We start from the raw sequence: 113184 nt of genomic DNA, 5'->3' as shown, positions 1-113184 counted from the left end.
GGCAGACCTCGAGCGACTACCACGGCGTGGTCGTGACCTACGCGCAGGTCGCCTCGCACCCGTTCCGTCACCGCGTCCGCACCGAGAACCGGCGCACGCTGGTGATCCTCGACGAGATCCACCACGGCGGCGACGCGAAGAGCTGGGGCGACGGCATCCGGGAGGCGTTCGGCGACGCGACCCGACGGCTGGCGCTGACCGGTACCCCGTTCCGCAGCGACGACAGCGCCATCCCGTTCGTGACCTACGAGCCCGACTCGGAAGGGCTGATGCGGTCGAAGGCGGACCACGCCTACGGCTACTCCGATGCGCTCGCCGACGGCGTCGTGCGGCCCGTGGTGTTCCTCGCGTACTCAGGGGAGGCGCGCTGGCGCACCAGCGCCGGCGAGGAGTTCAGCGCGCGGTTGGGCGAACCGCTGAGCGTCGAGCAGACCGCGCGGGCGTGGCGGACCGCGCTCGATCCGGCCGGCGACTGGATCCCGTCGGTGCTCGTCGCGGCGAACACCCGGCTCGAGCAGTTGCGCGCGAGCGGGGTGCCGGACGCGGGCGGGTTGGTGATCGCGACCGACCAGACCACCGCCCGCGCCTACGCGAAGACCCTCACCGGCATCACCGGCACCGAGCCGACCGTCGTCCTGTCCGACGACCCGAGTGCGTCCAAGCGGATCGCCGAGTTCAGCCGCGGCGACGACCGCTGGATGGTCGCCGTGCGCATGGTGTCCGAGGGCGTCGACGTGCCCCGGCTGGCGGTCGGCGTGTACGCGACCAGCGCCTCGACGCCGCTGTACTTCGCGCAGGCGATCGGCCGGTTCGTGCGGTCGCGTCGCAAGGGCGAGACCGCCAGTGTGTTCCTGCCGTCGGTGCCGGTCCTGCTCGACCTGGCCAGCCAGCTCGAGGCGCAGCGCGACCACGTGCTCGGCAAGCCGCACCGGGAGAAGAACGGCTTCGACGACGAACTGCTCGCCGATGCGAACAAGCAGAAGGACGAGCCGGGGGAAGAGGAGAAGGCGTTCACCTCGCTCGGCGCGGACGCCGAGTTGGATCAGGTGATCTACGACGGTTCCTCGTTCGGCACCGCCACCTTCTCCGGCAGCGACGAGGAGGCCGACTATCTCGGCCTGCCCGGGCTGCTCGACGCCGACCAGATGCGGGCGTTGCTGCGCCGTCGGCAGTCCGAACAACTCGACAACCGCACCGCCGACCCGACGCCGCCGGCGCCGACACCCGCCTCGCGCGGGGCGGATCAGGACGAGTCGACGGCCCGTCAGCTCAGCGACCTGCGCCGCGAACTGAACACGCTGGTGGCGATGCACCATCACCGGACAGGGAAGCCGCACGGGGCGATCCACGGCGAACTACGCCGCACCTGCGGTGGCCCGCCGACCGCCCTGGCCACCCTCGATCAGCTCAACAAGCGGATCGCGACACTGCGGTCCTGGTGATGCGGCACCCGGCGGCGGGTGACCGGGTCCGGATACGACGAACGGCGGGCGATCGGTGATCGCCCGCCGTTCGTGGTTCAGATCAGGCCAGGACGTCGGCGTCCTCGACGATGACGGCCTCGAGCTCACGCAGCCGCGCCTCGTGCTCGTTGGCGTGGTGCCGGCAGAAGAGGAGTTCGCCCCCGGACGGAAGCAGGGCCCGTACGCGAGCAGCGGCGCCGCACCGGTCACACCGGTCGGCAGCGGTCAGTTTGGGGGTGGTCAGTGTGCCGTTCATGACTCCTCCGTCCTGGACTCCGAACGCTCGGACTCCGTTGGGGCCGTGCCAGGCCCGTTCTGATCACACCAGTCCGGGATTGACGTGGTGAATCCACTCTGTCAGACGTTTGGCGTCCGCGGGTTGTTCCCCGGACATCACCGGTGTGTCGTCTCTAACAACGCGATCATGGCCGTCTGCCGCGGTCAGCGGTCGATCAACCCGAAATTCTGCTGATGGCGAAATCCGGTCGCCGGGACCCGGTTCGGCGTGGGCGGTCATGCCGGCGCTGGGCATGCTGGTGGGGTGGAACCGCTGCTGCACATGTGCACGACCGACGACTGGCCGACCGCATCCGGCCGCGAGCACTACCGGCCCGATTCGTTCGCCGCGGACGGCTTCGTGCACCTGTCCACCCCCGGCCAGGTGGAGCTGCCCGCGAACCGGCTCTTCCACGGACGCGACGACGTGCTGCTGCTGGTGCTCGACCCGGATCTGCTCGACGCGCCCCTCCGCTGGGAACCGGGGGTGCCGACCGACCCGGCGGCGATGCGTTTCCCGCACCTGTACGGCCCGATCCCGGTCTGCGCGGTGCGGCGGGCGGTGCCGTACCGGCGCGACGCGGGCGGACGTTTCGGGACGCCCCGGCTGTGATCCGCGAGGCGGGCGGTCAGCACCCACCGCGTAACGGTTCGCCCCGGAACCGCTGATCGATCCAGTCGAGTGCCCGCGGCAGGCCGAGCACGGCCGCCGACAGGTGGTCGGGTGTGGGGGTGAGCAGCGTCTCGACGTGGGTGCCGGCCGCGCAGTAGCGGCGGGTGGTGTTGACGATCGAGTCCACCGGGATCAACCCGTCGGTGGGGCTGTGCCATTCGAAGATCGGCGTCTTCGGCACGCCCGGGTAGAGCTCGAGGCTGTTCTCGTCCAGCACCCGGAACGCCGCCGGGTCGTCCATGAAGTTCTTGTTGTCGGTCACCTGGGTGGCGCTGCGGCCGACACCCCAGAACATGATCTCGTTGGTGCAGCCGTTCGCGATCATCTGCTGCAGCCAGCGGCCCTGACCGTTGAGCTGGCCGGAGACGTTGATCCGGTCGGGGTACTCCCGTTCGAGGCCGAGCGCCGCGGCCATCGCCAGGCCGAACGCGACATGCGGATTGGGGCCGAGGACCCGGGCCATCTTGGACAGGTTCATCGGGACCCCGCCCTCGGCGGCGCCGACGATGTTCAGTTCCGGTGCGTAGGCCGGGGCCAGCGCGGCCGCCCACGCGGTCGCCATCCCACCGCCCGAATAGCCGGCCAGCCCGACCGGGCTCTTGGACACCTGCAACTGCGGCAGCGACTGCACAGCGCGGATCCCGTCGAGGGTGATCTGCCCGCCGAGCTTGGCCGCCCCGTACGCCATCCGCGGACCGAGGTGGTCGGGCAGTGCCACCGCCCAGCCGCGGGCGAGCGCGATGTTGAGCCCGGGCGCCTCCCGGATCTGGGTGAACAGGTCGGTCGTATACAGCTCGGTGGAGAGCTTGCACTTGTTTCCGAGCGCGTTGATGATGTGCTGATACGAGACCAGCGGGCCGTTCGGGCGGTGGTTGTTGGGCAGGACGAACGTGGTGTTCGCGGCGATCGGCTTGCCCTCGGAATCCGTCGACCGGAACAGCACCTGCCAGACCGAACTGGTCGGGAAGTAGAAGTTGAACGGCATCGGCCGCGACTTGAGCACGTCACCGGGCTTGTGCGCGGCCAGGTCCGGCGGTGGCAGGTAGAACGAGTCCGGATCGGCAACCGGGTAGACCGGGCCGGCGGCGGACGCCGAACCAATCACGATCGCCGACCCGAGCGTCAGTGCAAGCGTGAGCAGCGACGTCATCGCCGCGCCCAGTCGACCCCGCCGCTGCCCATCGCGCATCTCGAAGCATCCTCCCGGTCGGTTGCCAGACAACGAGAGTCAGTAGAGCAGAAGCGACCTCACGCGGAACCGGCTTTCGGGCAATCGATCGGTAACGCCTCGAGGCGACCTCGCGGCGGCCGAAACCCCCGTGGGCGCCCACCTGTCACAGGTGGGCGCCCACGGGGGAGTCGGCGGTGGTTCGGGCTGCTAGTCCAGGTAGTCGCGCAGCACCTGGGAGCGCGACGGGTGACGCAGCTTGGACATCGTCTTCGACTCGATCTGACGGATCCGCTCGCGGGTGACCCCGTACACCTGACCGATTTCGTCTAAAGTCCTCGGCTGGCCGTCGGTGAGGCCGAAGCGCAGCCGGACGACGCCGGCCTCACGCTCGGAGAGCGTGTCGAGCACCGACTGCAGCTGGTCCTGCAGCAGCGTGAACGACACCGCGTCGACGGCAACGACCGCCTCGGAGTCCTCGATGAAGTCGCCGAGTTGGCTGTCGCCCTCGTCGCCGATGGTCTGGTCCAGGGAGATCGGCTCACGCGCGTACTGCTGGATCTCCAGCACCTTCTCCGGCGTGATGTCCATCTCCTTGGCGAGCTCCTCCGGGGTGGGCTCGCGGCCCAGGTCCTGGAGCAGTTCGCGCTGGATACGGCCGAGCTTGTTGATGACCTCGACCATGTGCACGGGGATGCGGATGGTGCGGGCCTGGTCGGCCATGGCGCGGGTGATTGCCTGACGGATCCACCAGGTGGCGTACGTGGAGAACTTGTAGCCCTTGGTGTAGTCGAACTTCTCGACCGCGCGGATCAGACCGAGGTTGCCCTCCTGGATCAGGTCCAGGAACGCCATGCCGCGGCCTGTGTACCGCTTGGCCAGCGACACGACCAGACGCAGGTTGGCCTCGAGCAGGTGGTTCTTCGCCCGGTTGCCGTCGCGGGAGATCCAGTTGAGGTCGCGCCGCACCGCCACGGTCGGCTTCTCGCCCCGCTCGGCGAACTCGACCATCTTCTGGGTGGCGAACAGGCCGGCCTCGATCCGCTTGGCCAGCTCGACCTCTTCCTCGGCGTTGAGCAGCGCCACCTTGCCGATCTGCTTGAGGTACGCGCGCACCGAGTCCGCGGAGGCGGTCAGCTCGGCATCCTTGCGAGCCTGCCGCAGCGCCTCGGACTCCTCCTCGTCCCAGACGAAGTCGCCGGAGGCCTTGTCCTTCTCGGTGGGCTCGTCGGCGGTGTCGTCGTCCGCTTCGGCTGTGACGTCGACGACCTCCTCGGCGTCGAGCTCGCCGTCGGAGACGTCGATGTCGTCCATGTCGACGTCGGTCTCGACACCGTCGGCGTTCTCGCCCTTGGTGGACTTCTTGGCAGCGGTCTTCTTGGCCGGAGCCTTCTTGGCGGCGGCCTTCGTCGCCTTCTTGGCGGCGGTCTTCTTGGCCGGAGCCTTCTTCGCCGCAGCCTTCTTGGCCGGAGCCTTCTTCGCGGTCGCGCTGGTCGTTGCCGCGGGCGCTGCCGTGGTGTCGGCGGCCGCCTCAGCGGATTCACGGGTATCGGTGGCTACCACGTAGGCCCTTTCGTGACGGTGTCGTGCGGCGTCGCGCCGGGGTGGAAGATCCGGCGGAGAGGTCTGTGGAGGATGTCCGGCGCATCGACCGGAGCATTGACCATTGTAACGACCGTTGGGCAGTGCTCGGTCCGGTCCGGGCGTCGAGCGCGTCCACCGGGCCGTGTACGGAGGGACCGGGTGGACCCCGGACGGTCGCCGCGGTCGACGGTTTCGGGCGAGGCGATCACAGCCCGCCGAGTCCCGCCGCCGCCATGGCCGCGCCGACGATACCGGCGGTGTTACGCAACGTCGCGGGCACCACCGGGGTGCGGTTCTTCAGCAGCGGGATCCACTTCTCGCTCTTGCCGCTGATCCCGCCGCCGGCGATGAAAAGGTCCGGCCACAGCAGATCCTCGAACGTCTCCAGGACGTGCGAGACCTCCTTGGCCCAGTGTTTCCACGAGAGGTCCTTGTCCTCGCGCACCGATGCCGCGGCGCGGTGCTCGGCCTCTTTGCCGTGCACCTCGAGGTGCCCGAACTCGGTGTTGGGCAGCAGGATCCCGTTGTGCAGCACCGCGGAGCCGATGCCGGTGCCGAAGGTCAGCAGGACGACCACCCCCTTGGCGTCACGTCCGGCGCCGTACCGGTCCTCGGCCAGCCCGGCCGCGTCGGCGTCGTTGAGCACCGTCGCGGGCAGTCCGCCGAGAGCGTCGGAGAACAGTGCGGCGGCGTCGGTGCCGATCCACGACTTGTCGATGTTGGCGGCGGTCCGGGCCACCCCGCCGGTGACGACCGAGGGCAGGGTGACCCCGACCGGACCCTGCCAGCCGAACTCGGTGACGATCTGGGCGGCCACCTTCGCCACCGCGTCGGGGGTGGCCGGCTGCGGGGTGTCGACGCGTACCCGCTCGCCGATCAGCGCGCCGGTGGACAGGTCGACCACACCGCCCTTGACCCCGCTGCCGCCCACGTCGATCCCGAAGCTGTGGGCGGGCGGGGGAGCGGCAGCGACCGTGGTCGGGGTGGGGTTTGTCATCGACTCCTGGCTCCCTCGCGTCGGACCGGCGATTCGGTGACCACAGTAGTGATCGACGGGCCCGCGCGGTGGGATCTGGCAAGCGGGTGGGTCCGTGGGTGGAGATGCCCGGGCCCGGTGTGCTCGGATAGGCGGGTGGCAGAACCGACGGGCGCCGTGGCCGGCGTCGAGAACCCGATCGAATTGCGGCGCGTGGCGACCCAGGTGGCGCAGGTGGCCGCCGCCCGCATACGCCGGCGCCGCCCCGAGGTGTTCGGTGCGGGCGGGGGCGCGGTCGAGGGTGCCGTGCAGACCAAGAGCACGCCTACCGATCCGGTCACGGTGCTCGACACCGAGTCCGAGGTGCTGATCCGCGAGCAGCTGGCCGAACTGCGTCCGGGCGACCGGATCCTCGGCGAGGAGGGCGGCGGCACGGCCGGTGACGTCGCCGGGCTGCGCTGGGTGGTCGACCCCATCGACGGCACCGTGAACTTCCTGTACGGCATCCCGGCGTACGCGGTCTCGGTGGCCGTGCAGCTCGACGGCGTGTCGGTGGCCGGGGCGGTGGTGGACGTGGTCCGCGAAATCACCTACTCGGCCGCGTTGGGTCAGGGCGCCAGTGTGGTGGAGCGCGACGGCGCGAGCCGGGCGTTGCGGTGCAACGAGATCGACTCGGCGGCGGTCGCGTTGCTGGCGACCGGCTTCGGCTACGACGAGCGGCGCCGCGCCGCGCAGGGCCGGCTCATCGGTGAGCTGCTCGGGCGGGTCCGCGACATCCGGCGCATCGGTTCGGCGGCGCTGGACCTGTGCATGGTCGCCTCGGGTCAGGTCGACGCGCACTTCGAGCACGGGCTGAGCCCGTGGGACTGGGCGGCGGGGTCGCTGATCGCGGCGGAGGCCGGCGCGGTGGTCCGGCTGCCGGCGCCCGACTCGGTCAGCGCGGACGGTGCGGTCACGATCGCGATGGCCCCCGGAATCGCCGACGAACTCGGCGCGATCTTCACCGAGATCGGCGCCTTCCGGCCGTTGCCCTGACCGGTCAGCAGCGAGTGGAGTGCGCGCCCTGGACCAGTGCCGGATCCGGTGTCGGCGCGGGCGACCCCGGCGGCACCCGCAGGGCCTTGAGCACGGCCTGCGCATCCGGGTTCGGCGACAGGTCGTTGAACAGCGTGCCCAGTGACAGGTCGACGGTGGTGTCGGTGCGCCCGTCCTGGATGAGTTCCGCGCACGGGGCCACCAGCCACACGGCGGCGGCCTCGGCGCGTCCTGCCGCGCCGAAGCGGATCTGGCCCTGGCACTGCAGGTTCTGCTTGGTGTAGATGGGGTCGTTGGCGACCGCGTTGTCGGGTGCCGGGAGGAAGCCGAAGTCGCTCAGCTCGGAGGCCACATGGGTGGCCTGACCGCTCTGTCCGTTGGCGTTGAACACCCGCACGCGCACGTTCGAAAGTGCCGCAGGGGTGACGGGGGACAGCGCCGCGCTGCCGACACGGTCGCCCAGTGGCGGCGCCGGCGGTGTGCCGGGGGCGGGCGTGGCCGGGGCGGGGTCGTTGCAGGCGACGTCGGCGGCGCTCGAGGACTGGTGGGAGAAGACCCCGATCCACACGCCGGCGCCGATGAGCAGCAGCACGAGGCCGAGGATCAGCGCGGGCCGGTTCCGCCTGCGCCGGAAGGGCCGGCCCCGGTCGTCGGTCGAATGGCCGTTGGTGATCAGTGCAACCACGGTGTCGTCAGGCCTCTCGTTCGTGCGTGCCCCCGCCGGGGTGCCCCGCTGCTGACCGGGGCCGTGACCACCTTAGGCGCAGGGGTGCGGAGAAGGTGGCAACTGAGTGGCCTCGAGGGGACGAGCCGCGCCGGTGATGACGTTTTGGTGTCGTTCGACACCTTCACCGGTTTCCTGTTGCGAAATTCGCCGCGCGTTCGGCTATTGTCCTCGCGGCCGTGGTGCGAATCGTCAGTCGTGTCCACGGCCGCGACTGTTACCGGGATCACCGGAGAGGTCGGGCACAAAACGTGGTGCGTGAGCGTTGTGCAGCCGCACATGCTCTATGCACGGTTCGTCTGCGACTGCGGGGACGTGGACGGGCCCGAGAGAAGCGGATCAGAGGAAGAGGTCATGGCAACCGACTACGACGCGCCGAGGCGCAACGAATCCGACGAGGTTTCGGAGGATTCCCTGGAAGAACTGAAGGCGCGCAGGAACGAGGCGCAGTCGGCGGTCGTCGACGTCGACGAGTCGGACACGGCGGAGTCGTTCGAGCTGCCCGGCGCGGACCTGTCCGGCGAGGAGCTCTCGGTCCGGGTGGTGCCCAAGCAGGCAGACGAGTTCACCTGCACCAGCTGCTTCCTGGTGCACCATCGCAGCCGGCTCGCGAGTGATGCGAACGGCGCCCTGGTCTGCCGGGACTGCGCCGGCTGACCGGCCCTGTGGCGTACCGCCCGGCCCGGCCGACAGGTCAGGGCTGGGCGGTTCCCGTCTGCGGGGACTGCGAGCGGGGCGCCAGCGCTGCGGCCAGCTCGGCCGGCTTGCGGGTGCTGACCAGCCAGTACGGCGTCGGATCCTGAGGGTCGTCCAAGATGATCAGCACCATGGTCTTGACCCACGAGCGGTTCTGCACGAAGGCCGCCGGGTCGAGTTGGCGGCCCAGTGCGGCGCTGCGGGCCTCCTCCGGGACCTCGAAGGTCCGGGAGATGACATCCAGCGGAAGATGCGCCCGGCCGATCCGGAACTCGCCCTCGCCGTCGCCGTCGACGACCACCTCCAGCCGCAGGCGGCCCATCCACAGGCAGGCCCACGCGACGAACGGCAGCAGCACGATGCCGGGGATCCACCACGGCACCGACCGCGCGGACATGTGCACCTCGACGGCGAGCAACTCGGCCACGACGACACCCGCGACCCACCACCAGATCGGCACCCACAGGCGCTCGCTGAAGACCGTGCGAGCGGTCGCGTCGGCGGTCGGGGCTGGTTGAGCATGTTCGGACACGGGCTCCAGAGTAGTCTGACCAGTCGTGGCCAATGACACCGTGGCGGACGATTCCGGCCGAACCGAACAGACTTCCGTGGGCAGCCCCGCGGCCCGTGCGGGCGGCGCCTTTGCGCCGATCCCGCTGCGTCGCCTCGATCCCGGGCTGCCGATGCCGGCGCGTGCACACGACGGCGACGCGGGCGTGGACCTGTGCACGGCCGTGGACGTGACAATCGAGCCGGGTGAGCGGGTCCTGGTGGGCACCGGTGTCGCGCTGGCGCTGCCGCTGGGCACCGTCGGGCTGGTGCACCCGAGGTCGGGGCTGGCGGCCCGCTCCGGACTGTCGATCGTCAACACCCCCGGCACCATCGACGCCGGCTATCGCGGCGAAATCAAGGTGTGCCTGATCAACCACGACCCGCGGGAGGCCATCGATCTGCGCCGCGGTGACCGGATCGCGCAGCTGGTGGTCCAGCGGGTCGAGCTCGTCGACTTCGTCGAGGTCGACGACCTCGACGAGACATCGCGCGGCACCCGCGGATACGGCTCCAGCGGCGGCCACGCAGGCCTCGAGCGTGCCGGTGCGCAGACCGCGGAAGTCGGTGCGTGATGGCCTTCGGACGGAAGAAGGGCGGCCGGTCCCGCTCGGCCGAGCACGACGCCGACCTCGCCGACACCCGCCCGGTGTTCGGCGACGAGGGGCCGTACGAGGCCACCGAGCTGAGCGATCTGGACGAGATCGCACCCGGGCTGCTGGACCTGGGATCGGTGCTGCTGCCGATGCCCGAGGGCGGCCAGATCCAGGTGGAGATGGCGCCGGACGGATCGGTGCAGGCACTGCACCTGGTCACCGGTGACGGACGGATCACCGTGGCCGCCTATGCGGCGCCGAAGTCGTCGGGGCAGTGGCGCGAGGTGACCACCGAGCTGGCCGATTCGCTGCGCTCGGAGCAGGCGAGTGTGTCGGTGGAGGACGGACCGTGGGGCCGTGAGCTGCTGGGGGTCACCCCCGGCGGCGATCTGCGTTTCATCGGCGTCGACGGGCCCCGCTGGATGATCCGGTGCGTGGCCGCCGGCCCGACCGGCGCGCTCGCGGAGGACAGCGCGCTCAGCCAGATGGCGCGCGCGGTGCTGAGGCGGACGATCGTCAAGCGTGGATCGGATCCGCTGCCGGTGCGCACCCCGCTGCCGGTCGTGCTGCCCGAGGCGCTCGCCCAGCAGCTGCTGGCGGCGCAGCAGCAACAGCTGCAGCAGTTGCAGCAGCAGGCGACCGAGCAGGGTGCGGCGCAGGCGGTGGCGCAGGCGGGCCAGGCACAGGCGGGGGCCCCGGACCAGCCACAGCAGCCGGGTGCCGGCGCCGCGCCGGACGTGCCGCGGCGTGGGGCGCAGGGCTCGGCGATGCAGCAGCTGGACCGACGCAAGCAGAACTGAGCGGTCGGGACCGGCGGCGTCAGCCCGCCCGCACGGGCAGCCGGTCCAATGCGGTCAGGCAGGCGCGTCCGAGCACGCTCGGGTCCGCGCCGATCTCGTCGAGCCGAACGGTCTCGACAGCCGAGCAGGGCAGGGCCCGGTCCCAGTCCCGCGCGACCTCGATGGGGTGCAGCGGGTCGTCGACGGCGGCTGCGATCGCCACGGGCGTGGTCAGCCCGGTCAGCTGCCCGAGTGTCGGCGAGTGGTGCGCCGCGGCCTGTTCCATGGACTCGGGCAGGTGCGGCCACTGCGCGGTCCACGACCGGGTCAGCTCGTCGGCCAGCCAGGCGGGGGAGGTCGCCCGCATGGCCGCGATGGTCCGGTCGAGTCCGTCGCCGCGCAACCGGTCGGCCGTGTACCGCGCGCCGGCCGCCGCAGGCGCCTCGCTCGGATCGCCCGTCCAGGCCGGCATCGCGGCGAGCACGGCGGCCGCACGGTCAGGGCCGTGCAGCGCCCACTGCACCGCGACCGCGGCGCCGATCGACACCCCGCCCACCACGAGCCGACCGTGCCGGGCGTGGGCGTCGTCGAGTGCGTCCAGGTAGCCCTCGACCAGCCGTCCCGGTGCCGGGTCGACCGCGACGACCTCGACTCCGATGCTGGTCAGTGGGCCGTGGAAGGCCCTCGAGGCGAAGTCGGCGTCGGATCCGGTGCCGGGCAACAGCACCGCCACGGAGGGGAGCGAAAAGTGAGCCACGCCTCGATGATGCCGCCCGCGTGGTCGGGCCCGGCGGACGGGTCTACTCTGGCGGAGACAAGGCGGACCGTCCGCACCAACTGCTCTCGAGGAGCGCACCATGGCACCCGCCGCGGCTCATTACTTTCGTCGGCTCTCTCGCCGCCTCACCCAGGATATCGACGAGTTGGATGCGGAAGAGATCTCGCAGCAGGCGGACGTGCTCGGCGCCAAGCGCGCGTCGGAGTGCTGTCGTGGCGAAGAGGTCACGATGGTCGGCCGGCTCCGCAGCGTCGAGGCGTGTCCCAAGACCGCGAACGCGAGCGTCATCGCGGAACTGTTCGACGGCAGCGAGGCCGTGAAGCTGGTGTGGATCGGCCGTCGCCGCATCCCCGGCATCGAACCCGGCCGGAGCCTGCTGGTGCGTGGCCGGATCGGCGAGCGCGACGGCGGCAAGGTCATCTACAACCCCTACTACGAGCTGCAGAGCGCGAGCTGAGCCGCGGCGCGACGGCGCCCGCGAGATCTGTGGCACCCTTGCCAGTGTGATGGACCGGCCTGAAGAAACCGTTCTCGAGCAGCTCGGCGGCATCCGCGGGCTGATCTACTCGACCCTGCCGATCCTGGTGTTCGTGCCGGTCAATGCCGTCTGGCATCTGACCGTGGCGATCTGGGCCGCGCTCGGTGTCGCGGCCGCGATCCTGGTGTGGCGGTTGGTGACCCGCAGTCGGCTCCAGCCGGCGATCTCCGGTTTCGTCGGCGTGGCGATCTGCGCGTTCATCGCGCATCGCACCGGATCCGCGAAGGGCTACTTCCTGTTCGGGATCTACACCAGCCTGCTCTATGCGGGCGTGTTCCTGATCTCGATCCTGGCCCGCTGGCCGCTGGCCGGGGTGATCTGGGGATATCTGAACGGCACCGGCACCCGCTGGCGGTCGGTGCGCGGTGCGGTCCGCGCCTACGACCTGGCGACGCTCGCATGGGTGGTGGTGTTCGGTGCGCGGTATCTGGTCCAGTCGCGCCTGTACGACACCGACAGCACCGGCTGGCTCGCGGTGACCCGGATCCTGATGGGCTGGCCGTTGGCGGGCATCGCGCTGGTGCTGACCTACGCCGCGATCCGCCGTGCCGATCGCGAACTCGCCGACCATCCGGAGCTGATCGAGACTCCGGTCGACGGTGTTGCGGACGAAGGTATCTCGGGCGATGGGGAGCGCGACGAGACCATCACCGACGACGGCGGTGGCAACCTGCGCAGGGGATGAACTCCGAGGTAAGGCCCGGGGATCTCCTTACTTCGGAGTAATGTGACGGGTGTGACGGATGCCACCCTGACGCCACCGCTGGCGGGTTCCGGTCGACGCTCCACCCGCGCGCGGCCGACCGACGACCAGTTGCTCGACGCCGCCTGCGCGGTGTTCGCCGAGCGGGGCTTCCGGGCGGCGACGATGGAGCAGGTGGCGGCCAAGGCGAACTCGACCAAACCCACCCTGTATGCGCACTTCCGGGCCAAGGACGCGTTGTACGAGGCGTGTCTGGTGCGGGAAGCGTCGACTGCGCAGCGCTGGCTGTTCCGGCGTTACGCGGAGGCGGCGCAGCTTGGGCTCGAGGAGCAGATCCGCGCGGACGTCCGTGCGTTCTTCGACTACGCGGCGGCGCATCCGTACGGCTTCCGGCTGCTGTTCGGCGCCGAACAGGACCCCGGCGCGGACCGGACCCGACAGGACCCCGGCGCGGACCGGACCCGACAGGACCTCTGGGAGTCGGTCACCGCCCAGCTGAGCCGGTTGATCGGCTCCTACGTCGCCGGGCAGGGCCGACCGGCGGCGGAATGGGCGGCCCGGATCATGGCTGAGATGACCAGCGCGGCGGTGGTGTCGGGAACGCGGAGCGCGCTGTCGGCGGACGCCGGCAACCGCGCCGCGGCCGCGGAACTGGTGGCCGCGTTCATCACCGCGGGGCTTGGGCGGGTGGACCCGAGCCGGATGGCGGCAGCCGGGTCGCCGTGACCGGGCGAGGGGTTCAGAGCGGTAGGCCCGCTTCGAGGAACTCGATCGCCTTGATCAGATGGTCGAGTTCGGGCGGGCCGTCGCCGATGGCCCCGAGCGCCGCACCGGTCAGCGCACCCGCGAACACGCGGACCTCGAAGTCACCGGGTTCACGTCCGACGCGCGGTGCGATGGCGTCGGCGAGTATCGCGATGTTGCGGCCGAGTTGGTCGAAGAAGGTCGCCCGCAGTTCCGGTTCGGTGAACAACAGTTGCTGGCGTGCGCGTTCGGTGGCGAGCTGGTCCGGCGTCAGCGTGGCCAGGACCGAGCGGAACGCCAGTCGGCACGCCGTCAACGGAGGCAGGTGCGCCGGCTGCTCCGCGATGGCCGCGAGCATCGGGGCGTCGAGGTCGTCGACGAGGACGACCTGCTCCTTACTGGGGAAGTAGCGGAAGAACGTGCTCGGCGAGACCTCGGCGGCCGCCGCGATCTGGTCGACCGTGGTCTGCGCGTAGCCCTGCTCGGCGAACAGCCGCAACGCCTGTTCACGAAGGATCCTGCGGGTCTTGATCTTCTTGCGTTCGCGAAGGCTCGCCTGCGTGCTCACGTCTCCAGTGTTGCTCATCCGCGGTGGTTCATCGGCGGTAGCTCGGCGTACTCGGGGGTCGCGTCGGGATGCGGCTGCGGCGGTGCGGGCTCGGCGCGCAGCGGCAGCAGCACGCAGGCCCCGACCAAACCGGCAACCGCCGCCGCGACCGAGATCCAGAGTGCGACTGCCATGCCGTCCACGAAGGCCGCGTGCACGTCCGTGACGAGGTCGGGCAGGCCGAGACGGCGGGCGGCCGTGGCGCCGGAGGAGGCGGATGCGCTCACCGCGTCGCGGACCTGCGGGGGGAGCCCGGCCGGGAGGCCGGTCAGATGTGCGCGGTAGGTGGCGGTCAGTGCGGTACCGAGCACCGCGACGCCGATGGTGCCGCCGACCTGCCGCAGCGCCTGGGTCAGAGCGGAACCCGAGGCCGCGTCGTCGGGTGTGAGGGTGGCGGTCGCCGCAGCGATCGCGGTGGGCATGATCACGCCCAATCCGACCCCGGCGACCGTGAGCCAACCGATCAGCAGGCCGGTGCCCGATCCGGGCGAGGTCGTCGTCCCGACCCCGCAGCCCACGGCCAGCAGGGCGAACCCGATCCCGATGACCGCGCCCGGTCCCATCCACACGCTGAGCACGGTGACACCGCGGGCGCCGACGACGAGCCCCCCGATCAGCGGCAGCAGTCCGAGCCCGGTCTCGAATGCATCCGCGCCGAGGACGGACTGCAGGTAGAGCGGCAGGGTGAACAGGACGCCGAACATCGTGAAGTTGGCGAGCGCGGCGAGTCCGGCGCCGACGGTGAATTCGCGGCGCCGCAGCAGTGTGGGGTCCACCAACGGGTGGCGGCAACGCCGTTCCCGGCGGCCGAAGGCGACCAGGGCGGTGAGGCCGGCTGCCAGTGGAACGAGTACCCCGAGGTGGCCCCACGGATGCGCTCCGGCGGCGATCAGCCCATAGGTCACGCCGAGCAGTCCGGCGACCGACAGCAGTGCGCCCGCGATGTCGAACCGGCTGGCGACGGCGCCGGAGGATTCCGGCACGAGACGGGTGACAGCGACGACGGCGCACAGCACCAGTGGAACGTTCACCAGGAACACCGACCCCCACCAGAACGTCTGCAGGAGCCACCCGCCGAGGATCGGGCCGAGCGGCAGGCCCAGGGCGGTGGCGGTGACCCAGATCGTCATCGCCCGTCGCTGCTCATCGCGACCGGGGAACAGCACCGGCACCGCGGCCATCGACAGCGGGAGGATCACCGCGGCGGCCAGGCCGAGTGCCGCGCGGGCGGCGATCAGCTCCGCCGCCGACCGCGCGTAGGCGCACGCCGGCGAGGCGATGCCGAACAGGATCAAAGCGCCGAGCAGGAGGCGTTTGCGGCCGAACCGGTCGCCGAGGCTGCCCGCCGGCAGCAGTGCGGCGGCGAGGACGAGCGTGTACGCGGCCGTGAACCACTGCAGTTGAGAGGTCGACGCGCGCAGGTCGACGGAAAGGGTCGGCAGGGCCACGGTCAGCACGATGGTGTCGATACCCACGGCGAACACGGCGAGGGAGAGTGCGGACAGGGCCCACCAGCGTCGAGTGTTCATGACAACACCACCTGAATGAGAGAAGCAATCAAATGCAAGTCTCTTTCAGGAAATGCGGGTTGTCAACGCCGGCAGGGGATCGGCCGACGTCGTAGGCTCGGGAGCCGTGGCGCATGCACCCCTGCAGACAGTGCATCTCGGTGGTTTCGACGGCATTGCCGCGCACCCGGTGTGCGAGATCGTTCCGGTCGGGGCGCGGATGGTCGGCGCGGTGACGGGCGTCGACATCCTCGGTCGCGACGACACGGCCCTGACGGGACCGCGCGCCGGCGTCCAGGTGATCGACTGGGTGCTGGACGCGGAAATGCGCCACGGGTTCGACATCGCGACGTCGACAACCGAAACCCCGTTGGCGGCGGGCGGTCTCGCGGCGCTCACGGCCGGTCGCGGCGTGCGGGAGACGACGCGCATCACCGCGGGGGAGACCGGCGGTCCGGCGGCGGTCCGGTTGTGGCTGGCGTTGCCGCGCCGCACCCGTGACACAGCGCCGTCCTGGGAGCGACACGATCAGGCACCGACCCTGCAGGGCAGGGGTATCCGGGCGCGGGTGCTCGCGGGCGAGTTGGCGGGCGTGCGGTCCCTGCTGCCGGTGCACACCCCGTTGGCCGTCGCGGATCTCACGCTCGGCTCCGGCGGGCGGGCGGTGCTGCCCCTCGAGGACGACTTCGAGCACGCGGTGGTGCCGATCGCCGGGACCGTGCGGGTCGGCGGCACGGTCGTCGAACCCGGCGCGATGCTCTATCTGGGCTGCGGCCGGGCGCAGCTGGCGCTCGGCGGGAGCGCCGGCGCGCACGCGCTGCTGCTCGGCGGGGAGCCGTTCGGCGAGCGCGTCCACCGCCGGCTCGGCATCCTCGCCGACGCGGCCGGGCAGACCGACGCCGGCAGCGGGCCCGCCGACGTCTGACGCAGGATCAGGAGGGCTCGGCGGGGGCCAGGCCGATCGCCGCGCGCAGTTCGTCCTCGACTTCGACCGCCGCGACGAACAGCAACTCGTCGCCGCCCTCGAGCGGATCGTCCGGCTGGGGGACGATCACCCGGCCCCCGCGCAGGATCGTGACCAGCGCGGCGTCGCGCGGGAGCTCCACCTTGCGCACCGGCTTGCCGGCCAGCGCGGTGTCGGCTGGGAGGGTCACCTCGATCAGGTTGGCCTGGCCCTGGCGCAGCGTCATCAGCTGGACGAGGTCGCCGACTGAGACCGCCTCCTCGACCAGCGACGCGAGCATGCGCGGGGTGGACACCGCCACGTCGACCCCCCACGACTCGTTGAACAGCCACTCGTTGCGCGGATCGTTGACGCGCGCGACGACGCGGCGCACACCGAACTCCGTCTTCGCCAGCAGGCTCAACACCACGTTGGCCTTGTCGTCACCGGTCGCGGCGACCACCACGTCGAAGTCCTGCAGCTGGGCCTCCTCGAGCGAGGCGAGCTCGCACGCGTCGGCGTACACCCACTGCGCCTTCGGGATGGCGTCGACGTCGATGTGGTCGGCGTTGCGCTCGAGCAGCATCACCATGTGCTCGTTGGCGAGCAGCTCGCGGGCGATCGAGCGGCCCACGGCACCGGCGCCGGCGATGGCAACTTTCATGTTCGGTTCCGTTCTCGGGTGCAGACCCGGGCGCATCGGCCCGGAGGGGAGGTCACCGGTCGGGGCGGACGACCGGGGCGCGGAGGCGCGACCGTGGTCACAGGTCCGGCGGGGGATTCTCGCCCAGGGCGACGGCCTCGGCGACCGAGCCCGACACCGCGGCCACATAGACCTGGTCGTCGGCCTGGATGACCGTGCGGCGGTCGGGCAGCACGCCGGAACCGAAGCGGATCAGGAACGCGACCCGGGAGCCGGTGACCTCCTCGAGGTCGGTGACCTTGCGGCCGACCCAGTCCTCGTGCAGAGACAGCATCACCACCGCGACATTGCCCGACGGGTCGCGCCACTTGTCCGGGGGATTGTCGTGGGTGAGCGTGTGCAGCAGGCGGTCGGTGGTCCACGGCACGGTGGCAACGGTCGGGATGCCGAGGCGCTCGTAGACGGCGGCGCGCTTGGCGTCGTAGATGCGCGCGATCACCCGCTGGACGTCGAAGGTCTCCTTCGCCAGCCGGGCCGCGATGATGTTCGAGTTGTCGCCGGAGGAGACGGCGGCGAAGGCCTCGGCCCGCTCGATGCCCGCGCGGATCAGCACCTCGCGGTCGAAGCCCATGCCGACCACCCGCTGTCCGGTGAAGTCGGCGCCGAGGCGGCGGAAGGCGGACTCGTCCCGGTCGACCACGGCGACATCGTGACCGATTCGGGACAGGGAAGCCGCGAGGGACGAACCGACGCGGCCGCATCCCATCACAACAACGTGCACGTGCTGGACCTCCGACTGCCTGTGTGGCGGACTCTCTGTCGGCTCGAACGCTACCGCAGCCGGACCCTTCGCCGGGCTTCCGCGTTGCGTTCTCCCGTCCGCCGCATACGCTTGCGCGGTGTCCAAGCTCTCCATCGCCGCCAAACGGATGCTGGTCGGACGACCGTTTCGCAGTGACCGACTCGGTCACACCCTGCTGCCGAAGCGGATCGCGCTGCCGGTCTTCGCGTCTGACGCGATGTCGTCCGTCGCCTATGCCCCGGAAGAGATCTTCCTTGTGCTCTCGGTCGCCGGGGTGTCCGCGTACTCCTACAGCCTGTGGATCGGTCTGGCCGTCGCGCTGGTGATGGCGGTGGTGGTCGCCAGTTACCGGCAGAACGTGCACGCCTATCCGTCCGGCGGTGGTGACTACGAGGTCGCGACCACCAACCTGGGGCGCAATGCGGGCCTGACCGTCGGCAGCGCGCTGCTGGTCGACTACGTGCTCACCGTCGCGGTGTCGATCTCGTCGGCCGCCTCGAACATCGGGTCCGCGGTCCCGTTCGTGCAGACGCACAAGGTGCTGTTCGCGGTGGTGGCCATCGCCCTGCTGACCGCGGTGAACCTGCGCGGCATCCGCGAGGCGGGCACCGCGTTCGCCATCCCCACCTACGCCTTCGTCGTCGGCATGGCGGTCATGCTGGTGTGGGGGCTGTTCGACGTCTTCGTCCTCGGCAGCGACGTCAAGGCCGAATCCGCCGGGTTCCAGATGACCGCGGAGAACAGTCACCTGTACGGAATCGCGTTCGTCTTCCTGGTGGCGCGTGCGTTCTCGTCCGGATGTGCTGCGCTGACCGGCGTGGAGGCGATCAGCAACGGGGTGCCGGCCTTCCGGAAACCCAAGTCCCGCAACGCCGCGACCACGCTGCTCATGCTCGGCACGATCGCGGTCGCCCTGCTGATCGGCATCCTCGTGCTCGCGCAGAAGATCGGTGTGAAGATCGCCGAGGATCCCGCGCGGCAGCTGATCGGCGCGCCCGAGGGGTACGAGCAGAAGACGATGATCGCGCAACTGGCGGGCGCGGTGTTCGCGAACTTCCCGGCCGGTTTCTACTTCATCACCTCGGTGACCGCGCTGATCCTGGTGCTCGCCGCGAACACCGCGTTCAACGGGTTCCCGGTGCTCGGGTCGGTGCTGGCGCAGGACAGCTTCCTGCCGCGCCAGCTGCACACCCGTGGCGACCGGCTGGCCTTCAGCAACGGCATCCTGTTCCTCGCCGCGGCGGCGATCGGCCTGGTCGTCGCTTTCGGCGCGCAGGTCACCCAGCTGATCCAGCTGTACATCGTGGGCGTGTTCGTCTCGTTCACCCTCAGCCAGATCGGCATGGTCCGGCACTGGACGCGGCTGCTGGCGGCCGAGACCGACCCGGCGGCGCGCCGGCACATGCAGCGGTCGCGGGTGATCAACTCGATCGGCCTGGTGATGACCGGCACCGTGCTGGTCATCGTGCTGATCACCAAGTTCCTCGCCGGCGCGTGGATCGCGATCCTGGCCATGGTGGTGATCTTCGTGCTGATGAAGCTGATCCACCGGCACTACGCCTCGGTCGCCGCCGAACTGGCCTCCGAGGAGGACTGGGACGCGGTCCTGCCCAGCCGGACCCACTCGATCGTGCTGGTCTCGAAGCTGCACAAGCCGACACTGCGGGCGCTGGCGTATGCGCGCGCCACCCGCCCGGACACGCTCGAGGCGATCACCGTCAACGTCGACGACGCGGACACCCGGGCGCTGGTGCAGGCCTGGGAGCGCAGCGACGTCACCGTGCCGCTCAAGGTGATCGAGTCGCCGTACCGGGAGGTGACCCGGCCGGTGCTGGACTACGTCAAACGCGTCCGGCGGGATTCGCCGCGTGACGTCGTGATGGTCTTCATTCCCGAATACGTGGTCGGGCGCTGGTGGGAGCATGTGTTGCACAACCAGAGTGCGCTGCGGCTCAAGAGCCGGCTGCTGTTCCAGCGCGGGGTGATGGTCACCAGCGTCCCGTGGCAGCTCGAGTCGTCGAAGGGCACTCGGCCCGTCGACGTGTCACATGCCCCGGGGGCCACCCGGCGCGGACTGGGAGAGGAAGCCCCACGATCATGACCGAGAACTGGGTGGGTCAGACCCTGGAACTGTCGGTCGGCAACCCGGGCCACGGCGGTTTCTGTGTGGCGCGGCACGAGGGGCGCGTGGTGTTCGTCCGGCACACGCTGCCCGGCGAACGGGTCCGGGCACGGGTGACAGAGGACCGCGGCGGGTCGTTCTGCCGGGCCGACGCGGTCGAGATCATAGAGGCCGCGGCCGGCCGGGTTCGCGCGGTGTGTCCCGTCTCCGGTCCTGGGGGCGCCGGGTGCTGCGATTTCTCGCATGTCGATCGGTCCGGCCAGCTGCAGCTGAAGGCCGCTGTCGTCGCGGAGCAGCTGCGCCGGATCGCGCACCTGGACCGGGACGTCGAGGTCGAGGAACTACCGGGGACAGGGGATGGCACGCGGTGGCGGACCCGGGTGCGCCTGGCCGTCGGCGACGACGGGCGCGCAGGCTTCCACGGCTACCGGGCCACCGAGGTGATCGCCGACCTGCGCTGTCCGCAGATGCCGGCGTCCGCCTACACGGACCTGGCGGACCGCACGTGGCAGCCCGGCGCCGAGGTGCAGGTGGTGCTCGACGACGACGGCAACCGGCACGTCGTCGAGATCGCCCCGCCGCGGCTGTCGCGGACCGGGCGCCGTGACGGCGGACGGCGTGGGGCCGCGGCCCGGCGCGCCGCGTCCGCCGCCCGCCGGGCGGAATCGGTGGTCGAAGGCGACGGGCACCCGGTCCAGCGGGTCGGCGAGAGGCAGTGGCTGGTCGCCGCGACCGGGTTCTGGCAGGCCCACCGCGGCGCCGCGACGCGCTACGCGGACCTCGTCGGCGAGTGGGCCGCGCCGCAGCCCGGGGCCCACGTCTGGGACCTGTACGGCGGTGTCGGGGTGTTCGCCGCCGCGCTGGCCGGCCCGGTGGGGCAGACGGGCCGGATCGTGTCGGTGGAGAGCTCCGGCCAGGCCGTCGCCGATGGCGGCGCGGCGCTGGCGGACCTGCCGCAGGTGGATTTCCGCCACGGACGCGTCGAACGGTTGCTGGCCGAGCACGCGCTGGGCGAACCGGACGTCGTCGTGCTCGATCCGCCGCGGTCGGGTGCCGGCCGCGAGGTCGTCGAGCCGCTCTGCGCGACGGGCCCCGAGCGGATCGTGCACATCGGCTGCGACCCGGCCTCGTTCGCCCGCGACGTCGCGCTGTACGCGCACGGCGGCTACCGGCTCCAGGAACTGCGGGTGTTCGACGCGTTCCCGATGACCCACCACATGGAGTGCGTCGGACTGCTGACCCGCTAGCGGGCGGTCACCGGCGCGGCGGGGTCAGGGCCGGGCGGGCGTGCCGGCCGAGACGAACTGCGCCAGGCCGTCGACCCGCAACTCGACCTGCTCGAGCCCGGCCGCGGTGAACCGTTCGACGATCTCGTCGCGACGGAACATGTACAGGCCGCTCGCACCGGCGATCAGCGTCTGCGGCAACCGGATCCACGCCGCATCCGAGCGGCAGGACGTGAGCACCGCGATCCGGCCGCCGGGCCTCAGCACGCGCACCATCTCGTCGACAACTGTGAGCGGATCGGGGATCAGGTACAGCGCAGCGAAACAGCACACCGCATCGAAGGTGCCGTCGGGGAATGGCAACTCGTGGGCGTCCGCGCGCAGATAGGCGGGATGAGCGATGGTCGTGGCCGGAACGGTGGCAGTGCCGACGGCCCGAGCGAGCATCGGTACCGACAGGTCCACACCGACCGCCAGCCCGGTGTCACCGACGACCTCGGCGAAGTGCCGGGTGAAATTGCCGGGGCCGCAGGCCACGTCGAGCACCCGGTCGCCGCGCGCGATCCGCAGCGCGTCGACCGCCCGGTCACGCTCGCCGCGCGGCGACGGCCCCGATCCGCCGGTCAGCACGTATCCGAGCGCCGGGCGCCACCACCGCTGGTAAATCGCGGCCAGTGCCGGGTGGCGCATGGCGTGCTGAGCCAGGCTCGTGTCGCCGGGGCGCAGCAGATGTGTCATGCACCATGAGTACCACTTACTGTGAGAAACATCATCGGCCGCCCCGTCACAGGTCGAGGCGGCGCGCCGTCAGGGACCCGAGCGTGGTGTCCACCAGTTGGTGCGCATCGGCGACGACGTGCTCGAGTAGCGCGATCCGCAGCGCCGGGTCCTCGGCGGAGAGTTCCTCGAACCGCGCGCGCGGCAGCACCATCAGCCGGACCTTGGTGTCGGCGCGGGTGTCGGTCAGCACGGCGCCCCCGGTCAGCAGCGGCGACTCGCCGAAGGACATCCCGGCCGACAACGTGACCACCCGGCGGACGATCCCGGAGTCCATCGGCATCAGCTGGCTGACCTCGCCGGACGTGATCAGCGCGAGCCACCGGGCCGGCTCCCCGCGGTGGGCGATCACGTCGCCGCGCGCGAACACACGCGGCTCGAGGGCGGCGAGGAAACGGTCGGCCTGCTCTGGACTGAGCCGGGAGAGCATCGGGTGGTCGACGACGTCGACGTCCGGTCGCTGCCGGGAGACCGCGCAGTGCAGATCGAGCACCCGGTCCTCGCACCACTGCACCGCCAGGTCGATGTCGTCGAACGACGGGTGTGTCGGCGCCACGCCCTCCGCGCGCAGCAGCCGCTTCGGGTCGACCACGGCGACCTGGCAGCCGGTCTCGGCGAGCGCGTCGAGCAGGTCGCTGATCAGCCGCCGGCTCACCCGCGCGACGTCGCCGACGCGCTGCACGTCGAGGACCAGCGCGTCGAGGGTCTCGTCGCGGCCCGAGATCTCCCGGACCACCGTCTCGGCCCCGGCGAACAGCAGGTCGCCGTGTAGTTCATAGACCCGGCCGCGCTGTCCGCTCATCCGCAGCGTCGCCTGTTCGGTGTCGGTGCGTCGTTTGCGCGAGGGCGCAGCGTTGACCGGGTAGCTCGACCGGATCGCCGTGTGCGCGCCGCGGACCACGTGCATGAAGTGCAGTTCGAGCAGGCGGGAGAGCTCCCGGCAGGCCTGCACCCCGCGGACGCTGTTGCCGTGCGCGTCCAGCCGCGGCGAGAACACCGCGATGCCCAGTTGCCCGGGCAGCACGGCGAGAACTCCGCCGCCGACGCCGCTCTTGGCGGGCAGCCCGACCTCGGCCACCCAGGCGCCGGCCGCGTCGTACATGCCGCAGGTGGTCATCACGCTGAGCGTGCGTTCGACCAGCGCGGGCGCGAGGACCCGCTCGCGGGTGAGCGGATTGACACCGTTGTTCGCGAGGGTCGCCGCCATCATGCCCAGGTCCCGGCAGGTCAATGCGATCGAGCACTGCCGGAAGTAGAGGTCCAGGGCGGCGTCGGGTTCGCTGCCGAGGATGTCGAACGAGCGCAGCATGTAGCCGATGGCGCGGTTGCGGTAGCCGGTGCGCGCCTCGGAGCGGTACACCTGCTCGTCGAGCCGCAACCGTCGCCCGGCGAACGCGGAATACGCCGACAGCACCCGCTCGAAGCGTTCCTCGACGTTGCGCCCGCCGACCATGGACGCCATGGTGATGGCCCCGGCGTTGATCATCGGATTGCGGGGACGCTCGGTGATCGGGTCGAGACTGATCTCGTTGAACGGCTCGCCCGACGGCTCGACGTCGACCCGCGCGGCCACTGCGTCGGGACCGCGGTCGGCCAGCGCCATCGCGTACGTCAACGGTTTGGAGATGGACTGGATGGTGAACTCGGCCGTGGAATCGCCGATCTCGTAGGTGTGCCCCTGACTGGTTACCACGCAGATGCCGAACCGGTCCGGATCCGCCGAGGCGAGCTCCGGGATGTAGTCCGCGACCGCGCCGCCCGTGTCGTGGCGGCACAGCTCGAAAACCTGGGCGATGACCTCGTCGACGACGCTGCGCACCCCTCGACGATAGGGCGGTCGCCCGGTCGCGGGCGGCATTACGGGAGCGACACGAACCGGTGCGATCCGCGGGGATCGTCCGATGAGCGTTCGGCGACTCCGTAGACTGACGGGCATGCCACCGGCGGATCAGCCGTCGGTCGGCGTCCCGTCGACCGGTGAGAGGAGTGGTCCGGATGAGTGTGCTCGCGCGTGTGCAGGCACCTGCCGATCTTCGTCGGTTGACCCCCACCGAACTGAAGGTGCTTGCACAGGAGATCCGCGAGTTCCTCGTCCAGAAGGTCTCCGCCACCGGCGGTCACCTCGGCCCGAATCTCGGTGTGGTCGAACTGACGCTCGCCGTGCACCGCGTGTTCGATTCCCCGCGGGACGCGATCATCTTCGACACCGGCCACCAGGCCTACGTGCACAAGATCGTCACCGGTCGTCAGGACCGCTTCGACAGCCTGCGCAAACAGGGCGGGCTGTCCGGGTACCCGAGCCGCGCCGAGAGCGAGCACGACTGGGTCGAGTCCTCGCACGCCTCCGCGGCGCTGTCCTACGCGGACGGGCTGGCCAAGTCGTTCGAGCTGACCGGGCAGTCCGACCGGCACGTGGTCGCGGTGGTCGGCGACGGCGCGATGACCGGCGGCATGTGCTGGGAGGCGCTCAACAACATCACCGCCGGCAAGGACCGCTCGCTGGTGATCATCGTCAACGACAACGGCCGGTCCTACTCGCCGACCATCGGCGGCCTGGCCGACCATCTCGCCTCGTTGCGGCTGCGTCCGGGCTACGAGCGGGTGCTCGACCAGGGACGCCGCGCGCTCAAGGGCATGCCGGTCGTGGGTGACGCGACGTACAAGATGCTGCACGGCGTCAAGACCGGGCTCAAGGACGCGGTCAGCCCGCAGGTCATGTTCACCGACCTGGGCCTGAAGTACCTCGGCCCGGTCGACGGCCACGACCAGCACGCGATGGAGTCGGCGCTGCGCCGGGCCAAGGCATTCGGCGGTCCGGTGATCGTGCACGCGGTCACGCACAAGGGCATGGGCTTCGCCCCGGCGGAGAACGACGAGGCCGACCAGATGCACTCGCCCGGGTCGTTCGACCCGCTGACCGGCAAGCCCACCAGCAGCCCGGTGACCAGCTGGACCTCGGTGTTCTCGGCAGAGCTGATCGACCAGGCGGAGCGGCGCGACGACATCGTCGCGATCACCGCGGCGATGGCGGGGCCGACCGGACTGGCGGCCTTCGGCAAGCGGTTCCCGAACCGCATGTTCGATGTCGGCATTGCCGAGCAGCATGCGATGGCGTCCGCCGCGGGGCTCGCGCTCGGCGGCCTGCACCCGGTGGTGGCGATCTACTCGACCTTCCTCAACCGCGCGTTCGACCAGCTGCTGATGGATGTGGCGCTGCTCAAGCAGCCGGTCACCCTCGTGCTCGACCGGGCCGGCGTCACCGGATCGGACGGAGCGAGCCACAACGGCATGTGGGACATGTCGCTGCTCGGCATCGTGCCGGGGATCCGCGTGGCGGCGCCCCGTGACTCCGAGTCCCTGCGCGAGGAGTTGCGTGAGGCCCTCGAGGTGAGCGACGGACCGACCGCGATCCGTTTCCCGAAGGGGGCGGTGCCCGCGCAGGCGAAGGCCCTCGAACGTCTCGGCGACGGGGTCGATGTGCTGGCGCGGCCGCAGTCCGGCCCGGCGGACGTGCTGATCGTCTCGGTCGGCCCGTTCGCCGATCTCGCGCTGCAGGCGGCCGAACACCTTCGGATGCAGGGGATCTCGGCGACCGTGGTGGATCCCCGGTGGGTGCTGCCGGTGCCCGATTCGCTTGTCAAGCTCGGCGCCGAGCACTCGCTGGTGGTCACCGTCGAGGACTGCGGCGTGCACGGGGGCATCGGTTCCTCGGTGTCGGCGGCCCTGCGGGCGGCGGGCGTGGACGTGCCGTGCCGCGATATCGGTGTGCCGCAGGCCTTCCTGGACCACGGCACCCGCGGCGAGGTGCTCGGCGACCTCCGGCTGACGGCCGAGGACGTCGCCCGCGACATCACCGGCTGGGTCGTCGGGCTCGACGGCGGTGCGGCCGTGGTGAACCCGGCCGCGCTGCGCGACGAGGCCGCGTCGGGCTGAAGCGGCAGACCTTCGCTGGGCCGCCGGTCGCCGGCCGGCCTGTCAGCGGGCGGGGGAGGCCTCGCCGAGCCTGTCCATGTCCTCGAGTTGCATGCCCTTGGTCTCGGGGACGCTGGCGCGCACGAAGAAGTACGACAGCCCGGCGAACAGTGCGAAGATTCCGTACACCAGCCACAGTCCCACGTGCTCGCTCAGCGGCGGGAACGCCAGCGTGACAGCGAAGTTGGCGAGCCAGTTCGCGGCGGTGCACACGCCCATGGCGACCGCGCGCATCCGGTTGGGGAACATCTCGCCGAGCATCACCCACATCACCGGTCCCCAGGTGGCGGCGAAGAAGACCACGAACAGGTTCGCACCCACCAGCGCCAACTGGCCCCACGGGCTGGGCAGGCTCACGTCCTTGCCGCTGCCGACCTGTTGCGAGAAGGCGACGGCGGCCAGGACCAGGCCCACGAACATGCCGATCGACCCGGCCAGCAGCAGCTTGCGCCGGCCGATGCGGTCGACGAACAGGATTGCCACGAAGGTCATGGCGACGTTGATGATCGAGGTGATCACCGAGGTGGCGAACGACTGCGACTCGGAGAATCCGACCGACCGCCACAGCGTCGTGGAGTAATAGAAGATCGCGTTGATGCCGACGAACTGCTGCAGGATCGCCATGCCGATGCCCACCCAGACCACCGGGTGCAGACCGAACGCCGTGCCGCGGATGTCGGCGAGCGAGGACCGCGCCTCCTCGCGCAGGGTCAGCCGGATCTCGGCCACCCGGATGCCCGGTTCGAGTTCGCCGCCGAACTCGGCGAGCACGCGGCCCGCCTCGTCGTCGAGGTGTTTGCGCACCAGGTAGCGGGGCGATTCCGGGATCAGCATCGCGAGCACCCCGTAGCAGGCCGCGGGGATCACGCCCACCAGGAACATCCAGCGCCAGGCTTCGTGCCCCCACCACAGGATGTTCGCCGGACCGCCGGCCGCGTTCTGCAGCAACGCATCCGAGAGCAGTGCGGCGAAGATGCCGACCGTGATCGCGAGTTGCTGCATCGAGGCCAGCGCGCCCCGGTAGGCGGCCGGCGCGATCTCCGAGATGTAGGTCGGCGCGATCACCGAGGCGATGCCGATGCCCAGGCCGCCGATCACCCGCCACAGCATCAGATCCCACAGGCTGAACGCGAGCCCCGAGCCGATCGAGGAGGCGATGAACAGCACGGCGCCGAGCACCATCACCCGTTTGCGTCCCCAGCTGTCGGCCAGCCGGCCGGCGAACCCCGCACCGGCGGCGCAGCCGAGCAGCGCGATGGCCACGGTGAACCCGGTGACGAACGAGCCCAGGGCGAAGTGGTCCTGGATCGAGTCGACCGCACCGTTGATCACCGAGCTGTCGAAGCCGAACAGGAAGCCGCCGACCGCGGCGGCGATCGTGACGGCGATGACCCGCGCTGCGTGGGGGTGGGACGGCTGCGTCATGGCGTGCCTTTCGCGCTGCGCGAGATCGAGTGTGCTCACAGTAGCCGCGGGTTGCGGGCTGCGCAGTGCATCCGGTGACGGCCCCGACCGCGACAGTCCATGGCCTGGACAGGCCGGTGGCGGCGGACGCTTGGGCACTTCTCAGGTGGAACTCAGTCACCGGGCAGTGTTCGGTGCTGTACTGGATCTGTGAACAAGGTCACTGGTCAACCCTCCACCTCGGTGCTCGGCCACGTGCTCATCGGTGCGTCGGTCTCGGCGTTCGCGCTCGCCCTCGGCGTGGCGATGTTCCCGGTCGGGCACTCCACCCGCACCGCCGACCTGCGCCTGGCGAGCGACGTCCACATGCTGTCCGCGCCGATGAACCCGCGGGCGGTGGCCTCGCAGGTGATCCCGGGACTGGTCGACATCGACACGGTCCTCGGTGACCAGGGCGCCGCCGCGGCCGGGACAGGGATCGTGCTCAGCCCGAACGGAGAGATCCTGACCAACAACCACGTGGTCGAGGGCGCCACCTCGATCGTCGTCACCGACCTGGGCAACGGACGCCGCTACACCGGCACCGTCGTCGGTTACGACCGCACCCAGGACGTCGCGGTCGTCCAGCTGCAGGGCGCGAGCGGACTGACCACCGCGCCGATCGGCGACTCGAACGGTGTCGTGCGGGGCGAGCAAGTCGTCGCGATCGGCAACGCCGGTGGCGCAGGCACTCCGTCGGTCGCCCCCGGCGCCGTCACCGACCTCGGTCAGGCGATCACCGCGACCGACGACACCGGTGCGTCGTCCGAGCAGCTGACCGGGCTGATCCAGACGAATGCCGATGTGGTGCCAGGTGATTCGGGCGGCCCGCTGGTCGATCCGTCCGCCCGGGTGGTCGGCATGGACACCGCCGCGTCCGCCGGCTACCAGTTGCAGACCCCGTTGGGCGGGTTCGGGGTGAACGTCGGCCCGCACGAGGGCTTCGCGATCCCGATCGACCAGGCGACATCCCTTGCGCGGCAGATCGAGTCGGGCCGGGCCTCGACCACCGTGCACATCGGGCCCACCGCGTTCCTCGGCGTGGAGATCGCCGCGCCGCAGCAGGGGGCCGGCGCCCAGGTGATGGGCACGGTCGCGGGCGCGCCGGCGGCGCGGGCCGGACTGCCGCAGGGCGCGGTGATCACCGCAGTCGACGGCCACCCGATCGGCTCGCCCACCGACCTGACGAACCTCATGGACACCGAGCACCCCGGGCAACCGTTGCAGGTGACGTGGATACTCGGCAACACCACGCAGGTCACCACCGTGGTACCGGCGGCAGGCCCGGTCGGCTGAACCCGATCGGACAGGGACCACCGAACAGGATCCGCTGAACACCGAACGGGCGCGGCACGGAGAATCCGTGCCGCGCCCGTCTGCGTTGCGCGTGAGCGCAGTGACTACCCGACGTTCGCGACGCCCGGCGCCAGGAAGCGCTTGCCGTTGACGGCCTCGGAGGTGCCGGTGCGGTCCAGGTACGGGGTGATGCCGCCGTTCCAGAAGCCGAACCCGCCACCGAGGATCAGGCACAGGTCGATGTCCTCGGCCGCGGCGACCACGCCCTCCTCGAGCATGATCCGGATCTCCTCGGCCATCGCCTTGCGGGTCCGGTCGAGCACCTCCTCCGCGGTCGAGGCCTTGTCGCCCTGCGGCCACAGCTGCGCGACCTCGGGGTCGACGACCTGGCCGTTCTCGCCGTAGGTCCACACGCCGGGCTTGCGCGCCGCGACGAGCGCCTCGAGTCCGGGGGAGGACGTGAAGCGGTCCGGGTACGCGGCCTGCAACGTCTCACCGGTGTGCAGCGCGATGGCCGGACCGACGAGCGCCAGCAGGGTGAACGGGCTCATCGGCATACCGAGCGCGCCGACCGCGTCGTCCGCCACGTCGAACGGGGTGCCCTCGTCGACCGCGAGCATGACTTCGCCGAGGGTGCGGGTGACGAGCCGGTTGAACACGAAGCCCGGCAGGTCCGCGCACAGCACCGCCGACTTCTTCAGCGACTTCGCGGTGGCGAATGCCGTTGCGAGCGTGGCATCGTCGGTCTTCTCGCCCTTGATGATCTCGAGCAGCGGCAGCACCGCGACCGGGTTGAAGAAGTGGAAGCCGACCACGCGCTCGGGGTGCTTGAGATCCGCGGCCATCTCGCTGATCGACAGCGACGAGGTGTTGGTCGCCAGGATCGCCTCGGGCGAGATGTGCGGCTCGAGGTCCGCGAACACCTTCTTCTTGACGTCCATGTTCTCGAAGACGGCTTCGATGATGAAGTCGCACTTGTCGAATTCGGACTTGTCCAGCGAACCGGACACCAGCGCCTTGAGCCGGTTGGCCGCGTCGGCGGACAGGCGACCCTTGCCCGCGAGCTTGTCGATCTCGGCGTGCACGTAGCCGACGCCCTTGTCGATGCGCTCCTGGTCGATGTCGGTGAGCACCACCGGCACCTTGAGCTGACGTACGAACAGCAGCGCCAACTGGCTGGCCATCAGGCCCGCGCCGACGACGCCGACGCCGGTGATCTTGCGGGCGAGGGACTTGTCGGGCGCGCCGGCCGGGCGCTTGGCGCGCTTGTTGACCAGGTCGAACGCGTACAGCCCGGCGCGCAGTTCGTCGGCCATCAGCAGGTCGGCCAGTGCCTCGTCCTCGGCGGCGAAGCCCTTGTCCAGCGAGGCGGCGTCGGCGATGTCGGTGGTGCGGGCCAGCTCGAGCAGCTCGAGGGCGCGGACGGGGCCGGGGGCGAATCCGCGGGTCTTGCCCTCGACGATCGCCTTGGCGCGGCCGAGCGCCGCGTCCCAACCGGCGCCGCGGTCGATCTGCGGGCGGGCGGGGGTGATGTCACCGGCGAGAACCTGTGCGGCCCAGGCCAGGGACTGCTCGATGAAGTCGGCCGAGTCGAGCAGCTCGTCGACGATGCCGAGCTTGACGGCCTGCTTCGGGTTCACGGTGCGGCCGTTGTTGAGCGGGTTCTCGATGACCATCGTCACCGCGGCGTCGGGGCCGGCGATGTTGGCCAGCAGCTGCGTGCCGCCCCAGCCGGGGACCAGGCCGAGCATGGTCTCGGGTAGGCCCAGCGCGGGCGCGTTGGACGCGACGGTGCGGTAGTGGCAGTGCAGGCCGATCTCCATGCCGCCGCCGAGCGCGACGCCGTTGATGAACGCGAACGTCGGCACGGTGGACTCGCGCAGCCGGCGGAACACCTTGTGCCCCAACTGTCCGACCTCGAGCGCGACCTCGCGGCTGGGCACCTGGGCGGCGCCCTTGAGGTCGGCGCCGACGGCGAAGATGAACGGCTTGCCGGTCACCGCGACCGCGGCCGGGTTCGCGGCGAACGCCTCGTCGAGGGCGGCGTCGATGTTCGCCAGCCCGCGGGGGCCGAAGGTGGTCGGCTTGGTGTGGTCGAAGCCGTTGTCGAGCGTGACGAGCGCGACCTTGCCCTCGAAGCCGGGCACGGCGACGAGCCGGGTGTGGGCGACGGTGACGACCTCGTCGGCGAAGGCGTCGGTGATGTTGGACGATGTCATGGCTTACTTGGCTCCAGTCGTCTCGGAGGTGGAGAAGTGGGGGTTCTCCCAGATGACGCTGCCGCCCATGCCCATGCCGATGCACATGGTGGTCAGGCCGTAGCGCACGTCGGGGCGCTGGGCGAACTGGCGGGAAAGCTGGGTCATCAGGCGCACGCCCGTCGACGCCAGCGGGTGACCGCACGCGATCGCGCCGCCCCAGAGGTTCACGCGCGGATCGTCGTCGGCGATGTCGAAGTGCTCGAGGAAGGCGAGCACCTGCACGGCGAACGCCTCGTTGATCTCGAACAGGCCGATGTCGTCGATGCTCAGGCCGGTGCGGGCGAGCAGCTTCTCGGTGGCAGGCACGGGTCCGTAGCCCATCACGGCGGGGTCGACGCCGGCGTAGGCGAAGCCGACCAGTCGCATGCCGATCGGCAGGCCCAGTTCGGCGGCGGTGTCCTCGCCGGCGAGCAGGCAGGCCGTCGCGCCGTCGTTCAGGCCCGCGGCGTTACCTGCGGTGACCCGGCCGGCGGGCCGGAAGGGGGTCTTGAGCGAGGCGAGGTCCTCGATGGTGGTGCCGGGGCGCGGCGGCTCGTCCTCGGTGGCCAGGCCCCAGCCCTGCTCGGCGGAGCGGGTGGCGACGGGCGCCAGCATCTCGCCGATGTAGCCGGCCTTGCGGGCGGCCTCGTACTTGGCCTGGCTCGCGACGGCGTACGCGTCGGAACGCTCCTTGGTGATGCTCGGGAACCGGTCGTACAGGTTCTCGGCGGTGTTGCCCATGACCAGCGCGCTCGGGTCGACCAGCTTGTCGGTCATGAAGCGCGGGTTGGGGTCGACGCCCGAACCCATCGGGTGATGACCCATGTGCTCGACGCCGCCGGCGAGGACGACGTCGTACTGGCCGAAGCCGATGCCGGAGGCGGTGGTGGTCACGGCGGTCATCGCGCCGGCGCACATGCGGTCGATGGCGAAGCCCGGCACGGACTGCGGCAGGCCGGCCAGCACGGCGGCGCTGCGGCCGATGGTCAGGCCCTGGTCGCCGGTCTGTGTGGTCGCCGCGACGGCGACCTCGTCGATCCGCTCGGGCGGCAGCTGCGGGTTCCGGCGCAGCAGTTCGCGGATCGCCTTGACGACCAGATCGTCCGCGCGGGTCTCGGCGTACATGCCCTTCGCGCCCGCCTTGCCGAACGGGGTACGGATGCCGTCGACGAACACGACATTTCGTGGGGTTGCGGTGGATGAGGCCACGCTTGTTCCTCCTGAGTGGAGCTGGCGCCCGACCGGTCGACCGGTCGAGCCTGGGTGCCGCGACGTGCGAGACGTCCGGCCGCCGTTTCAGCGTAACCCCTATTACTCGCCGGTAACTTAATCGGCCCATCCGGCTCTACCAGTGACAATGCCGATCGTGTCAATGGCCGATGGCGTCTACCGCCCACGCCTGCATGGCGCCCGCGGCGCCGACCGGCTCAGGCGGTCATCGCGGAGGCGAGCACGGGCGTGGTCAGCTCGCGTTGCCAGTGCCGGGCCCCGGCACCGGCCAGGAAGGCGTCGACGGACTCCGCCGCCGACGGTTGCGACGTGGCCGGCAGCGGCCAGCCCCAGCACAGCCGGCGGACGGTGTCGGGTGCGAGCAGGTTCTCCACCGGAACGTGCACCTGCTCGCCGAGGGCGGTCAACGCCTCGCGGGCACGGTGCAGGCGCTCGGCGGCCTCCGGGTGTTTGCGCGGCCAGCGGTTCGCGGGAGGCGGTCCGTCGAACGGCTGCGCCAGCGGCGGCAACGCGGAATCGGGCAGCGCGTGGGCCCGCTCGAGCGCGGACAACCAGATCCGCGAGTGCCGTCGCTGGCGGGGGCCGCCGAAGATCGGGCGGGCCCGCAGGTCGGCGATGGTCTTGGGGTCGGTCACGGCCGCGTCGACGACCGCGCGGTCGGGCAGCACCCGGCCCGGAGCGACGTCGCGCCGCTGGGCCAGCTCGTCGCGTGCGAGCCACAGTTCGCGGACCGCGGCCAACGTGCGGCGGGACTTGATCGTGTGGATCCCGGAGGTGCGGCGCCAGCGGTCCGGCTTCGGCCGCGGCGGCGGGGCCAGGCGGACCGCCTCGAACTCCTCGGCCGCCCACGCGGACTTGCCCTGCCCGTCGAGCTCGGCGGCCATCGCGTCGCGCAGTTCGACGAGCACCTCCACGTCGAGTGCGGCGTAGTTCAGCCAGTCCTCCGGGAGCGGGCGCGAGGACCAGTCCGCGGCGCCGTGCCCCTTGAGCAGGGTGTAGCCGAGCGTGCGTTGGACGATCGCGGCCAGCCCGACCCGGTCGAACCCGGCGAGGCGACCGGCCAATTCGGTGTCGAACAGTGCCGACGGGCGCAGGCCGAGTTCCGCCAGGCACGGCAGGTCCTGATCGGCCGAGTGCAGCACCCATTCGAGCGGATTGATCGCGTCGGCCAGCGGGGCCAGTGCCTCCGGTACCGCGATCGGGTCGAGCAGCACGGTGCCGGCACCGGCGCGGCGTAGCTGGACCAGATAGGCGCGTGCGGAGTAACGGAAGCCGGAGGCGCGCTCCGCGTCGACCGCGAGCGGGCCGCTGCCCGCGGCGAGGCGGTCGGCCGCCTCCCGGACGGCGGCCTCGGTGGTCACCACCGGGGGCACTCCCTCGCGCGGGTGCAGCAGCGGAACCGACGTGCTCTCATCGGTCTCGGAGTGGTCGGATTCTGACATGGACCCCGACTTTACGGCGTACAACGTTGTGATGGACACCAGTAATTCTCACATCAGTTGAACGATCGTCCGGTAATGCTTGAAACGTGTTCTCGTTGTCGCTACCTTCCTAGGGTCCTCGCAATCGCGACGAAGGGTTGAGAAATGGTTTCCGCACTCCTCCGTCCGCCGTCGGTACCCAGTCGCCGACTGGTCGAACTCCCTCCGGTCGGGCAGTTGCCCGAGGGCCGGATGGTCGACCTCCCGGGCCGCGGCAGCACCTTCGTCGTCGAAGCGGGGAACCCGGAGGGGGCGCCGCTGATCCTGCTGCACGCGCTGGGGTGCACCGGGCTGCTGACCTGGTATCCGGCGCTCGAGGCGCTCGGCGCCCGGCACCGCCTGGTGATCTTCGACCAGCGGTGGCACGGCCGGGGGATCCGCTCGCCGCGTTTCCGGCTCGAGGACTGCGCCGACGACGTGCCCGCGGTCGCCGATGCGCTCGGTATCGGCCGGTTCACCGCGGTCGGGTATTCGATGGGTTCGCTTGTCGCGCAACTGACCTGGCGGGCGCACCGGGATCGCGTCGAGGGCCTGGTCCTCGGTGCGGCGACGGCGTCGTTCCGCCGCGCCCCGCGCGAACGCGTCGCCCTCGACGCGATCGCGCGGAGCGTCTCGACGGTCCGGCCCAACCCCGGGATGCTGCGCCTGGCGGACGTGCCCTACCGCACCGACAACCAGTGGGCGATCGGGCAGTTCCGGCAGACCTCGCCGGGCGCGATCTCCACCGCGGTCGCGGAGGTCGGCAAGTTCGACTCCAGCGCCTGGGTCGGCGAGGTCGACGTGCCGACCGCGGTGATCGTGCCGAGCCGCGACAAGGTGATCCCGCCGCGTCGCCAGCGCTGGCTCGCCCGCCAGATCCCGGGCGCCGCGACCTACGAGATCGACGGCGGCCACGCGTCCTGCGTGATGAAGGCCGACCAGTTCATTCCTGCGCTGCAGGCGGCGTGCGCCTCGGTGCTGTCCCGGACTGATCAGAACCGGCACGGGCGGCGCTGAGCAGGTCGGCGAGCGAGTCCCGCATCGCCTGGGCCAGCGGCCACAGCGTCGAGGTCAGCTCGCGGCAGCCGATAAGCCCGATGTTGAGCTCGCCGTCGAGCGAGAACACCGTGATGTTCAGGCCGGCGCCGTGGAAGACCGGGCCCAGCGGGTACATGGCCTCGATGCGCGCGCCCATGAAGTAGAGCGGCACCGGCGGTCCGGGCACGTTCGAGATCACCAGGTTGTGGATGACCGGATGGTGCTCCGCCAGACGCAGACTCGCGTAGGCGCGCATCGCCGCGCCGAACAGGGCCGGGCCGGCGAACTGGGCCGCGTCCTGCAGCAGGCCGGCCGGCAGCGCATCCTTGTGCTCCTTGGCCACCAGGTTGTGTGCGCTGATCTCGGCAAGCCGGCGGGCCGGGTCGTCGACGTCGGTGCGCAGCGTGGTGAACATGCCGGTGACCTGGTTGGTGCCCGGGCGCGTCGACTTGCCGTGCACCGACACCGGGACCATGGCGACCAGCGAGGTGTCCGGCAGCTCGTTGCGTTCGTCGAGGTACTTACGCAGGGCGCCGGAGCACACGGCCAGGACCACGTCGTTGAGCTTGCAGCCGAACGCGTTCTTGACCTCCTTGACGTCGTCGAGGGGGACCTGGGTGTAGGCGATCTCGCGGTGTCCGGTGATGGTGCCGTTGAACGAGGTCCGCGGCGCGGTGAACGGCGCCGGCATGGCCCGGCCGTGCCGGGATCGGCTGATCCACTTGGGCAGCACCGCGGCCGTGCCGGGGAGCATCTGCAGCAGCTTGAGCGGGCGCGCAGCGAACGAGAGCATCCCGTCGACCGCGAGGCCCAGGGTGCCGGCGTCGCCGGCGTTCCTGGCGAGATCGGCCTCGTCGGCCGGTGGCGCGGCGGGGGTCAGGGTGCACAACTGGGACATCATGTTCGCGCCGCTGACGCCGTCGACCGTCGCGTGGTGCATCTTCGACATCACCGCGATGTGCCCGTTTCCGAGTCCCTCGATCACCCACATCTCCCACAGCGGGCGGGTGCGGTCGAGTGGTTGGCCGGCGATGTGCGCGCAGAGTTCGGCGACCTCGTCCGGTCCTCCGGGGGCGGGCACCGCGATGCGGTGCAGGTGCTGGTCGATGTCGAAGTGCTTGTCCTCGACCCAGACGGGGTGGTCCAGGTTGAGGAACGAGTCCTGCAGTTTGCGCCGGAATCCGGGCATCGCGCGCACGCGTTGTGCGAGTTCCTTTTTCAGCTTCGCGAAGGTGTAGCCGCCGTCGATGGTCCCACCGTCGACCTCGATGAGTCCGCACACGTGCAGCAGCTGCGCCGGTGTCTCCAGATACAAAAAGCTGGCGTCGAGGCCGCTCAGTCGTTCCATTCCCCAATACTAGAACGTGTTCTTATTTCTGCCCGGGAACCAGGGAACCTCGGCTGTGTCCTGGGCCACGAATCGCGCGGCGGTCCGACTAGGCTCGGGGCGTGACCGACCGTTACCTTCTCCGTCAGACCGCGATGCTCGGGCTGGCCGCCAATGCGATCCGCCCGCTACCGAGCATGCCGCTGTCGCCGGTGTCGTTCTTCAGTGGGTGGCTCACCTCGGAGCTGGCGCCGCAACTGCTCGGCGTGCTGGCCGTCGACAATGCCGTGCACCTGGCGCGCCACGGCCTGCGCCGACGCGGTGACAAGGCCGGACTGACGATCGGTGCGCTCGCCGGTGCCGGCCTCGCGGCGTCGATCGCGGCAGGACGCGGCACCCACCAGGAACTGACCCGTGCGCTCGAGGAGGCGATCGGGCCGGACGCGGCGGCCGGCGACGGACCGCTCGACTCGACGGTCCCGTGGCGCAAGCTCGCGATGCCGTTCCGGATGCGCAACGCGGACGTCGTCCGTGAACGCAACATCGCCTACACCCCCACGGGGCGGCGCGGCCGGCTCGACGTCTACCACCACCGCGACACGGGGGAGCGGCGCCCGATCCTGCTGCAGATCCACGGCGGCGGCTGGGTGATCGGCAACAAGGATCAGCAGGGGATCCCGCTGATGCTGGAGATGGCCTCACGCGGATGGGTGTGCGCGGCCGTCAACTACCCGCTCTCGCCCCGCGCACACTGGCCCGACCACCTGATCGCGATCAAACGCGCGGTCGCGTGGCTGCGTGAGCATGCCGTCGACTACGGCGCGGACCCGGACTTCATCGCGGTCACCGGCGGATCGGCAGGCGGTCACCTGGCGGCCATGCTGGCGCTGACCGCGAACGACCCAGGGCTGCAACCGGGTTTCGCCGACACGGACACTTCCATCCAGGCGTGCGTGCCGCACTACGGCGTCTACGACTTCGCCGGCGAAACCGGCATCAAGGCGGTGCGCCAGCGGGTGGAGTCGCCGCTCAGCGCGATCGTGCTCGGCCGGAACGCACAGTTTCCGCGCGACTACCTGGCGGCTTCGCCGATGGCGCACCTACGGGCCGACGCGCCCCCGTTCTTCGTTCTGCACGGCGAGAACGACTCACTGGTCCCGGTCGCCGAGGCCCGTGAGTTCGTGGCCCGGTTGCGGGAGGTGTCGCGCAATCCGGTCGCGTATGCGGAGTTGCACGGCGCCCAGCACGCCTTCGACGTGTTCCCGTCGTTGCGCAGCGTGCAGGCCGTGCAGGCGGTCGCGCGGTTCCTCGAATGGTCCCGCACGACGGTCGACAACGAAGGAGCGACGGTCGCCGCCGGAGCGGGCCAGGAGGGCATGGGCCTGGCCTAGCGGCGGTTTCCCGCGCGGGTGGGCGCGCCCGGCCGGGCCGTCAGTCCGACGGCCGACCTGCCAGGTGGGTAACCCCGGTCGGGGGCAGCCCGGCGGCGTAGCCGAGGACCTCGCAGAACGCCTCGACGTGGGTGTCGAGCTCGAGGTCCAGTGGCGTCCAGGACGCGCGCACCTCGAGCTGATGGGCCCGCGGGGGGCCGACGATGTCGCCGTAGCGGACCGAGCTGGTGGCGGTGACGGTGCCGCCGAGCGCGGTGACCTCCACCCCCCGCGACTCCAGGGCGTCGACCAGCCAGCTCCAGGCGACCTCGGCGAGCAGCGGGTCGTTGGCCAGGTCCTCGTCGACGTCGGCCTGGATGTACGCGACCAGACGGAAGGTCCCGTCCCAGGCCTCGTCGCCGTTCGGGTCGAACAGCAGGATCAGCCGGCCGAACGCGTCGGTCTCGGACTGCTCGGACACCGAGTGGGCGACCTCGGCGCCGAGCGCGTAGCTGTACGGGGCGAGGCGTTGCGGCGGCCGGATCGGACCGATCTCGATGTCCCTGCGCACGGCGGCCGCATTCATCGCCTCGACGGCGTTGCGAAACTGTGCAGGCGCGGCCCGCGTCCCCGGGGTGGTCACAGTGCGGACGCTAGCCGCGCGGCCGCGGGGGAGCCAGTAGGCGCGCCGGGGACTGTGGGCGCTCACCAGGGCCCGGCGGACGCGCCGCGAGGCGGCGCCGAGCACGTCCGGACGCGTGCGACGATGGACCCATCATGACGAGCACACGGACCGACACCCGCCGCGCCCACCCCTCCGGCCGACGCCACCTGCCGGACGCACCACTGCTGGCCGCGGCCGAGGGCCGCCGCCCCCGACACCGCCCGGTGTGGTTCATGCGCCAGGCCGGCCGGTCGCTGCCGGAGTACCGCGAACTCCGCGCCACCACCGGCATGCTCGAGTCGTGTTTCAACCCGGACCTGGTCTGTGAGATCACCCTCCAGCCGGTACGCCGGCACCGCGTCGATGCCGCGATCCTGTTCTCCGACATCGTCGTTCCGCTCAAGGCTGCGGGTGTCGACCTGGACATCGTGGCCGGTGTCGGTCCGGTGATCGCCCATCCGGTGCGCACCGCCGCGGATGTGCGTGCGCTGCCGAGGCTGGTGCCCGAGCAGGTCACCCCCATCGCCGACGCGGTCCGGCTGCTCGTCGACGAGCTGGACCAGACCCCGCTGATCGGGTTCGCGGGGGCGCCGTTCACGCTCGCCTCCTACCTGGTCGAGGGCGGACCGAGTCGCAACCACGAGCACACCAAGGCGCTCATGCACGGCGAGCCGGAGACGTGGCACGCGCTGCTCGGCGCGCTGGCCGACACCACCATCGCCTTCCTGCAGGCGCAGCTCGCCGCCGGTGTCGATGCCATCCAGCTGTTCGACTCGTGGGCGGGTGCGCTCACCGAGGCCGACTACCGCGAGTTCGTGATGCCGCACTCGGAGCGGGTGTTCGCGGAGGTCGCGAACGCGGGCGTGCCGCGCATCCACTTCGGCGTCGGGACCGGCGAACTGCTCGGCGCGATGGGCGAGGCCGGCGCGGACGTGGTCGGCGTGGACTGGCGGGTGCCGCTCGACGTCGCGGTCGGCCGGGTCGGGCCGGGCAAGGCACTGCAGGGCAACCTCGACCCCGCGACGTTGTTCGCCGGCTGGGACGTGGTGGAGCGGGAGGTCGGCAAGGTGCTCGCCGCGGCCGACCGCGCCCTCGAGGCCGGCGCGATCGGGCACATCTTCAACCTCGGGCACGGCGTGCCCCCCGACACCGACCCGGAAGTGCTCACCCGCGTGGTGGATCTGGTGCACCGCTCGTGACCGGCCGGCCGGGTTCGGTCGCGGTCGTCGGCGGCGGCATCTCCGGGCTGGCCGCGGCGCATCGGCTGCGCGCGCTGCTCGGGTCGCAGGCGCAGATCACCGTGCTCGAGACCGACGACCGGCTCGGCGGCAAGTTGCGCACGGTCGAACTGGCCGGCCACCAGGTCGACGTCGGCGCCGAGGCGTTCATCGCGCGCCGACCCGAGGTGCCCGACCTGCTCACCGAGCTGGGGCTGGTCGACCAGCTGGTCACCCCGGCCGGACGGTCGCCGATGCTGCGCGCGGGCGGCCGCAACCAGCCGATGCCCGCGCGCACGCTGATGGGCATCCCGTCGGACGCGCAGTCGGTCGCCGCGGTGGTTGGGCCGGACACGCTCGCGCGGATCGAGGCAGAACCGGCGACGCCGCTGTCCTGGGATCCGGGCGCGGACATGTCGGTGGGCGAACTGGTCGCGCGGCGTTTCGGACGCGAGGTGGTCGAGCGCTCGGTCGACCCGCTTCTCGGCGGCGTGTACTCGGGTTCGGCCGACACCATCGGCGTGCGCGCCGCGTTGCCGACGCTCGCCGCCGCGCTCGACGCCGGCGCACCGAGCCTGATCGACGCGGTCGCGCGGGCGCTGCCGCCGCAGCGGCCCGGGCCGGTGTTCGGCGCACTGCGGGACGGGTACGGGGCGCTGGTGGCCGCGCTCGCCGCAAGGTCGGGCGCACGAACGCTGTTGGGTACCAAGGCATCCGGGTTGCGAAAGACGGCGACCGGCTGGTGGATAGATCCGGTCGGCGAGGTCGACGCAGTGGTGTTGGCCGTCCCCGCCCCGGCGTTGACCGCACTGCTTGCCGGGCCGTGCCCCGAAGGCGCCCGGGCAGCCGGGGCGGTGCAGGTGGCCTCGTCTGCGGTGATCGCGCTGGCCCTCCCCGCGTCGGCTCCCGTGCCGGAGCACTCGGGTCTGCTCGTCGCGACCGGGGAGTCGTTGACCGCCAAGGCGTTCACGTTCTCCAGCCGCAAGTGGCCGCACCTGGAATTCCCCGACGCGACGATGGTGCGGGTGTCGGTCGGGCGGTTCGGCGACAGCGCGGTCGTCGAGGCCGACGACGACTGGCTGGTCTCGCGCGCCCGTGCGGACCTGGCGACCGCCACCGGAGTCGAGGCTGCACCACTGGCGGCGCACGTGCAGCGTTGGCACGGCGGGCTGCCACAGTACGCGGCCGGCCACCTCGCGGTCGTCGATCGGATCGACGCGGCGGTCGCGTCGTTGTCCGGTCTGGCGGTCGCCGGCGCGACCTTCGGCGGGGTTGGGGTGCCGGCCTGCGTGGCGCGGGCGCACCGCGTCGTGGACGAACTTGTGACGCAGTGGGCGTGGGCACCGGGGCAGCGGGCCTGACCGCGGTTGTGCAGTGGCACTATTGAGCCCATGGCGAAACTCGATTTCCAGGCGCTCAACTCCACCGTCCGCTACCTGATGTTCTCTGCGTTCCGGGTGACGCCGGGCGCGCTCGGCGCCGACCGGTCGATGGCGATCAAGGAGGCGCAGACCTACTTCGACGGACTCGCGGACAAGGGCGTCGAACTGCGCGGGGTCTACGACGTCGCGGGCCTGCGCGCCGATGCCGACTGGATGATGTGGACGCACGCCGACAACATCGAGGCCCTGCAGGCCGCGTACGCCGACCTGCGCCGGACCACCGCGCTCGGCAGGGCCAGCACCCCGGTGTGGAGCAACTCCGCCGTGCACCGTCCGGCCGAGTTCAACAAGAGCCACATCCCGGCGTTCCTCGCCGGCGAGGATCCGGGCGCCTACGTCTGCGTCTACCCGTTCGTGCGTTCCTACGACTGGTACCTGCTGCCCGACGCCGACCGCCGCAAGATGCTGGCGGACCACGGCATGCTGGCGCGCGGCTACCCGGACGTGCGCGCCAACACGGTGCCGGCCTTCGCGCTGGGCGACTACGAGTGGATCCTGGCGTTCGAGGCCCCCGAGTTGCACCGGATCGTCGACCTGATGCGCGACCTGCGCGCCGCCGAGGCCCGCCTGCACGTGCGTGAGGAGATCCCGTTCTTCACCGGCCCGCGGGTGTCGGTCGAGAAGCTCATCGAGGCCCTGCCCTGACCGGACGGCCCTGATCTGCCCTGACGCGGTGCCCCGGGGCCTGGCCGCGCCTGGCGTGCCGGACCGGTACTCAGGCCCCGGGAACCAGCCTCAGGCAGATGCTGTTGATGCAGTACCGCTGATCGGTCGGCGTCGGGTAGCCCTCGCCGGCGAACACGTGGCCGAGGTGGCTGTGGCAGGTACGGCACAGCACCTCGGTGCGTTCCATGCCCAGCGAGCTGTCGGTGCGCAGCACGACCGCGTCCGAATCCGCCGGGTCGTAGAACGACGGCCAGCCGCAGTGCGAATGGAACTTCTCGTTGCTGCGGAACAGTTCCGCGCCGCACGCCCGGCACTCGTAGACGCCCTCGACGGTGGTGTCGGTGTACTCGCCTGTGAACGGCCGCTCGGTCCCGGACTGACGCAGCACCGCATACTCGTCGGGGGTCAGCCGTGCCCGCCACTCGTCCTCGGAGTACGTGACGGCAGGGGTGTTCGTCAGATCGTCACTCATGCACCCACGGTAACGCGGTCCGCCGCCCCGAGTGAGCGGCCGTGCGGCGCGGGCGCGCACCACTGCGGGTCGATGCCCCGGTCCAGTCGGTTCTCGGCGCGCGCGACCAGATAGCGGTTGAGCAGCACCGTGAAGATCACCACGATGAGCAGGCTCCAGCCCAGGGTGGGGCGCAGGTAGGTCGCGGCCTCGCCATATACCCGGAAGCGGCCGGAAAGCCACGAGTCGAAGCTCAGGAAGCCGTAGGCGGCCAGCCAGGCCGGCCAGTTGCGGATCACCGAGTTCTTCAGCACCACGGTCATCATCAGCGGGAACAGCATCATCGAGTAGTACTGCTGGCCCAGCGAGAGCAGCAGGAACGACGCGGCCAGCAGCAGGCCCGATCCGGTGCACAGGAAGAACAGCTGGTCGTGGCGGTAGTAGCGGTACAGCAGCCACAGTGAGGCGAGCACGAGCGCCGCGAACAGGATGCGCAGCGCGAGGATCAGCCACGACGGCAGCCCGTAGTACAGGCCGTTGCCGACGATCGAGCTGTTGAAGTAGTCCCGCGCCTGGAACAGGTTGGGCAGTGTGTGGTGCACGAACTGCATCGGGTCGGCGGACAGCGGCCAGGCGATGGCGGTGAGCACGACCGGGATCCCGATCGCGGCGACGAACGGTCGCCACTGACGGTTGAGCAGCGGCAGCAGCATGATCGGCGCGAGCGTCGGTTTGATCGCGATCGTCAGTCCCATGGGCACGCCTGCCCATGTCTGGTGGCCCTTGAGCAGCAGCCACAGGAAGAGCATCTCGCCCAGCAGGATCACGCCGTTGATGTTGGTGAAGATCAGTGTGTTCGAGACGGTTTCGGTGGAGAACATCGCGAACAGCAGCACCGGCGCGGCCAGCGAGTTCAGGCCGTAGCCGAACATCTTGAGCAGCACGTAGCCGGCGACGATGATCGCGGCAGCGTCGACGATGATCAATCCCCACCGGGACCACTCGTAGTTGATCAGCCCGGCGGGCGCCATCAGCAGGGTGCCGCTCGGGTAGTACAGGTAGTGCGGGTCCACCGAGTTGAAGTTGTCGGTGTAGATCGCCTGGTGGTGCAGGAACTTGCGCGCGGCGTCCCAGACCGGGGCGAAGTCGTTGGTCCGTGCCCCGTTGACCGCCAGCACGGCCATCCGGTGGATGACCGTCATGATGGCGATCGGCCAGAAGACCGCCTTGATCACCTCGGAGGTGGTCCGGGCGTGGCGGGGGACGAACCGTTGGAGAAACACCCGGGAACGGTACCGCGAGGCGGCAGCGGGTGGTCCAGGACACCCCGGCTCGGAAACTCGGGCTCAGGCGGGACAGGCGGTGCCGCCGGCGGGGAGCGCGCCCGAGTCGAGGTAGCGGCCGACCACGGTGCCGGCGCAGTCCGAGTTCCACAGCACCGGGTGGCCCGCGCCCTGCCAGCTCACCGTCGCCGTCTTGGTGCCGACCCGGTTCAGTGCGGTCGCCAGCGACTGGGGTCCGCCCCTGCCGACCACCGGATCGGCGGCGCCGCCGAGCATCAGCACGGGGATGGGCAGGGTGCTCGGCAGTGGCGGGGCCGCGTGCGCGGGCCAGGCGCCGCAGGTCAGCATCCGGCCCATCCCGTAGTCGCCGAAGTCCGGGTAGCGGCTCGACCAGCTCGGTTCCACACCGACGGCGCGCTGCGCACCGGGCGAGGCCGGGGCGTCGCTGCACTGGGCGACGAACTGGCCGTCGGTGAGCGCCACCGCCGACGCGATCGTGTGCAGTGCATCCGGGTCGTCGTGGCCCGCGCGGGCGAGCAGATCGGCCAGCCCGGTCACCCGGTCCGCCCACGCGGTGGTGGGATCGGCCAGCCGCTGCGCGATCGTCGTGAGCAGCGCGCCCACGCTCACGCTCGGCAGCGTGCCCGCCCGGGCGCGGCCGAGCAGGTCGGTCACCGCCGCACGGGGATCGGCGCCGAGCGGGCAGCCGGGGCTCGCGCACTGGGCGACGAACGCGGTGAGCGCGGCCTCCTCACCCTGGATGCGCTGTTCGGCGGCGGTCAGCGCGTCGGCGTTCGACGGCGCCGGCGAGTCGAGGACCAGCCGGGACAGCCCGTTGGGCACCTTCGCGGCGTAGGTCAGGGCCACCGCCGCGCCGTCGCCGGTGGTCAACAGCGCGAGCCGGTCGACGCCCCACCGCCGTCGCAGGGTGTCGAGGTCGGAGGCGGCGTGCAGCGCGTCGAAGCCCTGCTCGGCAGGACTGATCTGGTCGGTGCACGCGACGGTCGCGGCCTTGGAGGTGTCCAGTACAGACAATGCCTGCGTCATCGCGGGCGCGGTGGGGTCGGCCAGTGTGGTCAACGATGCGCGCTGGGCGGAGGTCAGGCAGTCGAGGGTGCCGCTGCCGCCGATGCCGCGCCGATCCAGTGCCACCACCGGGTGGCTGCGCAGGATCGCTGCGTGCGGACCGGTCGCGAGCTGGGCGAGCGCATCGGTCGCGGGCCGGTCGGTGCCCGCGGCGAGCACGACGGGGGCGGCGTCACCGGGGGTGGCGGGGGTGCTGGCGCGCAGCGCGTCGAGCGAGAACGACTGAAGGGAATTTCCGGGATCGAGTTCGACGTCGACGGACGCGCACTGCAGTTTCAGCCCGGCGGGCCCGGCGCCCAGGTGCATCCGGTCGAGCGTGCTGCGCGTGCAGTCCGACCAGCTCAGGTCCGACTTCGGCATCTCGATCGGCGGCGCCGGGTTCTCCGGTGCCGCCGAGGTGGTGGTCGCACCGGCCACTCCCAGCTGGTGCTGGACCACCGCGACGTCGGGCCGGGTGGATGGGCCGGCGCCGCACGCGGTGCAGGCGGCGAGTACGACCGCGATCACGACAATCCTCCGCACGGGCACAGCCTGCCAGTTGCGGCGAGCGCCGCCCAGGGCAGGGCTCGCTGTCGAGGTTCGTGTCGGACGAAGCCAGCGGCGGAACCGGGCGGCGGAGTGTCGGGCGGGGCCGATCAGCAGCGGTGGCGCACCCAGCGGGTGAGCAGTGTGCCGTCGTCGTCGACGATCTGATGGGCCGGGCGCATCGAGAGCCGCCCCGCGACGCTGCTCACGGCGATCCGCGGCGCGTGCCCGCCGATCAGTACGGGCGCGGTGGTCAGGCAGAGCTCGTCGACGGCGTCCGCCGCGATCAGATCGCCGAACAGGCCCGGCCCGCCCTCGCAGAGCAGCCTCGTGAGGCCGAGTTCGGCCAGCGTCGACATGATCCCGCCGGCGGGTACGGAGTCGTTGCCGAGCAGCAGCACGCGGGCCCCGGCATCGGTGAGGGCGGCGATCCTGTCGGCCGGTGCCGCGGCGGTGGTCAGGATCAGCGGCGCGGTGGCGGTGTCGGTGAAAAGCGGGCTCTGCGGGTCCAGGTCTGCGCCCCGGGTGACCACGGCGATCGGCGGCACGGGCGAGCGGCCCGCCGAGACGCGGCGCGCGGTCGCGTCGGCGTCGAGCTTGGCGCCCCGGTACCCCTCGGCCCGGACGGTGCCGGCGCCGACGACCACGACGTCGGCCAGCTCGCGCAGCACCCCGAAGACCAGCCTGTCGCCCGGGGTGGACAGCCCGCCCGACAGGCCGTCCGCCGCGACCGCACCGTCGATGCTCGAGATGAAGTTGATCCGCATCCAGCTGCCGCCGGTCGGGTCCTGCGGATACCGGTACAGCCGGCGCAGTTCGTCGGGGCTCAGCGCCGGCGAAGGTGTGAGGTGGGTCGCAAAATCGACATGGTGCACAAGAGCGATTTCACCATGTGGATACCCTTTGTACATGGCGCAGCATCTCGTCGACCGGAATCCGGTGGTTCCCGCAGACCAACTCGTTTCCCTGCTGGTCCCTCCGGCGATGTTCGACGAGGTCAGCTTCGCGTCCTACATCCCGGATCCGAACGAGCCGAGCCAGGCGCAGGCGGTCGCCAAGGCGGAGGCGTTCGCGAAGGGCCTCGGCAAGAGCCGCGGCGGCAAGCGCGGACTGTTCGGGAAGAAGTCCGCCGCCTCCGGTGCGGGGCTCTACCTCGACGGCGGGTTCGGTGTCGGCAAGACACACCTGCTCGCGTCGATCTTCCACAGCGCGCCGTCGCCCAAGGCGTTCGGCACCTTCGTCGAGCTCACCCACGTGGTCGGTGCGCTGGGCTTCAACAACGCCGTCGAGCAGCTCTCGAACCACAGCGTGCTCTGCATCGACGAGTTCGAGCTCGACGATCCAGGCGACACCATGCTGGTCTCGCGACTGCTGACCGAACTGTCCGCGCGCGGGGTCTCGATCGTGGCCACCTCGAACACGCTGCCCGGCCAGCTCGGCGAGGGGCGCTTCGCCGCGCAGGACTTCCTGCGTGAGATCCGCAAGCTCGGTTCGATCTTCGAGACCATCCGGGTGGACGGCCCCGACTACCGGCACCGTGATCTGCCGCCCGCTCCCGAGCCGGTCGCCGACGACGAGATCGAGGCGTTGGCCGCCGCGACCCCGGGTTGCACGCTCGACGACTTCGACGAGCTGTGCCGGCACCTGGGCAAGCTGCACCCATCCCGGTACAAGAAGTTGGTCGAGGGCGTTTCCGCGGTCTACCTGCGCGGAGTGCACGCGGCGCCGGACCAGGCGGTCGCGCTGCGCCTGGTCGTCTTCGCCGATCGCCTCTACGACGCGAACATCCCGGTGACCGTCTCGGGGGCCAAGCTCGACGAGATCTTCACTCCCGAGATGGTGGCGGGCGGCTACCGCAAGAAGTACCTGCGGGCCACCTCGCGACTGCTCGCGCTCTCGCGCTTCAACGCCATCGCGGCCGGCTGACATCCGCGGCGCGCATGCTCACAGCGTGCGCTGCATGACGAAGTCGTCGTGCAGTTCGTCGCCCATCGGGAACTGCTTCGTGCAGACCACCTCGAACCCGCTGCGCCGATAGAAGCGCTGTGCTCGCTCGTTCTCCCGGTTGACGCCGAGCCACATGCCGCGGGCGCCGCGCGCGCCGGCGGTGTCGGCCGCCGCGGCCATCAGGGCGGTGGCGACACCGGTGCCGTGCCGGGCGGCATCGACGTAGAACTTGCTCAGCTCGACGGTCGGGGTGACGGTGACGGCCGCGCGGATCGCGGGGTCGGCGATCGGCCCGTCGACGAGCATCACGTAACCGGCGATGCGTCCGTCGACCGTGGCGCGCAGGACCATCCGTGCCGGGTCGGCCAGATACTCGCCGAAGCGCTGCGCGGACAGCATCGACGCGATGAACGCGGCGATGTTCGGTTGGGCGGCGCCGGGTGGGCAGGCCAGCGGGAACGTCGCGGCGGCGATGTGCGCCAACTCCTCGGCATCGGCGGCCGACGCGATCCCCACGACGACGTCAGCGCTGCCGTGCGCTCCGGCGGTTTCGCGGCGATTTGCGGCGGGTTTGTTGCTGTTCACAGAGTCGAAGGGCATGGGTTCCAGTAGACCACCATTGCAACCTACGGAACCGTAACCTACGATGGCGTAGCCGGGGTTCGCGACGAGACCGATCGTCAGCAGTCGCGCTGCCCCACGGTATTTCGAGAGCCAGATTCGCAAGGCTGGATTTCGGCCCTGACCAATTCTGAGGAGTCAGCCGGTGGCAATCACCGACATCAAGGAGTTCGCGCACCTCAGCGACGCCGACGTGGCGGAGCTGGGGCAAGAACTCGATGCGATCCGGCGGGACATCGAGGAGTCCCGCGGTGAGCGCGATGCGCGATACATCCGCAACACCATCCGTTTCCAGCGGACGCTCGAGATCGGCGGCCGAATTGTGCTGTTGGGCAGTCGAAAGCGCCCGCTGTGGCTGCTCGGCGCCGGCATGCTCGGCACGGCCAAGATCGTCGAGAACATGGAGATCGGCCACAATGTGATGCACGGTCAGTGGGACTGGATGAACGATCCGGAGATCCACTCGACCGGCTGGGAGTGGGACATCACCGGCCCGTCGGCCCACTGGAAGCAGACCCACAACTACATCCACCACAAGTACACGAACGTCGTCGGGATGGACGACGACGTGGGCTACGGTCTGCTGCGCGTCACGCGTGACCAGCGCTGGAAGCCGTTCAACTACGGCAACGTCGTCTACAACGGCCTGCTCTCCGCGCTGTTCCAGTGGGGCGTTGCGGCCCAGCACCTCGAGATCGGCAAGGTCGTCAAGGGGCGCAAGGACAAGGCGCTGTTCAAGCGGCAGGCCAAGGAGGTCGGCGCCAAGGTCGGACGCCAGGTGGCCAAGGACTACGTCATCTACCCGGCGCTGACCGGTAAGGCATGGAAGTCCACGCTGACCGCGAACATGACGGCGAACCTGATCCGCAATGTGTGGACCAACGCGGTGATCTTCTGCGGGCACTTCCCGGACGGCGCGGAGAAGTTCACCAAGGCCGACTACGACAACGAGTCGCACGACGAGTGGTACCTGCGTCAGATGCTCGGTTCGGCGAACATCTCGGGCGGCAAGGTGATGGACTTCATGACCGGCAACCTGAGCTACCAGATCGAGCACCACCTGTTCCCGGACCTGCCGAGCAACAGGCTGCGCGAGATCTCGGTGCGAGTGAAGGCGCTCTGCGCGCAGTACGACCTGCCCTACACGACCGGTTCGCTGCCCAAGCAGTACCTGCAGACGTGGCGGACGATCGCGAAGCTGTCGCTGCCGGACAAGTACCTGAAGGCGTCGGCCGACGCCGCTCCGGAGACGTCGTCCGAGCGTCGGTTCGCCGAGCGCCGCGAACTGGTCGTCGACGAGGCCTCGGGCCGTCGCCGCGGGCTGCGCAGCGCGCTGCGCAAGGCCGGCTGACCCGAGCGGGAACGCGAGCGCGATTGGGCGGCACCGGCTTTCGGCCGGTGCCGCCCAATCGCGTTCGTGGGGTGATCGCCCACCCCGGAGACGAGGACGCCCCCGTCGTCCACAGGGGGAGGGGGACGGCGGGGGCTGCGGCCGCGCCTCGGGGGGAATGGAGCATCGGCCGCTGCAGACCAGGGTAGCGGAGAAATTCCGCGAGGTCAGCGGTGACGTGCGGGCGGATCAGCCCGAAAACGCCGCGGTGACCGCGGCCATGTCGAAATAGTCCCGCCAGGCGGCGATCTTGCCGTCGCGCACCTCAAAGACCCCCATCACCTGGATCGGGGTGGACCTTCCGGCCCCGCGCAACACGTCGGTGCGCTCGTTCATCACCACTGCGCCGTTCGCGGCCTGCCGGTGGACCTGGAACTCGATCCCCTCGAACGACGCGAGGAAGCCGTCGAGGAACGTGCGGATGGCCGCCTTCCCCTCGAGCGGTTCCATCGGGATGTTGTGGTAGATCGCGTCCTCGGTGAAGTACTCGCTCAAGGTGGCCGCGTCGGCGTCGGTCCAGCGCGCACAGAATTCGGTGACGAGTTGTTCAGGGGTCTGCATGAGGCCTCTCCGTGTTGCAGTGATCGTTTTCCCACCGATCGTCGCGTAAAACTGCTCCGCCGCATAGGGTTGCCGGTGGATCGGTCGGGGCGGCGCCGATTCCCGCGGTCGCCGGTCCGGCAACTCCGCGACTCGACCGCTCGACGCGACAGTCCTCCGCCCGACCGAAAGGCGCACCACCCCATGGCATCACGGCCGACCGCCGAGCAGTTGTTGCAGACGGTGGCGGCCTCGCCCGCCGCGGTGGCCGTGCACGACCGGTCCGCCTGGCTGGACCTGATGGCGCGCAACGCGATCGTCAACGATCCGGTCGGTTCGACGCCGCATCGGGGCCGCGAGGCGATCGGACGGTTCTACGACACGTTCATCGGACCGAACACGATCGTCTTCGACGTCGCGCACGACGTGGTGTGCGGTTCGACGGTGTTCCGCGACGTGACGATCGCGACCACGATGTCGACCGGCGTGACGTTGCACGTGCCGATGCACCTGCGCTACGACATGGTCGAGGAGCACGGCTCGCTCAAGATCGGGCTGCTCGCCGCGTACTGGGAGTTGCCGACGATGCTCGCGCAACTCGCGCGGGCCGGCATGCCGGGTCTGTCGGCGTCGCTCAAGCTCACGCCGCAGTTGCTGTCCAACCAGGGGGTCGGTGGCACGCTCGGGTTCCTGCGGGGCCTGCGCCGGGCCGGGGCCGCGGGTAAGCGGACCGCGGAGGGGCTTTCGGCGGCGCTGGGGCGCGGCGATGCGGACGGGGTCGCCTCGGCGCTCTCCGGCCGCGCGCGACTTGAGCTTCCATCCGGCACCACGGTGCCGGTCGCCGAATTCGTCGCGCGGGGAGGGGAATTCGAATGGAGCAAATTCCTCTCAGCAGGCAACTCGGTGACCGCGTCGGTGCGGGCGGGGGAGCGGTCCGGGGTCGCGTTGCTGGAGTTCACCGCGCGCCGCATCGACCGGGTGGCGCTGTATTTGGCCGAGGACTGACCCGGCCTCGGGTGCCGGTGCCGCAGGGACGATGTGGAGTGGGGCGACATTCCACCCCTGGTAGGGGTACCGCTCGCGCCGAATCGGGCGCACCCTCGAATGAGGGCTACGAGAGCGAGCGGTGTGGCGACCCCAGACATTGCTTCCGTAGAGACGGGCGGCTAACATTGCCGCCCATGAAGCGTCTTCTCGTAGTTCACCGCCGTAGCGGGGTCTGATTCGGACCGGCCCCTCGCTGCGGGTCGTTGAGCTATGGGTCGGTCCTCCCCTCTCGTCAGGAAGACCACCGAAGATGAACGCCATCACTCACTCGTCTGACCAGTCGCCGCAGACCCGTCGTGATCCCTTCTCCGCGCGCTACGGCAAGCCGCTGCCGCGTTCACTGCGCGAGGAGGCGGCGAGCATGGACTGGCAGACCTTCGCCTCCACCTATTCCCGCAGCTCCGGGCCGGTCCGGCTGGGCTCCTGGAGCACCGCAGCCGGCGAGGCGTCGGGGCTTCGCCGGTACAACGCGACCCTCGGGATGGACGGATCCATCCGCACCGTCGCGGCAACGGCACCCGGCGCCATCTCGGCGATGACCGCGATGCTCTCCGATGCCGGTTTCGGCCTGGAGATCCTCCAGTTCCACCAGCAGCAGACCAGTGACGGCACGGCGACCTTCGTCGAGTGTGAGCACGAGGGCCGCCGGCGGTGGGCGATGGGTCTGGCCGGCAGCGGTGAGGAGTCCTCGCTGCGCGCGCTCGTCGCCGGTGCCAACCGACTGCAGGGCTGAGCTCGGCCGCTCCGGCTGGACCCCTTGTGATGCGCCGTCGCGCGGAGTCCAATCAAGGAGGGATTCGAGAGAACCTGGAGGCTCGCGATGGCCAACCCCAAGAAGTGGACGGTCACGATCGAGATCAACGAACTCGACCGCAGGACGCACGCACAGGCCACGCTGGACCGGGCGTCGATGGTGACATCGATCGCCGGCGAGGGCGTGGCGCGGCGCAACCCCGATGATTCGGAAGTGCCGCAGATCGGTGACGAACTGGCGGCAGCGCGGGCACTGTCCGACCTCGCGCACAGGCTGATCATGGCCACCGTAGAGGACATCGAGGCGAGCACACACGTGCCCGCGCATCTGGAGGTGTGAACCTGGCGACGCACATGAACCCCGAGGTACGAACGGGAAATCGACTGGCTCGGCAGAAAGAAGGCAGAGGCACGAGAAAGCAGTGAGGGCACCCGGTTCGGGTGCCCTCACTGCCTTGTCCGGTGCGCGATACTGGGATTGAACCAGTGACCTCTTCCGTGTCAGGGAAGCGCTCTCCCGCTGAGCTAATCGCGCTCGTTCTGCAGAGGTGGAGACGGGAATCGAACCCGTGTGCACGGCTTTGCAGGCCGTTGCCTCACCACTCGGCCACTCCACCGCAAGGGTCTTGTCCAACCCTGTCGAGCGGATGACGGGATTCGAACCCGCGACCCTCACCTTGGCAAGGTGATGCGCTACCAGCTGCGCTACATCCGCATTTGCTCACGAGGCGTTGCCGCTCTGTGACGCGAGGGAAACCATAGCCTACGGCAGGCCCGGAGAACAATTCGTCCTGCTGACCTGCGACGATGGGGGCGGCCTGCAGGTCTGCGGGACGCGCGGGCCGTGCGGGGCGAGGGAGGCGGGTGGTGGACGCGCCGGCGGGCCGCCGCGAGGGGCGCGCGAGACGTCGCAGGGGATCCGAACACGAAAAAGCCGGACACCCGAGGATGTCCGGCTTTCGAAAACTGGTGCGCGATACTGGGATTGAACCAGTGACCTCTTCCGTGTCAGGGAAGCGCTCTCCCGCTGAGCTAATCGCGCTCGTTCTGCAGAGGTGGAGACGGGAATCGAACCCGTGTGCACGGCTTTGCAGGCCGTTGCCTCACCACTCGGCCACTCCACCGCAAGGGCCTTGTCCAACCCTGTCGAGCGGATGACGGGATTCGAACCCGCGACCCTCACCTTGGCAAGGTGATGCGCTACCAGCTGCGCTACATCCGCATTTGCTCACGAGGCGTTGCCGCTCCGTGCTGCGAGAGGAACATTAGCGGAACCGGCGGTGAGCCGCCAAATCGGCTGTTCACGGCGGGAAACCGAGACCAACGCGGCGCCGGACAGACCCGCGTGGGGAGTGTGGGTCGCCGCCACCGTGGAGTGGGGCCGGCTTTCCGCGGTGCGGGTCGTGAGCTGGGGCTTTCGGCCGGGTTTTTGGTCCGGCGTGCGGGCGTGCTACGTTTTTCGTCGTTCGGCCGCGAGCGTCAGATGCGCGGCGGACATGCACGGTCCCGTGGCTCAGTGGAAGAGCGTCCCGTTCACACCGGGGAGGTCGCTGGTTCGATCCCAGCCGGGACCACCGAATTCGCTTCGTGGCGTCGATCGCGCGAGTGGATCCCAGGCCCTTCGGCAGTCGTCGAAGGGCCTTTTTTCGTGCGCTCGGCCGGCCCACGTCACCCGGCCCGACCGGTCACCGCGCGTGCGTCGCGCGTGACAGGCTGTGCCGGTGACGGTCGAACCGCTCTATGCGCACACCGCCGGGCGGGTCCCCGGTCTCGCCGCGTCCTTCACCCCGACCGGCCGTCGCAGCGCCGGATCGGTGCTCACCGATCGGCAGTGGCTGGCTGCGCGGGTCGCCGACACGTCCCGGCGGTGGGCCGGCGCGGAAGGCAGGGTGAGCGGGACGCTGTGGTGGTACTCGGCGAGCTCGACGCTCCTCGGGGCGTCGCTCGGGGTCCGGTTGGCCTGCGGTGTGTGGCTTGACCCCGATCCGGCGCGCACCGCGGTGTACGTGGACGATCACGGCATGCTGCTGGCGGCCCGCCCGGAGCGAACGCTGCCGGGCCGAACGCCGGGGGAGTCCGATCACGACGTGGCGCGTGCCGGCGGCGCGTGGCACGGGGCACTGGCCTCGATCATCGAATCCCTGGCTCGGGTGAGCGGTGCGCGAGAGCCGGCGCTGTGGGCGGTCGCATCGGACTCTCTGGCCAACCGGGGGCTGGAGGCAGGCCGGGCACTCGGCGACCAACGGCGGGGGCGTGATGTGGCGCTCGCGTTGGCGGAGGGCATCGGTGTACCGCTGCCGACCCCGCGGTTCGTCGACGTCGGCGGGGCGGACCGGTCGCGCCTGATCTGCCGCCGCAACTCGTGTTGTCTCATCGATCAGACAGGGCTCGCCGACCGCTGTGCGAGTTGTCCACGGCGCCACCCGGACGAGCGCGCCCGGATACTCGGACGACCACGCTGAGGTCGCCGGGCGGCGCCGCGAGAGGCGGCGGATACGATCAGAACCGACCGGTAGCTGCCAGGTATGTAGCGCCGTGCCCGTAGACGAAGGAGATTTCAGCTGTGTCAGCCGGATCCGATGCCGCCAGTGCCCTCGAGCCCGCCGTTCGCGTGACGGTGCCGGCCGGCACCACAGCGGGCGCTGCGGTGCGCGAGGCAGGCCTGCCAGGAAAGGGCGCCGACGCGATCGTCGTCGTCCGCGACGCGGAAGGCCTCAAGGACCTGTCCTGGACTCCGGAGACCGACACCGAGGTCGAGGCGGTCGCGGCGAACACCGAGGACGGCCGCAGCGTCATCCGGCACTCCTGTGCGCACGTGCTCGCGCAGGCGGTCCAGCAGGAGTTCCCCGAGGCGAAGCTGGGCATCGGCCCGCCGATCGAGAACGGCTTCTACTACGACTTCCAGGTCGCGGAGCCGTTCACGCCCGAGGACCTCGCCCGCCTCGAGAAGCGGATGAAGAAGATCGTCAAGGACGCGCAGCGCTTCTCCCGCCGCGTCGTCGAGGACCTGGACGACGCCCGCGAGGAGCTGAAGGACGAGCCGTTCAAGCTCGAACTCATCAGTGACAAAGGCGACAAGTCGCTTTCTGACGATCCGGAGGTCATGGAGGTCGGCGGCAAGGAGCTGACCATCTACGACAACCTCAACCCGCGCACCGGCGAGGTGATCTGGAAGGACCTGTGCCGCGGCCCGCACATCCCGACCACCAAGTTCATCCCGGCGTTCAAGATCACCCGGAGTTCCGCCGCGTACTGGCGCGGCGACCAGAACAACGCCGACCTGCAGCGCATCTACGGCACCGCGTGGGAGTCGGCGGAGGCGCTCGAGCAGCACCTCGAGCTGCTCGCCGAGGCCGAGCGGCGCGACCACCGCAAGCTGGGAGCGGAGCTCGACCTGTTCTCGTTCCCCGACGAGCTCGGTTCCGGACTGCCGGTGTTCCACCCCCGGGGTGGCATCATCCGCCAGGAGATGGAGAACTACTCGCGGCAGCGGCACGTCGAGGCCGGGTACGACTTCGTCAACACCCCGCACATCACCAAGGGGCACCTGTACGAAGTGTCCGGTCACCTCGACTGGTACCGCGACGGCATGTTCCCGGCGATGCACATCGACGAGGAACTCAACGAGGACGGCACCGTGCGCAAGCCGGGCCAGGACTACTACCTCAAGCCGATGAACTGCCCGATGCACGACCTGATCTTCCGTTCGCGCGGCCGGTCGTACCGCGAGTTGCCGCTGCGGATGTTCGAGTTCGGGTCCGTCTACCGCTACGAGAAGTCCGGCGTCGTGCACGGCCTCACCCGCGTGCGCGGCATGACGCAGGACGACGCGCACATCTTCTGCACCCCCGAGCAGATGCGCGACGAGCTGGCCAGCGTGCTGCGGTTCATCCTGGACGTGCTCAGGGACTACGGCCTCGACGACTACTACCTCGAGTTGTCGACGAAGAACCCCGACAAGTTCGTCGGCAGCGACGAACTGTGGGAGACCGCCACCGAGACGCTGCGCGAGGTCGGCGTGGAGTCGGGGCTGAACCTGGTCCCGGATCCGGGCGGGGCCGCGTTCTACGGCCCGAAGATCTCGGTGCAGGTCAAGGACGCGCTCGGCCGCAACTGGCAGATGTCGACCATTCAGCTGGACTTCAACCTGCCGGAGCTGTTCGAGCTGGAGTACACAGGCACCGACGGCGCCAAGCACCGGCCGGTGATGATCCACCGTGCGCTGTTCGGGTCGATCGAACGGTTCTTCGGCGTGCTCACCGAGCACTATGCGGGCGCGTTCCCGGCCTGGCTGGCACCCGTGCAGGTGGTGGGCATCCCGGTCGCGGAGGCGTTCGAGGAGCATCTGTTCGACGTCGTGCGCCGGCTCAAGGTGCAGGGCATCCGCGCCGAGGTCGACGTCAGCGACGACCGGATGCAGAAGAAGATCCGCACCCACACCACCCAGAAGGTGCCGTTCATGCTGCTGGCCGGCGAACGCGACGTCGAGGCCGGTGCGGTGAGCTTCCGCTTCCGGGACGGCACCCAGATCAACGGCGTGCCGGTGGCGGACGCCGTCGCGCAGATCGCCGCCTGGGTCTCCCGGCGCGAGAACGCCTCGCCGACAGCCGAACTCGTCCAGGTGGGGAACGCCGGGTGAACGGGGACGGACTGAACTCGATCGTCGACACCGGCGCGGGCGACGACGATCGGCTCGACCGGCTGTGGACGCCGCACCGGATGTCGTACATCGCCGAGCACCCGACCAAGACCGGCGTCTCGCCGACCGGGTGCCCGCTGTGCGACATCCCGGCGATGGACGACGAGGACGGGCTGGTCATCGCGCGGGGCGAACAGGTGTACGCGGTGCTGAACCTGTACCCGTACAATCCGGGTCACCTGATGGTGGTGCCCTACCGGCACGTGGCGGGCCTCGAGGACCTCACCCACGCCGAGAGCAGCGAGTTGATGAGCTTCACCCAGCAGGCGCTGCGGGTGATCCGCTCGGTGTCGCGGCCGCACGGGTTCAATGTCGGCCTGAACCTGGGAGAGTCCGCGGGCGGGTCGCTCGCGGCGCACCTGCACCAGCACCTGGTGCCGCGCTGGGGCGGTGACGCCAACTACATCACCGTCGTCGGCGGCACGAAGGTGCTGCCGCAACTGCTGCGCGACACCCGGGGGCTGCTCGCCGAGGCCTGGTCGGCGCAATGCTGAGCGTGTTCGGGCGGGCCTCGGTGTCCAAGGTGACCCTGCCGATGGGGCGCGCGTTGGTGCGCACCGGGCTCACCCCGGACGCGATGACGCTGATCGGCACGGTCGCGAGCATCGCCGCCGCGGTCACGCTGTTCCCCAGCGACCATCTGTTCTGGGGGACGATGGTCATCTGGCTGTTCGTCATGTTCGACATGCTCGACGGCGCGATGGCGCGGGCCCGCGGCGGAGGCACGCGTTTCGGTGCGGTGCTCGACGCGACCTGCGACCGGGTCGCCGACGGCGCGATCTTCGCCGGGCTGGCGTGGTGGGCGATGTACCACGCACACAGCAAGCCGCTGGTCGTCGCCACGCTGATCTGCCTGGTCACCTCGCAGGTGATCTCGTATGCGAAGGCTCGCGCCGAGGCGAGCGGGCTGTCTGCCGACGGCGGCCTGATCGAACGCCCGGACCGGTTGATCATCGTGCTCGTCGGCGCCGGGTTCACCGGTATCGCCGGACACTTCGACATCGGCTGGCTGATGTGGGCTGTGCACGTCGCGATGTGGATCCTCGCGGTCGCGAGCGTCATCACCGTCTTCCAGCGGGTGTGGTCGGTCTACACCTCGGCGGGCGCGCGGGAGCTGATCCCGCTGGCGAACCCGGCCCCCGAGACCCCGAAGGGTGGCGACCGGGCGTGAGTCTCGCAGGACGGCTGGCGGACGCCGGCTACGGTGCGGGCTGGCAGTTGGTGCGCCTGCTGCCCGAGTCTGTGGCGACGCGGCTGTTCGACGTCGGCGCCGATCTGGCCGCGTCCCGCGGCATGGGTACCGATCAGTTGCGCCGCAACTATTCGCGGGTGCTGGGGGTGCCTCCCGAGGCGGTGCCCGAGGAGCTGGTGCGGGAGGGTCTGCGTTCGTACGCGCGGTACTGGCGTGAGGCGTTCCGGCTGCCGTCGATGGACGTCACCGAGGTCAAGCGCAAGATCGATCCGCTGGTCGCCGGCACCGAGTACCTGGATGCGGCGATGGCGGCCGGGCACGGCGCGGTCCTCGCGCTGCCGCACAGCGGCAACTGGGACATGGCCGGGACCTGGCTGGTGCAGACGTGGGGGAAGTTCGCCACGGTCGCCGAGCGGCTCGAGCCGGAGTCGCTGTTCGAGCGCTTCGTCGAGTACCGCGAGTCGCTGGGGTTCGAGGTGTTCCCGCTCAGCGGCGGCGAGACCCCGCCGTTCCCGGCACTCGCCGAACGCCTGCGCGCCGGGGGGATCGTGTGTCTGCTCGGCGAGCGGGACCTGACCGCCAAGGGGGTGCCGGTGCAGTTCTTCGGCGAGCAGACGTCGATGCCGGCCGGGCCGGCCAAGCTGGCCCGCGACACCGGAGCCGCGCTGCTGCCGGTGCACTGCTGGTTCACCGACGGCGGATGGGGGTTCTCCATCGACGCGCCGATCGACATGGCCGCCGGCGTGGAGTCCGCGACCCAGGCGCTGGCGGACCGCTACGCGGCCAACATCGCTGCCCATCCGGCGGACTGGCACATGCTGCAGCCACTGTGGTGGCAGGACCTGTCCGAGTCACGCCGTGCGCGGCTGTCCGGGGCATGAGCCGGACGCGATCGGTTCGAGTGAGGATCGAGTTCCCATGAAGATCGGCATGGTCTGCCCGTATTCGTTCGATGTGCCCGGCGGGGTGCAGGCGCACGTCGCCGAACTGGCGCAGGTGTTCATCGCCCGCGGCCACGAGGTGAGCGTGCTGGCGCCGGCGTCCGACGACGTCGAGCTGCCGGACTTCGTCGTCTCGGCCGGCCGCGCGGTCGCCATCCCCTACAACGGATCGGTCGCGCGCCTGCGGTTCGGCCCGGTGACCTACGCGCGCATACGGCGCTGGATCACCGAGAACACCTTCGACGTGCTGCACATCCACGAGCCCAACGCGCCGAGTCTGTCGATGCTGGCGCTGAAGATCGCGGAGGGGCCGATCGTCGCCACCTTCCACACGTCGACGACGAAGTCGTTGGTGCTCAGCACCTTTCAGGGCGTGCTACGCCCGTATCACGAGAAGATCAGCGGCCGGATCGCGGTGTCGGAGCTGGCCCGGCGCTGGCAGGTCGAGGCTCTCGGGTCCGACGCAGTGGAGATTCCCAACGGCGTCGACGTGCCGGCCTTCGCTCATGCGCCGTTGCTGCCGGACTATCCACGCGCCGGCAAGACCGTGCTGTTCCTCGGTCGCTACGACGAGCCCCGCAAGGGTATGGCCGTGCTGCTCGAGGCGCTGCCGTACCTGGTGCAGCGACACCCGGGCCTGCAGCTGCTGATCGTCGGCCGCGGCGACGAGGCCGCGCTGCGGCGCGAGGCGGGACCGCTCGCCGGTCATCTGCGTTTCCTGGGTCAGGTCACCGACGCGGAGAAGGCCTCGGCGTTGCGCAGTGCCGACGTGTACTGCGCGCCGAACCTGGGCGGGGAGAGCTTCGGGATCGTGCTGGTCGAGGCGATGGCCGCGGGCACGCCGGTCGTCGCGAGCGGTCTCGACGCGTTCCGCCGGGTGCTGTCCGACGGTGCCGCCGGACTGCTCACCCAAGTCGGCGACTCCGCCGCGCTGGGACGCGAGATCGACCGGGTGCTGGCGGAACCGGACCTGCGCGAGAAGCTGGTCGCGCAGGCCACCGCCGCGGTCGCCAAGTACGACTGGCCGGTGGTCGCCGACCAGATCCTGCGGGTGTACGAGACCGTCACCGTCGGCGGTCGCCAGGTGCTGGCGGTCCGCTCATGACCATCTCCGCCCTGACCATCCTGGTCGTCGCACTGGTCGTCGCCGCGGTGGTCGTGCTGGCGCTGTGGGCGTACGGGACCGCGAACCGGCTGGACCGGCTGCACGTGCGCTCGGACCTGGCCTGGCAGGCGCTCGACGCCGCACTCGGCCGGCGGGCCGTGGTGGTCCGGGCCATCGCCGCCGATTCGGAGCCCGGGCTGCGCAGGCGGCTCGTGACCCTGGCCGACCGTGCCGAACGCGCCGACCGCGCGCACCGTGAGTCCGCCGAGAACGACGTGTCGCGGGCGCTGACCGCGGTCGACGGCGACCTGCTGCGTCCTCAGTTGGTCGCCGAACTGGCCGATGCGGAGGCGCGGGTGCTGATCGCGCGGCGCTTCCACAACGACGCCGTGCGGGACACGCTGGCGCTGCGGACGCGCCGGCTCGTCGGCTGGCTGCACCTGGGCGGCACCGCGCCGCTGCCGACCTACTTCGAGATCGCCGAGCGGACGGTGCCCCCGGTCACCACCCCGGGCGCCACGCAGGCCACGTCGCAGACGCCGGTCGCGCCGCACGCCGTCAAGCGGCTCTCGGCCCGGCTGATGCTCATCGACCCCGAGGGGCGGGTGCTGCTGCTGCGCGGCGCCGACCGGGCGACGCCGACGAACCCGTTCTGGTTCACCGTCGGCGGCGGCGTCGAACCGGGCGAGAGCCTGCGGGAGACGGCGGTGCGCGAGCTGGCCGAGGAGACCGGCAAGGTGGTGGCCGCGGAGGAGTTGCGCGGGCCGGTGTGGCGGCGCACCGCCACCTTCACCTGGAACGGCGAACTCCTCGACTCGGAGGAGATGTTCTTCACACTGGCCACCGACGGCTTCGACCCGCACCCGGCCGGGCTGACCGACCTCGAACGTGATGTGCTCAGCGGCCATCGCTGGTGCACCGCAGAGGACATCGCGCAGCTCGACGCCGCGGGGGAAACCGTCTATCCGCGGGAGCTGGGCACGCGGCTCGACGAGGTCCGCGTCGCCGCCACCGGCGACGCCGAGATCGTGCTGCGCCCGGTCAGCTGAGCGCCGCCCGGACCGATTCCGCCCGCGCCCCGGCCGCGTCATAGGATTGAGCCGAGCGAGCCTGCGCGGTGGTCCGCGCGGCGTCGTGCATGTTTTCGTGTCCCTTTTCTCGCAACCTTCCAGGAGTGTCCCGTGAGTACCGACCTGAACAAGCCGAACACCGGGTCCGAGCAGGCGACCGGTACCGCGCGGGTCAAGCGCGGGATGGCCGAGATGCTCAAGGGCGGTGTGATCATGGACGTGGTCAACGCCGAGCAGGCCAAGATCGCCGAGGATGCCGGCGCGGTCGCCGTGATGGCGCTCGAGCGGGTGCCCGCCGACATCCGTGCCCAGGGCGGCGTCTCGCGGATGTCCGATCCGGACATGATCGACGGCATCATCTCCACGGTCTCCATCCCGGTGATGGCCAAGGCGCGTATCGGCCACTTCGTCGAGGCGCAGATCCTGCAGTCGCTCGGCGTCGACTACATCGACGAGTCCGAGGTCCTCACCCCGGCCGACTACGCCAACCACATCGACAAGTGGCAGTTCACCGTCCCGTTCGTGTGCGGGGCGACCAACCTCGGCGAGGCGCTGCGCCGCATCACCGAGGGCGCCGCGATGATCCGTTCGAAGGGTGAGGCCGGCACCGGCGACGTCTCGAACGCGACCACCCACATGCGCCAGATCGGCGGCGAGATCCGCCGCCTGACCTCGCTGAGCCCCGACGAGCTGTACGTCGCCGCGAAGGAGCTGCAGGCCCCGTACGACCTGGTCGTCGAGGTCGCCAAGGCCGGCAAGCTGCCCGTGACGATGTTCACCGCCGGCGGCATCGCCACCCCGGCGGACGCCGCGATGATGATGCAGCTCGGCGCCGAGGGCGTGTTCGTCGGCTCGGGTATCTTCAAGTCCGGCAACCCGGCCCAGCGGGCCGCCGCGATCGTCAAGGCCACCACCTTCTACGACGACCCGGACGTGCTCGCGAAGGTCTCCCGTGGTCTCGGCGAGGCCATGGTGGGCATCAACGTCGACGACATCCCGCAGCCGCACCGCCTCGCCGAACGCGGCTGGTGACTTGATGACGAGCATCGAGGAGATCCTGGAGCTCGAACAACTCGAACGCGATATCTTCCGCGGCGCCGTCGTGGAGACCATGCTCACCCGCACATTCGGTGGGCAGGTCGCCGGTCAGGCACTGGTCTCGGCGGTGCGGACCGTGGAGCCGGAGTTCCGGGTGCACTCGCTGCACGGCTACTTCCTGAGCCCCGGCAACCCGACCATCCCGACCGTGTTCCTGGTGGACCGGGTCAAGGAGGGACGCAGCTTCCACGCGCGGCGGGTCAACGGCGTTCAGAACGGCGAGACGATCTTCTCGATGTCGGCCTCGTTCCACCATGTCGGCGAGGTTGGGGTGGAACACCAGGACACGATGCCGCCTGCCCCGGCGCCGGAGGAACTGCCCGACCCGACGCTCGGTGCCGATGAGAAGGCGATGTGGTTCGGCCGGGAGTGGGCCAAGTGGGACGTGCGGATCGTCCCGGACGACCAGACGCAGCGCATCCGCGGACTGGCCGCCCAGCAGCGGGTGTGGTTCCGCTACCGCGAGCCGCTGCCGGACGACCAGGTGTTCCACATCTGCACGCTGGCGTACATGAGCGACATGACCCTGCTCAGCGCCGCCAAGGTGCCGCACCGCGGGGCGATCACCCAGAACGCGTCGCTGGACCACGCGCTGTGGTTCCTGCGGCCGTTCCGGGCCGACGACTGGCTGCTCTACGACCAGACCTCGCCGTCGGCGGAGTTCGGCCGGGCGCTCACGCAGGGACGCATCTACGACCGGGCGGGCCGGATGGTCGCCGCGGTGGTGCAGGAGGGACTCATGCGGCTGACGGCCGACGAGACCAAGGCCAACCCGCTCTGACCCGACGGCTACCGTCGGAACCATTCATTCACAGCGACAGATCGAGACAGGTTTCGGTGCCCAGCGACCCCACGATCGGCGTGCTCGCCCTGCAGGGCGACGTGCGCGAACATCTCCATGCGCTCGAATCGGCGGGAGCGCACGCGGTGAGCGTGCGCCGGACGACGGAACTCGACCGCGTCGACGGCCTCGTCATCCCGGGCGGTGAGTCGACCACGATGAGCCGACTGCTCGGGGTGTTCGACCTGCTCGACCCGCTGCGCGCCCGACTCAAGGACGGGCTGCCCGTCTACGGCTCGTGCGCGGGGATGATCCTGCTGGCCGGCGAGGTGCTCGACACGCGGCCGGACGCGGTGAACTTCGGCGCCCTCGACATCACGGTGCGGCGAAACGCCTTCGGCCGTCAGGTCGACTCGTTCGAAGAGGACCTCGAATTCGCCGGGGTCGACGGCGGGCCGGTGCGTGCGGTGTTCATCCGGGCCCCGTGGGTGGAGTACGCGGGACCCGACGTGCAGGTGCTCGCCGCCGTGCACCGCGGGGGCGCCGAGCACGCGGTGGCGGTCCGGCAGGGGCCCGTGCTGGCCACCTCGTTCCACCCCGAGGTCACCGGCGACCTGCGGGTGCACCGCCTGTTCGTCGATATGGTGCGCGAGAGCGCATAGAATCGGACGTCGACCGTCGGGCAAGGCCCGGCAGTGCGGCACCGTCGGCGCAGGCCGGCCGGACACGTTCACATCCATCGCAGCGAAAGGGGCTCGCCAGGATGAGCGGCCACTCCAAATGGGCCACCACCAAGCACAAGAAGGCCGTGATCGACGCCAAGCGCGGCAAGATGTTCGCGAAGCTGATCAAGAACATCGAGGTGGCGGCGCGCACCGGTGGCGGTGACCCGGCGGGCAACCCGACGCTGTACGACGCCATCCAGAAGGCGAAGAAGAGCTCGGTCCCCAACGACAACATCGAGCGCGCCCGCAAGCGCGGCGGCGGCGAAGAGGCCGGCGGCGCCGACTGGCAGACGATCATGTACGAGGGCTACGGGCCGAACGGTGTCGCCGTCCTCATCGAGTGCCTGACCGACAACCGCAACCGCGCCGCGGGCGAGGTCCGCACCGCGATGACCCGCAACGGCGGCAACATGGCCGACCCGGGTTCGGTGTCGTACCTGTTCGCGCGCAAGGGGGTGGTCGTGCTGGAGAAGAACGACCAGTCCGAGGACGACGTCCTGATGGCCGTGCTCGAGGCCGGCGCCGAGGAGGTCAACGACCTGGGCGAGAGCTTCGAGGTCGTCAGCGAGCCGACCGACCTGATCGCCGTGCGCACCGCGCTGCAGGAGGCGGGCATCGACTACGACTCGGCCGAGGCCAGCTTCCAGCCGTCGGTCTCGGTGGCGGTCGACGCGGACGGCGCCCGCAAGGTCTTCAAGCTGATCGACGCACTCGAGGACTGCGACGACGTGCAGAACGTGTACTCGAACGTCGACGTGTCCGACGAGGTCATGGCGGAACTCGACGACTGATTCGTCGGGAAGCATCACACGGCAGCCGCGGGAAACCGCGGCTGCCGTCGTGTGCGGGATCAGTCGAGCCGGTCGAATGCGGCCCGCAGCCCGGTCAGCCCGGAGGTGTCGATCAGCAGATCGCGCTCGAGGACGGTGCGGAACTCGTCGAACCCGGTGAGGACCCGGCGCTCGGCGGTGCCGTCGGCGTGATGGACCGTCAACTGCCGGCCCGCGAGCGCGTAGCGCCGGTCCGTGGTGGCCCGCGCGGCCATCAGCATGGTCACGAAGCGGGACTGCGGCCACGTCGACAGGTACCAGTTGGCGGGCTCGTAGTCGATCGGGTGCTGCGGCTGCAGGTCGAACCGGTACGTGGTGCGCCACCGGTCCTCGCCGATCTGCGCCTGCAGCGCCCAGTCGCCGTCGAGTTCGATCAGGCGGAACGGTTCGAGCGGCGTCGACTGCACGGTGTCGAGTTCGAGCCGGAGCGTGCCGGTCAGCGTCATGCCGCCGAAGCCGGTGTCGATGATGCGACGTTCGTCGCCGAGGTCGACGAGCAGCAGCATGTGGGTGCGGCCGGTGATCGCGTGCGGGTCGTCGGTGCCCCACAGCACGCGACCGGCCAGCGCCGTCACGCGGTAGCCGAGGGTGAGCAACGCGGTGCGCAGCAGCAGGCCGTGCTCGAAGCAGTAGCCGCCGCGACCGCCGTCGACGAGCTTGGCCTGCAACGATGCCAGGTCCAGGCGATTGGGCACACCGAGAACGGGGTCGAGGTTCTCGAACGGGATCGTGGCGGTGTGCGCCGCCGCGATCGCATCGAGGGTCGCGCGCGTCGGGGTGCGCTCACCCGTGAAGCCGATGCGGGTGAGGTAGGCGTCGAGGTCGAAATCGGCGGTGGTGGTCACCGGTCCAGGTTAGGCGGAGCTCGGGAGGGGGCGTGTCGACGCTGCGCGGTCCCACGTCCTGTCGGCCGCCTGCGCTAGGCTCTCGAACGACTGTTCGGCATGGTGGAGCAGGTTCGTGTGGGCCGGTTGGCTGGACCGATCGGGCGGACCGAGGAGGGTGATCGCGTGCGGGTGATGGGTGTCGACCCCGGTTTGACCCGCTGCGGCATCAGCCTGGTCGACGGCGGGCTGGGCCGATCGGTGACCGCGCTCGACGTCGACGTGGTGCGCACGCCCCCGGACATGCCGTTGGCCCAGCGGCTGCTGCGGATCTCCGATGCCGCAGAACACTGGATGGACACGCACGGGCCGGATGTGATCGCGATCGAGCGGGTGTTCTCGCAGAACAACGTGCGTACGGCGATGGGCACCGCGCAGGCCGGGGGAGTGATCGCGCTCGCGGCGGCGCGCCGCGGCATCGAGGTGTGCTTCCACACCCCGAGCGAGGTCAAGGCCGCGGTCACCGGCAGCGGCAGCGCGGACAAGGCGCAGGTCACCGGGATGATCACCCGGATCCTCGGGTTGCAGCAGGCGCCGAAGCCCGCCGATGCGGCGGATGCGCTGGCATTGGCCATCTGCCACTGCTGGCGGGCGCCGATGATCGCGCGGATGGCCGAGGCGGAACGGCGGGCGGCCGAGCAGCAACGACAGTTCAAGGCGCGGCTGGCCACGGCCCGCCGCGACGGTGCCGGGCGGACGGCGAATTCCGGGCGGAAGGAGACGCGATGATCGCATCGATACGGGGTGAGGTGCTCGACCTCGCCCTCGACCACGTGGTGATCGAGGCGGCCGGGGTCGGTTATCGCATCAACGCGACTCCGGCGACCATCGGCGGGCTCAGCCGCGGAGCGGAGGCCCGGCTGCTGACCACGATGATCGTCCGTGAGGACTCGATGACGTTGTACGGCTTCGCGGACAGCGAGTCCCGCGCGCTTTTCGCGTTGCTGCAGACGGTGTCCGGGGTGGGCCCGAAGGTGGCGATGGCGGTGTTGGCGGTGCTCGAGCCCGAGGCGTTGACCAGGGCGCTGTCCGAGGGCGACACTGCGATGCTCACCCGGGTGCCGGGGATCGGCAAGCGGAGTGCCGAACGCATGGTCGTCGAACTGCGCGACAAGGTCGCGGTGACCGCCCCGGCAGCCGGCGGCGTGGCGCAGACCAGCGCGTTCGGTCCGGTACGGGATCAGGTCGTCGAGGCCCTCACCGGGCTCGGCTTCCCGCTCAAACAGGCCGAGCAGGCCACCGAGAAGGTGCTGGCCGACCAGCCCGGCGCCTCCACATCGGTGACGTTGCGCGCGGCGCTGAGCCTGCTGGGCAAGACGCGATGACCCCGGGACCGAGACGATGACCGAATCCGATTCGGGCTTCGACGCGGGTGGCTTCGACGAGGCCGAACTGACCGCGAGCCTGGTGCCCGGCGAGGGCGATGCCGAGGCCGGACTGCGACCGAAGTCGCTCGACGATTTCATCGGCCAGCCGCGGGTGCGTGAACAGCTGCAACTGGTGTTGGCGGGCGCCAAACAACGCGGCGCGTCACCCGACCACATCCTGCTGTCGGGGCCGCCGGGCCTGGGCAAGACCAGCCTCGCGATGATCATCGCCGCCGAACTGGGGACCTCGCTGCGGTTGACGTCCGGGCCGGCGCTCGAGCGGGCCGGCGATCTCGCGGCCATGCTGAGCAACCTGGTCGAGGGCGACGTGCTGTTCATCGACGAGATCCATCGCATCGCGCGGCCGGCCGAGGAGATGCTCTACCTGGCCATGGAGGACTTCCGAGTCGACGTGGTGGTGGGCAAGGGCCCGGGCGCCACGTCGATACCACTCGAGGTGGCCCCGTTCACCCTGGTCGGCGCGACCACCCGGTCGGGTGCGCTGACCGGTCCGCTGCGCGATCGATTCGGGTTCACCGCGCACATGGACTTCTACGAGCCCGCCGAACTGCAACGGATCCTGCTGCGATCCGCCCGCATCCTCGGGGTCGAACTCGGCGCCGAGGCAGGCGCGGAGATCGCCGGCCGCTCCCGCGGCACCCCGCGCATCGCGAACCGGTTGCTGCGCCGGGTCCGGGACTATGCGGAGGTGCGGGCCGACGGTGTCGTCAGCCGCGAGGTCGCGCGCGCCGCGCTCGCCGTCTACGACGTCGACGAACTGGGCCTTGACCGGCTCGACCGTGCGGTGCTCGGCGCACTGGTCCGCAGCTTCGGCGGCGGTCCGGTCGGCGTGTCGACGCTGGCGGTTGCCGTCGGTGAGGAGGCCGGCACGGTCGAGGAGGTCTGCGAGCCCTTCCTGGTGCGGGCGGGCATGGTCGCGCGCACCCCGCGGGGTCGCGTCGCGACCGCGGCTGCGTGGGAGCACCTGGGTATGGTCGCCCCGCCCGACGCGGTTCTCGGCGGGATCGAGGTGCGTGCGGCCGAGCCGCCGCCGGGATTGTTCGACCGATCCTGACCGGGCGGGAGGTGCCGAAGTGAGTCGCGGGTCACATCGGGTCTCGGCGTCGGTGCCCGGTAGATGGCACACTGGTGGTCTGTGTGGCCTGTTCGGTCGCACACCCGAAGAAGATGACTGAGGACTGACTTCCTGATGCAATTCCTGTTCCTGATCGTGCTTCTCGTGCTGGTTCTGCCGATGTTTCTCACTGCCCGCCGGCAGAAGAAGGCCATGGCCCAGACCTCCGAGATGCAGGACGCCCTGAAGGTCGGCGACCGCGTGTTGCTCACCAGCGGGCTCCACGGCACCGTGGTCGGCCTCGGCGACACGACCGTCGACGTCGAGATCGCCGACGACGTCGTCACCACCTGGGAGCGGATGGCCGTTCGCAGCGTGGTGACCGAGGACGTCGAGGACGGCGACACCGAGTTCGACGAATTCGACGAGTTCGAGGACGCGGATGTCGACGACGCGGACGGTCGCGACGCCGCGGATGCCGATGCCGAGGGCATCGACCTGGCCAAGCGCTCGTCTTCAGACTGAGCTAGTAAGGTGCGCCTGCGGGCGCTGAGGTCACCGCTGCAGGACCACCCGCACGGCGGAGGGGCTGTAGCGGTGACTGACGTGTCGCGCGCCGTCCCGTTCCAGCCCGACTCCACCGAGGAGACCCACCGATCGTGGCATCATCGTCCGGACCGGTCCGTCCGGTCCGCTACCTGACCGCCTTCGCGGTCATCGTGGCGGTCCTGTACGCGCTGGTCTTCTTCACCGGGGACAAGTCGCCGACCCCGAAGCTCGGGATCGACCTGCAGGGCGGCACGAGCGTCACGCTCACCGCCCGCACCCCCGACGGCAGCAAGCCGAGTTCGGAAAGCCTCAAGCAGGCCCAGCAGATCATCGAGACCCGCGTCAACGGTCTCGGTGTGAGTGGCTCGCAGGTCGTCATCGACGGCGACAACCTGGTGATCACGGTTCCCGGTGACGACGGGGCGCAGGCGCGCAGCCTGGGCCAGACCGCGCGACTGTTCATCCGCCCGGTGCTGAGCAGCCAGGCCGCCCCCGCACCGCAGCCCGGTAAGACCCCGGCCGCGCAGCCTCAGGCCCCGGCGACGGGCGACACCGCGCAGGCGGCGCAGGAGATCGAGAAGGCCAAGGCGGAGCGCCAGAGCACCGATCCCGCGGTGCAGAAGAAGGCGATGGATTCGATGGACTGCAAGTCCGCGGACCCGCTGCAGGGCAACGACGACCCGAAGCTGCCGCTGGTCACCTGCGACACCAAGGACTCGACGGTGTTCCTGCTCGGCCCGTCGATCATCGACGGCCAGGACATCTCGGACGCGTCCGCGCAGTTCGACAGCCAGCAGTCACAGAACCTGGTGCAGCTGACCTTCAAGTCCTCCGCGAGCCAGACCTGGGCGGACTTCACCAGCAAGAACCTCGGCAAGCAGGCCGCGTTCACTCTCGACTCGCGGGTCGTCAGCGCGCCGGTCATCCAGGGCGCCACCCCGGCCGGCAGCCCCACCTCGATCACCGGCCAGTTCACGATGCCGCAGGCGAAGGATCTGGCGAACACGCTCAAGTACGGTTCGCTGCCGCTGTCGTTCGCGTCGTCCGACGCACAGACGGTCTCCGCGACGCTGGGGCTGTCCTCGCTCAAGGCGGGCCTGCTCGCCGGTGCGGTCGGCCTCGTGCTGGTGCTGGTGTACTGCCTGATCTACTACCGGATGCTCGGCGTGATCACCGCACTGTCGCTGGTGTTCTCCGGTCTGCTGGTCTACGGCGTGCTGGTGCTGTTGGGCCGCTACATCAACTACACGCTGGACCTGGCGGGCATCGCGGGTCTGATCATCGGCATCGGTACCACCGCCGACTCGTTCGTCGTCTACTTCGAACGAATAAAGGACGAGATGCGCGAGGGCCGCAGCTTCCGGTCGGCGGTACCGCGCGGCTGGTCCCGGGCCCGGCGCACCATCTTGTCCGGTAACACCGTGACCTTCCTCGCGGCGGCGGTGCTCTACGTGCTCGCCGTCGGCGACGTGAAGGGCTTCGCCTTCACGCTGGGCCTGACGACGATCACCGACCTGGTCGTGGTGTTCCTGGTGACCCATCCGCTGGTGCACGCGGCATCTCAGACGAATTTCTTCGCCAAGCCGGGCGTGAACGGGCTCGGGGCGATCACCCAGGTGGCCCGGGAACGCAAGTCGGCCGAGCGGGCCGCGGCGGCCGTGAAGGAGACCGCACGATGACCGACACCACCGACAACGACACCCAGGGCGGCTCGACGATGACCGAGTCGGACGACGTGAAGCTGCCCAAGCACAGCCTGCTCTCGCGGTTGTACACCGGCACCGGCGCCTTCGAGATCGTCGGCCGGCGCCGCGTCTACTACGCCGTCACCGTGGTGCTGCTGCTGATCTCGGTGCTGAGCATCGGCATCCGGGGCTTCAGCTTCGGCATCGACTTCGAGGGTGGCACCAAGGTCGAGTTCCCGGCCCAGGGCGCGACCACCTCCCAGGTCAGCGACGTCTACCACCAGACCTTCGGCACCGACCCGGTGTCGGTGCAGACCGCGGGTTCCGGTGGCAGCCAGACCATCCAGCTGCGCTCGGAGACGCTCGACGCGGCCCAGACGATCCGGCTGCAGAACGCGCTGTTCAACGAGTTCCACCCGACCGACCGCAACGGTCAGGCCACCCCGAACGCGATCAGCGTGTCGGCGGTGAGCTCGACGTGGGGCGGCGAGATCACCAAGAAGGCGCTGATCGCGCTGGTGGTGTTCCTGGTGATCGCGGCCATCTACATCACGATCCGCTTCGAGCGGGACATGGCGATCTCCAGCCTCATCTCGCTGTTCTTCGACATGGTCATCACCGCGGGCATCTACTCGCTCGTCGGCTTCGAGGTGTCGCCGGCGACCGTGATCGGTTTCCTGACGATCCTCGGCTTCTCGCTGTACGACACCGTCGTCGTGTTCGACAAGGTCGAGGAGAACACTCGCGGCGTGACCCACCTGACCCGGCGCACCTACGCCGAACAGGCCAATCTCGCGGTCAACCAGACGCTGATGCGCTCGATCAACACCACGCTGATCTCGATCCTGCCGGTACTCGGGCTGCTGGTGGTCGCGGTGTGGATGCTCGGCGTGGGGACGCTCAAGGATCTCGCGCTGGTGCAGCTGATCGGCATCGTCGTCGGTGCCTACTCGTCGATCTTCACCGCCACGCCGATGCTGGTCTCACTCAAGGAGCGCGGACGCGAGATCGGTGCGCACACCAAGAAGGTGCTGAGCCGGCGCGCGGCCGCCGCGGCCAAGGCGGCTGGTGAGGGTGCCGCCGGGCAGGTCCAGAGCGGCCAGGTGCCGGGCTCCGGTGCCCGCACCGCGGCGGTGTCGGCGGGGGTCACCCCGGTCACCGTGCGGGCGGCAGGCGGCACCCCGCGGCCGGGCGTCCGGCCCACCGGAAAGCGGAAGAAGCGGTCCTGACCGGGGTGCGCCGGGCGGTGCCGGCGCTGATCGCGCTGGTGGTGCTGCTCGGCGTCGCCACGGCGTGCGGCGACGACGCCGCCGGGCCGGCGCACCCGGCCGACACCATCGGCTACGTCGTCGACGCACCGGTGTCGACGTACAACGCGGGTACCGTCGACGGCGCGGCCTCCGGGGCGCGTCAGGCGCTGGTGCGGGTGCTCCCCGGTTTCAGCTACCCCGCGCCATCGGGCCGTGCGTTGCCGGACACCGACTTCGGCATCGCGGCCGCCGAACCGGGGTCGCCGCGCACGATCGGCTACCGCATCAACCCGGCCGCCGTGTACTCCGACGGCGCCTCGGTCACATGTGACGACCTGGTGCTGGCGTGGGCCGCACACAGTGGACGGTTCCCCGGCTTCGACGCGGCCGACCGCACCGGCTGGTCGGACATCGACTCGGTGGACTGCCGGCCCGGCGCGAAGGACGCGACAGCGCACCTGCGCAGTGACCTCGCGGACTGGCGCAGCCTGTTCGGGGCCACCTCGCTGATGCCCGCGCACGTCGTCGCCCGGGCCACCGGCGTCGACGACATCGTCGGCGCGGTGCAACGCGGCGACCAGCGCGAACTCGGCGCGATCGCCCGGTTCTGGAACACCGGCTGGAAGCTGGCGCCCGGCCGGGTGGACCTGTCGCTGTTGCCGTCCGCCGGGCCGTACCGGATCGCCTCGTACGGCGCCGACGGCAAGCTGGTGCTCGTCGCCAACGAACGCTGGTGGGGGGATCCGCCGCGCACCGAGACGATCGCGGTGTTCGCCCGCGGAGCCACCTTCGACGAGCGCGCGCTGGCCGAAAGAACAGACGCCGGGCAGGTCGACGTCGTGGACATCGGTGCCGGCGCGCTCGGCGACGGCGTCGGCGCGGGGTTCACCAGCACGACCACCCCTGCCATGAACACCGAACAGCTGATCCTGCGCACCGAGGGGGCGCTGGCCTCCGCGGGGGCGCGGCGGGCGCTGGCCTCCTGCGTGCCGCGGCGCGACCTCGCCGACCGCATACTGACACCGCTGTACGGCAAGTCCGGTGCGTCGCTGGACACGCACCTGCAGTTGCCCGGCACCGCACTGTATCCGCGCACTGCGGCCGTCGTCGGGGACCGCTTCGCGGTGCCGGACATCGGGGCCGCGCGGTCCGCGGTGGCGGACGCGGGCGTCGGCGCGCTCACCGTGCGGATCGGCTACCTGGCCCCGGACGCCCGGCGGGCGCGGACGGTGTCGCAGATCGCGGCGGCCTGCCGCCCCGCGGGCATCACGGTCGTGGACGCCGGATCGCGGCTGTTCACCCCGTCGGCGCTGCGGGCCGGCACGGTCGACGCGGTCCTCGGCGGCACCTCGGCCACCTCCGGTGCGGGTGGGGCGGCGCCGGCCACCGTGCGCGGGGCCGGACTGCGCAGCGGCAACGGGGCGAACATCGGCGGCTACGCGAACGACCGGATCGACGCGATCGTCGACCGGCTCGCGACGCTGCCCGACGAGGTCGGCGCCGAACAGTCGGACCTGTCGACCGAGGCCGAGCGGATCCTCTGGCAGGATCTGCCGAGCATCCCGCTGTTCCTGCAGCCGCGGACAATCGCGGTCGCGTCCGGGATCAGCGAGGTCCGCGCCAACCCGACCTGGGCCGGAGCGGGGTGGAACATGGACAGATGGACGCTGCACAGATGAGCGAGGGCATCCCGGTGACCGAACAGGACGTGACGGGTGAGAGCGGGACCGGCCGGGGCCGGACGGCCGACGGGCCGGGCGACGCGGATCTGCGGCGACGTGCGGCGGCGTCGGTGCAGCGGCTGACCCGGAGCGTGGCGGACTTCCCGCAACCCGGCGTGCAGTTCGCGGACCTGACCCCGGTCTTCGCGGACGCGACCGGGCTGCGCGAGGTGATCGACGCCCTGGCGGCGGCCGCGCACGGCCGGGCCGACCTTGTCGCCGGGATCGACGCGCGCGGCTTCCTGCTCGGCTCCGGGGTGGCCCTGGCAGCAGGGACCGGGGTGCTCGCGGTCCGCAAGCAGGGCAAGCTGCCGCCACCGGTGCTGTCGCAGACGTACCAACTCGAGTACGGCAAGGCGGGACTCGAGGTGCCCGCCGACGCGATCGCGCTCGAGGGTCGTCGGGTGCTCGTCGTCGACGACGTGCTCGCGACCGGCGGCACCGTGTGTGCGACCGTGGACCTGCTCACCCGGGCCGGCGCCGAGGTGATCGGGGTGGCGGTGGTGATGGAACTGGAAGGCCTCGGTGGTCGCGACCGGCTCACGGTCCCACTGACATCCTTGGTGGCAGTCTGAGTACTAGAGTCGACTGGTGCGGCGGTCTCCGGATCCGGTTTCAGCGCACCGGATGAGCGGCCCACACAGGCAGGAGGCGATGGCGTGACCCAGGATCTCGGCTCGGCCAAGCAGACACCGCCCACCGACGGCACCCCGCCGGAGTCGCGGCGGACCTCCGAGGTTCCCGCCGGGTCGATGTCGGCGTCGCGACGGGTGCGAGCGCGGCTGGCCCGCCGCATCACCGCGCAGCGGCACCTCCCGATCAAACCGGTGCTCGAACCGCTGGTCGCCCTGCACCGCGAGGTGTATCCGAAGGCGGATCTGGCCCAGCTCCAGCGCGCGTACGACGTCGCCGAGCAGCGGCACTCCGGGCAGTTCCGCAAGTCCGGCGACCCGTACATCACCCACCCGCTGGCGGTGGCGAACATCCTCGCCGAACTCGGCATGGACACGACCACGCTGATCGCGGCGCTGCTGCACGACACCGTCGAAGACACGGGATACTCGCTCGAGGAGCTGTCCGGCGAGTTCGGCGATGAGGTCGCCCACCTGGTCGACGGCGTCACCAAGCTGGACAAGGTGGCGCTCGGCTCGGCCGCCGAGGCCGAGACCATCCGCAAGATGATCATCGCGATGGCCCGCGACCCGCGAGTGCTGGTGATCAAGGTGGCCGACCGCCTGCACAACATGCGCACGATGCGTTTCCTGCCGCCGGAGAAGCAGGCGAAGAAGGCGAAGGAGACCCTCGAGGTCATCGCCCCGCTCGCGCACCGGCTCGGCATGGCGACGGTCAAGTGGGAACTCGAGGATCTCGCGTTCGCGATCCTGCACCCGAAGAAGTACGAGGAGATCGTCCGGCTCGTCGCGGACCGGGCGCCCTCGCGTGACACCTACCTGGCCAAGGTGCGTCAGGAGGTCGGCACCACGCTGGCCGCCTCGCGCATCGACGCGACCGTGGAGGGCCGGCCCAAGCACTACTGGTCGATCTACCAGAAGATGATCGTCAAGGGCCGCGACTTCGACGACATCCACGACCTGGTCGGCATCCGCATCCTGTGCGACGAGATCCGCGACTGCTATGCGGCGGTCGGCGTCGTGCACTCGCTGTGGCAGCCGATGGCCGGCCGGTTCAAGGACTACATCGCGCAGCCGCGCTACGGGGTGTACCAGTCGCTGCACACCACCGTGGTGGGGCCGGAGGGCAAGCCACTCGAGGTGCAGATCCGCACCCGCGAGATGCACCGGACCGCCGAGTTCGGCATCGCCGCGCACTGGCGGTACAAGGAACTCCGCGGGAAGAACGGGGCGCGGCACTCCGATTCCGCCGAGGTCGACGACATGGCGTGGATGCGCCAACTGCTCGACTGGCAGCGTGAGGCCGCGGACCCGGGTGAGTTCCTCGAGTCGCTGCGCTACGACCTGGCGGTCAAGGAGATCTTCGTCTTCACCCCCAAGGGCGACGTGGTCACGCTGCCGGCCGGGTCGACGCCGGTGGACTTCGCGTACGCCGTGCACACCGAGGTCGGGCACCGGTGCATCGGCGCGCGGGTCAACGGCCGTCTCGTCGCGCTCGAACGCAAGCTCGAGAACGGCGAGGTCGTCGAGGTCTTCACCTCCAAGGCGCCGAACGCCGGGCCGAGCCGCGACTGGCAGACGTTCGTCGCCTCGCCGCGGGCGAAGGCGAAGATCCGCCAGTGGTTCGCCAAGGAACGCCGGGAGGAGGCGCTCGAGGCGGGCAAGGACGCGATCATCAAGGAGGTTCGCCGCGGCGGGCTTCCGTTGCAGCGCTTGATGAACGGCGAGTCGATGGGCGCCGTGTCGCACGAGCTGCGCTATCAGGACATTTCGGCGCTGTACACGGCGGTCGGCGAGGGGCACGTCTCCGCGCAGCACGTGGTGCACCGGTTGGTGGCGCACTTCGGCGGTGTCGGCGGGGTCGAGGAGGAGTTGGCCGAGCGGTCGACCCCGTCGACCATCCCGACCCGTAAGCGCCAGAGCGCGGACTCGGGCGTGCTGGTGACCGGTGCGCCCGGCGTGATGGCCAAGCTGGCCAAATGCTGCACCCCGGTGCCGGGCGACCAGATCATGGGGTTCGTCACCCGCGGCGGCGGCGTCAGTGTGCACCGCACCGACTGCACCAACGCCGGATCGCTGCAGCAGCAGTCCGAGCGGATCATCGACGTCGAATGGGCGCCGGGGCCGTCGTCGGTGTTCCTGGTGGCCATCCAGATCGAGGCGCTCGACCGGCACCGGCTGCTCTCGGACGTGACCAAGGCGCTCGCCGACGAGAAGGTCAACATCCTGTCGGCGTCGGTGACGACGTCCGGCGACCGGGTCGCGGTCAGCAAGTTCACCTTCGAGATGGGCGATCCCAAGCACCTCGGCCACGTGCTCAACGTGGTGCGCAACGTCGAGGGCGTCTACGACGTCTACCGGGTCACCAGCGCATCCTGAGTCATCGGTACCGGCGTTTCGCGGGCGGACGGCGCCGCCGCGCCGGATAATCCTATCCATGACCGAGTCCGCTTTTCCCGACGTCCGCTGGGGTTCCGAGACCAGCGTGCTGCGGCGGCCCGCGGCGGCGTTCGCCGCGACCCGGCCGGGCTCCTGGGTCCTGCGCAACCTCAGCGGCCTGGACCGGCGGGTGCTCGAACGCTCGCGCGGCCGGTTGACCGTGCTGGGTCCGATCGGCGCACCGGTGGTGCTGCTCACCACGACCGGTCGCAAGTCCGGGCAGCCACGCATCAGCCCGCTGCTGTATGTGCGTGAAGATGATCGGATCTTCGTGGCGGGCAGCAACTTCGGCGGCGAGCGGCATCCGGGGTGGACGGCGAATCTGCGGGCCGATCCACACGCCACGGTTACCATCGGCGGCCGTGATCTGCCGGTACGGGCCACCGAGTTGGAGGGCGAGGAACGTGAGCGCATCTATGCGGAGTTCATGGAGATGGTTCGCGTGTACGACGTCTATAGAGGCCGCACGGACCGCGAGATCCGGGTGTTCGCGCTGGCCCGGTCCGATCCGAGGGGCTGATCCACGGTGAGCGGCGCAGCCGAGGCGATCGACCTGCTCGAGCGGGCGGTGCGCCAGAGCGCGCAGGTGATCGGGGCGATCGGCGTCGATGCGCACCACCTCCCGACGCCGTGTCCCGAATGGGACGTGCAGGCGCTGGTGCGGCACGTCATCGGTCAGGATCTGCGCAACTTCGCCGCGGCAGCGTGCGGCGGCACCCCCGACTGGCTGGCGCCGCCGCGCGCACTCGGGCCCGACTGGGTCGCGCAGTTCGACGCGGGAGCCGCCGAGGTGCTCGCGAACTGGCGCGCCGCGGACCTGGACCGGGAGGTGGTGATGCCCAGCGGTGCGGCCGCGTCGCTCGGCAGCCGTGTCGATCAGCAGATCGCCGAGCTCACCGTGCACAGCTGGGACCTGGCGCGCGCCACCGGGCAGCGAGCCGAATTGGACCCGGCGCTGGCCGAGCGGTCGCTGGCGTGGGCGCGCCCGATGCTGCGGCCGCAGTTCCGCGGACCGGACATGGCCTTCGGCGATGAGGTGCCGGTGCCCGAGACCGCGCCGGTCTACGACCGGCTGGCCGGTTGGTTCGGGCGGGACCCGCAGTGGGCGGGGGAGTCCGCCGGCGGATAGGCGCCGGGAGTGGTCGCGCTGTCTGGGGCGTGGCCGCCTGCCGCCAGCTTTCCGTTGGCACGGCCTCGGGGGTATGTGTCGTCGTGCGTCCAACGTTCGCACTGTCGCCGAACCGGAACAGTTCCAACTCCTCGGACTGTTCGAAAAGTCGGAATTGTTCATACTTTTGGTCGCGTACGACACAGCCGCCCAGATGGCGCCCTCCTGGTCGACGGCGTACCCCTCCCGGGGGCCGCGGACCGCGAGCTTTCAGGTTCGCCCGATGTCGATCGCCCTGATCTGCACCGGGATTCGCGGCCGACCGTCGCCCGGGCCGTTGCTGTCGTCTTCGCCGCCGGCGGCGATCCGGTCGAGCACCGGCAATCCGGGGGGGTCGACCCGGCCGAACACCGTGTACGTCCGTGGTAGCACGGTGTCGCGGTAGACGAGGAAGAACTGGCTGCCGCCCGAATCGGGCACGCCGCGATTGGCCAGCGCCACCGTGCCCCGCGGATACACCACCGTGCTGTCTCCCCCGGCGCTGCCACCGCCGGCTGCGGGTGCGAGTCCCAGCGGCAGCTCGTCGGGCACCACATAGCCCGGTCCGCCCGCGCCGGTGCCGGTCGGGTCGCCGCACTGCAGTACGAACACCGCCGCGGGTGGCGCGGTGAGCCGGTGGCACGGGGTGTCGACGAAGTAGGTCTGCTCGGTCAGGCTCACGAAGCTGTGCACCGTGCACGGCGCCCGGTCGCGGTCGAGGGTCAGCGGGATCTCGCCGGCGGACGTGTGCACCAGCGCCGCGACCGTGCCGGTCCGGGAGACGTCCGCGGTGCTCGGCTTCTGCGCCGGCCGGGCCGCGGCGTCGGTGCCGGTGGGGTAGGAGCAGGTCAGCGAGGTCGGCGTGGCGGGTGTGCCCGAGGTGGTGCACGCCGCGCAGGTGGCCGCCGCGGTGACCGCCAGCAGGCCGGCGGTCACCGCGCGCGGGAGCCTCACGCCTTGACGGTGGCCGTCTTGATCTGCACCGGTTCCTTCGGCGCGCCGTCGCCGGGGCCGTTGGTCCCGGTGTCGCCCTTGGCGGCGATCGCGTCGATGGTCTTGAGGCCCTGCTCGTCGATGGTGCCGAACACTGTGTAGTTCGGCGGCAGCGGCGAATCCTTGTAGACGAGGAAGAACTGGCTGCCGTTGCTGCCCGGCGCGCCGGTGTTCGCCATCGCGATGGTGCCGCGCTTGTAGTTCGCCGGTTGCTGCAGCTGCGGGGCGTCGGCCGGGAACTGGTCGGTCGGGAACTCGTTGTCGAAGCCGTAGCCGGGACCGCCGGTGCCCTTGCCGGTCGGGTCGCCGCACTGCAGCACGTAGATGCCGTTGGTGGTCAGGCGGTGGCACGGGGTGTCGTTGAAGTACCCCTGCTTCGCGAGGCTGACGATGCTGTTGACCGTGCACGGCGACTCCGCACGGTTCAGCGTCATGCCGATCGGGCCGTCGCTGGTGCTGAGCGCGACGTCGACGGTGCCGGTGGCGGGCACGCCGGTGGTCGGCGGCGCGGAGACCGGCTTGGCGGCGGGGCCGCCCCCGGCCGGGTACTTGCAGTCCACGGTCGCCGGCAGTGCGTGCGCGCGGGCCGTCGGCAGCGCGGCGCCGGTCGGCTCCGCGGGCGTCGTGGTCGCGGCGTCCGCGGTGGTGGCGTTGTCGCCGCCCTGGTTCAACCCGACGATCAGCGCGACCACGCCCACGATGACGACCACACCGATCGCGGAGCCGGCGATGGTCAGTTGCTTGCGCTTGCGGGCCCGCTGCGCCCGTCTCTCCAACTGACGCTCGAGCTTCCGTTTGGCGGCTTCGCGGCGTTGCTCGTTGCTGGGCACTGCGGATCCTCTCGTGGGTATCGTCGTGTGGGGCGATCGCCGCGCACGACGGTCGTCACCCGCGCGACTGCGCATGGGCGGGCTCGGCAGGAGTGTGCCAGCCGATCCTGAGAAACGGCTGACTCCGCTGGCAGCCTAGGCTGGACGCGGCGTGCGACCACAATCGCCCGGCCCCACGATTGCCCCCGACCTAGGAGCCCCCACCGTGCTCGTGACCGGATTTCCGGCCGGAATGTTCCAGACGAACTGCTACATCCTGGCGCTCGGCGAGGGCGAGCCCGGCCGGCGCGGCGAGTGCCTGGTCGTCGATCCCGGACAGGACGCGACCGGCCCGCTGCGTGAGCTGCTCGACCAGATGCACCTGGCCCCGGCCGCAGTGCTGCTCACCCACGGACACCTCGACCACACCTGGTCGGTGGCGCCGGTGTGCGAGGAGTACGGCGTGCCCGCGTACATCCATCCCGAAGACCGTTACATGCTCACCGATCCGGGCCGCGGCATCGGCCCGGCGATGGGGTCGATGATCGCGGGTGTCGAGTTCCGCGAACCCGAGACCGTCATCGAGCTCGCCCAGGGCGACGAGCTCACCCTCGCGGGCATCGACCTGGTCGTCGACCACACTCCCGGGCACACGCAGGGCTCGGTGTGCCTGCGCACCACTGCCGCGACGGCCGACGGGCCGGTGCCGATCGCGCTGACCGGCGACACGCTGTTCGCCGGGTCCATCGGACGTTCCGACCTGCCGGGCGGCGACCATGAGCAGCTGCTCGAGTCGATCGCCGAGCGGCTGCTTCCGCTGCCCGACCAGACCGTCGTGCTGCCCGGGCACGGCGGCAACAGCACCATCGGCCGCGAGCGGGTCACCAACCCGTTCCTGGCCGGACTCGCACGAAAGGCACAGTGAGCACCCGTGGCAGAGCAGAAGGACGGCCGGCAGGCCGCTGGACAGCAAGACAGGGTCACCAGGTTCTCCGCGCCCAAGGGCGTCCCGGACTACGTGCCGCCGGCCTCGGCCGAGTTCGTCGCGGTCCGTGACGGGCTGATCGGCGCCGCCCGACTGGCCGGTTACGGGCACATCGAGTTGCCGGTCTTCGAGGACACCGGGCTGTTCGCCCGCGGCGTCGGCGAGTCCACCGACGTCGTCACCAAGGAGATGTACACGTTCGCCGACCGCGGCGACCGCTCGGTCACGCTGCGGCCCGAGGGCACCGCCGGGGTGATGCGCGCGGTCATCGAACACGGCCTCGATCGCGGCCAGCTGCCGGTCAAGCTGTGCTATTCGGGACCTTTCTTCCGCTACGAGCGCCCGCAGGCCGGCCGCTACCGCCAGCTGCAGCAGGTCGGCGTCGAGGCCATCGGCGTCGACGATCCGGCGCTCGACGCCGAGGTCATCGCGATCGCCGACGCCGGCTTCCGCTCGTTGGGGCTGACCGGGTTCCGGCTCGAGATCACCTCGCTGGGCGACGACACCTGCCGGCCGAAGTACCGGGAGTTGTTGCAGCAGTACCTCTTCGCGCTCGACCTCGACGAGGACACCCGCCGCCGCGCCGAGATCAACCCGCTGCGGGTGCTCGACGACAAGCGCAAGGAGGTCCGCGAGATGACCGCCGCCGCGCCGCTGATGCTCGACCACCTGTCCGACACGGCCAAGGGGCACTTCGAGGAGGTGCTCGGCCACCTGGACGCGCTGGGCGTGCCGTACACCGTCAACCCGCGGATGGTGCGCGGCCTCGACTACTACACCAAGACCACCTTCGAGTTCGTCCACGACGGTCTCGGCGCGCAGTCGGGTATCGGCGGCGGCGGACGGTACGACGGCCTGATGGCGCAGCTCGGCGGACAACCGTTGTCCGGCATCGGGTTCGGGCTCGGGGTCGACCGCACGATGCTGGCGCTCGAGGCGGAGGGCAAGGTCGTCGTCGGCCCCGCCCGCTGCGAGGTGTTCGGCGTGCCGCTCGGCGACGACGCGAAGCGCACGCTGGTGACGATCGCCGGGCAGTTGCGGGCCGCCGGCATCCGGGTCGACCTGGCCTACGGCGGCCGCGGCGTCAAGGGCGCCATGAAGGCCGCCGACCGGTCGGGTGCGCGGTTCGCGCTGGTGCTCGGCGACCGGGACCTCGAGGAGGGCGTGATCGGGGTCAAGGAACTCGCCACCGGTGATCAGCAGTCGATCCCGCTGGACACGGTGGTCGCCGAACTCGGTGCGCGCCTTGTCTGACGGTCCCGGGATCGACGGTCCGGCAACCGGCGGTCCGGTCGCGGACGAAGTCGCGTTGGACCTGGTCCCGGTCGAGCTGATCGCCCGCCAGATCCGGCGGATGGCCGCCGTGGTGGTGGCCATCGCGCTGGTCGTCGCCGTCGTGTGCGGGATCTTCCTGCCGTGGGCGGTGGCGGTCATCGTCGGTGTCGTGCTGGCGGTGCCGGGTCTGCTCACCGCGGCTGTCGCGCTGCGCCGCCGAATCCGGTTGACCGACACCGTGATCACCGCGCGCGGACTGCGCACCGTGCGGGTGGACGCGGCCCGCGCCGATGTGGTCGAGCTGCTGGTGCGGCCGGGCCGGATAGCGCAGGTCCTGCTGCGGGTCGCCGACGGCGGCCGGTCGGTGACCGTGCCGTTGGCTCTGTACGCCGAGCAGGGTGCCCGCGAGTTGCCGCTGCTGGCGATGCGCCGGCTGGCCGACGCGCTGGCGTCGGGGGAGTCGCCGGGCGCGGCCGCACTGTCCGCGGTGCTCGTCGAGCAACTGCGGGCCGAGGCGCGCGAGGCCGGCGCGGGCGAGCGGCCGCTGTATCGGGCCACCCGCGGCGCGGCCGAGTCGGCGCGGCGGCCGGTCACGCTCAGCGCCGCGCAGGTCGCTGCCCTGCTGAACTGAAGCCGGTCCGTGCGACCGGACCCGCGTGCGGGCGGGCCCGGTCCGGACCTCAGGCCTCGACGGCGACCGGGATCCCGGCGTCCTCGGTGATCGCCGCGGTCAGCCGCTGCGCGGTCTCGTAGAGGGCGTCGACCGACCCCTGATAGCCGAGCATGCGGATCGCGGCGTCGGCGAACAGGCGCGGCGGGTGCAGCGGCGCGTGCGCGCCGGCCATGTTGTCGGACCGCTCGTTGATCACCGACTCGACCAGACGGAACGGCAGACCGGCGAGCGCCTCGCGCGGGGCGGCCCAGTCCTGCGGGACCTTCAGCTCGTCGAGGGCGCGCAGCGCCAGTGCGCGGTAGGCGTCCATGAGCTCGGTGCGGCGGGCGCGGAACCCGGCGAAGTCGGCGGACCGGATCACCGGCAGCAGATAGAGCGCGCCGAGGTTCCACCGGCCGGAGCTCAGGTGCACCGCGTCGAACAGCATGAGCGTGTACAGCAGTTCGGTGGCCGGGCCGTCGTGTTCGGCGAGTCGTTCGGCGAACTGCTGCGGCGCCCGCACGGTATCGGCGAGCAGCGCATCGAGGATCTCGTGCTTGGTCGAGAAGTGGTGGTACAGCGAGGCCTGGCGGATGCCGACGGACTCGGCGATCGCGCGCGTCGATGTTGCCGCATAACCCTTTTCGGTGAACAGTTCCGCCGCGGCGTCGAGGATCTCCTCGCGAGCGGTCTGTCCGGGGCGGCGTGGTTCGGTGAGCCGGGGCCTGCCCGGTCCGGCGGTGGTCGTCACGCCTTTATGATGACAGTTATTCCTGGGAGATCGCTGGCAGGAAGGATGGGAAATCGCTGTTGACGCGGGTCCCGCTTGACAGCACCTAGAACGAGTGTTCGACTTGCGGGTATGCGATGGGCCGGGCAGACACTCGATGTGGACGACGGTGCGTTGCCCGGGCTCGAGCGGGCCGGGCTGGTGCGCAGCGTCGCCACTCCCGAGTTCGAGGGCGTGACGTTCCACGAGGTGCTGTGCAAGAGCGCGCTGAGCCGGGTTCCGGACGGGTCGGCGCTGCCGTTCCGGTGGTCGATCAACCCGATGCGTGGGTGCCTGCACCAGTGCCGCTACTGCTTCGCCCGGCCCACGCACGAATACCTGGACCTGGACGCGGGCCGGGATTTCGACTCGCAGATCGTGGTCAAGGTCAATGTCGCCGCGGTGTTGCGCCGCGAACTGGCCCGCCGGTCGTGGAAGCGTGAGCCGGTCGCGTTGGGCACCAACACCGATCCCTATCAGCGCGCGGAGGGCCGCTACCGGCTGATGCCCGCGATCATCGGCGCGCTCGCCGAGTCCGGCACACCGCTGTCGATCCTCACCAAGGGCACGCTGTTGCGCAGGGACCTGCCGCTGCTCGGCCTCGCCGCCCGGCAGGTGCCGGTGTCGGTGGCCGTGTCGCTGGCCATCGGCGACCCGGATCTGCAGAAGGCGATCGAGCCGGGCACGCCGTCACCGGCCGCGCGGCTCGACCTGATCCGCGCGATCCGCGAGGCGGGGCTGGAGCCGCATGTGATGGTCGCCCCGGTGATCCCGTATCTGACCGACGGCAAACGCGACCTCGACGAACTGTTCGGTCGGATCGCCGCGGCCGGCGCGCACAGCGTGACCGTGTTCCCCATGCATCTGCGCGGCAGCACCCGCGGCTGGTTCCTCGGCTGGCTGGCCGAGGCGCACCCGGCGCTGGTGCGGCGCTACCGTCAGCTCTACGGCCGCGGCGCCTACGTGCCGGCCGAGTACAAGGCGTGGCTGCGGGCCCGGGTCGACCCGCTGCTCGATGCGCACGGTCTGAGCCAGGGAGAGCGCGAGCAGGCCGACCGCGCGCAGGGCCCGGCGGCGGGACGCTCGCCAGGGCTGCACGACGACGCCCGGCCACCCGCGCTCACGTTGTTCTGACAGTTACGGCTCCGTCGGCGTGAGCTGCTCGCGCACCGCGCGGTCGTGGCCCTTCCGGTCGTAGTACCGGGTCGCGATCAGCCCGATGGCCGCGCCGATGGCCAGCCCGATCGCGGCCATGATCGCCGCGTGGGCGAGGCCCGCGTCGAGCCGGCCGCCGAAGTACAGCAGCGCGCGGGTGCCGACGAACACCTGGTGCATCGGCTCGAATCCGGCCAGCCACTGATAGAAGCCGGGTGTCGCCTCGAGCGGGATGGTGCCGCCGGACGACGGCAGCCCGAAGACGACGAAGACCAGCAGGTTCACCAGCAGTCCGACGCTGCCGAAGATCGCCATCACCGAGACGGTGGAGACGCCGATCGCGGTGATCACCAGCACCCCGTACTCCCAGATCAGCAGCACGTTCGGCAGCGGCATGCCGAGCAGGTGCCCGATCCACAGGTACAGCGCCGACACCACCATCGCCATGAGCAGCACCAGCACCCACTTGACCAGCAGCGTCTGGGTGCGGGTCAGCTCGACCCGGTCGCGGAAGATGTAGCGGGGCCCGAACTCGGCCGGGACGAAGCCCAGCTGGCTGTCGACCAGCGTGTGGATGATGGTGCTGCCGGTGAACCCGGCGAGCGTGAGCAGCAGCGCGAAATAGAACGCGGACAGGCCGAGCCCGGTGTCGGCGGGGAGCGGGTTGTGCGCGACCGTGTGCACGGTGATCGGGTCGGAGAGCACATAGGTCGCGGCGGCGGACAGCGGCGGACTGCCGGGCCGGGCCGCGAGCTGGTTCTGCACCAGCGGGGTCAGCGTGGTGCTGACGGTCTTGCTCACCTGGGTCAGCGCCTGGTCGGTGATCGTCTGCACGAACTGCACGCTGACGCTGCCCGCGCGCGGATTGGTCAGCACCGTCACGACCGGCTTGTCGACGGGCTTGTCCGTCAGCACCGCGGCCCCCAGCGCCACCGTCTGGGCGCTGAAGTCCACCGGGATGACGATGGCGCCGTAGATCTTTCCCGAATCGAGCTGCGCCTGGGCGGTGCTCATGTCGAGCCGGCGCAGGTCGACCTTCCGGTGGTCGATCTGTGCGAGCAGCCCGTTCGTGATCTCGCCGCCGAGGTCGACTTTCTGCACACCGCCGGCGGACGGCAGATCGGTGCCGGCGTCCTGGTCTACGACCGCGATGGGGAAGTGCGAGAGGTGTTTGATCGGGTTGAGCATGCTGCCGAGGTACAGGGCGCCGAGCAGTCCCATCACGATCCCGACGACGACCAGCGGGCCCAGCCAGAAGACCGGCTTGCGCAGCGCGTGCTTCGGGGCCGGCGCTCGCGGGCCGGCCGGCTGAGTGCTGCCCGGGTGGTCGTCGTTCGCCGCGTCGCCCCCGGCGCTCACATCACCAGATACTTCTGTGCGAGTTCCTCGACCCGGTCGTCGCCGGCGGAGGTCAGCTCGGTCAGATCGGCCTCGAGCGCATCGAGATTCGGATTGGCCTCCAGGGTGGCCGCCGCCTGGCCGGAGCGACCGCCGTTGTCGAGGATCAACCGCTTGATCTTGCTGCCCACTCGGTCGCGCAACGATTCACTCATACGCTCATCCTCACCCCGGCGGCCTCGCTCCGCCACCGGTTCAGGCAGGCCGGAACATCGCCGACATCTTCGCCTGCCACGCGCGGGCCTCGTCGGTGATGGTTCCCAGTTCCTCGGCGCGCTTACACCAGCCCATCGCCATCGAGGAGAACTCCAGAGGGTTGTAGACATCCTCCTCGCACGACCACTGCCCGTCGCCCGCGTAGGTGAGGATCGTCAGGTTCGCCGCGGTGTACACGCTGCCGTCGCCCGGGTCGCGCATCGGGTTGTCGATCTCGCAGACGATGCGGTCGCGCTCCTCGTCGACGACGAACCAGTTCGCCGGGAACTCCGTCATGTGGCTGCCGGGGAAGCTCGTCATCGTCTTGAGCGCCCACGCGCGGACGGCCTCGCGGCCGTGGAACGTGCCGTAGGAGTGCTCGATGTACTCGACGTCCTCGGTGAACAGGTCGACGAACAGGTTCCAGTCGCCGGACTTGGCGGCGCGGTCGACGGTCGCCTGGAACTGCGCGAACGCCTCGGTCAATTCGGCCTTGCTGAAGGTGCCCATGCGGTGAGGCTAGCGCAGAACTGGAACGCGTTTCAGTGGATCCGTTCGCTCGGCCGGAGAGGTGCGCGGTGGCAGGATCGAGACGTGAATTCCGCGAACCTCACCCGTGACGAAGTCTCCGCCCGCGCCCGTGCGCTGGAGGTGATCGGCTACCGCGTCGAGCTGGACCTGTCCGGCGCGCCGGACCTGTCGCAGCCTGGATTCGCCACGGTGACCACGGTCGAGTTCACGGCGACCGAGCCGCAGACGTGGCTGGACTTCCTGGGGCCGTCGGTCGAGGTGGTCACCGTGAACGGGACGGCGGTGCCGGTGGAGTTCGACGGCGCCCGCATCCGGCTGCGGGAGTTGGCCGAACGCAACGTCGTCACGGTGACCGCGACCGGCGCCTACAGCCGCTCGGGCGAGGGCCTGCACCGCTTCCACGATCCCGCCGACGGACAGACGTATCTGTACACCCAGTACGAACCGGCGGATGCGCGCCGGGTGTTTGCGTGCTTCGAGCAGCCGGACCTCAAGGCGCCGTTCACGTTCCGGGTGACTGTGCCGGCCGGGTGGCTGGTCGTCTCGAACCAGGCCGCGGAGGACGCCACGCTCGACGGCGGGCGGCAGACGGTGACGTTCGCGCCGACGCTGCCGATCTCGACGTACCTGACCGCGGTGGTCGCCGGGCCGTACCACCGTGTCGAATCCTCTTGGACCCGAGGCGACCTCACGGTTTTGCTGGGTGTGCTCTGCCGCGCCTCGCTCGCCGGCCATCTCGACGCCGACGAGATCGTCGAGGTGACCGCGCAGGGGCTGGACTTCTACGCCGAGCACTTCGAGTACCCGTACCCGTTCGGCAAGTACGACCAGGTGTTCGTGCCCGAATACAACCTGGGGGCAATGGAGAACCCGGGCTGCGTGACGTTCACCGAGTCGTACGTGTTCCGCGGCAAGGCCACCGCCGCGCAGCACCAGCGGCGGGCGAACACGATCCTGCACGAGATGGCGCACATGTGGTTCGGCGACCTGGTGACCATGCGCTGGTGGGACGACCTGTGGCTCAAGGAGTCCTTCGCCGACTACATGGGGGCGCTCGCGTGCGCGGAGGCCACCGAGTTCACCGACGCGTGGGTGGCGTTCGCGAACGGGCGCAAGGCGTGGGCGTACTCGCAGGACCAGTTGCCGACGACGCACCCGGTCGTCGCCGACATCGTCGACCTCCAGGCGGCGAAGCTGAACTTCGACGGCATCACCTACGCCAAGGGTGCGAGCGTGCTCAAACAGCTGGTCGCCTACGTGGGCAGCGACGCGTTCTTCGCCGGCGCACGGCGGTACTTCCGCGACCACGCCTTCGGCAACACCACGCTCTCGGACCTGCTCGACGCGCTCGAACACGAGTCGGGCCGCGACCTGCGCGACTGGTCGCGGGCGTGGCTGCAGACCACCGGGGTCTCGACGATCCACTACGACGGCGCGGCGCTGGTTCAATCCGACCCGAGGCCGCACCGGATCGCGGTGGGCTGCTATGACTTCGACCGCTCCGGCGCGCTGGTGCGGGTCGATCAGGTCGCGCTCGACCTCGTCGAAGAGCGCACCCCGGTCGAGATGCCGCCGGCGGCGCTGACACTGATCAACGACGAGGACCGGACCTACGCGAAGGTGCGGCTCGACGAGCGCTCGCTCGCCACGGCCGAGCGCTCGCTCGACAAGGTCGCCGACCCACTGGCCCGGGGACTGATCTGGTCGGCGCTGTGGAACGCCTGCCGCGACGGCGAACTGGCGGTGTCGCGCTACCTGGACGCGGTGCGCGCGTTCGCGCCGTCCGAGCAGAACGTGTCGCTGCTGTCGGTGATCGTGGGCAACGCGTACTTCGCGGTGGATCACTATGTGCCCGAGGCGCAGCGTGCGGCGCGGTGGCGCGAGTGGCTGGACACCGCGTGGTCGGCGATGTCGGCCGCGGCGCCGGGGTCGGGCGAGCAGCTGACGTGGGCGCGCACGGTGGCCGGGCCGGCGGCGCACGACGATTCGCGGGCCGCCGAGATCCGCGCGCTGCTCGACGGGGCCGGGGCGGCGCCGGTGGGGCTGGAACTCGATCCGGACCTGCGGTGGGCACTGTGGCGCGCACTGGCGACGGTCGGTCGCGCCGACGCCGCGGACCTGGACGGGGAACTGGCGCGGGATGATTCGGCCGCCGGACGCACCGCGTGGCTGGGTGCGCTCGCAGCCCGTCCCGATCCGGCGGTCAAGGCCGAGACCTGGCGGCGCATCTTCGCGGACCGCGGGTTGTCGAACGACCGGCTCGACGCGCTGATCGGCGGCTTCGGGGCCGGCGGGCGCCGGGATCTCACGGCGCGGTTCGACGACGACTATTTCGCCGCGCTCGAGGCGGTGTGGTCGGGACGCAGCATCGAGATAGCCAGGCGGATCGTGATCGGGCTGTTCCCGCTCGCGGATTCGCTCGGCTCGGTGGACCGCTGGCTGTCGTCGCGGGCGGACGCGCCGGCCGCGTTGCGCCGCTTGGTGATCGAGCGACGCGACCACCTGGCGCGGGACCTGCGCGTCCGCGCGACGAACACCGGCGCCTGACCGAAGTCGGGTTCTGACTAGTCGACGCGGTGCAGAGTGTTGAAGTCGGTGTGGTGCAGTTCCTTGCCGATCTGCTCGAGCTTGAGCACCAGGTCGGACTTGTAGCTCAGGGTGCCGTCGTCGTTGAAGGTGAAGGTGCTCTCGAACGACTTCGCCTCGGCGCGACGCAGCAGGTACTTGTTCTGGACAAGTCCGTAGCAGGGGTCACCGGGCGTGGACGTGAAGGTCAGGGACCGTGAGTCGGGGGTGGCGTCGCCGCCGGCGAGGATCGCGAGCCCGCGGGGGACGGCGAAGTTGCGCAGCACCTGCCCCGTCGTCTCCTCCCACAGGAGATAGCCCACCTCGTCGTGGAAGGGATCCATGTCCTCTTCGCCGTGGCGCCACGCGACCATCTCGTACTTCACACCGTGCATGGACTGCTGGCCGTTCTCCACGATCGGGATGGGGCCTTCGAACCAGGCCTTTTCAAAGTAAGTGGTCTTCGCGATCTCGTCTTCTTTGTTGTGGTAAGAGCTGTCGACGCCGACGTTCCCCTCCCACTTGCCAACGAATTGTTCAAGGGGTCCAAGTACGCTCATGGACGCATGTTCGCACAACGCCGCTGCTTTGGCGGCAGAATCAATGGGGGAGCGTGCCTGGTGAAGTGGGGGTGGAGGCGTTGTGAAGAATCCGCTGGATCTGCTGCGCGGGGCGTTCGCGCCGCGGCCGGAAGGGCTCGAGGGACGTGACCCGGAATTCATCCGGGAGATGTTGCCGCGATTCTGGCTGGCGGCCCGGCTGTATTTCCGGGCGGAGGTGCACGGGTTCGAGAACGTGCCGGACGAGCCGGTGTTGTTCGTCGGTAATCACAGCGGGGGCGCGAACGTCCCCGACACCTACGTGTTCATCCTCGCCTATCACACGTATTTCACGGTCGAGGGGCGTCCGCTGGCGGGGCTGGCGCACCAGCTGATCATGCGGTTGCCGCTGGTCGGCGACTTCGCCCGCAAGTTCGGCATGATCCAGGCGGGGTCCGAGGGCGCCGCAGAACTGCTCCGACAGGGCGCGAACGTGCTCGTCTATCCGGGCGGGGACGTCGAGGCGCTGCGGCCGTGGCGCGATCGCAACCGGATCGTGTTCGACGGGCGCAAGGGCTTCCTGCGGCTCGCCCACGAGAACGGTGTCAAGATCGTGCCGGTGGTCGCCACCGGCGGGCAGGAGACCTTCTTCGTCCTCAACGACGGCCGGAGCACGGCGAAGGCGCTCGGGTTCGACAGGCTGCTGCGGGTCAAGTCGTTGCCGATCAGCCTCAGCGTGCCCTGGGGTGTGCTCCCCGCCGATCTGCCGCACGTGCCGTTGCCGGCGAAGATTCGGATCGAGGTGCTGCCGCCGATCGATCTGCAGGAACTGTACGGGGACGAGCCGGACTGGGACGTCGCGTACGACTACGTGACCTCGGTGATGCAGGTGGCGCTGTCCAAGCTCGCGACCAAGAGCGTCCTGCCGGTGGTCAGCTGATGCGCGCCATCACCCGGTCCGTGACGGTGCACCGGCCGGTCGACGAGGTCCGCGCCGCGGTGAGCCGGCCCGCGGACGTCATGGCGGTTGTGGGCGAGTTCGGCCGGACCGCACCGGTGGGGGAACGCGACGACGGCCCGCAGGTGTGGGAGGTGTTCATCGTCATCGGGACGATGTACGTCGGCGGCAAGGTGCAGGTCGAGGTGCCGGCCGACGGCGAGCTCGCCTGGCATTCGATCAGCGGGATCCGCAGCAGCGCCCACCTCCGGGTCACCGAGGACGGCGACGTCGCGCGGATCACCTCGACAGTCGGGTTCCACCTGGACGGACTGCTGTCCGGGATGGCGGCCACCGTGCTGCTGCGCGGACTCATCGGCCGCTACGCCGACGCCGTGCTCGAGCGGTTGCGGCATCGGATCGAATACGCGGAGTGATCGTATACGGGGAGTGACGGACCGAGCCGGTCCGTTCAGGCACGCCGGCCGGCCAGCCCCCGGACCCGCGCCTTGGCGATCTTGCCGCCCGGCGCCATCGGCATCTCGTCGACGACCATCAGGTGCTCCGGGAAGTATTCGCGGGTGATGCCCTGCCCGCGCAGCCAACCGGTCAGCTGGTCGAGGGTGAGCGGCTCGGCGCCGGCTGCCAGCGTGACGACCACGCACAACCGCTCGCCGAACACGTCGTCCGGCACGCCCACCGCGGCGACCATCGCGACCGACGGGTGCTCGCGCACATGGTCCTCCACCTCGCCCGCCGAAATGTTCTTGCCGCCGCGGATGATCAGATCCGCAAGCCGCCCCACGACCCGCAGTCGCCCGGATTCGTCGACCTCCACGATGTCGCCGAGCAGGATCCAGCCGTCGTCGGTGAACAGTTCAGCGTTCGCGCCGTCGTCGCCGAAATAGCCTTGCGAGCCGAGCGGGCCGTTGACCGCGGGCTGGCCGCGGCGGATGCCGGGCCCGGTGACCTCGCGGTCGCCGTCGAAGATGCGCACGTGCATCTCGTCGATCACATGGCCGCCCGTCGTCAGCCGGGTCTCGTCGTCGTCACGGACGGTGGTGGCGCTGGCCGCGCCGGTCTCGTTGGACCCGTAGAACTGCAGCACCTTCGCGCCGGTGATCAGTTCGAAGCGTTGCGCCTCCGCCCGGGGCACGGCCTCGCCCCCGGTGAACATCACCCGCAGTGAGGTCAGCTCCGTCAGCGGAGTGCCGGTGGCGTGCAGCATCATCCGGAACTGGGTGCTCACCGCGCCGAGGACGGTGGCGCGGTGTCGGGCCATCAGCGTGATGGCGCCGTCGGCGTCGAAGCGGCCCATCACCAGTGCGGGCCTGCCCAGCAGGGCGGGCAGGAAGTGCGCGGTCCACAGCCCGAACCCGAACGGTGCGGGCACGAACGAGGCGACCACCTCGTCGGCACCCATCTCGGCGTTGCGGCAGGCGATCGCCGCGAACGTCGTCCAGCGGCGCTGGGTCTGGGTGACCAGCTTTGGCCGGCCGGTGGTGCCCGAGGTGCTGTTGAGCAACGAGACGTCGTCGACGGTGAAGATCCGTTGCGGTGCGTGCCGGACCTCCTTGTGTTCGAAGGGTTCTCCGTCGACGAGGAGAATGTCCGCGTCGATCACGATGAGGTGGTCGACGGTGGCGCCCCGGGCGCACAACTCCGCGGCGAGGTCGGTCGCCGTCGTGCCCCTGTTCTCCCGCGAGGTCACCAGGACAGTGGCTCCGGAGGCGGCGGCGATGTGCGCCAGTTCGGCAACGCCCGAGCGGGCCCCGATCGCGGCGGCGAGCACGCCCGCGCGGTACGCGCCCACCGCGGTGGCGTGGAACTCGGCGGTGTCGGGCAGGTACACGGCCGCCGCGGAAACCTCGCCGAGCGAGAGCAGCGCGGCGCAGACGGCGTCGGCGGTGCGGTCGTACTGCGCCCAGGTCGTCGCGCCGTCCGGGGTGAGGTACGCCGGTGCGTCGGGTGTTGTCGCCGCGTGGTGACGCACCAATTCGCTGACGGAGAGCCCCGTCCAAGCCATCGGGTCGTCGGTGAAGGGCGCGGCAGGGATGGGGGCGGGCATGCCGCCATGATCTCCGGTCACCGGTGGCCGTGTCGACCGCCAGGTCCCACTGCACGGACGGCATTTCTCCTGCACACCGCCGAGCGTCCCGACTCACGCCCCGAGGGCCCGCACCGGTCTGCTTGGCAGCACATCCTGGCGTCGCTGTTTCTCCCCAGCCGGATGTTGTTTCCACAGCATCGATAAACCATCAGAATCTGATGGTTTATCGATGACGCTGGAAGCATGGGGGACACCACGAAACGGATGCTCGATCTGCTCGGTGCGCTGCGGGACGGTGACGGCGTTGCCGGCGCGGAACTCGTGGCGCGGCTGGGCGTGAGCGCCCAGACGGTGCAGCGCGACATCGAACGGCTGCGGAGTTACGGCTACGGCGTGGATGCGGGCCACGGGCGCCGCGCACGGTATCGGCTCGGCGCGGGCGACTCCATACCGCCTCTCGTCCTGGAGGACAAGGAGGCCGCGGCCGTGCTCACCGGACTGGCGCTGTGGGCGGCGGTCGCGGACTCGACCGGGGCGTCGGACGATCCGGCGGGAGACGCAGATTCGGCCGATCGTCTAATGCGCGCGCTGGACCGCCTTGTCCCGCAACGGGTGCGAGAAGGGGCCGCCGCTGCGACGGCGCGGATGCTGCCGACGATGGTCCGGGCGATGTCGACACCCGGCATGGACCTCGTGGTCTTGGTCGCACGGGCGATCGCCGAGCACGAACTGCTCGTCGTGACCCACACCCTGCGGGCGCAGGTGCGGGTGCGCAGGGTCACCGAGCCGTATCGGCTGATCCGCGGCAACCGGCGTTGGTACGTGCTGATGAGGCAGGTCGGCGATGAACAATGGTCGGCGCACCGGGTGGACAGGCTTCATGAGGTCGACCGCACCGGCACACACTTCGAGCCCCGGCCGCTGCCGAGGGATGCCGGAGACCTGTGGCTGGACCTGCGCGTCTGGTACGACCGCGGCCGCGGCCGAGCGGTCGGGTCGGGCGCGATACGGTGCGAGGATGCGCGGTGAGTACAAGGTTCCCGGTGGCAAGTTGGTGGTCGTCGATGTCGAGGCGGACGATGGGCGGTTGTCGCGGGTGTCGCTGTCCGGCGACTTCTTCCTCGAACCGGACGAGGCGCTCGAGGACATCGTCGCCGCGGTGACCGGGATGCCCGTCACCGCCGACGCGGTGAAGTTGGGTCAGGCGATCAGCGGCGCGCTCGACGACCAGGTGTCCATGATCGGCTTCACCCCCGAGTCCGTCGGCATCGCGATCCGGCGCGCGCTCGGCAAGGCGACCAGCTGGCACGATCACACCTTCGACCTGATCGAACCGGTGGTGCTCGACCCGGCGATGCACGTCGCACTCGACGAGGTGATCACCCGTGAGGTCGCGGACGGCAGCCGCAATCCGACGCTGCGGTTCTGGGATTGGGATTCGCCGCTGGTGGTGCTCGGCTCGTTTCAGTCGGTGCGCAACGAGGTCGACGAGGAGGCCGCCGCGCGGCACGGGATCGACATCGTGCGGCGTATCTCCGGCGGTGGCGCGATGTTCATGGAGCCCGGCAACTGCATCACCTACTCGCTGTCGGTGCCGGCCTCGCTGGTCGAGGGCCTGAGCTTCGAGCGGTCATATGAGTTCCTCGACCAGTGGGTGATGGGCGCGCTCGCCGACGTCGGCATCAACGCCCGCTACGTGCCACTCAACGACATCGCCTCCGAGCAGGGCAAGATCGCCGGCGCCGCGCAGAAGCGGCTGGCCGCCGGCGCGGTGCTGCACCACGTGACCATGGCCTACGACATCGACGCGCAGAAGATGACCGAGGTGCTGCGCATCGGCCGGGAGAAGCTGTCCGACAAGGGCGTCAAGAGCGCGGCCAAGCGGGTCGATCCGATGCGCTCACAGACCGGCATGGAACGTGCCGACATCCTCGCCGCGTTCGCCGCGCACTTCCGGTCCCGCTACGACACCCGCGACGCCGGCTACACCGAGGCCGAACTGGCCGCGGCCCGCGAGCTGGTGGACGCGAAGTTCACGACCCCGGAATGGACCTACCGGGTGCCCTGACCACCCGCGGGCGCTACCGTCCGCGCGCCCACGCGGGCAAGATGAACACACCTTCCGCGGACACCGTGACGTTCCCGTCCGCGTCGTACAGTTCGCCGACCACGAACGTCTTGACACCCTCGATCCGGTCTATGCGCGCTCGCGCCCGCACCGGACCGAGCGGGGTGGGGCGGCGGTAGCGCAGCGACAGCGTGCCGGTGAGGTTCGGCTTCGCGGTCGACGCGGCCATCCCGCACACCTGATCCAGCACCAGCGCGCAGACGCCGCCGTGCACCAGGCCGGGCGGTCCCTCGTACGCGGCGCCGAGCGTGAAGTCGCTGCACATGCCGCCGTCCGCGGCCTGCTCGACCACCAGTGGCGGCGCGATCGCGTTGCGCAGGCCGATCACCGCGTTGCCCCAGGTCATCATGTGACCGTGCTCGGTGAACCGCACTCCGAACCCGCCTTCGCAGCGGCGGTCGTTCAACCGCTTCGTCACGTCCCGGATGCGTTGCGCCGCTTCCAGGATCGTGTCCTCGTCAGCCTCGCTGCGGATCGTCACGTCGATCAGTTCGCGGACCGTGTCGGCCAGCGGGCCGAACAGCGCCTCGCGCCGGGCGAGCTCGTCGGCGTCGATGTCCTCGACAGGAAACTGCACCGATTCCTCCTCAGTTCCGTGATGCGGGGGTGATGAACAGGCCCTCCGCCTCGACCGTGACCCCGTCGGCGTCCGAGAGGGTGCCGCGCACCGTCGCCTTGCGCCCGTCGACACTGATGGTGCGGGCCTCGGCGTGCACGGTGCCCAGCGGGGTGCCGCGCAGGTATTTGAGCGTCAACGTGCCGGTCAGGCGTCGGCCGTCGGCGCTGCCGGTCATGCCCAGCACATGGTCGAGGACCAGCGCGCACACGCCGCCGTGCACCAGGCCGGGCGGTCCCTCGTAGGCGGCGCCGAGCGTGACCGTGCTGTGGTGCCGGCCGTCGTCGTCGACCTCGATCGTGAGCGGCGGCGCGATCGCGTTGCGTGTGCCGACCGCCGCGTTGCCCCACGCGATCGAGATTCCGTCGCCGGTGACCTTGGTGCCGAACGGCCCGCTCAGTCCGGCGTCGCGCAGCGTCGCGGTGACGTCGGTGAGTTCGGTGTGCGCCTCACGGATGACGTCGTCGTCGACCTCGGTGCGGATGGTCGCGTCGACCAACTCGCGCACTGCGTCGGTCAGCGGTCGATACAGCTGTTTGAGCCGCTCGAGTCCGTCCCGGTCCACGTCCGCGAAATCCACCCGACACCCGCCCTTTCCGACGCGCGCCCCGCGGTGGGACGCCATGTCCGAATGTATCGGTCGGTCCGGTGGAAGCGGCGCGGTTGTCCGCGGATCGGGACCGGTGGATTGTCCGGAGCTTGACATGCGCGGATAGCCTGCGAGTGTGCGGTGGATTCGGCTCGGGCGACGGACCGGCGTGCTCGTCGGCGTGTTGGCGACGGCTGGCGTGCTGATGACCGGGACCGGTGCGGCGTCTCCGGGGCCGGTGCGGGTCGCCGCCGACGGCGCCGGGCTGACACTCGACGGTCGCGCGTGGTGGCCCGCCGGGATGAACGCGTATCAGCTCGGCACCGACTGGTCGATCAACCGGGGCTGCGGCGGGCAGGTCGATCTCGACCGCTACTTTTCGCTGCTCCCGCCGAAAACGCTCACCCGGTTCAACGCCTTTCAGTCACTGGCGATCAACAAGCACACCGGCGCACTGGACTTCACCGCGCTCGACAGGGTGTTCGCGGCCGCGCAACGGCACGGCCAGTTGCTGATCCCGGTGCTCACGGCCCAGGACGGCGCGTGCGAGGACGACGTGTTCAAGCAGCGTGACTGGTATGTCGACGGATGGCAGCGGGTCGCGTCCGGCGCCGTGATGTCGTTCGCCGACTGGGTGGACACGGCCGTGCAGCGCTGGCGCGGCTCGCCCGTGGTCGCGGCGTGGGAGCTGGTGGGCGAACCGGAGACCAGCGTGTGCCCCGGCGGCGACTGCAGCTTCGCCAACCGGGTGTGCCCCGAGGATGCGGCACGAGTGCTGCGCGCGTTCGTCGACCAGGCGGGTGATCGGGTGCGGAGACTGGATCCCGGCCGGTTGATCACCCTCGGATCGACCGGCGGCGGGCAGTGTGGCACCGCGGGCGAGGACTACGCGTACGTCGGGGCCTCCCCGAACGTGGACGTGCTGCAGTACCACGACTACCACGCCGACGGGGTGCCGCTGCCCGGTGACCGCTGGAACGGCCTCGCGGTCCGGATCCGGCAGGCGAGGGCGCTGCACAAGCCGCTGTTGGTCGCGGAGATCGGCCAGTCGGCGGGAGGAGGACTGTCGCTGACCGCGCGCGCCGTCGACGTCGCCGCGAAGATCGCCGGTCAGCGAGCGGCGGGCACCGCCGGTGCGCTGTTGTGGTCGTTCGTCCCCGACCCGCGCGCGAACGAACAGACCTACGACATCGGTGCCGGGGACCCGTTGTTCGCGGTCCTCGGGAGTGACAACACCGTCGGCGTGCCCGGGGACTGAGCGTGGTGGTCGGTCACTGGGAGCCGGACTGGCCGAGTACCCGGTACATTCGCCAGGTCGGCTGGTCGGCGCCGGTGTTCGGGATCTCCAGGTACAGGCTGGCCACGCCGCCGCCGTTGTCGAAGATCGTGGGGTAGCGGCGGTTGATCGCGTCGGAGGCGCCGCGGCCCTCGGTGGGGATCGTCAGGATGAACTGCACCCCGTGGCGGGCCGGATCGTTGAGCGCGCTGACGAAGTCCCCGTCCGACGGCACCACGAACTGCTTCGGGTTGTTCGACGCCGCGACGATGGCGAAGCCGTACACCGTGTCCATCAGGACCGACCCGTCGGGCAGGTGCATCGCGTCGAGGTAGTCGGCGATCTGCCGTTCGGTGGCGAAGGTGTCGACGATCGCGCGCTGCTTGGCCTGCTCCACCGGGTCGGAGTCACCGCGGCCGAACAGGACCCCGAGCGCGTACTGCTGCACCGACAGGTGACGGTTGCCCATCGCGACGAAGGTGATCGGCAGGCTCGCCGCCAACACCACCGTCGCGACGACCGCGGCGACGGGTAGTCGCGGCTGATGGGTGTCGCGTGGACTGACGTACGCACCGGGGCGCCGGGACCGGACACCGCCACGCGCGGGCGAGAACTGCAACGCGTACACGGCGATCAGCGGGATCGCGCAGATGTAGAACCGCAGGAACGGGAACGTCACCCCGGTGACGTACGAGTACGTCTGGAACGCGAGCACCGACCCGAACAGCAGCGTCGGCACGACCACCTCGATGTCGCGGCGGCGGCCGGCCAGCACCGCGATCGCGGGGACGAGCAGCGGCAACGCCGGCGCCAGCACCAGCAGGGAGGCGGCGGAGAAACCGAGCGCGGGCAGTCCGGCGGAGCTGGGGCCGCCGGACTGGGCGAGGATCTGCGAGTTGCCGTAACCCGATTGGAACTGCGCGAACAGCTGGCCGGTCAGCAGCCAGCTGGTCACCGCCCACACGGACACGGCCAGAGCGCCGGGGGCGACGACGATCACCGCATCGAGCAGGGCGGATCGGCGTGAGTGCCCCCGCACCGCCGTCGGGTCGGCGTGGGTGGCGCGCAACCGGGTGACGACCGCGACGAACACCGCGGCGGCTGCGATCGCGACGGCGGCGTCATAGCGGGTCAGATAGCCCAGCCCCAGGGCCACGCCGGTGGAGATCAGATCGTGCACGTCGTCGGTGCTGGTCCAGCGGATCAGCCGCCGCGTCGCCCAGCACATCAGGAAGACGAACGGCGCCTCGCTCATCCCGGTGGCCCCGTAGAAGACGATCATCGGGTTCACCAGGAACACCGCGGTGACGGCGATCTGCTGCCATCGCGGCGTGCCGCGGTCGTCGGCGATGCCCCAGATCTGCGCGACCGCGGCAGCCATAAACGCCGCCGACATGATCACCCCGGCCAGCCCGTAGCGGGTCAGGTCGGGGATCCAGGGACTCAGGGCGACCAGCGGTAGTTCGACCAGCGAGGTCAGCGGGGTGAAGATGAAGCCGATCTCCGCCAGGTGCGGATCACGGCTGAACAACGCCCCCTGAGCCGACTGCACCCGCGAGAGCGCATCACCCATCAGGAAGTGGAAGTGCAGCGCCAGCACACATCCGACGACCAGGTAGACCACCAGGGCGATCGCGTACACGACCTGCACGGGCCGCACCCAGCGCAGCCCCCTCATCGCGCGCCCCCCGGCGAGAACGGTTGGGGCCGTGGGGGCTCGGATCCGGACGATTCGGGCTCGGACTCGTCGAGTCCGTGGAAGGTCTTCTCCCAGTAGGACGGATTGTGTAGCAGTTGCCAGCAGCCCTTGATCGCGGCGACGCTCATCAGCAGCCAGTACAGGGGGACGGTCAGGCAGGCGAGCAGCAGGCGCGGGTCACGGCCCTCCCGGCACCCGATCAGGTTCAGATACACCGTGACCGCGTTGCCGAACACCAGACAGATCAACGCCGGGTAGTACACGAGCGGCGGGAAGATCCGTCCGATGGAGAGAGGCTGACCGAGCAGCCAGGTGAGCGTGATGAACCAGAACACCATGTTCAGGCAGGCGACGATCGGCGTGCCCGCAAGCAGCAGCGTGAACCGGAGGAACGCCAGCGACCCGATCTGACGCCACAGCCGCAGCGGGCGACGGGTGTGCACCAGCCACGTCTGCAGGTAACCCTTGTACCAGCGGGAGCGTTGCCGCAGCCAGTTGATGGCGTCGCTGTTCGCCTCCTCGAGGGTGGTCGAGTCCAGCACCGCGGTCGTGTAGCCCTCCGCGGCGATGCGGACCCCGAGGTCCGCGTCCTCGGTGACGTTGAAGGGGTCCCACGCGCCGATCTCGTCGAGGACGGACCGCCGCAGATGATTCGACGTGCCGCCCAACGGGATCGGTGCCTTGATCCGCATCAGGCCGGGCAGCAGGTAGCTGAACCAGACGCCGTACTCGACGGTGAACCAGCCGGTGAGCAGATTCTGGGTGCCGTTGCGGAACGCCAGCTTCGCCTGGACACACGCGACCTTCGGGTCGAGCCGCGCGAACGTGGCTGCGACTCTTCGCAACTGCAGCGGCTCGGGGATGTCCTCGGCGTCGTAGATGGTGACGATGTCGCCCGTCGCGAGGTGCAGACCGTAGTTGCAGGCCTTCGGTTTGGTCCGGGGGTCCGCGGCCGGCACCAGCACCACGGTGGCGACCTCGTCGACCCCCGCGGCCGCGGCGGCCTCGATGGTGGTGGTGTCGTCCTCCTCGAGCAGCAGCAGTATCTGCAGCTTGTCCTTCGGGTAGTCCAGGGCGCTCATCGCGGCGATCAGCTGCGCGATCACCTCGGTCTCGTTGTAGGCCGGCATCAGCACCGTGTACGTCGGCAGGTCCGCGTCCGCAATCGCCAGGGCCTCCTCGTCGCTGACCGTGTGAATCGCCTCGGCGGGCAGGCCACGCCGGAAGATGATGAGCCGATCGATCAGGGTGAGCACGTAGGCGAGGGTGCTCACCGCGGTCGCGGCGATCAGGGTCGGGATCGGGAAGAGCACGACGCAGATCACCGCGGCCACCGCGAGCACGATCAGCAGGTTGCGTTGCCACGGCACGAACGCCCGCGACGCCGACGCCATCGGGTCGCGGTCGCGGAGCCCACTGACGGCGTCGTGCAGTGCGCGTTCGCGGAACTCCTGCGAGAGTTGCGGATCCGGTGATTCGGTCACTCCGCCGCCTTCCACTGCTCCGCGACCAGCTCACGCCCGAGCGTGGTGAGCAGGTTCCGGTCCTTGTAGTGCGGGTTCTTGTCGATCTGGATCGCGTTGCCTCGCAGGAGCACGTTCAGCGCCTGGCTCGCGACAGCCGCCGTCTGCGGGCTCAGTGCCGGGAACGTCGCGCCCGGGTCGTGGTTGTCCACCGACAGCAGGTTCACCACCTGGATGACGTCGCCGCGGGACCAGATGAACTGCAATTTCGTCCAGGTGAGGAAGAGGTTCTCGTCGACGACGGTGTACAAGCGGCCGGTCACGCCGTGCCCGAGATCGACGTCGATCGTCTCGGACCGCCGGCTGCCCAGCGTCGAATACAGCGCCTCCCCGGGGTAGACCGCCAGCGTGGCCGGCTGATGGGTGCGCAGGTTGTCGACCACCACGGCGCGGCGCCGGTTCTTGGTGTCCCACTCGGGATTCACCTGATCGGCCTGGATCATCTGGCGGACCAGGGTGGCGTCCGCGCCGAAGAACTGCGGTGCCCAGTCCACGGCCTCGGTCGCGGTCTGCGTCCATCCGGGCGGCACCAGCAGGGAGGTCTCGCCGGCCGCCTCGGGAGGACCGGGGTCGATGTGCACGTTCACCGGCGGCGGCAGCGGGGAGATCACCTGCGCCGCGGTGGCGGCGAGCAGGATGGCGACGGCGACACCGATCTTCCGGACGGTCGGCATCCGGGGGGACCGGATGGCGGATCCCGGGGCGGCACCGCTTCTGGCGACGAGGAACAAATACGTCAGGCAGACCGCGGCGGCGACGATCACCGCGGGGACCGAGCGCAGGAACGGGGAGGTCGGGTGGGGGGCGACGGCATCCATCAACGCCACCAGAACCAGACCCACCGCAAGCGTGACCAGCCCGGCGATCACACCGCGCTTCCAGGTGCGCCCGACGGCGACGGCGGTGGCGACGGCGACCATCGTCACCGACGTGGCGCCCGCCGCGAACCACGATCCGCCGAGCGAGATGACCAGTGTCCGGTAGCCCCACGGGGTGAACACCAGATAAGTCACCCAGGCCGGCCAGTACCGGCAGGTCGCCCGGGTACCGAACAGCAACACGCACGCGCCGAAGACGAACACCACCGCAGACAGCAGGTCCAGGCGCAGCAGCAGGAACTCTTCCTGATACCGCGGCACCAGCCAGAACGAGATCGCCAGCGACACCCCCAGCGCCAGCGCGCCGACGATGTGGTCGACCTCCCGGTCGTGGATCGGCAACTCGCCGCGCCGACGCCGGGTGATGCCGATGGCCATCGGCAGGCCGACCAGCGGCATCAACACCAGGTAGCCGAGGAGGCCCGTCTCGTTGAAGTCGGGGATGGTGCGCAGCGTCGACCGCCAGAACCCGAGCACCAGGCAGGCCAGGATGAGCACCCATCGCCCGACCAGGATGGGGAGCGCGCGCCGCTGCGCCGGTGGTGTCGTGCGCGGTTCCGTGACCGTGGTCATGCGCCGCACCGTCCCCTAGGAGTTCGACCGGGACTTGCGCCGCATCCCGATCCACACGGCTGCCGCTCCGAGGAGGCCGACGATCAGGATGGCTCCCGCGGCGGTGAGGATGCCACGGACCGGAGTGCCCTGGGACGGCGCGGCCACCTGGTGGTTCGGCGGCGGGAACGACGACAGGTCCACCGGTCCACGGTCGCCGCTTTGGAAAAGCACGTCACCGGTGAGGGTGAACCAGCGGTCGTGGTCGGCGTGCAGCCAGTCGAGGATCCGGTCGAGGTCACCCGGGACCGCCGTCGACGTCGCGACGAGCAGCATCCGATCGTGGTTCGCGTCCCAGGTGGTCTGGACCGAACCGAACTGCAGCGACGGCACATCCACGGTGCGCGCGGGGCCGGAACCGTTCGGGTCGGCCAGTTGGACGGTGTCCTTCCCGGTACGCGACAGCGGCAGCTTGATCGAGTTCGGCAGGTTGCCGTCGGGAGCGACGAGAATCGTCGGCGACGTGGAGTTGACGGCGTCGTCGAACGAGGCCAGCTGCGGCCGCATCGGATTGACCGACATTGCCTGCAAGCCGGTGGTGAGGATCAGGGCGCGTTGCAGGTTCGCGAAGGTGTTCTGCTGCAGGCCCACGTCCACGGTCGGCATCAGCGCCTGCGGCAGTGCGCCGAATCCGGCCGGGACCGGCGGCGAGGCGGTGTCGCTGGTGACCGGGCTCGCCGGGTCGATGGACAGCGTTGCCGGCTGGGTGGATCCGCACGTCATCGCGCCGGCGACCTGCAGGGTCACCACCATCTGGGTGTAGCGCGCGAGCAGGGCGTTGGGGATCGTGATCTGCTGGTCGATGCGGCCGCTGTCGTCGACCGGCCAATGCGCGAGCGTGGTGTCGCCGACGGTGACGGTGATCTGACCGTTCTGGGTGTTCGGCAGCGGCGTGTAGTTGCCGAGCAGATGCACGGTGACGTTGTCCGAGGACCGGCCGAGCCGCGTCTGGTCCAGGCCGATCGTCACCCGCGCACGGCCGGCGGCTGTCGAACTCAGCTGCGTGACGCCCAGATCGCCGAGGGTGGTGCTGTCGGGCGCCAGCACCGGCGCGGTGTCCAGGGCGCCCGCCGTGGCCTTCGACGCGACCACGATCTTGTCGAGCGAGTCGACCAGCAACCGGGTCTGGTCCAACAGCGAACTGCCCCGACCCGACAGCGTGAGGACCGGAACCCCGCCGGGGGACCGGTCCAGGCGTGCGGAGGCATTGTCGGACTCGGCGATGACGACCTGCCGCTCGAGCAGGCCCACCGGTTGGTCGGGCATCGTCTGCCCGGGCGCGAGAGCCCGCAGGTCGACGACCGTGCGCTGGTTCGCGTAGTGCGCGGTGATCGCGGTGCCGAACTCCAATGCGGCCGCGGACTCGTCGGCGGTCGGGTTGGCGAGCACATAGAGGTCGAGCCGCTCGAGCGCGGGGGGCAGGAAGTCGGCGATCACCGCCGGCTGGACCTCGTCACCCGTGTAGTCGACCGCGGCGTCGCGGATCGCAAGCGCGTTGTCCCACCAGTCCTCGTCGCACCAGTGGTCGTCGAGCGGCGCCAGGTGCGAGCGCAACTGCACCTGGGCGGCGTTGTCGGCGATCGGCACCCCGGCGAGCGGAATTGTCACCGGGGCGGTCGGCTCGCCCGCGGGCACCTCGATGCGGCTGAGGATCCGGCCGTTCGCGACCGCGTCGATCCAGCCGCGGCCGGCTCCGGCCGGAACCTGGATGGTGCCGCGCAGAGCCGACGGCGTCATGCCTTGGGGGACAGGAATGTTCAGGCTCACCGTCGCATCCCGGCCGGGGAAGCTCAGCGTCTGCCCCAAGCCGACCTGGGGTAGGTCGAGAGTCGCGTCCTGGTGCACCGCGATCGGCTGCGCGAGGGCTGATGGAGACCCGGCGACGGCGAGGGTCGCGGCGACGGTCGCAACGGTGGCAAGCAGCCCGCCGCGGTGACGTACACGTTCGGACATCCGTCCTCCTCGAGTCGACACGCGTCACATTACGAGTTGATCGAGAAGTGCGCGCGGTGAATCGAGGTCAGGCGCGGATGATGTGCTCGGTGAGGATGCGTTCGACGGCGTCCGGATCGTCCGGGGTGATGGTCGGGTAGATGCGCATGCCGACGTCGATCACGAGCGCCGTGTCCTTGTGCGGACGACCGGTGTCGAGGTTCCACCAGTGCACGAAGTCGCCCGAACCCCAGATCCGCCACTTGCGGGCCTTGTGCACGCCGGTCAGCGGCAATCGCTCGACGCCGTCGATCGCGGTGTAGCGGATCCGCTTGTCACCCCACGGGTAGTAGCGGCGGATGGTCAGCTGCCGCTCGTCGCAGCGGATCGCGCCGTCGTCGTAGAGGATCGTGTCGTTGTCGGCCATCGCAACCTCCCGGCGTCGGTGATGTGTCAAGAATGGCGCGCGCGGCGGGCGGTGTCGAGCACCGACACATGACGACGACGAGTTACCGCGACGCCGCGACTCCCGACGTCGTCCTGGTGCCCGGCGGGATCGGGACACGGGCGTTGGCCGCCGACGATCACTTTCTCGGCTGGTTGCGGGACTGGGCGGCGAAGGCTGAGATCGTCGCCTCCGTGTGCACGGCATCGGGTGTGCTGGCCGCCGCCGGGCTGCTCGACGGGTACCGCGCGACGTCGAACAAGATCGCCTTCGAATGGGTGTCGGGACAGGGCGACGACGTCGAGTGGGTGTACGGCGTGCAGTGGGTGCACGACGGCGATCGGTGGACGTCGTCCGGCGTGGCAGCCGACATCGACATGACCGGTGCCTTCCTGGCCGAGCTGTTCGGGCCGGCCGAGGCGCTGCGTGCCGCGCACGAGATCGAATACGAGCAGCGTCAGACCATGTGTGCTGCAAGTCGTGAGCGTCTGTTGCTGCGCAGTACCCGGCAAGAGGTGTCCGCGGCGCCGTCCGATTCGGTCCGGTCGATAGCCAGTCCGGTAACCTGTTCGCGCCCCGATGGATCGGGCTCGGGGAAGTTTCAGGGGAGGGGTGGGTCGCGTGGGTGGTCAAGTCGGGGGAACGGTTCCGCCGGGTGTCGCGGCGCGTGAGCCGTTCGGCGACTGGTCGTACGACGCAATCCGCTCGCATGTCGACACGCTCAAGGCGGACCCGATCAGCGGTCGCGCGCGGGCATGGCAGTCGCTCGGCGCAGCGCTGGCGCAGCAGGAGCAATCCCTTCAGGACGACATCAGCAAGGTCATCGGGAACGGGTGGAGCGGCGTCGGCGCGGACGCGGCGGGAGCCGGTGTGGGCAGCTTCGCGCGCGACGGCGGCGAATCCGCCACGACGGTGCAGGCGATCGGGGGCAAGGTCGCCGAGTCGGGCGAGAGCATCGCGCAGACGGTCAGCCAGTTCCCGGCGCGGGTCGACGACGGTGTGACCGGCGCGTCGTCGCTGCTGCAGGGCGTCGGGCACTTCATCGGCTTCGGCGACGGCCCGGCCGGTCCGGGTGGCTGGCATCAGGGATTGGTCAGCGCGCACAACCAGGAACTCAACGCGGCGCGGGATGCGGCGCGGCGGGTGATGACCACGGTCTATCAGCCGGGGGTCGCGGCATCCGACAACGGCGTGCCCGCGCTCACGAAACCGGTGGATCCGGTCAGCGGCGGTCCGGGCGGTGCGGGTGTCCCGTTCGGCGGTGGCGCGGGATCATCAGGTGGATCTACCGGCGGTGCAACGGGCTTCGACAGTCTCCACGGCGGCGGTTCGGCGCCCGGTGCAGACGGCTCGGCGACTGGCGGTGGGCCGCAGGACGGCCAGGTGCCCGCAGCCGATGGGGTGAACCCGTTGTCCGGCAACCACTCCGGCTCAGGTGACGGTGCCGGCGCCACCGGCGGTACAGGACTTGGTTCGGGGCAGTCGGCCGATCCGGCGGGGACGTCGGCGGTTCGGAGTCCGAGTCGACTGCGGCGCCGCGCGTGGGTGGTGTCGGCGGCGCACAGTCCGGTCGCGCAGCGAGCAGTACCCATTCGACGATGCCGCGTGGCGGCCACTCCGGTGAGGATGAGGACGAGGAGTACCGCCCCGCGTCGTATCTGGTGACGATCGACAACGGCAACGAGCTGATCGGCGAGTTGCCGAAGGTGGTGCCGCCGGTGATCGGGGCGTGAGCGGCGCGCGCTGGCGGCTGACCGGCCGCGAGTTCGCGGCGCTGTGGGAGCGCACCGGATTCGACGAACTGCCGCACCCGATCTCGTACTACGGCAACGCGCCGACGTGGGATGACTACCGCTCCGAGATGGACGCGGCGCGACGCTCGCTCGAGGCCCGGGCGGATCGGCGGCTCGACCAGGTGGCGCCGATGATCGCCGACGCGCAGGTGCGGGTCGAGGTGTTGGGTATGGTCCGTGTGCCACGGCCGATGGTCGTGCGGATCCTCGGCGCCCGCCGCGGCGGTGACGGTGTCGTGCTGGCGCAACTGCCCGGCGCGACGGACGACGTCGGCGCTGATGTGCTGGTGTGGACCTGCGCAGCCGAGGAGATGGCGCGGCGGGTGGTGCAGTTGCTGCCGTCCGCCGACCCGGGACGGCAACGGCCGCTGCGCGTCTCGCCGGCCGAACTACAGGAGCAGCCGGACGAGGACGAGCGCGCCAGGTCGTACCTGGTGTCGGCCGGCGCGGAGCCGACCGAGCGGGCGCGGTGGCGGCGGTTCCTGTCGGCGCCGTGCGACGGCATGGGTGATCTGATCGTGTCGCACGGGGTCGGGCTGGGGCGGCGCAGTGAGGCGGTGCAGTACGTCGATCATTCCGACGACGGGCGGTATCTACTGCGATTGGGGCAGATGGTCACGGTCGGTGCGGCGTCGAGGCCGCAGATCGCCGAGTCGGTCGAGGGTATGGTCGCGCGGGTGCTGGACGGGCAGGTCGTGCGGGGATGAAGGGGGAGCGGTGACGAGCCAGTTGGATCGGTGGAAGCAGATTTCCGGGTCGGTCGACGCGGGGAGCTGTGGCTGGAGCCCGGGGTGGCGAAGCAGTGCGCGGACCGGTGTGACGCGCACGTCGAAGAGTTGAAAAAGCTGCAAAAGCAGGCCGAACTTCTGGGGCGCACCGACGGGTACGGAACATTGCCTTCGGCAATGCAACTGGGTGAGAAGTTCAAGCAGCTCGCGGTCGGCGGGGGTTCCTACTACGACCTGCTGTCAAACCTTCGGGATCGGATCGCCGTCGCAACCGAGATGGGCGATGTATTCCGGAAAATCGGTGATCGGTACGGACAGGCTGAAGGCGAATCTGCGGCTGGCATCAGAAGGGCAGGATACGGAGCGTGAACCGCAATTGGCTGGTCGCCACTGGCGCTGGCGTAGTCGCGGCACTGTCCGTGGCCGCATGCGGAAGTGCCGCTCCTCGTGCGGGTCACGACGCCGCGGGCGACCGCTCCGTATTCGACCCCTGTCAGCTCACGCAGTCCCAACTCTCCGCGATCGGCGACAGGCTGACGCTCTCGAAATACAACGACATCAGCGTGCAGGACGAGGAGAACCGCTCGTGCTCATGGGACGGCGATTGGTACACCCTCACCGTGGAGTCACACGGGTACTCCTTCGAAGATGCGCAAGGGAACAGTTCGTACGTCGACTTCACTCCGGTGGACCTGAGCGGCTGGAACAAGGCGGCGAAGTTCACTTCTCCGCAGTCATCCTTTGATGAGGATTGCGGCATCATCCTGGGTGTCCAACAGGGGGTCGTCTCGGTCGTCGTCGGTAACACTTCGGTCGGCGCTGCGCCACAGGCTCCCTGCGACAAGGCGACTGATATTGCGAAAGCTCTGAGCCCCGACCTCCCGCGGTGAATTTCGGCGCACACCGACGCAGAAGGATGCGCGGCGGGTGCCACCATCTTGAAGGGCGTGACTGCCACAGCCGCGATTCTTGTGCTGACAGCCGGAGCGGTGGTCGCCGCTGTAGCTCGAACTCCCCTGGCATAGCGGGCATCCGTGGCTGCGGTGCAGTGTGGTGCGACACCGCGCCCAGCGTGCTGGCGAGGTAAACTCCGCTCTCTTCGGCCGCAGGACCTCAGTTCGACCAGTACTGCAGCATCGGCTCGTCGGACAGCTGTGTCGACCCCTTGGTGATGGTCAGCGCGTTGCTGTTCAGCGTGTACTGCACTCCGTTGTTGGTGGCGACGAACCCTGAACCGCTGCGGACCGGATCGTCGATCTCGATCCCCGCGCCATCCGAGACGCGGACGCCCTTGTAGTAGTACCTGCCAACCCCGGTCTCGCACACCACGATCAGCGAGCCGGCGGTGCGACCGATCGCGACCGCGTCGTTGTTCGCGTTGCAGCGTGCCGCGGAATTGCCGACGAAGCCCTGTGAGTCGGTGCCGGCGGGCGTCGCGCCGACCGGGTTGGGTGTCGGTGCCGGGCCCTGGGCCGGTGCGCCGGTGGGGGTGAGCTCGAGGCCCTGCACCTTCACGGCCACGTCGCTGGGCAGCACGGACAGGTATCCGTCACCGGAGACGTTGTCGTTCGCGATGATGCAGCTGAAGTCTCCCGTGACGCACGACAGACGTTCCCAGTAGCCGCCGCTCGCGTCGACCGGGGTGATCCGGTACTCGCCGGGCTGAATGTCGGTGCCCACCTTGAGGATGCCGTTGGTGGGAAGGCCTCGCGAAGTCGTCCTGGCCGATTCGCTGGTCGGGGCGGCCTGAGCCGGCGGGGCGACCGGTGGTGCCACCGCCGGTGCCGTCGCGGAGCGTGCGCCCGCGGCGGTGGAGTGCGAACTGCCGGTGTTGCCGGAGGCGAGGATGACTCCGGTGGCAACGATCAAGGCCAGGACGGCCAGCGCGCCGACACCTCCGACCACCCACGGCCACTTCTTCTTCGGAGGCGGCGGTGGCGGCTGGTAGGGATCGAATTGTGGGTACCCCTGCGGATAGCCGGGCATCGGCTGGGGGTATGGGTCATCCGGGCCGCCGCCGTACGGATACCGGCCGCCCGAGGGCGGCTCCGGGGGTTGCTGCGACATCGTCACACCCTTTCCGTGGTGGCCGAGGTGAACGCGGCGGTCGGGTTTGTAGTGCCATTCTGGACTTCATTTTGGTACGCGGCCGCTGTTTTCGCGCTGCAAGGAAATGGGGCGCGATGCGGATTCTGCGCACGCTCAGGGGGGCATGGGTGGCGGTCAGTCACCCGATGTCGGATCGTCCTCGTACGCCTCGGCGGGAAGGACATCGGCGAGTTCGTAAGCACAGCCCATCTCGCTGTGTGGCGGCGCATCCGAGTTGTCGCGGAACCACGCTACGACGATCTGGGCCGCGAGCGTGTGGTCCCGGGTGAAGAGATACCCGTCGGTGCAATCCTCGAAGTGGCCGTCGTGGACCCAGGTGTCGAGTACGAGACCCGCGCTGCGGTGACTGCTCAGCCGGAGCCTGTGAAGCATCCGCCGTGACCGCCGGACCAGGAAGACGCCGTCCTCGAGGAGGTGCACTTGCGCGCAGAAGACGTGTTCGCCCGCGTCCCGGGACACACAGTCCTCACCGCAGACAGGCGCGATGAACTCCTTGGGGCCGAGGTCGACGATGATGCCGACCGGCTGGCCCGGCAGCTCCCTGACGAGCCAGTCGACCGTGCCGGTCCACTTGTCATCGCTCATCTTTCGGGGCGCTTACTCAGGCCGTTGTCGACCGAGTACTGAATGGATCGGTCGATCTCGTCGTCCTCGGTGGAGAAGAAATTGGGCATCCGCTCGTCCGTTGACAGCTCCTCGTAGGGAAAGTGGCTTGCGGCGCCGGTCACACCATGTGGTCGGCGAGGTTGAAGTCGTGGTAGTGGCCGTAGCTGGTGCGGCCCTTGAACATCAGGCTGACCGTGAGGTTGCGCGCCAACCGGACGATCACCTTGGATCGCATCATCTGCTCGAGCATGGCCATGTCGTCGAACCACAGTTGGGTCACCAGGCCGGCGTTGGCGTACACGTCGGTGTCCTCGTGAGCGAACCGATGCCGGGCGACCGACGCTGCGAGCAGTACCTTGTCCTTGCCTCTCGGCGGTGCGAGATTCAGAAAGCCTCCAACCATGCGGTCGTTTTCGTCGGTGATCTCAAGGACCACGAGGGTCTCGACCGGCCCGACCGACAAGGCGGACAACCGGCGGAGCCGGCGGGTCTTGCCGGTCGACGGCAGTGAGGTGAGCGCCCACAGGTGGCGCTCTGTCGTGCGCGGCGCCGGAACGCACGCCTGCACATACGCGCGCACGCCGTCGGCGATCGCGTCGAACTCCTGGAGCGCAGAGAGTTCCTTGAACTTGACGACCGTCTTCAGCCGTTGGTCGACATCGTCAAGGCGAGGTGCGGCGTCGTGCTGGTGGCTGGTGGCGAACCAGTCGATCAACTGGGCCGGCTCGATGACGGTGTTCACCGAGGGGCTGGGATACGTCACGTTCGCGACCAGCGCGATGTTGCGGACCGGATGATCCCGCGCGACGGTGGCCAGCACCTCTCGCTCGACCGTGTCAAGGCTCTCCGTGGACGTCACCTCGGTGAAAGCGATCGACACAGTGTCGTCCCAGCGACGCCGGTGTGCGCTGCAGCGCGTGACAACATCCACACTTTGCCCGACATAGCGCGACTCGTCCTCGAAGGTGAGGACGTAGACGCCGCGGCGACTGACACCCTCGGGGAAGTGCATCGAGAGTGAATCGAACGAGTCCGTCGGAAACGAGCGGAAACGGCGGGGTGGGAGGTTGGCCATCGTGCTCCTGGTTCGGTGAAGGTCCAGAAGTTGATCTACCACGTCTCCTCCGGCAGGAGCCCGTAATGACATCGGCTGCAGCAGAAACCGCGCACCGGATTCATTCGTTCGACCGACAGTGTGGCGGGCGTCCACCGGAGGCACGGAACCCATTGGCTACATTGGGTCGTCTGTCGGTGTCGGGTTCAGGAGTGTGGGCGGTGCAGGTCGGGCAGTGGGTCGATGTCTCTTCCGCGCCGACCGGGCACCGATCCGCGCGCCCGCCGCTTCGCCGGACCGCCAGAGAAGTGGTGCTGGCCGGTCGCGGGACCGCCGCCACCGAGGAGATCGAGTCGGTGCTGGCCGACGTCCGCGCCCGCGCAGCCGCAGGCATGACGGGTACGCCGTGGCTGCTCATGGCCACGGCGATCGCGGGTGCCGGCGATGCCCGCCACATCGCGGAGTTCGCCCGCCACGTGAGCGCCGGCTGCCCGGAAACGGTGCTGGGGGAAGTGCGCAGTCGACTCGAGAAGGACGCGCGGTCGGGCAGGTCGGGTGCGACGGCCATGCTGGCGATGTTGGTCGCCTACCGGTCGGACCCGCCCGAGTTCGATGCGGCCGCGCAGTGGATGGATGCCGCGGTGGCCGACGGATGCGCCGAAGCGCCGGAGGCACTGAACGCGCTGACCGAACCCGCCGTAGGCATTCCGGAGCCCGCCGCCGCAAGGCTCCCAGACGAGGCCCCGGAGAAGGCGCCGACGATCGAGATCGTTGCTGCGGCGGACGAGGAGCCCACGACGACCGACGTCGAGCGACTGCTCGCATCGTCCGCCTTCGGCGACCAGATCAGGCTGGCCGGCCGAATCGTGGTGAAGCAGGAGCAGATCGGGGCGCTCCTGGACGCGCTGCTGGCGGTGCCTTCGCGTGAGCTCACGCTCGCCCAGGCCGCCGCCGTCCTCGAACTGCCGACGGGACGCGTGCAGGGGGCGCTGCTGCAGGTCAAGCGCGTGCTCGACGTCGAGGGGTATGAGGTGCTGGCGATCGATGGACCTGTGGTCCGGTTGGACGAGCGGACCCTGCGTGAGCAGTTCGGTCTCGACATCGCGGTCGGGTTGAGCGCATGAGCCCGGTCTCTCCGCGGCGCCGCCGCGAGATCCTCGACGCGCTCCGGCGCGGGACGGTGCCCGCCAACGGACTCGACCAGCTGGCCGTCGGACTGGGCAGGCTCGAGGCGGAGCTGGACACCGAACTGGACGTCGTCGCCGGCGGTGGGGCGATGTTCAAGGCGGTCCGCGGCGAATACGGTTCCGGCAAGACGTTCTTCGCTCGCTGGCTCGGCGACCGCGCCATGAAGAAGGGATTCGCCGTCGCCGAGGTGCAGATCAACGAGATCGACACCCCGTTGCACAAGCTCGAATCGGTCTACCGGCGCAGCATCGAATCGCTGCACACCGCCTCGATCCCGCCGTCGGCGTTGCGCCCCATCCTGGACGCCTGGCTGTTCACGGTCGAGGACGACGCCGCGGCGCAGGGCGTCTCCGTCGACGAGCTGCTCGAACGACGGCTGGCCGAGGTCGCGACACGGGCGCCGGTGTTCCCCATGGTGATCCGTGCCTACCGCGAGTTGCTGGCGGAAGGCGACAACGACGGCGCGGACGGACTGGTCGCGTGGCTCGGCGGACAGCCCCACGTCGCCGCGGCGGTCAAGCGTCGCGCCGGCATCAAGGGCGACCTCGACAACTTTCTCGCGCTGGGGTTCCTGCGCGGGTTGCTGGCCGTCCTCGCCGACGCGGGCAACGCCGGACTGCTGCTGGTCCTCGACGAGGTCGAGACGCTGCAGCGGGTCCGCGCGGACGTGCGGGGCAAGGCGCTGAACGCGCTGCGACAGCTGGTCGACGAGGTGCACGATGGCCGCTTCCCGGGGCTGTACCTGCTGATCACCGGTACGCCGCCGTTCTTCGAGGGGCGTCAGGGGATTGCGCAGCTGCCGCCGCTGGCGGACCGGTTGCACACGGACTTCTCCGGGGATCCGCGGTTCGACAACCCACGCGCGCCCCAGCTGAGGCTGACCGGATTCGACGCGGACCGCCTCGTCGAGCTCGGCGAACGGGTGCGTGAACTGTTCTGTGGCGGAAGCGAATCCGGTGAGCGTGTCCGTGCGATCGCCGACGACGAATTCCTGCGGAGGTTCGCGACGGCGATAGCCGGTGGTCGGCGGCAAGGTGGGCATCGCGCCGCGGCTGTTCCTGCGCAAGCTCGTCGACGTCCTCGACAAGATCGAACTGCACCCGGACTTCGACCCGTACACCGACTACGAGGTGAAGATCAGCGAATCGGAACTGTCCGACGAGGAGCGGGAGGCGATCTTCGCGGACGACGTGGAGCTGGACCTGTAGTGGACGCGTTCGCGGCCCTGCACCCCGGCATCCGCCACCACCTGGTCAACTCGTTGCGCTGGGACGGGCTGCGGCCCACCCAGGAGCTGGCGGTGGAGCCGATCCTGGCCGGCGACGATGCGCTGGTGATCGCGCCGACCGCCGGCGGCAAGACCGAGGCGGCGACCTTTCCGCTGCTGACCGCGATGGCGGAGCAGCACTGGCAGGGCGTTTCGGTGCTGTACGTGTGCCCGCTACGTGCGCTGCTGAACAATCTGCAGCCGCGGCTGCACGGGTACGCGCAGTGGCTCGGCCGCAGCGCCGCGGTGTGGCACGGCGACGTGGGACAGTCCGCGCGTCAGCGGATCCTGCGCGAGCGTCCGGACATCCTGCTGACCACCCCGGAATCGCTCGAGGCGATGCTGGTGTCCACCAAGGTCGATCCGCGGGTGTTGTTCTCCGGGCTGCGCGTCGTCGTCGTCGACGAGGTGCACGCCTTCGCCGGCGACGACCGCGGGTGGCATCTGCTGGCGGTGCTCGAACGGCTCACCCGGACCGCCGGGCGCGATCTGCAACGCATCGGGCTCTCGGCCACTGTCGGTAACCCCGAGCAGTTGTTGTCCTGGCTGCAGGGCGGGGCGACGTCGCGCGCCGCGACGGTGGTATCGCCTCCGGCGCCGGAAGCCGCATTGCCGCCGGAGATCACCGTCGACTATGTCGGCTCGCTCGACAATGCGGCGCGGGTCATCGCCGCGCTGCACCGCGGCGAGAAGCGCCTGGTGTTCGTCGACTCGCGCAGGCGGACCGAGGAACTCGGCGCGGCGCTGCGCGAACGAGGCGTGACCACGTTCCTGTCCCACTCGTCGCTGTCCGCGGGCGAACGCCGGCGGTCGGAGGAGGCATTTGCGGAGGGACGTGACTGCGTCATCGTCGCCACCTCCACGCTCGAACTCGGTATCGACGTCGGCGACCTGGACCGGGTGATCCAGATCGGCTCGCCGAACACCGTCGCCTCGTTCCTGCAACGGCTGGGCCGCACCGGTCGACGAGCGGGCGTGGCGCGCAACTGCCTGTTCCTGTGTGTCGAGGACGACCAGCTGTTGCTGGCGCTGGGGCTGCTGCACTGTTGGGCCTCCGGCTGGGTCGAACCGATCACCGCACCGCCCGCGCCTCGCCACATCGCTGCGCAGCAACTGCTGGCGCTGTGTCTGCAGGAGCACCGGATCGGCGGTGCCACCTGGCGGCAATGGTGGTCGCTGCCGGACCTGTTCGGGGCAGACGGCGACGCCATCATGGAGTTCCTGTGCGGCGAAGGATATTTCGAGCGTGACGGCGAGATGCTGCACATCGGTCCCGAGGCGGAGCGGCGCTTCGGGCGACGGTACTTCTCGGACCTGACCGCGGTGTTCAGCGCGCCGCCAGAGTTCCTCGTGCTCGCAGGTCGGGTAGAGGTCGGCACGGTCGGTACCGATCTGCTCGTCGAGAAGGTCGCGGGCCCGCGGGTGCTGCTGCTCGGTGGACGCTCCTGGGAGGTGACCCATGTGGATTGGCAGCGCCGACGCTGCTTCGTCGAACAGGTCGGGTCGGGCGGTAAGGCCAAGTGGTCCGGGCTCGGCGGGGGAGTGTCGTTCGAAGTGGCCCGCGGCATGAGGTCGGTGCTGCTCGGCGCCGATCCGCGGGGAGCGTCGCCGGGTGTGTCGCTGACCAAACGGGCGGTTCCACCCGGCGTGACGCTGACCAAGCGGGCGGCCGGCGCGCTGTCGGAACTGCGGTCGTCCTACGTCGATGCGGTCTCGCCGGAGGGGCTGGTCGTGGCGCTGCCGCCGGAGGGTTCCGGCCGCTGGTGGACCTGGGCGGGAA

107 protein-coding genes, 7 tRNA genes and 1 pseudogene (2 of these 115 only partly in view) are annotated in these 113184 nt (G+C 70.2%); 65 read left to right on the top strand and 50 right to left on the bottom strand.

The genetic code is table 11. From position 1 onward, the window contains the following. On the top strand, window positions 1-1442 hold the 3' portion of the coding sequence (locus G4X40_RS14920) for a DEAD/DEAH box helicase (protein ID WP_277833637.1). Its footprint begins 307 nt before the window's first position; 1442 of the gene's 1749 nt are visible here — the last part of the coding sequence; its start codon lies beyond the left edge, outside the window; its stop codon occupies window positions 1440-1442. A gap of 82 nt (window positions 1443-1524) precedes the next feature. On the opposite strand, the gene G4X40_RS14915 is transcribed toward G4X40_RS14920, so the two are convergent. Continuing rightward, the gene (locus tag G4X40_RS14915; RefSeq protein WP_277833541.1) at window positions 1525-1719 is read right to left on the bottom strand and encodes a DUF7455 domain-containing protein; all 195 of its coding nucleotides are present in this window, start codon (window positions 1717-1719) and stop codon (window positions 1525-1527) included. Between the two features lie 303 nt (window positions 1720-2022). Between G4X40_RS14915 and G4X40_RS14910 the strand changes: the two genes are divergently transcribed. Beyond that, window positions 2023-2352, top strand: a complete 330-nt coding sequence (locus G4X40_RS14910; RefSeq protein WP_277833636.1) for a DUF952 domain-containing protein — start codon at window positions 2023-2025, stop codon at window positions 2350-2352. Window positions 2353-2368: 16 nt separating this feature from the next. On the opposite strand, the gene G4X40_RS14905 is transcribed toward G4X40_RS14910, so the two are convergent. The 3 genes from G4X40_RS14905 to ppgK form a co-directional block, all read right to left on the bottom strand. Next, window positions 2369-3601 (bottom strand): lipase family protein, encoded by a 1233-nt coding sequence (locus G4X40_RS14905; protein ID WP_408642210.1) that lies wholly within the window; start codon window positions 3599-3601, stop codon window positions 2369-2371. Between the two features lie 189 nt (window positions 3602-3790). After that, window positions 3791-5266: an RNA polymerase sigma factor gene (locus tag G4X40_RS14900; RefSeq protein WP_277833633.1), complete on the bottom strand. Its 1476-nt coding sequence runs from the start codon at window positions 5264-5266 to the stop codon at window positions 3791-3793. A 103-nt stretch (window positions 5267-5369) separates the two neighbouring features. After that, entirely contained in the window at window positions 5370-6161 is a 792-nt protein-coding gene (ppgK, locus tag G4X40_RS14895; RefSeq protein WP_277833539.1) for a polyphosphate--glucose phosphotransferase, read from the bottom strand. Between the two features lie 135 nt (window positions 6162-6296). Here ppgK and G4X40_RS14890 point away from each other — a divergent pair, with 135 nt between their 5' ends. Continuing rightward, window positions 6297-7175 carry an inositol monophosphatase family protein gene (locus tag G4X40_RS14890; RefSeq protein WP_277833538.1) on the top strand — a complete coding sequence of 293 codons (879 nt, stop codon included), beginning with the start codon at window positions 6297-6299 and terminating at the stop codon, window positions 7173-7175. A 4-nt stretch (window positions 7176-7179) separates the two neighbouring features. Here the strand turns inward: G4X40_RS14890 and cei are convergent, their stop codons facing one another. Continuing rightward, entirely contained in the window at window positions 7180-7860 is a 681-nt protein-coding gene (gene cei / locus G4X40_RS14885; protein ID WP_277833537.1) for an envelope integrity protein Cei, read from the bottom strand. 393 nt (window positions 7861-8253) lie between these two features. Between cei and G4X40_RS14880 the strand changes: the two genes are divergently transcribed. After that, window positions 8254-8556 (top strand): DUF4193 domain-containing protein, encoded by a 303-nt coding sequence (locus tag G4X40_RS14880; protein WP_277833536.1) that lies wholly within the window; start codon window positions 8254-8256, stop codon window positions 8554-8556. A 37-nt stretch (window positions 8557-8593) separates the two neighbouring features. Here G4X40_RS14880 and G4X40_RS14875 read toward each other — a convergent pair whose 3' ends face one another. Then, window positions 8594-9127, bottom strand: a complete 534-nt coding sequence (locus tag G4X40_RS14875) for a DUF3093 domain-containing protein (protein ID WP_277833534.1) — start codon at window positions 9125-9127, stop codon at window positions 8594-8596. A 76-nt stretch (window positions 9128-9203) separates the two neighbouring features. On the opposite strand from G4X40_RS14875, the gene dut reads away from it, so the two are divergent. Together dut and G4X40_RS14865 are read left to right on the top strand one after the other, a co-directional pair. Further along, complete coding sequence (gene dut / locus G4X40_RS14870; RefSeq protein WP_277833631.1) at window positions 9204-9719, top strand: dUTP diphosphatase; 516 nt, start codon at window positions 9204-9206, stop codon at window positions 9717-9719. Continuing rightward, window positions 9719-10540, top strand: a complete 822-nt coding sequence (locus G4X40_RS14865; RefSeq protein WP_277833533.1) for a DUF3710 domain-containing protein — start codon at window positions 9719-9721, stop codon at window positions 10538-10540. The genes dut and G4X40_RS14865 overlap by 1 nt, the downstream gene beginning before the upstream one ends. A 19-nt stretch (window positions 10541-10559) precedes the next feature. Here G4X40_RS14865 and G4X40_RS14860 read toward each other — a convergent pair whose 3' ends face one another. After that, window positions 10560-11276 (bottom strand): alpha/beta fold hydrolase, encoded by a 717-nt coding sequence (locus G4X40_RS14860; RefSeq protein ID WP_277833531.1) that lies wholly within the window; start codon window positions 11274-11276, stop codon window positions 10560-10562. 100 nt (window positions 11277-11376) lie between these two features. Here G4X40_RS14860 and G4X40_RS14855 point away from each other — a divergent pair, with 100 nt between their 5' ends. Genes G4X40_RS14855 through G4X40_RS14845 form a run of 3 tightly spaced genes read left to right on the top strand, consistent with a single transcriptional unit; the run spans window position 11377 to window position 13264 of the window. Continuing rightward, entirely contained in the window at window positions 11377-11754 is a 378-nt protein-coding gene (locus G4X40_RS14855) for an OB-fold nucleic acid binding domain-containing protein (RefSeq protein WP_277833529.1), read from the top strand. Between the two features lie 49 nt (window positions 11755-11803). Continuing rightward, window positions 11804-12520, top strand: a complete 717-nt coding sequence (locus tag G4X40_RS14850) for a DUF3159 domain-containing protein (RefSeq protein WP_408642209.1) — start codon at window positions 11804-11806, stop codon at window positions 12518-12520. A gap of 51 nt (window positions 12521-12571) precedes the next feature. Beyond that, on the top strand, window positions 12572-13264 hold the full coding sequence (locus G4X40_RS14845; protein ID WP_277833527.1) for a TetR/AcrR family transcriptional regulator: 693 nt from the start codon (window positions 12572-12574) through the stop codon (window positions 13262-13264). A 13-nt stretch (window positions 13265-13277) separates the two neighbouring features. Here the strand turns inward: G4X40_RS14845 and G4X40_RS14840 are convergent, their stop codons facing one another. Further along, window positions 13278-13868, bottom strand: coding sequence for an acyl-CoA-like ligand-binding transcription factor (locus tag G4X40_RS14840; protein WP_277833526.1), 591 nt, complete (start codon window positions 13866-13868; stop codon window positions 13278-13280). After that, on the bottom strand, window positions 13865-15418 hold the full coding sequence (locus G4X40_RS14835) for a DHA2 family efflux MFS transporter permease subunit (protein WP_277833525.1): 1554 nt from the start codon (window positions 15416-15418) through the stop codon (window positions 13865-13867). The genes G4X40_RS14840 and G4X40_RS14835 overlap by 4 nt, the downstream gene beginning before the upstream one ends. A 106-nt stretch (window positions 15419-15524) precedes the next feature. On the opposite strand from G4X40_RS14835, the gene G4X40_RS14830 reads away from it, so the two are divergent. After that, window positions 15525-16322, top strand: coding sequence for a pirin family protein (locus G4X40_RS14830; protein ID WP_277833524.1), 798 nt, complete (start codon window positions 15525-15527; stop codon window positions 16320-16322). Between the two features lie 7 nt (window positions 16323-16329). Here the strand turns inward: G4X40_RS14830 and G4X40_RS14825 are convergent, their stop codons facing one another. Then, the gene (locus G4X40_RS14825; protein WP_277833522.1) at window positions 16330-17004 is read right to left on the bottom strand and encodes a potassium channel family protein; all 675 of its coding nucleotides are present in this window, start codon (window positions 17002-17004) and stop codon (window positions 16330-16332) included. A 97-nt stretch (window positions 17005-17101) separates the two neighbouring features. Continuing rightward, window positions 17102-17764, bottom strand: coding sequence for a potassium channel family protein (locus G4X40_RS14820; protein ID WP_277833520.1), 663 nt, complete (start codon window positions 17762-17764; stop codon window positions 17102-17104). Window positions 17765-17882: 118 nt separating this feature from the next. Between G4X40_RS14820 and G4X40_RS14815 the strand changes: the two genes are divergently transcribed. Both G4X40_RS14815 and G4X40_RS14810 read left to right on the top strand, forming a co-directional pair. Continuing rightward, window positions 17883-19886 carry an APC family permease gene (locus G4X40_RS14815; RefSeq protein ID WP_277833519.1) on the top strand — a complete coding sequence of 668 codons (2004 nt, stop codon included), beginning with the start codon at window positions 17883-17885 and terminating at the stop codon, window positions 19884-19886. After that, window positions 19883-21154, top strand: coding sequence for a class I SAM-dependent RNA methyltransferase (locus G4X40_RS14810; protein ID WP_277833517.1), 1272 nt, complete (start codon window positions 19883-19885; stop codon window positions 21152-21154). Before G4X40_RS14815 ends, G4X40_RS14810 begins: the two co-directional genes overlap by 4 nt. A 24-nt stretch (window positions 21155-21178) precedes the next feature. On the opposite strand, the gene G4X40_RS14805 is transcribed toward G4X40_RS14810, so the two are convergent. Further along, window positions 21179-21871: a class I SAM-dependent methyltransferase gene (locus tag G4X40_RS14805; protein ID WP_277833515.1), complete on the bottom strand. Its 693-nt coding sequence runs from the start codon at window positions 21869-21871 to the stop codon at window positions 21179-21181. 46 nt (window positions 21872-21917) lie between these two features. Further along, window positions 21918-23729, bottom strand: a complete 1812-nt coding sequence (glsA, locus tag G4X40_RS14800; protein WP_277833514.1) for a glutaminase A — start codon at window positions 23727-23729, stop codon at window positions 21918-21920. Between the two features lie 176 nt (window positions 23730-23905). Between glsA and dxs the strand changes: the two genes are divergently transcribed. Then, window positions 23906-25843: a 1-deoxy-D-xylulose-5-phosphate synthase gene (gene dxs, locus G4X40_RS14795; RefSeq protein WP_277833513.1), complete on the top strand. Its 1938-nt coding sequence runs from the start codon at window positions 23906-23908 to the stop codon at window positions 25841-25843. Window positions 25844-25885: 42 nt separating this feature from the next. Here dxs and G4X40_RS14790 read toward each other — a convergent pair whose 3' ends face one another. Further along, a complete protein-coding gene (locus tag G4X40_RS14790) occupies window positions 25886-27445 on the bottom strand; it encodes a sugar porter family MFS transporter (protein WP_277833511.1) in 1560 nt (519 codons plus the stop codon). A 147-nt stretch (window positions 27446-27592) separates the two neighbouring features. On the opposite strand from G4X40_RS14790, the gene G4X40_RS14785 reads away from it, so the two are divergent. Then, a complete protein-coding gene (locus G4X40_RS14785) occupies window positions 27593-28621 on the top strand; it encodes a S1C family serine protease (RefSeq protein WP_408642217.1) in 1029 nt (342 codons plus the stop codon). 104 nt (window positions 28622-28725) lie between these two features. On the opposite strand, the gene G4X40_RS14780 is transcribed toward G4X40_RS14785, so the two are convergent. The 3 genes from G4X40_RS14780 to G4X40_RS14770 form a co-directional block, all read right to left on the bottom strand. Continuing rightward, window positions 28726-30840 carry a 3-hydroxyacyl-CoA dehydrogenase NAD-binding domain-containing protein gene (locus G4X40_RS14780; RefSeq protein WP_277833507.1) on the bottom strand — a complete coding sequence of 705 codons (2115 nt, stop codon included), beginning with the start codon at window positions 30838-30840 and terminating at the stop codon, window positions 28726-28728. Window positions 30841-30843: 3 nt separating this feature from the next. After that, window positions 30844-32070: a thiolase family protein gene (locus G4X40_RS14775; protein ID WP_277833505.1), complete on the bottom strand. Its 1227-nt coding sequence runs from the start codon at window positions 32068-32070 to the stop codon at window positions 30844-30846. A 218-nt stretch (window positions 32071-32288) separates the two neighbouring features. Further along, entirely contained in the window at window positions 32289-33533 is a 1245-nt protein-coding gene (locus G4X40_RS14770) for a ribonuclease D (RefSeq protein ID WP_277833503.1), read from the bottom strand. Window positions 33534-33677: 144 nt separating this feature from the next. Here G4X40_RS14770 and G4X40_RS14765 point away from each other — a divergent pair, with 144 nt between their 5' ends. Beyond that, entirely contained in the window at window positions 33678-34568 is an 891-nt protein-coding gene (locus G4X40_RS14765; RefSeq protein WP_277833501.1) for an alpha/beta fold hydrolase, read from the top strand. On the opposite strand, the gene G4X40_RS14760 is transcribed toward G4X40_RS14765, so the two are convergent. Next, complete coding sequence (locus G4X40_RS14760) at window positions 34495-35937, bottom strand: WS/DGAT/MGAT family O-acyltransferase (RefSeq protein ID WP_277833499.1); 1443 nt, start codon at window positions 35935-35937, stop codon at window positions 34495-34497. The genes G4X40_RS14765 and G4X40_RS14760 overlap by 74 nt on opposite strands. A gap of 101 nt (window positions 35938-36038) precedes the next feature. Between G4X40_RS14760 and G4X40_RS14755 the strand changes: the two genes are divergently transcribed. Continuing rightward, the gene (locus tag G4X40_RS14755; protein ID WP_277833498.1) at window positions 36039-37307 is read left to right on the top strand and encodes an alpha/beta hydrolase; all 1269 of its coding nucleotides are present in this window, start codon (window positions 36039-36041) and stop codon (window positions 37305-37307) included. Window positions 37308-37347: 40 nt separating this feature from the next. On the opposite strand, the gene G4X40_RS14750 is transcribed toward G4X40_RS14755, so the two are convergent. Next, the gene (locus G4X40_RS14750) at window positions 37348-37929 is read right to left on the bottom strand and encodes a DUF3000 domain-containing protein (RefSeq protein ID WP_277833496.1); all 582 of its coding nucleotides are present in this window, start codon (window positions 37927-37929) and stop codon (window positions 37348-37350) included. Window positions 37930-38063: 134 nt separating this feature from the next. Between G4X40_RS14750 and hemE the strand changes: the two genes are divergently transcribed. Genes hemE through hemQ form a run of 3 tightly spaced genes read left to right on the top strand, consistent with a single transcriptional unit; the run spans window position 38064 to window position 41254 of the window. Next, complete coding sequence (gene hemE / locus G4X40_RS14745) at window positions 38064-39149, top strand: uroporphyrinogen decarboxylase (RefSeq protein WP_277833494.1); 1086 nt, start codon at window positions 38064-38066, stop codon at window positions 39147-39149. Continuing rightward, the gene (locus G4X40_RS14740; RefSeq protein ID WP_277833493.1) at window positions 39146-40528 is read left to right on the top strand and encodes a protoporphyrinogen oxidase; all 1383 of its coding nucleotides are present in this window, start codon (window positions 39146-39148) and stop codon (window positions 40526-40528) included. Before hemE ends, G4X40_RS14740 begins: the two co-directional genes overlap by 4 nt. 30 nt (window positions 40529-40558) lie before the next feature. Then, window positions 40559-41254 (top strand): hydrogen peroxide-dependent heme synthase, encoded by a 696-nt coding sequence (hemQ, locus tag G4X40_RS14735; RefSeq protein WP_277833492.1) that lies wholly within the window; start codon window positions 40559-40561, stop codon window positions 41252-41254. A gap of 70 nt (window positions 41255-41324) precedes the next feature. Here the strand turns inward: hemQ and msrB are convergent, their stop codons facing one another. The 4 genes from msrB to G4X40_RS14715 all read right to left on the bottom strand — a co-directional run bounded on the left by msrB (window position 41325) and on the right by G4X40_RS14715 (window position 45495). Further along, a complete protein-coding gene (msrB, locus tag G4X40_RS14730) occupies window positions 41325-41747 on the bottom strand; it encodes a peptide-methionine (R)-S-oxide reductase MsrB (protein WP_277833491.1) in 423 nt (140 codons plus the stop codon). Continuing rightward, window positions 41744-43009 (bottom strand): glycosyltransferase family 87 protein, encoded by a 1266-nt coding sequence (locus tag G4X40_RS14725; protein WP_277833489.1) that lies wholly within the window; start codon window positions 43007-43009, stop codon window positions 41744-41746. Before G4X40_RS14725 ends, msrB begins: the two co-directional genes overlap by 4 nt. Window positions 43010-43072: 63 nt before the next feature. Beyond that, complete coding sequence (locus tag G4X40_RS14720) at window positions 43073-44602, bottom strand: alpha/beta fold hydrolase (RefSeq protein ID WP_277833488.1); 1530 nt, start codon at window positions 44600-44602, stop codon at window positions 43073-43075. Window positions 44603-44730: 128 nt separating this feature from the next. Continuing rightward, window positions 44731-45495, bottom strand: a complete 765-nt coding sequence (locus G4X40_RS14715; RefSeq protein WP_277833486.1) for a pyrimidine reductase family protein — start codon at window positions 45493-45495, stop codon at window positions 44731-44733. Window positions 45496-45529: 34 nt separating this feature from the next. On the opposite strand from G4X40_RS14715, the gene zapE reads away from it, so the two are divergent. After that, window positions 45530-46546: a cell division protein ZapE gene (gene zapE, locus G4X40_RS14710; RefSeq protein ID WP_277833485.1), complete on the top strand. Its 1017-nt coding sequence runs from the start codon at window positions 45530-45532 to the stop codon at window positions 46544-46546. Between the two features lie 18 nt (window positions 46547-46564). Here zapE and G4X40_RS14705 read toward each other — a convergent pair whose 3' ends face one another. Next, entirely contained in the window at window positions 46565-47167 is a 603-nt protein-coding gene (locus G4X40_RS14705; RefSeq protein ID WP_277833484.1) for a GNAT family N-acetyltransferase, read from the bottom strand. Between the two features lie 166 nt (window positions 47168-47333). On the opposite strand from G4X40_RS14705, the gene G4X40_RS14700 reads away from it, so the two are divergent. Then, window positions 47334-48539, top strand: a complete 1206-nt coding sequence (locus G4X40_RS14700) for a fatty acid desaturase family protein (RefSeq protein WP_277833482.1) — start codon at window positions 47334-47336, stop codon at window positions 48537-48539. Between the two features lie 228 nt (window positions 48540-48767). Here G4X40_RS14700 and G4X40_RS14695 read toward each other — a convergent pair whose 3' ends face one another. Beyond that, window positions 48768-49139, bottom strand: a complete 372-nt coding sequence (locus tag G4X40_RS14695; protein ID WP_277833480.1) for a limonene-1,2-epoxide hydrolase family protein — start codon at window positions 49137-49139, stop codon at window positions 48768-48770. A 183-nt stretch (window positions 49140-49322) separates the two neighbouring features. Between G4X40_RS14695 and G4X40_RS14690 the strand changes: the two genes are divergently transcribed. The 3 genes from G4X40_RS14690 to G4X40_RS14680 all read left to right on the top strand — a co-directional run bounded on the left by G4X40_RS14690 (window position 49323) and on the right by G4X40_RS14680 (window position 51258). Next, on the top strand, window positions 49323-50123 hold the full coding sequence (locus G4X40_RS14690; RefSeq protein ID WP_277833479.1) for a nuclear transport factor 2 family protein: 801 nt from the start codon (window positions 49323-49325) through the stop codon (window positions 50121-50123). 292 nt (window positions 50124-50415) lie between these two features. Beyond that, window positions 50416-50898, top strand: coding sequence for an alpha-isopropylmalate synthase regulatory domain-containing protein (locus G4X40_RS14685; RefSeq protein ID WP_277833478.1), 483 nt, complete (start codon window positions 50416-50418; stop codon window positions 50896-50898). A gap of 87 nt (window positions 50899-50985) precedes the next feature. Further along, the gene (locus G4X40_RS14680) at window positions 50986-51258 is read left to right on the top strand and encodes a DUF1876 domain-containing protein (RefSeq protein ID WP_277833477.1); all 273 of its coding nucleotides are present in this window, start codon (window positions 50986-50988) and stop codon (window positions 51256-51258) included. A 123-nt stretch (window positions 51259-51381) separates the two neighbouring features. Here the strand turns inward: G4X40_RS14680 and G4X40_RS14675 are convergent. From G4X40_RS14675 to G4X40_RS14650, 6 genes are all read right to left on the bottom strand, one after another. Beyond that, a tRNA-Val gene (locus G4X40_RS14675) sits at window positions 51382-51453 on the bottom strand. An 11-nt stretch (window positions 51454-51464) separates the two neighbouring features. Next, window positions 51465-51535 (bottom strand) — tRNA-Cys (locus G4X40_RS14670). A 25-nt stretch (window positions 51536-51560) separates the two neighbouring features. Beyond that, window positions 51561-51633, bottom strand: a tRNA-Gly gene (locus G4X40_RS14665). A gap of 252 nt (window positions 51634-51885) precedes the next feature. Further along, a tRNA-Val gene (locus G4X40_RS14660) sits at window positions 51886-51960 on the bottom strand. Window positions 51961-51971: 11 nt separating this feature from the next. Then, window positions 51972-52042, bottom strand: a tRNA-Cys gene (locus G4X40_RS14655). A 25-nt stretch (window positions 52043-52067) separates the two neighbouring features. Further along, a tRNA-Gly gene (locus G4X40_RS14650) sits at window positions 52068-52140 on the bottom strand. 280 nt (window positions 52141-52420) lie between these two features. Between G4X40_RS14650 and G4X40_RS14645 the strand changes: the two genes are divergently transcribed. The 12 genes from G4X40_RS14645 (at window position 52421) to G4X40_RS14590 (ending at window position 63320) form a co-directional block, all read left to right on the top strand. Next, window positions 52421-52492, top strand: a tRNA-Val gene (locus G4X40_RS14645). Between the two features lie 147 nt (window positions 52493-52639). Continuing rightward, window positions 52640-53380, top strand: coding sequence for a hypothetical protein (locus tag G4X40_RS14640; RefSeq protein ID WP_277833475.1), 741 nt, complete (start codon window positions 52640-52642; stop codon window positions 53378-53380). Window positions 53381-53481: 101 nt separating this feature from the next. Beyond that, window positions 53482-55557, top strand: coding sequence for a threonine--tRNA ligase (gene thrS / locus G4X40_RS14635; protein WP_277833473.1), 2076 nt, complete (start codon window positions 53482-53484; stop codon window positions 55555-55557). Next, a complete protein-coding gene (locus tag G4X40_RS14630; protein WP_277833472.1) occupies window positions 55554-56111 on the top strand; it encodes an HIT family protein in 558 nt (185 codons plus the stop codon). The genes thrS and G4X40_RS14630 overlap by 4 nt, the downstream gene beginning before the upstream one ends. Then, window positions 56105-56788, top strand: a complete 684-nt coding sequence (pgsA, locus tag G4X40_RS14625) for a phosphatidylinositol phosphate synthase (RefSeq protein WP_277833470.1) — start codon at window positions 56105-56107, stop codon at window positions 56786-56788. The genes G4X40_RS14630 and pgsA overlap by 7 nt, the downstream gene beginning before the upstream one ends. Continuing rightward, entirely contained in the window at window positions 56785-57690 is a 906-nt protein-coding gene (locus G4X40_RS14620) for a phosphatidylinositol mannoside acyltransferase (protein WP_277833468.1), read from the top strand. The genes pgsA and G4X40_RS14620 overlap by 4 nt, the downstream gene beginning before the upstream one ends. Window positions 57691-57727: 37 nt before the next feature. Continuing rightward, window positions 57728-58855 (top strand): glycosyltransferase family 4 protein, encoded by a 1128-nt coding sequence (locus G4X40_RS14615; protein WP_277833467.1) that lies wholly within the window; start codon window positions 57728-57730, stop codon window positions 58853-58855. Further along, window positions 58852-59904, top strand: coding sequence for an NUDIX hydrolase (locus tag G4X40_RS14610; protein WP_277833466.1), 1053 nt, complete (start codon window positions 58852-58854; stop codon window positions 59902-59904). Before G4X40_RS14615 ends, G4X40_RS14610 begins: the two co-directional genes overlap by 4 nt. 144 nt (window positions 59905-60048) lie before the next feature. Further along, on the top strand, window positions 60049-60957 hold the full coding sequence (gene pdxS, locus G4X40_RS14605; RefSeq protein ID WP_277833629.1) for a pyridoxal 5'-phosphate synthase lyase subunit PdxS: 909 nt from the start codon (window positions 60049-60051) through the stop codon (window positions 60955-60957). A 4-nt stretch (window positions 60958-60961) separates the two neighbouring features. Beyond that, window positions 60962-61804, top strand: coding sequence for an acyl-CoA thioesterase (locus G4X40_RS14600; protein ID WP_277833465.1), 843 nt, complete (start codon window positions 60962-60964; stop codon window positions 61802-61804). A gap of 56 nt (window positions 61805-61860) precedes the next feature. Beyond that, the gene (pdxT, locus tag G4X40_RS14595; protein ID WP_277833464.1) at window positions 61861-62466 is read left to right on the top strand and encodes a pyridoxal 5'-phosphate synthase glutaminase subunit PdxT; all 606 of its coding nucleotides are present in this window, start codon (window positions 61861-61863) and stop codon (window positions 62464-62466) included. A gap of 101 nt (window positions 62467-62567) precedes the next feature. Next, the gene (locus tag G4X40_RS14590; protein WP_277833462.1) at window positions 62568-63320 is read left to right on the top strand and encodes a YebC/PmpR family DNA-binding transcriptional regulator; all 753 of its coding nucleotides are present in this window, start codon (window positions 62568-62570) and stop codon (window positions 63318-63320) included. Between the two features lie 59 nt (window positions 63321-63379). Here G4X40_RS14590 and G4X40_RS14585 read toward each other — a convergent pair whose 3' ends face one another. Then, entirely contained in the window at window positions 63380-64204 is an 825-nt protein-coding gene (locus G4X40_RS14585; RefSeq protein ID WP_277833461.1) for an arylamine N-acetyltransferase family protein, read from the bottom strand. 165 nt (window positions 64205-64369) lie between these two features. Here G4X40_RS14585 and G4X40_RS14580 point away from each other — a divergent pair, with 165 nt between their 5' ends. The 11 genes from G4X40_RS14580 (at window position 64370) to G4X40_RS14530 (ending at window position 76090) form a co-directional block, all read left to right on the top strand. Continuing rightward, entirely contained in the window at window positions 64370-64972 is a 603-nt protein-coding gene (locus G4X40_RS14580) for a crossover junction endodeoxyribonuclease RuvC (protein ID WP_277833627.1), read from the top strand. Next, entirely contained in the window at window positions 64969-65568 is a 600-nt protein-coding gene (ruvA, locus tag G4X40_RS14575) for a Holliday junction branch migration protein RuvA (RefSeq protein WP_277833459.1), read from the top strand. Before G4X40_RS14580 ends, ruvA begins: the two co-directional genes overlap by 4 nt. A gap of 16 nt (window positions 65569-65584) precedes the next feature. Further along, entirely contained in the window at window positions 65585-66685 is a 1101-nt protein-coding gene (gene ruvB / locus G4X40_RS14570; RefSeq protein ID WP_277833458.1) for a Holliday junction branch migration DNA helicase RuvB, read from the top strand. Window positions 66686-66820: 135 nt separating this feature from the next. Then, entirely contained in the window at window positions 66821-67210 is a 390-nt protein-coding gene (gene yajC, locus G4X40_RS14565) for a preprotein translocase subunit YajC (protein ID WP_277833457.1), read from the top strand. A 134-nt stretch (window positions 67211-67344) separates the two neighbouring features. Continuing rightward, entirely contained in the window at window positions 67345-68913 is a 1569-nt protein-coding gene (secD, locus tag G4X40_RS14560; protein WP_277833455.1) for a protein translocase subunit SecD, read from the top strand. After that, window positions 68910-70148 (top strand): protein translocase subunit SecF, encoded by a 1239-nt coding sequence (secF, locus tag G4X40_RS14555; RefSeq protein WP_277833453.1) that lies wholly within the window; start codon window positions 68910-68912, stop codon window positions 70146-70148. Before secD ends, secF begins: the two co-directional genes overlap by 4 nt. 17 nt (window positions 70149-70165) lie before the next feature. Continuing rightward, window positions 70166-71848 (top strand): ABC transporter substrate-binding protein, encoded by a 1683-nt coding sequence (locus G4X40_RS14550; protein WP_277833452.1) that lies wholly within the window; start codon window positions 70166-70168, stop codon window positions 71846-71848. Further along, window positions 71830-72465, top strand: a complete 636-nt coding sequence (locus G4X40_RS14545) for an adenine phosphoribosyltransferase (protein WP_277833451.1) — start codon at window positions 71830-71832, stop codon at window positions 72463-72465. Before G4X40_RS14550 ends, G4X40_RS14545 begins: the two co-directional genes overlap by 19 nt. Window positions 72466-72549: 84 nt before the next feature. Further along, window positions 72550-74901: a RelA/SpoT family protein gene (locus G4X40_RS14540; RefSeq protein ID WP_277833450.1), complete on the top strand. Its 2352-nt coding sequence runs from the start codon at window positions 72550-72552 to the stop codon at window positions 74899-74901. 58 nt (window positions 74902-74959) lie between these two features. Next, a complete protein-coding gene (locus G4X40_RS14535; RefSeq protein WP_277833449.1) occupies window positions 74960-75481 on the top strand; it encodes a nitroreductase/quinone reductase family protein in 522 nt (173 codons plus the stop codon). 6 nt (window positions 75482-75487) lie between these two features. Then, a complete protein-coding gene (locus G4X40_RS14530; protein ID WP_277833448.1) occupies window positions 75488-76090 on the top strand; it encodes a TIGR03086 family metal-binding protein in 603 nt (200 codons plus the stop codon). Between the two features lie 249 nt (window positions 76091-76339). Here the strand turns inward: G4X40_RS14530 and G4X40_RS14525 are convergent, their stop codons facing one another. Together G4X40_RS14525 and G4X40_RS14520 are read right to left on the bottom strand one after the other, a co-directional pair. After that, window positions 76340-77062 (bottom strand): peptidylprolyl isomerase, encoded by a 723-nt coding sequence (locus G4X40_RS14525; RefSeq protein ID WP_277833447.1) that lies wholly within the window; start codon window positions 77060-77062, stop codon window positions 76340-76342. Further along, complete coding sequence (locus G4X40_RS14520) at window positions 77059-77931, bottom strand: peptidylprolyl isomerase (protein WP_277833445.1); 873 nt, start codon at window positions 77929-77931, stop codon at window positions 77059-77061. Before G4X40_RS14520 ends, G4X40_RS14525 begins: the two co-directional genes overlap by 4 nt. 205 nt (window positions 77932-78136) lie before the next feature. Between G4X40_RS14520 and G4X40_RS14515 the strand changes: the two genes are divergently transcribed. Genes G4X40_RS14515 through G4X40_RS14505 form a run of 3 tightly spaced genes read left to right on the top strand, consistent with a single transcriptional unit; the run spans window position 78137 to window position 80801 of the window. Next, window positions 78137-78835, top strand: a complete 699-nt coding sequence (locus tag G4X40_RS14515) for an MBL fold metallo-hydrolase (protein ID WP_277833443.1) — start codon at window positions 78137-78139, stop codon at window positions 78833-78835. Between the two features lie 6 nt (window positions 78836-78841). Then, the gene (gene hisS, locus G4X40_RS14510) at window positions 78842-80149 is read left to right on the top strand and encodes a histidine--tRNA ligase (RefSeq protein WP_277833442.1); all 1308 of its coding nucleotides are present in this window, start codon (window positions 78842-78844) and stop codon (window positions 80147-80149) included. Continuing rightward, entirely contained in the window at window positions 80142-80801 is a 660-nt protein-coding gene (locus G4X40_RS14505; protein WP_277833441.1) for a hypothetical protein, read from the top strand. Before hisS ends, G4X40_RS14505 begins: the two co-directional genes overlap by 8 nt. 49 nt (window positions 80802-80850) lie before the next feature. On the opposite strand, the gene G4X40_RS14500 is transcribed toward G4X40_RS14505, so the two are convergent. Further along, entirely contained in the window at window positions 80851-81573 is a 723-nt protein-coding gene (locus G4X40_RS14500) for a TetR/AcrR family transcriptional regulator (RefSeq protein ID WP_277833440.1), read from the bottom strand. A gap of 111 nt (window positions 81574-81684) precedes the next feature. On the opposite strand from G4X40_RS14500, the gene G4X40_RS14495 reads away from it, so the two are divergent. Further along, window positions 81685-82725 carry an Rv2578c family radical SAM protein gene (locus tag G4X40_RS14495; protein ID WP_277833438.1) on the top strand — a complete coding sequence of 347 codons (1041 nt, stop codon included), beginning with the start codon at window positions 81685-81687 and terminating at the stop codon, window positions 82723-82725. A gap of 3 nt (window positions 82726-82728) precedes the next feature. Here G4X40_RS14495 and G4X40_RS14490 read toward each other — a convergent pair whose 3' ends face one another. Genes G4X40_RS14490 through G4X40_RS14480 form a run of 3 tightly spaced genes read right to left on the bottom strand, consistent with a single transcriptional unit; the run spans window position 82729 to window position 84849 of the window. Beyond that, entirely contained in the window at window positions 82729-84105 is a 1377-nt protein-coding gene (locus G4X40_RS14490; protein WP_332844341.1) for a YhgE/Pip domain-containing protein, read from the bottom strand. Beyond that, window positions 84102-84299, bottom strand: coding sequence for a hypothetical protein (locus G4X40_RS14485; RefSeq protein ID WP_277833437.1), 198 nt, complete (start codon window positions 84297-84299; stop codon window positions 84102-84104). The genes G4X40_RS14490 and G4X40_RS14485 overlap by 4 nt, the downstream gene beginning before the upstream one ends. Before the next feature lie 40 nt (window positions 84300-84339). Beyond that, the gene (locus G4X40_RS14480) at window positions 84340-84849 is read right to left on the bottom strand and encodes a nuclear transport factor 2 family protein (RefSeq protein WP_277833436.1); all 510 of its coding nucleotides are present in this window, start codon (window positions 84847-84849) and stop codon (window positions 84340-84342) included. Between the two features lie 84 nt (window positions 84850-84933). Between G4X40_RS14480 and pepN the strand changes: the two genes are divergently transcribed. After that, the gene (pepN, locus tag G4X40_RS14475) at window positions 84934-87417 is read left to right on the top strand and encodes an aminopeptidase N (RefSeq protein WP_277833435.1); all 2484 of its coding nucleotides are present in this window, start codon (window positions 84934-84936) and stop codon (window positions 87415-87417) included. A 17-nt stretch (window positions 87418-87434) separates the two neighbouring features. Here pepN and G4X40_RS14470 read toward each other — a convergent pair whose 3' ends face one another. Next, window positions 87435-87995, bottom strand: coding sequence for an FABP family protein (locus tag G4X40_RS14470; protein WP_277833433.1), 561 nt, complete (start codon window positions 87993-87995; stop codon window positions 87435-87437). A gap of 82 nt (window positions 87996-88077) precedes the next feature. Here G4X40_RS14470 and G4X40_RS14465 point away from each other — a divergent pair, with 82 nt between their 5' ends. Both G4X40_RS14465 and G4X40_RS14460 read left to right on the top strand, forming a co-directional pair. Beyond that, window positions 88078-88914, top strand: a complete 837-nt coding sequence (locus G4X40_RS14465; protein WP_277833431.1) for a lysophospholipid acyltransferase family protein — start codon at window positions 88078-88080, stop codon at window positions 88912-88914. Then, on the top strand, window positions 88914-89348 hold the full coding sequence (locus tag G4X40_RS14460; RefSeq protein ID WP_277833429.1) for an SRPBCC family protein: 435 nt from the start codon (window positions 88914-88916) through the stop codon (window positions 89346-89348). Before G4X40_RS14465 ends, G4X40_RS14460 begins: the two co-directional genes overlap by 1 nt. A 35-nt stretch (window positions 89349-89383) precedes the next feature. On the opposite strand, the gene G4X40_RS14455 is transcribed toward G4X40_RS14460, so the two are convergent. After that, the gene (locus G4X40_RS14455; RefSeq protein WP_277833428.1) at window positions 89384-90979 is read right to left on the bottom strand and encodes a class I adenylate-forming enzyme family protein; all 1596 of its coding nucleotides are present in this window, start codon (window positions 90977-90979) and stop codon (window positions 89384-89386) included. Between the two features lie 225 nt (window positions 90980-91204). On the opposite strand from G4X40_RS14455, the gene G4X40_RS14450 reads away from it, so the two are divergent. Together G4X40_RS14450 and G4X40_RS14445 are read left to right on the top strand one after the other, a co-directional pair. Further along, window positions 91205-91990, top strand: a complete 786-nt coding sequence (locus G4X40_RS14450) for a helix-turn-helix transcriptional regulator (RefSeq protein WP_277833427.1) — start codon at window positions 91205-91207, stop codon at window positions 91988-91990. After that, the gene (locus G4X40_RS14445) at window positions 91980-93029 is read left to right on the top strand and encodes a lipoate--protein ligase family protein (RefSeq protein ID WP_277833425.1); all 1050 of its coding nucleotides are present in this window, start codon (window positions 91980-91982) and stop codon (window positions 93027-93029) included. Before G4X40_RS14450 ends, G4X40_RS14445 begins: the two co-directional genes overlap by 11 nt. A gap of 13 nt (window positions 93030-93042) precedes the next feature. Here G4X40_RS14445 and G4X40_RS14440 read toward each other — a convergent pair whose 3' ends face one another. Beyond that, window positions 93043-93666, bottom strand: coding sequence for a PaaI family thioesterase (locus tag G4X40_RS14440; protein WP_277833423.1), 624 nt, complete (start codon window positions 93664-93666; stop codon window positions 93043-93045). A gap of 10 nt (window positions 93667-93676) precedes the next feature. Beyond that, window positions 93677-94285, bottom strand: coding sequence for a PaaI family thioesterase (locus G4X40_RS14435; RefSeq protein WP_277833422.1), 609 nt, complete (start codon window positions 94283-94285; stop codon window positions 93677-93679). Window positions 94286-94499: 214 nt separating this feature from the next. Here G4X40_RS14435 and G4X40_RS14430 point away from each other — a divergent pair, with 214 nt between their 5' ends. Beyond that, on the top strand, window positions 94500-95552 hold the full coding sequence (locus G4X40_RS14430) for a Clp protease/crotonase-like domain-containing protein (protein WP_277833624.1): 1053 nt from the start codon (window positions 94500-94502) through the stop codon (window positions 95550-95552). A gap of 13 nt (window positions 95553-95565) precedes the next feature. Here G4X40_RS14430 and G4X40_RS14425 read toward each other — a convergent pair whose 3' ends face one another. The 5 genes from G4X40_RS14425 to G4X40_RS14405 form a co-directional block, all read right to left on the bottom strand. After that, complete coding sequence (locus G4X40_RS14425) at window positions 95566-97248, bottom strand: glycosyltransferase family 39 protein (protein ID WP_277833420.1); 1683 nt, start codon at window positions 97246-97248, stop codon at window positions 95566-95568. Further along, window positions 97245-98753: a glycosyltransferase gene (locus G4X40_RS14420; protein ID WP_277833418.1), complete on the bottom strand. Its 1509-nt coding sequence runs from the start codon at window positions 98751-98753 to the stop codon at window positions 97245-97247. The genes G4X40_RS14425 and G4X40_RS14420 overlap by 4 nt, the downstream gene beginning before the upstream one ends. After that, complete coding sequence (locus G4X40_RS14415; protein ID WP_277833416.1) at window positions 98750-100243, bottom strand: hypothetical protein; 1494 nt, start codon at window positions 100241-100243, stop codon at window positions 98750-98752. Before G4X40_RS14415 ends, G4X40_RS14420 begins: the two co-directional genes overlap by 4 nt. Before the next feature lie 15 nt (window positions 100244-100258). After that, complete coding sequence (locus G4X40_RS14410) at window positions 100259-102235, bottom strand: hypothetical protein (RefSeq protein ID WP_277833414.1); 1977 nt, start codon at window positions 102233-102235, stop codon at window positions 100259-100261. A gap of 67 nt (window positions 102236-102302) precedes the next feature. Further along, entirely contained in the window at window positions 102303-102641 is a 339-nt protein-coding gene (locus G4X40_RS14405) for a PH domain-containing protein (RefSeq protein WP_277833413.1), read from the bottom strand. A gap of 68 nt (window positions 102642-102709) precedes the next feature. Between G4X40_RS14405 and G4X40_RS14400 the strand changes: the two genes are divergently transcribed. From G4X40_RS14400 to G4X40_RS14380, 5 genes are all read left to right on the top strand, one after another. Further along, entirely contained in the window at window positions 102710-103330 is a 621-nt protein-coding gene (locus tag G4X40_RS14400) for a DJ-1/PfpI family protein (RefSeq protein WP_277833412.1), read from the top strand. Then, window positions 103281-104324 carry a hypothetical protein gene (locus tag G4X40_RS14395; RefSeq protein ID WP_277833411.1) on the top strand — a complete coding sequence of 348 codons (1044 nt, stop codon included), beginning with the start codon at window positions 103281-103283 and terminating at the stop codon, window positions 104322-104324. Before G4X40_RS14400 ends, G4X40_RS14395 begins: the two co-directional genes overlap by 50 nt. 64 nt (window positions 104325-104388) lie before the next feature. Beyond that, a complete protein-coding gene (locus tag G4X40_RS14390) occupies window positions 104389-105159 on the top strand; it encodes an ESX secretion-associated protein EspG (RefSeq protein WP_277833410.1) in 771 nt (256 codons plus the stop codon). Window positions 105160-105243: 84 nt separating this feature from the next. Continuing rightward, window positions 105244-105549, top strand: a complete 306-nt coding sequence (locus tag G4X40_RS14385; protein ID WP_277833409.1) for a hypothetical protein — start codon at window positions 105244-105246, stop codon at window positions 105547-105549. After that, entirely contained in the window at window positions 105546-106070 is a 525-nt protein-coding gene (locus G4X40_RS14380; RefSeq protein WP_277833408.1) for a DUF3558 family protein, read from the top strand. Before G4X40_RS14385 ends, G4X40_RS14380 begins: the two co-directional genes overlap by 4 nt. Window positions 106071-106293: 223 nt before the next feature. Here G4X40_RS14380 and G4X40_RS14375 read toward each other — a convergent pair whose 3' ends face one another. The 3 genes from G4X40_RS14375 to G4X40_RS14365 all read right to left on the bottom strand — a co-directional run bounded on the left by G4X40_RS14375 (window position 106294) and on the right by G4X40_RS14365 (window position 109105). Next, complete coding sequence (locus G4X40_RS14375; protein ID WP_277833406.1) at window positions 106294-107166, bottom strand: hypothetical protein; 873 nt, start codon at window positions 107164-107166, stop codon at window positions 106294-106296. Window positions 107167-107403: 237 nt separating this feature from the next. Continuing rightward, on the bottom strand, window positions 107404-107874 hold the full coding sequence (locus G4X40_RS14370) for a hypothetical protein (protein ID WP_277833405.1): 471 nt from the start codon (window positions 107872-107874) through the stop codon (window positions 107404-107406). 139 nt (window positions 107875-108013) lie between these two features. After that, window positions 108014-109105 carry a GIY-YIG nuclease family protein gene (locus tag G4X40_RS14365; RefSeq protein ID WP_277833403.1) on the bottom strand — a complete coding sequence of 364 codons (1092 nt, stop codon included), beginning with the start codon at window positions 109103-109105 and terminating at the stop codon, window positions 108014-108016. A gap of 152 nt (window positions 109106-109257) precedes the next feature. Between G4X40_RS14365 and G4X40_RS14360 the strand changes: the two genes are divergently transcribed. From G4X40_RS14360 to G4X40_RS14350, 3 genes and pseudogenes are all read left to right on the top strand, one after another. Further along, complete coding sequence (locus G4X40_RS14360; RefSeq protein WP_277833401.1) at window positions 109258-110073, top strand: hypothetical protein; 816 nt, start codon at window positions 109258-109260, stop codon at window positions 110071-110073. Beyond that, window positions 110070-111345, top strand: a pseudogene (brxD, locus tag G4X40_RS14355) (BREX system ATP-binding protein BrxD). The gene G4X40_RS14360 and the pseudogene brxD overlap by 4 nt, the downstream one beginning before the upstream one ends. Next, window positions 111345-113184, top strand: the 5' portion of a protein-coding gene (locus G4X40_RS14350; protein ID WP_277833400.1) for a DEAD/DEAH box helicase. 296 nt of this gene lie beyond the right edge of the window; the window shows 1840 of its 2136 coding nt (coding positions 1-1840); the start codon lies at window positions 111345-111347; its stop codon lies beyond the right edge, outside the window. The pseudogene brxD and the gene G4X40_RS14350 overlap by 1 nt, the downstream one beginning before the upstream one ends.

Source organism: Speluncibacter jeojiensis (genome assembly GCF_029589495.1).
GTDB classification, from domain to species: Bacteria; Actinomycetota; Actinomycetes; order Mycobacteriales; family Mycobacteriaceae; genus Speluncibacter; species Speluncibacter jeojiensis.
The sequence above is the reverse complement of the archived record's forward strand: the minus strand, read 5'-3'. Positions and strand labels throughout refer to the sequence as shown.

What these genes read in the sequence shown, in the direction of transcription:
- G4X40_RS14810 (WP_277833517.1), top strand. Translation starts at nt 19,883, where the DNA reads ATGACCGAGAACTGGGTGGGTCAGACCCTGGAACTGTCGGTCGGCAAC.
- G4X40_RS14680 (WP_277833477.1), top strand. Translation starts at nt 50,986, where the DNA reads ATGGCCAACCCCAAGAAGTGGACGGTCACGATCGAGATCAACGAACTC.
- G4X40_RS14865 (WP_277833533.1), top strand. Translation starts at nt 9,719, where the DNA reads ATGGCCTTCGGACGGAAGAAGGGCGGCCGGTCCCGCTCGGCCGAGCAC.
- G4X40_RS14370 (WP_277833405.1), bottom strand. Translation starts at nt 107,874, where the DNA reads ATGAGCGATGACAAGTGGACCGGCACGGTCGACTGGCTCGTCAGGGAG.
- G4X40_RS14785 (WP_408642217.1), top strand. Translation starts at nt 27,593, where the DNA reads ATGTTCCCGGTCGGGCACTCCACCCGCACCGCCGACCTGCGCCTGGCG.
- G4X40_RS14460 (WP_277833429.1), top strand. Translation starts at nt 88,914, where the DNA reads ATGCGCGCCATCACCCGGTCCGTGACGGTGCACCGGCCGGTCGACGAG.
- msrB (WP_277833491.1), bottom strand. Translation starts at nt 41,747, where the DNA reads ATGAGTGACGATCTGACGAACACCCCTGCCGTCACGTACTCCGAGGAC.
- G4X40_RS14455 (WP_277833428.1), bottom strand. Translation starts at nt 90,979, where the DNA reads ATGCCCGCCCCCATCCCTGCCGCGCCCTTCACCGACGACCCGATGGCT.
- G4X40_RS14400 (WP_277833412.1), top strand. Translation starts at nt 102,710, where the DNA reads ATGACGACGACGAGTTACCGCGACGCCGCGACTCCCGACGTCGTCCTG.
- G4X40_RS14780 (WP_277833507.1), bottom strand. Translation starts at nt 30,840, where the DNA reads ATGACATCGTCCAACATCACCGACGCCTTCGCCGACGAGGTCGTCACC.
- G4X40_RS14840 (WP_277833526.1), bottom strand. Translation starts at nt 13,868, where the DNA reads ATGAGCAACACTGGAGACGTGAGCACGCAGGCGAGCCTTCGCGAACGC.
- G4X40_RS14430 (WP_277833624.1), top strand. Translation starts at nt 94,500, where the DNA reads ATGACCGGGACCGGTGCGGCGTCTCCGGGGCCGGTGCGGGTCGCCGCC.
- secF (WP_277833453.1), top strand. Translation starts at nt 68,910, where the DNA reads ATGACCGACACCACCGACAACGACACCCAGGGCGGCTCGACGATGACC.
- G4X40_RS14705 (WP_277833484.1), bottom strand. Translation starts at nt 47,167, where the DNA reads ATGCCCTTCGACTCTGTGAACAGCAACAAACCCGCCGCAAATCGCCGC.
- G4X40_RS14855 (WP_277833529.1), top strand. Translation starts at nt 11,377, where the DNA reads ATGGCACCCGCCGCGGCTCATTACTTTCGTCGGCTCTCTCGCCGCCTC.
- G4X40_RS14425 (WP_277833420.1), bottom strand. Translation starts at nt 97,248, where the DNA reads ATGAGGGGGCTGCGCTGGGTGCGGCCCGTGCAGGTCGTGTACGCGATC.
- hemE (WP_277833494.1), top strand. Translation starts at nt 38,064, where the DNA reads ATGACGAGCACACGGACCGACACCCGCCGCGCCCACCCCTCCGGCCGA.
- G4X40_RS14545 (WP_277833451.1), top strand. Translation starts at nt 71,830, where the DNA reads ATGGACGCTGCACAGATGAGCGAGGGCATCCCGGTGACCGAACAGGAC.
- G4X40_RS14405 (WP_277833413.1), bottom strand. Translation starts at nt 102,641, where the DNA reads ATGGCCGACAACGACACGATCCTCTACGACGACGGCGCGATCCGCTGC.
- G4X40_RS14480 (WP_277833436.1), bottom strand. Translation starts at nt 84,849, where the DNA reads ATGGGCACCTTCAGCAAGGCCGAATTGACCGAGGCGTTCGCGCAGTTC.
- G4X40_RS14410 (WP_277833414.1), bottom strand. Translation starts at nt 102,235, where the DNA reads ATGTCCGAACGTGTACGTCACCGCGGCGGGCTGCTTGCCACCGTTGCG.
- G4X40_RS14770 (WP_277833503.1), bottom strand. Translation starts at nt 33,533, where the DNA reads ATGTCAGAATCCGACCACTCCGAGACCGATGAGAGCACGTCGGTTCCG.
- dxs (WP_277833513.1), top strand. Translation starts at nt 23,906, where the DNA reads ATGAGTGTGCTCGCGCGTGTGCAGGCACCTGCCGATCTTCGTCGGTTG.
- G4X40_RS14880 (WP_277833536.1), top strand. Translation starts at nt 8,254, where the DNA reads ATGGCAACCGACTACGACGCGCCGAGGCGCAACGAATCCGACGAGGTT.
- pgsA (WP_277833470.1), top strand. Translation starts at nt 56,105, where the DNA reads ATGCTGAGCGTGTTCGGGCGGGCCTCGGTGTCCAAGGTGACCCTGCCG.
- G4X40_RS14805 (WP_277833515.1), bottom strand. Translation starts at nt 21,871, where the DNA reads ATGACACATCTGCTGCGCCCCGGCGACACGAGCCTGGCTCAGCACGCC.
- ppgK (WP_277833539.1), bottom strand. Translation starts at nt 6,161, where the DNA reads ATGACAAACCCCACCCCGACCACGGTCGCTGCCGCTCCCCCGCCCGCC.
- ruvA (WP_277833459.1), top strand. Translation starts at nt 64,969, where the DNA reads ATGATCGCATCGATACGGGGTGAGGTGCTCGACCTCGCCCTCGACCAC.
- G4X40_RS14685 (WP_277833478.1), top strand. Translation starts at nt 50,416, where the DNA reads ATGAACGCCATCACTCACTCGTCTGACCAGTCGCCGCAGACCCGTCGT.
- G4X40_RS14760 (WP_277833499.1), bottom strand. Translation starts at nt 35,937, where the DNA reads ATGGAACGACTGAGCGGCCTCGACGCCAGCTTTTTGTATCTGGAGACA.
- G4X40_RS14690 (WP_277833479.1), top strand. Translation starts at nt 49,323, where the DNA reads ATGGCATCACGGCCGACCGCCGAGCAGTTGTTGCAGACGGTGGCGGCC.
- G4X40_RS14850 (WP_408642209.1), top strand. Translation starts at nt 11,804, where the DNA reads ATGGACCGGCCTGAAGAAACCGTTCTCGAGCAGCTCGGCGGCATCCGC.
- G4X40_RS14835 (WP_277833525.1), bottom strand. Translation starts at nt 15,418, where the DNA reads ATGAACACTCGACGCTGGTGGGCCCTGTCCGCACTCTCCCTCGCCGTG.
- G4X40_RS14415 (WP_277833416.1), bottom strand. Translation starts at nt 100,243, where the DNA reads ATGACCACGGTCACGGAACCGCGCACGACACCACCGGCGCAGCGGCGC.
- G4X40_RS14445 (WP_277833425.1), top strand. Translation starts at nt 91,980, where the DNA reads ATGCGCGGTGAGTACAAGGTTCCCGGTGGCAAGTTGGTGGTCGTCGAT.
- G4X40_RS14600 (WP_277833465.1), top strand. Translation starts at nt 60,962, where the DNA reads ATGACGAGCATCGAGGAGATCCTGGAGCTCGAACAACTCGAACGCGAT.
- G4X40_RS14610 (WP_277833466.1), top strand. Translation starts at nt 58,852, where the DNA reads ATGACCATCTCCGCCCTGACCATCCTGGTCGTCGCACTGGTCGTCGCC.
- ruvB (WP_277833458.1), top strand. Translation starts at nt 65,585, where the DNA reads ATGACCGAATCCGATTCGGGCTTCGACGCGGGTGGCTTCGACGAGGCC.
- G4X40_RS14825 (WP_277833522.1), bottom strand. Translation starts at nt 17,004, where the DNA reads ATGAAAGTTGCCATCGCCGGCGCCGGTGCCGTGGGCCGCTCGATCGCC.
- G4X40_RS14470 (WP_277833433.1), bottom strand. Translation starts at nt 87,995, where the DNA reads ATGAGCGTACTTGGACCCCTTGAACAATTCGTTGGCAAGTGGGAGGGG.
- G4X40_RS14915 (WP_277833541.1), bottom strand. Translation starts at nt 1,719, where the DNA reads ATGAACGGCACACTGACCACCCCCAAACTGACCGCTGCCGACCGGTGT.
- G4X40_RS14485 (WP_277833437.1), bottom strand. Translation starts at nt 84,299, where the DNA reads ATGAGTGAATCGTTGCGCGACCGAGTGGGCAGCAAGATCAAGCGGTTG.
- G4X40_RS14695 (WP_277833480.1), bottom strand. Translation starts at nt 49,139, where the DNA reads ATGCAGACCCCTGAACAACTCGTCACCGAATTCTGTGCGCGCTGGACC.
- G4X40_RS14910 (WP_277833636.1), top strand. Translation starts at nt 2,023, where the DNA reads ATGTGCACGACCGACGACTGGCCGACCGCATCCGGCCGCGAGCACTAC.
- G4X40_RS14495 (WP_277833438.1), top strand. Translation starts at nt 81,685, where the DNA reads ATGCGATGGGCCGGGCAGACACTCGATGTGGACGACGGTGCGTTGCCC.
- zapE (WP_277833485.1), top strand. Translation starts at nt 45,530, where the DNA reads ATGGCGCAGCATCTCGTCGACCGGAATCCGGTGGTTCCCGCAGACCAA.
- G4X40_RS14905 (WP_408642210.1), bottom strand. Translation starts at nt 3,601, where the DNA reads ATGCGCGATGGGCAGCGGCGGGGTCGACTGGGCGCGGCGATGACGTCG.
- G4X40_RS14765 (WP_277833501.1), top strand. Translation starts at nt 33,678, where the DNA reads ATGGTTTCCGCACTCCTCCGTCCGCCGTCGGTACCCAGTCGCCGACTG.
- G4X40_RS14450 (WP_277833427.1), top strand. Translation starts at nt 91,205, where the DNA reads ATGGGGGACACCACGAAACGGATGCTCGATCTGCTCGGTGCGCTGCGG.
- G4X40_RS14590 (WP_277833462.1), top strand. Translation starts at nt 62,568, where the DNA reads ATGAGCGGCCACTCCAAATGGGCCACCACCAAGCACAAGAAGGCCGTG.
- G4X40_RS14535 (WP_277833449.1), top strand. Translation starts at nt 74,960, where the DNA reads ATGACCGAGTCCGCTTTTCCCGACGTCCGCTGGGGTTCCGAGACCAGC.
- hemQ (WP_277833492.1), top strand. Translation starts at nt 40,559, where the DNA reads ATGGCGAAACTCGATTTCCAGGCGCTCAACTCCACCGTCCGCTACCTG.
- yajC (WP_277833457.1), top strand. Translation starts at nt 66,821, where the DNA reads ATGCAATTCCTGTTCCTGATCGTGCTTCTCGTGCTGGTTCTGCCGATG.
- G4X40_RS14375 (WP_277833406.1), bottom strand. Translation starts at nt 107,166, where the DNA reads ATGCCCGGCTATCCGCAGGGGTACCCACAATTCGATCCCTACCAGCCG.
- G4X40_RS14615 (WP_277833467.1), top strand. Translation starts at nt 57,728, where the DNA reads ATGAAGATCGGCATGGTCTGCCCGTATTCGTTCGATGTGCCCGGCGGG.